The sequence below is a fragment of the Sphingobacterium griseoflavum genome, assembly GCF_014653155.1.
GTDB lineage: Bacteria > Bacteroidota > Bacteroidia > Sphingobacteriales > Sphingobacteriaceae > Sphingobacterium > Sphingobacterium griseoflavum.
The window spans coordinates 7141-122483 of the sequence record NZ_BNAF01000012.1 but is presented as its reverse complement, the minus strand read 5'-3'; the positions used below and the strand labels follow the sequence as shown (position 1 = coordinate 122483).

Annotated in this window: 92 protein-coding genes and 5 tRNA genes (1 of these 97 running past the window's edge); 72 read left to right on the top strand and 25 right to left on the bottom strand. The window is 44.4% G+C overall.

What is annotated here, in order from left to right:
* Positions 1–805, bottom strand: the 5' portion of a protein-coding gene (locus tag IE165_RS15520; protein WP_189627554.1) for an alpha/beta fold hydrolase. 20 nt of this gene lie to the left of the window's left edge; 805 of the gene's 825 nt are visible here — the first part of the coding sequence; the start codon lies at positions 803–805; its stop codon lies beyond the left edge, outside the window.
* A 173-nt stretch (positions 806–978) separates the two neighbouring features.
* Between IE165_RS15520 and IE165_RS15515 the strand changes: the two genes are divergently transcribed.
* The 4 genes from IE165_RS15515 to obgE all read left to right on the top strand — a co-directional run bounded on the left by IE165_RS15515 (position 979) and on the right by obgE (position 3115).
* A tRNA-Arg gene (locus IE165_RS15515) sits at positions 979–1052 on the top strand.
* Positions 1053–1381: 329 nt separating this feature from the next.
* Positions 1382–1455, top strand: a tRNA-Arg gene (locus IE165_RS15510).
* Between the two features lie 75 nt (positions 1456–1530).
* Entirely contained in the window at positions 1531–2103 is a 573-nt protein-coding gene (locus IE165_RS15505; protein ID WP_189627553.1) for an adenylate kinase, read from the top strand.
* A gap of 13 nt (positions 2104–2116) precedes the next feature.
* Complete coding sequence (obgE, locus tag IE165_RS15500; protein ID WP_189627552.1) at positions 2117–3115, top strand: GTPase ObgE; 999 nt, start codon at positions 2117–2119, stop codon at positions 3113–3115.
* 51 nt (positions 3116–3166) lie between these two features.
* On the opposite strand, the gene IE165_RS15495 is transcribed toward obgE, so the two are convergent.
* Positions 3167–3712 (bottom strand): PH domain-containing protein, encoded by a 546-nt coding sequence (locus IE165_RS15495; protein ID WP_189627551.1) that lies wholly within the window; start codon positions 3710–3712, stop codon positions 3167–3169.
* Positions 3713–3784: 72 nt separating this feature from the next.
* A complete protein-coding gene (gene panB / locus IE165_RS15490; protein ID WP_189627550.1) occupies positions 3785–4600 on the bottom strand; it encodes a 3-methyl-2-oxobutanoate hydroxymethyltransferase in 816 nt (271 codons plus the stop codon).
* Positions 4601–4713: 113 nt separating this feature from the next.
* Between panB and IE165_RS15485 the strand changes: the two genes are divergently transcribed.
* The 5 genes from IE165_RS15485 to IE165_RS15465 all read left to right on the top strand — a co-directional run bounded on the left by IE165_RS15485 (position 4714) and on the right by IE165_RS15465 (position 8343).
* A complete protein-coding gene (locus IE165_RS15485) occupies positions 4714–5457 on the top strand; it encodes an RluA family pseudouridine synthase (protein WP_189627549.1) in 744 nt (247 codons plus the stop codon).
* 12 nt (positions 5458–5469) lie between these two features.
* Positions 5470–6069 (top strand): TlpA family protein disulfide reductase, encoded by a 600-nt coding sequence (locus tag IE165_RS15480; protein WP_189627548.1) that lies wholly within the window; start codon positions 5470–5472, stop codon positions 6067–6069.
* Positions 6069–6902: an orotidine-5'-phosphate decarboxylase gene (gene pyrF / locus IE165_RS15475; protein WP_189627598.1), complete on the top strand. Its 834-nt coding sequence runs from the start codon at positions 6069–6071 to the stop codon at positions 6900–6902. Before IE165_RS15480 ends, pyrF begins: the two co-directional genes overlap by 1 nt.
* 148 nt (positions 6903–7050) lie before the next feature.
* Complete coding sequence (locus IE165_RS15470; protein WP_229826588.1) at positions 7051–7734, top strand: hypothetical protein; 684 nt, start codon at positions 7051–7053, stop codon at positions 7732–7734.
* A 6-nt stretch (positions 7735–7740) separates the two neighbouring features.
* Positions 7741–8343, top strand: a complete 603-nt coding sequence (locus IE165_RS15465) for a hypothetical protein (RefSeq protein WP_189627547.1) — start codon at positions 7741–7743, stop codon at positions 8341–8343.
* Between the two features lie 93 nt (positions 8344–8436).
* On the opposite strand, the gene IE165_RS15460 is transcribed toward IE165_RS15465, so the two are convergent.
* Positions 8437–9537: an acyloxyacyl hydrolase gene (locus IE165_RS15460; protein WP_229826587.1), complete on the bottom strand. Its 1101-nt coding sequence runs from the start codon at positions 9535–9537 to the stop codon at positions 8437–8439.
* A gap of 142 nt (positions 9538–9679) precedes the next feature.
* Here IE165_RS15460 and IE165_RS15455 point away from each other — a divergent pair, with 142 nt between their 5' ends.
* The 10 genes from IE165_RS15455 (at position 9680) to IE165_RS15410 (ending at position 20488) form a co-directional block, all read left to right on the top strand.
* Positions 9680–10591: an AEC family transporter gene (locus tag IE165_RS15455; protein ID WP_189627546.1), complete on the top strand. Its 912-nt coding sequence runs from the start codon at positions 9680–9682 to the stop codon at positions 10589–10591.
* Positions 10592–10673: 82 nt separating this feature from the next.
* The gene (locus tag IE165_RS15450; RefSeq protein ID WP_189627545.1) at positions 10674–11657 is read left to right on the top strand and encodes a formylglycine-generating enzyme family protein; all 984 of its coding nucleotides are present in this window, start codon (positions 10674–10676) and stop codon (positions 11655–11657) included.
* Between the two features lie 26 nt (positions 11658–11683).
* Positions 11684–12997: a Gfo/Idh/MocA family oxidoreductase gene (locus IE165_RS15445; protein WP_189627544.1), complete on the top strand. Its 1314-nt coding sequence runs from the start codon at positions 11684–11686 to the stop codon at positions 12995–12997.
* Between the two features lie 3 nt (positions 12998–13000).
* Positions 13001–13987, top strand: coding sequence for an FAD:protein FMN transferase (locus IE165_RS15440; RefSeq protein ID WP_189627543.1), 987 nt, complete (start codon positions 13001–13003; stop codon positions 13985–13987).
* 10 nt (positions 13988–13997) lie between these two features.
* Positions 13998–14906, top strand: a complete 909-nt coding sequence (locus tag IE165_RS15435; RefSeq protein ID WP_189627542.1) for a hydroxypyruvate isomerase family protein — start codon at positions 13998–14000, stop codon at positions 14904–14906.
* Positions 14907–14982: 76 nt separating this feature from the next.
* Positions 14983–16227: an MFS transporter gene (locus IE165_RS15430; protein WP_189627541.1), complete on the top strand. Its 1245-nt coding sequence runs from the start codon at positions 14983–14985 to the stop codon at positions 16225–16227.
* Positions 16228–16246: 19 nt separating this feature from the next.
* Positions 16247–17929 (top strand): GMC oxidoreductase, encoded by a 1683-nt coding sequence (locus tag IE165_RS15425; RefSeq protein WP_189627540.1) that lies wholly within the window; start codon positions 16247–16249, stop codon positions 17927–17929.
* A 31-nt stretch (positions 17930–17960) separates the two neighbouring features.
* Entirely contained in the window at positions 17961–19388 is a 1428-nt protein-coding gene (locus tag IE165_RS15420; RefSeq protein WP_189627539.1) for a Gfo/Idh/MocA family protein, read from the top strand.
* A gap of 12 nt (positions 19389–19400) precedes the next feature.
* A complete protein-coding gene (locus IE165_RS15415) occupies positions 19401–19970 on the top strand; it encodes a gluconate 2-dehydrogenase subunit 3 family protein (RefSeq protein WP_189627538.1) in 570 nt (189 codons plus the stop codon).
* 251 nt (positions 19971–20221) lie between these two features.
* Positions 20222–20488: a hypothetical protein gene (locus IE165_RS15410; protein ID WP_189627537.1), complete on the top strand. Its 267-nt coding sequence runs from the start codon at positions 20222–20224 to the stop codon at positions 20486–20488.
* 69 nt (positions 20489–20557) lie between these two features.
* Here IE165_RS15410 and IE165_RS15405 read toward each other — a convergent pair whose 3' ends face one another.
* From IE165_RS15405 to IE165_RS15395, 3 genes are all read right to left on the bottom strand, one after another.
* Positions 20558–21232 carry a LytR/AlgR family response regulator transcription factor gene (locus IE165_RS15405; protein ID WP_189627536.1) on the bottom strand — a complete coding sequence of 225 codons (675 nt, stop codon included), beginning with the start codon at positions 21230–21232 and terminating at the stop codon, positions 20558–20560.
* Positions 21233–21416: 184 nt separating this feature from the next.
* Positions 21417–21782: a hypothetical protein gene (locus IE165_RS15400; RefSeq protein WP_189627535.1), complete on the bottom strand. Its 366-nt coding sequence runs from the start codon at positions 21780–21782 to the stop codon at positions 21417–21419.
* 3 nt (positions 21783–21785) lie between these two features.
* Positions 21786–23291, bottom strand: coding sequence for a sensor histidine kinase (locus tag IE165_RS15395; protein WP_229826586.1), 1506 nt, complete (start codon positions 23289–23291; stop codon positions 21786–21788).
* A gap of 275 nt (positions 23292–23566) precedes the next feature.
* On the opposite strand from IE165_RS15395, the gene IE165_RS15390 reads away from it, so the two are divergent.
* Positions 23567–23640 (top strand) — tRNA-Pro (locus tag IE165_RS15390).
* A 168-nt stretch (positions 23641–23808) separates the two neighbouring features.
* On the opposite strand, the gene IE165_RS15385 is transcribed toward IE165_RS15390, so the two are convergent.
* The 5 genes from IE165_RS15385 to IE165_RS15365 form a co-directional block, all read right to left on the bottom strand.
* Positions 23809–23893, bottom strand: a tRNA-Leu gene (locus tag IE165_RS15385).
* A gap of 5 nt (positions 23894–23898) precedes the next feature.
* Positions 23899–23971 (bottom strand) — tRNA-Gly (locus IE165_RS15380).
* Between the two features lie 182 nt (positions 23972–24153).
* Positions 24154–25464: an ammonium transporter gene (locus tag IE165_RS15375; RefSeq protein ID WP_373297926.1), complete on the bottom strand. Its 1311-nt coding sequence runs from the start codon at positions 25462–25464 to the stop codon at positions 24154–24156.
* A gap of 122 nt (positions 25465–25586) precedes the next feature.
* Positions 25587–26324 (bottom strand): DUF6733 family protein, encoded by a 738-nt coding sequence (locus tag IE165_RS15370; RefSeq protein ID WP_189627534.1) that lies wholly within the window; start codon positions 26322–26324, stop codon positions 25587–25589.
* A 127-nt stretch (positions 26325–26451) separates the two neighbouring features.
* The gene (locus IE165_RS15365; protein ID WP_189627533.1) at positions 26452–26934 is read right to left on the bottom strand and encodes a regulatory protein RecX; all 483 of its coding nucleotides are present in this window, start codon (positions 26932–26934) and stop codon (positions 26452–26454) included.
* Positions 26935–27002: 68 nt separating this feature from the next.
* Here IE165_RS15365 and IE165_RS15360 point away from each other — a divergent pair, with 68 nt between their 5' ends.
* From IE165_RS15360 to IE165_RS15345, 4 genes are all read left to right on the top strand, one after another.
* Positions 27003–29432: a bifunctional UDP-N-acetylmuramoyl-tripeptide:D-alanyl-D-alanine ligase/alanine racemase gene (locus IE165_RS15360; RefSeq protein ID WP_189627532.1), complete on the top strand. Its 2430-nt coding sequence runs from the start codon at positions 27003–27005 to the stop codon at positions 29430–29432.
* A 13-nt stretch (positions 29433–29445) separates the two neighbouring features.
* Positions 29446–30042 carry a DUF502 domain-containing protein gene (locus IE165_RS15355; RefSeq protein ID WP_373297925.1) on the top strand — a complete coding sequence of 199 codons (597 nt, stop codon included), beginning with the start codon at positions 29446–29448 and terminating at the stop codon, positions 30040–30042.
* A 6-nt stretch (positions 30043–30048) separates the two neighbouring features.
* Entirely contained in the window at positions 30049–30645 is a 597-nt protein-coding gene (locus IE165_RS15350; protein ID WP_189627530.1) for a LytS family sensor histidine kinase, read from the top strand.
* A gap of 128 nt (positions 30646–30773) precedes the next feature.
* A complete protein-coding gene (locus IE165_RS15345; protein WP_189627529.1) occupies positions 30774–31247 on the top strand; it encodes a DinB family protein in 474 nt (157 codons plus the stop codon).
* A gap of 236 nt (positions 31248–31483) precedes the next feature.
* Here the strand turns inward: IE165_RS15345 and IE165_RS15340 are convergent, their stop codons facing one another.
* The 4 genes from IE165_RS15340 to IE165_RS15325 all read right to left on the bottom strand — a co-directional run bounded on the left by IE165_RS15340 (position 31484) and on the right by IE165_RS15325 (position 36473).
* Positions 31484–32443, bottom strand: coding sequence for a glycoside hydrolase family 43 protein (locus IE165_RS15340; protein WP_189627528.1), 960 nt, complete (start codon positions 32441–32443; stop codon positions 31484–31486).
* Between the two features lie 82 nt (positions 32444–32525).
* Positions 32526–33470, bottom strand: a complete 945-nt coding sequence (locus IE165_RS15335) for a helix-turn-helix transcriptional regulator (RefSeq protein ID WP_189627527.1) — start codon at positions 33468–33470, stop codon at positions 32526–32528.
* A gap of 44 nt (positions 33471–33514) precedes the next feature.
* On the bottom strand, positions 33515–35584 hold the full coding sequence (gene ppk1, locus IE165_RS15330) for a polyphosphate kinase 1 (protein ID WP_189627526.1): 2070 nt from the start codon (positions 35582–35584) through the stop codon (positions 33515–33517).
* 352 nt (positions 35585–35936) lie between these two features.
* Positions 35937–36473: a DJ-1/PfpI/YhbO family deglycase/protease gene (locus IE165_RS15325; protein ID WP_189627525.1), complete on the bottom strand. Its 537-nt coding sequence runs from the start codon at positions 36471–36473 to the stop codon at positions 35937–35939.
* An 87-nt stretch (positions 36474–36560) separates the two neighbouring features.
* On the opposite strand from IE165_RS15325, the gene mnmE reads away from it, so the two are divergent.
* The 25 genes from mnmE to arsB all read left to right on the top strand — a co-directional run bounded on the left by mnmE (position 36561) and on the right by arsB (position 72784).
* Positions 36561–37937: a tRNA uridine-5-carboxymethylaminomethyl(34) synthesis GTPase MnmE gene (mnmE, locus tag IE165_RS15320; protein WP_189627524.1), complete on the top strand. Its 1377-nt coding sequence runs from the start codon at positions 36561–36563 to the stop codon at positions 37935–37937.
* Positions 37938–38363: 426 nt separating this feature from the next.
* Complete coding sequence (locus IE165_RS15315) at positions 38364–40895, top strand: tetratricopeptide repeat protein (RefSeq protein WP_189627523.1); 2532 nt, start codon at positions 38364–38366, stop codon at positions 40893–40895.
* Positions 40896–41176: 281 nt separating this feature from the next.
* Positions 41177–42055, top strand: a complete 879-nt coding sequence (locus IE165_RS15310) for an AraC family transcriptional regulator (RefSeq protein WP_189627522.1) — start codon at positions 41177–41179, stop codon at positions 42053–42055.
* Positions 42056–42277: 222 nt separating this feature from the next.
* Positions 42278–45340 carry a SusC/RagA family TonB-linked outer membrane protein gene (locus tag IE165_RS15305; protein ID WP_189627521.1) on the top strand — a complete coding sequence of 1021 codons (3063 nt, stop codon included), beginning with the start codon at positions 42278–42280 and terminating at the stop codon, positions 45338–45340.
* An 18-nt stretch (positions 45341–45358) separates the two neighbouring features.
* On the top strand, positions 45359–46891 hold the full coding sequence (locus IE165_RS15300; protein ID WP_189627520.1) for a RagB/SusD family nutrient uptake outer membrane protein: 1533 nt from the start codon (positions 45359–45361) through the stop codon (positions 46889–46891).
* Between the two features lie 11 nt (positions 46892–46902).
* Positions 46903–47838: an SGBP N-terminal domain-containing protein gene (locus tag IE165_RS15295; RefSeq protein WP_189627519.1), complete on the top strand. Its 936-nt coding sequence runs from the start codon at positions 46903–46905 to the stop codon at positions 47836–47838.
* A gap of 6 nt (positions 47839–47844) precedes the next feature.
* Positions 47845–49035: a glycoside hydrolase family 26 protein gene (locus tag IE165_RS15290; protein ID WP_189627518.1), complete on the top strand. Its 1191-nt coding sequence runs from the start codon at positions 47845–47847 to the stop codon at positions 49033–49035.
* A 5-nt stretch (positions 49036–49040) separates the two neighbouring features.
* On the top strand, positions 49041–50714 hold the full coding sequence (locus tag IE165_RS15285; RefSeq protein WP_229826585.1) for a cellulase family glycosylhydrolase: 1674 nt from the start codon (positions 49041–49043) through the stop codon (positions 50712–50714).
* Positions 50715–50745: 31 nt separating this feature from the next.
* Entirely contained in the window at positions 50746–51804 is a 1059-nt protein-coding gene (locus IE165_RS15280) for a glycoside hydrolase family 26 protein (RefSeq protein WP_189627516.1), read from the top strand.
* 109 nt (positions 51805–51913) lie between these two features.
* Positions 51914–53113: a glycoside hydrolase 5 family protein gene (locus IE165_RS15275; RefSeq protein WP_189627515.1), complete on the top strand. Its 1200-nt coding sequence runs from the start codon at positions 51914–51916 to the stop codon at positions 53111–53113.
* Between the two features lie 286 nt (positions 53114–53399).
* Positions 53400–54569, top strand: a complete 1170-nt coding sequence (locus tag IE165_RS15270) for a glycoside hydrolase family 130 protein (RefSeq protein ID WP_189627514.1) — start codon at positions 53400–53402, stop codon at positions 54567–54569.
* A gap of 24 nt (positions 54570–54593) precedes the next feature.
* Positions 54594–56003 (top strand): MFS transporter, encoded by a 1410-nt coding sequence (locus IE165_RS15265; protein WP_189627513.1) that lies wholly within the window; start codon positions 54594–54596, stop codon positions 56001–56003.
* A 40-nt stretch (positions 56004–56043) separates the two neighbouring features.
* Complete coding sequence (locus IE165_RS15260) at positions 56044–57213, top strand: AGE family epimerase/isomerase (RefSeq protein ID WP_189627512.1); 1170 nt, start codon at positions 56044–56046, stop codon at positions 57211–57213.
* 237 nt (positions 57214–57450) lie between these two features.
* The gene (locus tag IE165_RS15255; RefSeq protein ID WP_189627511.1) at positions 57451–58026 is read left to right on the top strand and encodes an RNA polymerase sigma-70 factor; all 576 of its coding nucleotides are present in this window, start codon (positions 57451–57453) and stop codon (positions 58024–58026) included.
* Between the two features lie 76 nt (positions 58027–58102).
* Positions 58103–59257 (top strand): FecR family protein, encoded by a 1155-nt coding sequence (locus tag IE165_RS15250; RefSeq protein WP_189627510.1) that lies wholly within the window; start codon positions 58103–58105, stop codon positions 59255–59257.
* A 263-nt stretch (positions 59258–59520) separates the two neighbouring features.
* On the top strand, positions 59521–62976 hold the full coding sequence (locus IE165_RS15245; RefSeq protein ID WP_229826584.1) for a SusC/RagA family TonB-linked outer membrane protein: 3456 nt from the start codon (positions 59521–59523) through the stop codon (positions 62974–62976).
* A 10-nt stretch (positions 62977–62986) separates the two neighbouring features.
* Entirely contained in the window at positions 62987–64351 is a 1365-nt protein-coding gene (locus tag IE165_RS15240; protein ID WP_189627508.1) for a RagB/SusD family nutrient uptake outer membrane protein, read from the top strand.
* Between the two features lie 4 nt (positions 64352–64355).
* Positions 64356–65333 (top strand): discoidin domain-containing protein, encoded by a 978-nt coding sequence (locus IE165_RS15235; protein ID WP_189627507.1) that lies wholly within the window; start codon positions 64356–64358, stop codon positions 65331–65333.
* Positions 65334–65348: 15 nt separating this feature from the next.
* Positions 65349–66488: a TlpA disulfide reductase family protein gene (locus IE165_RS15230; protein ID WP_229826583.1), complete on the top strand. Its 1140-nt coding sequence runs from the start codon at positions 65349–65351 to the stop codon at positions 66486–66488.
* 7 nt (positions 66489–66495) lie between these two features.
* Complete coding sequence (locus IE165_RS15225) at positions 66496–67632, top strand: TlpA disulfide reductase family protein (protein WP_189627506.1); 1137 nt, start codon at positions 66496–66498, stop codon at positions 67630–67632.
* A 292-nt stretch (positions 67633–67924) separates the two neighbouring features.
* Positions 67925–69901 (top strand): PAS domain-containing sensor histidine kinase, encoded by a 1977-nt coding sequence (locus IE165_RS15220; RefSeq protein ID WP_189627505.1) that lies wholly within the window; start codon positions 67925–67927, stop codon positions 69899–69901.
* A 337-nt stretch (positions 69902–70238) separates the two neighbouring features.
* A complete protein-coding gene (locus IE165_RS15215) occupies positions 70239–70568 on the top strand; it encodes an ArsR/SmtB family transcription factor (protein ID WP_189627592.1) in 330 nt (109 codons plus the stop codon).
* A 68-nt stretch (positions 70569–70636) separates the two neighbouring features.
* Positions 70637–71110 carry a DUF6428 family protein gene (locus IE165_RS15210; RefSeq protein ID WP_189627504.1) on the top strand — a complete coding sequence of 158 codons (474 nt, stop codon included), beginning with the start codon at positions 70637–70639 and terminating at the stop codon, positions 71108–71110.
* A gap of 16 nt (positions 71111–71126) precedes the next feature.
* The gene (locus IE165_RS15205) at positions 71127–71744 is read left to right on the top strand and encodes a low molecular weight phosphatase family protein (RefSeq protein ID WP_189627503.1); all 618 of its coding nucleotides are present in this window, start codon (positions 71127–71129) and stop codon (positions 71742–71744) included.
* Positions 71744–72784: an ACR3 family arsenite efflux transporter gene (gene arsB / locus IE165_RS15200; RefSeq protein ID WP_189627591.1), complete on the top strand. Its 1041-nt coding sequence runs from the start codon at positions 71744–71746 to the stop codon at positions 72782–72784. The genes IE165_RS15205 and arsB overlap by 1 nt, the downstream gene beginning before the upstream one ends.
* A gap of 75 nt (positions 72785–72859) precedes the next feature.
* Here arsB and IE165_RS15195 read toward each other — a convergent pair whose 3' ends face one another.
* Positions 72860–73732, bottom strand: coding sequence for a helix-turn-helix domain-containing protein (locus tag IE165_RS15195; RefSeq protein WP_189627502.1), 873 nt, complete (start codon positions 73730–73732; stop codon positions 72860–72862).
* Positions 73733–74059: 327 nt separating this feature from the next.
* Here IE165_RS15195 and IE165_RS15190 point away from each other — a divergent pair, with 327 nt between their 5' ends.
* The gene (locus IE165_RS15190; RefSeq protein WP_189627501.1) at positions 74060–75697 is read left to right on the top strand and encodes an alpha-L-fucosidase; all 1638 of its coding nucleotides are present in this window, start codon (positions 74060–74062) and stop codon (positions 75695–75697) included.
* Positions 75698–75822: 125 nt separating this feature from the next.
* On the opposite strand, the gene IE165_RS15185 is transcribed toward IE165_RS15190, so the two are convergent.
* Positions 75823–77379, bottom strand: a complete 1557-nt coding sequence (locus tag IE165_RS15185; protein ID WP_189627500.1) for a sensor histidine kinase — start codon at positions 77377–77379, stop codon at positions 75823–75825.
* Positions 77380–77739: 360 nt separating this feature from the next.
* On the opposite strand from IE165_RS15185, the gene IE165_RS15180 reads away from it, so the two are divergent.
* The 5 genes from IE165_RS15180 (at position 77740) to IE165_RS15160 (ending at position 84163) form a co-directional block, all read left to right on the top strand.
* Complete coding sequence (locus IE165_RS15180) at positions 77740–79995, top strand: ATP-binding protein (RefSeq protein WP_189627499.1); 2256 nt, start codon at positions 77740–77742, stop codon at positions 79993–79995.
* 283 nt (positions 79996–80278) lie between these two features.
* The gene (locus IE165_RS15175) at positions 80279–81805 is read left to right on the top strand and encodes an ATP-binding protein (protein WP_189627498.1); all 1527 of its coding nucleotides are present in this window, start codon (positions 80279–80281) and stop codon (positions 81803–81805) included.
* A 9-nt stretch (positions 81806–81814) separates the two neighbouring features.
* Positions 81815–82189 carry a response regulator gene (locus IE165_RS15170; RefSeq protein WP_189627497.1) on the top strand — a complete coding sequence of 125 codons (375 nt, stop codon included), beginning with the start codon at positions 81815–81817 and terminating at the stop codon, positions 82187–82189.
* Positions 82190–82308: 119 nt separating this feature from the next.
* A complete protein-coding gene (locus IE165_RS15165; RefSeq protein WP_189627496.1) occupies positions 82309–83811 on the top strand; it encodes a DEAD/DEAH box helicase in 1503 nt (500 codons plus the stop codon).
* 43 nt (positions 83812–83854) lie between these two features.
* Positions 83855–84163 (top strand): hypothetical protein, encoded by a 309-nt coding sequence (locus tag IE165_RS15160; protein WP_189627495.1) that lies wholly within the window; start codon positions 83855–83857, stop codon positions 84161–84163.
* Positions 84164–84246: 83 nt separating this feature from the next.
* On the opposite strand, the gene IE165_RS15155 is transcribed toward IE165_RS15160, so the two are convergent.
* The gene (locus IE165_RS15155; protein WP_189627494.1) at positions 84247–84846 is read right to left on the bottom strand and encodes a hypothetical protein; all 600 of its coding nucleotides are present in this window, start codon (positions 84844–84846) and stop codon (positions 84247–84249) included.
* A 273-nt stretch (positions 84847–85119) separates the two neighbouring features.
* Here IE165_RS15155 and IE165_RS15150 point away from each other — a divergent pair, with 273 nt between their 5' ends.
* The 10 genes from IE165_RS15150 to IE165_RS15105 all read left to right on the top strand — a co-directional run bounded on the left by IE165_RS15150 (position 85120) and on the right by IE165_RS15105 (position 97213).
* The gene (locus tag IE165_RS15150; RefSeq protein WP_189627493.1) at positions 85120–85707 is read left to right on the top strand and encodes an RNA polymerase sigma factor; all 588 of its coding nucleotides are present in this window, start codon (positions 85120–85122) and stop codon (positions 85705–85707) included.
* Positions 85708–85772: 65 nt separating this feature from the next.
* Complete coding sequence (locus IE165_RS15145; RefSeq protein WP_189627492.1) at positions 85773–86987, top strand: FecR family protein; 1215 nt, start codon at positions 85773–85775, stop codon at positions 86985–86987.
* A gap of 121 nt (positions 86988–87108) precedes the next feature.
* Positions 87109–90477 (top strand): SusC/RagA family TonB-linked outer membrane protein, encoded by a 3369-nt coding sequence (locus IE165_RS15140; RefSeq protein ID WP_229826582.1) that lies wholly within the window; start codon positions 87109–87111, stop codon positions 90475–90477.
* Positions 90478–90519: 42 nt separating this feature from the next.
* Complete coding sequence (locus IE165_RS15135; protein ID WP_229826581.1) at positions 90520–92013, top strand: RagB/SusD family nutrient uptake outer membrane protein; 1494 nt, start codon at positions 90520–90522, stop codon at positions 92011–92013.
* A gap of 11 nt (positions 92014–92024) precedes the next feature.
* Positions 92025–92831 (top strand): DUF4843 domain-containing protein, encoded by an 807-nt coding sequence (locus IE165_RS15130; RefSeq protein ID WP_189627490.1) that lies wholly within the window; start codon positions 92025–92027, stop codon positions 92829–92831.
* 16 nt (positions 92832–92847) lie between these two features.
* Entirely contained in the window at positions 92848–94284 is a 1437-nt protein-coding gene (locus IE165_RS15125; protein ID WP_189627489.1) for a PKD-like family lipoprotein, read from the top strand.
* Between the two features lie 27 nt (positions 94285–94311).
* A complete protein-coding gene (locus IE165_RS15120; RefSeq protein WP_189627488.1) occupies positions 94312–95454 on the top strand; it encodes an AhpC/TSA family protein in 1143 nt (380 codons plus the stop codon).
* 152 nt (positions 95455–95606) lie between these two features.
* Complete coding sequence (locus IE165_RS15115) at positions 95607–96101, top strand: nucleoside deaminase (RefSeq protein WP_189627487.1); 495 nt, start codon at positions 95607–95609, stop codon at positions 96099–96101.
* A 33-nt stretch (positions 96102–96134) separates the two neighbouring features.
* Positions 96135–96839 (top strand): SDR family oxidoreductase, encoded by a 705-nt coding sequence (locus IE165_RS15110; protein ID WP_189627486.1) that lies wholly within the window; start codon positions 96135–96137, stop codon positions 96837–96839.
* A gap of 140 nt (positions 96840–96979) precedes the next feature.
* On the top strand, positions 96980–97213 hold the full coding sequence (locus IE165_RS15105; RefSeq protein WP_189627485.1) for a thioredoxin family protein: 234 nt from the start codon (positions 96980–96982) through the stop codon (positions 97211–97213).
* A 71-nt stretch (positions 97214–97284) separates the two neighbouring features.
* Here IE165_RS15105 and IE165_RS15100 read toward each other — a convergent pair whose 3' ends face one another.
* Positions 97285–98175 (bottom strand): dihydrodipicolinate synthase family protein, encoded by an 891-nt coding sequence (locus tag IE165_RS15100; RefSeq protein WP_189627484.1) that lies wholly within the window; start codon positions 98173–98175, stop codon positions 97285–97287.
* 53 nt (positions 98176–98228) lie between these two features.
* Positions 98229–98735 carry a cupin domain-containing protein gene (locus IE165_RS15095; RefSeq protein WP_189627483.1) on the bottom strand — a complete coding sequence of 169 codons (507 nt, stop codon included), beginning with the start codon at positions 98733–98735 and terminating at the stop codon, positions 98229–98231.
* A 158-nt stretch (positions 98736–98893) separates the two neighbouring features.
* Here IE165_RS15095 and pdxR point away from each other — a divergent pair, with 158 nt between their 5' ends.
* From pdxR to IE165_RS15070, 5 genes are all read left to right on the top strand, one after another.
* Positions 98894–100252: a MocR-like pyridoxine biosynthesis transcription factor PdxR gene (gene pdxR, locus IE165_RS15090; protein WP_229826580.1), complete on the top strand. Its 1359-nt coding sequence runs from the start codon at positions 98894–98896 to the stop codon at positions 100250–100252.
* Between the two features lie 226 nt (positions 100253–100478).
* Positions 100479–100820, top strand: coding sequence for a DUF6660 family protein (locus tag IE165_RS15085; RefSeq protein ID WP_189627481.1), 342 nt, complete (start codon positions 100479–100481; stop codon positions 100818–100820).
* A 186-nt stretch (positions 100821–101006) separates the two neighbouring features.
* Positions 101007–105323 carry a CusA/CzcA family heavy metal efflux RND transporter gene (locus IE165_RS15080; protein WP_189627480.1) on the top strand — a complete coding sequence of 1439 codons (4317 nt, stop codon included), beginning with the start codon at positions 101007–101009 and terminating at the stop codon, positions 105321–105323.
* Between the two features lie 8 nt (positions 105324–105331).
* Positions 105332–106615 carry an efflux RND transporter periplasmic adaptor subunit gene (locus tag IE165_RS15075; protein ID WP_189627479.1) on the top strand — a complete coding sequence of 428 codons (1284 nt, stop codon included), beginning with the start codon at positions 105332–105334 and terminating at the stop codon, positions 106613–106615.
* Positions 106616–106626: 11 nt separating this feature from the next.
* Entirely contained in the window at positions 106627–108618 is a 1992-nt protein-coding gene (locus tag IE165_RS15070; protein ID WP_189627478.1) for a heavy metal translocating P-type ATPase, read from the top strand.
* Between the two features lie 240 nt (positions 108619–108858).
* Here the strand turns inward: IE165_RS15070 and IE165_RS15065 are convergent, their stop codons facing one another.
* From IE165_RS15065 to IE165_RS15055, 3 genes are all read right to left on the bottom strand, one after another.
* The gene (locus IE165_RS15065) at positions 108859–109530 is read right to left on the bottom strand and encodes a DedA family protein (protein WP_189627477.1); all 672 of its coding nucleotides are present in this window, start codon (positions 109528–109530) and stop codon (positions 108859–108861) included.
* Positions 109531–109764: 234 nt separating this feature from the next.
* Positions 109765–109950 carry a CsbD family protein gene (locus IE165_RS15060; protein WP_189627476.1) on the bottom strand — a complete coding sequence of 62 codons (186 nt, stop codon included), beginning with the start codon at positions 109948–109950 and terminating at the stop codon, positions 109765–109767.
* Positions 109951–110289: 339 nt separating this feature from the next.
* On the bottom strand, positions 110290–110931 hold the full coding sequence (locus IE165_RS15055; RefSeq protein ID WP_189627475.1) for a DNA alkylation repair protein: 642 nt from the start codon (positions 110929–110931) through the stop codon (positions 110290–110292).
* Positions 110932–112089: 1158 nt separating this feature from the next.
* On the opposite strand from IE165_RS15055, the gene IE165_RS15050 reads away from it, so the two are divergent.
* Positions 112090–112902, top strand: a complete 813-nt coding sequence (locus IE165_RS15050; RefSeq protein ID WP_189627474.1) for an RNA polymerase sigma factor — start codon at positions 112090–112092, stop codon at positions 112900–112902.
* An 11-nt stretch (positions 112903–112913) separates the two neighbouring features.
* Positions 112914–114008, top strand: a complete 1095-nt coding sequence (locus IE165_RS15045) for a hypothetical protein (protein ID WP_189627473.1) — start codon at positions 112914–112916, stop codon at positions 114006–114008.
* Between the two features lie 117 nt (positions 114009–114125).
* On the opposite strand, the gene IE165_RS15040 is transcribed toward IE165_RS15045, so the two are convergent.
* Complete coding sequence (locus IE165_RS15040) at positions 114126–114587, bottom strand: helix-turn-helix domain-containing protein (protein WP_189627472.1); 462 nt, start codon at positions 114585–114587, stop codon at positions 114126–114128.
* Positions 114588–115343: the final 756 nt, after the last annotated feature.

Sequence of the window (115343 nt, the reverse complement as noted above, 5' to 3'; positions counted from 1 at the left end):
CGCTCAATAATTTATTGAATTCTGCAGCATCTTCCAAATTCGGCAAATGTCCTGCGCCCGCTATTTCTACAAATTGATTATTGGGTATGGCATTGGCCAAATCCATCATGTCCTGTTTTGCGGTAATCTTATCTTGCGCACCACGTACTAATAGGGTAGGTACTTCAATGTGGTGTAAGGTTGCTGAGGTGTCTGTTCGTGCTGCCAAGGCCAATAATGTCGCACATATGGTGCTAATGCTGTTCCTTCTGATGCTACTTTTTATCATCTCAATCGTATCGGGATACTGCTCTATACTGGCGGGAGAAAAGACATTCTCTACGAAACCGATCGCAAATGGCCTACGTCCATGGCTTAATACCGCTTGAATACTGTCAAATCGCTTTTGTTTTGCCACGTCACTATCCGCTTTACTATGCGTGTCAGCGAGCACCAATCCACTTATCTTCTGTGGAAACAGTTCATAGGCGCGTAGCGCAATATATCCGCCCATGGAGATACCGCATAGAACGGCATGCTCGATTTGGAGGCGATCCATGAAGACACGAAGATCCTTAGCAAATACATCTATCGAGAAAAAGCCATGTCCAGAAGTGCTGTTACCATGTCCGCGAATGTCCACTGCAATAGCCTCTATATGATCGGGCAAAGCTTCAAGTTGCGGACGCCACATGTTTTTATTAAAGGGGAACCCGTGAAGGAAAATGATGGTTTTTGCTGCTACGCTTTGGGCCTTCTTATGGTAGTAGGAGATGCTGATATCGCCAATTCTGATTTTATTGCTTTTAATTAAGCGTTCCGACATGTTAGTGAGGTTTTATTCTTTATGTAATTATGTTTTAATCAACAATATATATACCACAGATTGTATAGAGGCCGTTTTTTTTGAAAAATAATTTGGAAAAAAGGAAAAAGTGCCGATATTTGCAACACGGAAGACGAAAATCAGTGTAAATACTGCTGCAGTCACCAAAGTTTGCGCTCATAGCTTAACTGGATAGAGCACCTGACTACGGATCAGGAGGTTAGGGGTTCGACTCCCTTTGAGCGCACATTTTCTATTTCTATCCATATTCCTTTTTCATTTATAATTTTTTGAGCAACATCCGCTAAGGTCAACAGGTTGAAGTTGTTGCCATATGCCGCGCTTACCATTGCTTTGGTTCTTTAGATCTTATCCGAATACGCGGTCTTTTAACTCTCCTGGGGTCTGAACAGAAAATCGATATGCACATCGCCATAAACTTCTTTCTTTTGATACGTAAGATGTTAAGCGTTTACAAGGTTCGAAATGTAAAAAAAAATTTGCAGGGAAAATTCAATTTCCTATATTTGCATCACCAAAACGGAAAGGGCAATACGCCAAAATGTAATGGTTGCCGCGCTCATAGCTTAATTGGATAGAGCACCTGACTACGGATCAGGAGGTTAGGGGTTCGACTCCCTTTGAGCGCACTTAGTACACGAAGCCTAATTCTCTATCGGATTAGGCTTTTTTTTTCGAACATAGAATATTAAATACTACACACTATGCTAAACCTTGTCTTATTCGGTCCTCCAGGTGCTGGTAAGGGTACTCAATCGGAAAAGCTTATTGAGAAATACCAATTGGTACATATTTCTACAGGCGATATCTTTCGTGCACACATTAAAAACCAAACAGAGCTGGGGCAACAGGTAAGCCAAATTATTGCGGATGGTAACTTGGTTCCAGATTCCATTACTATCGCCATGTTAGAAGAGGAAATTAAAAAAAATCCAGGCGCTAAAGGTTTTATATTCGATGGTTTTCCGAGAACCGTCGCACAGGCCGAGGCATTAGATGCATTCCTGATGTCCATTGGTCAGCAGATTTCTGGGGTCGTGGCGCTGGATGTAACGGAGGAGGAGTTGACCCAGCGTATTGCGAAAAGACAGGAAATCTCTGGTCGCGCAGATGATGCTGCTGATAAGTTGAAAAAACGCATAGAAGAATATTTTAGCAAAACCATACATGTACTACCGTACTATGAACAACAAGGAAAACTTGCTAAAGTAGATGGCATCGGAGAAATTGATGCAATTTTCCAATCGCTAACGGCGATTGTAGACCAGTATTCATAAATAAAAAAGAGGTATGGCCCAAGGCTCAAATTTTGTAGATTATGTGAAGGTGTGTTGTCGCTCGGGGCACGGTGGTGCCGGTTCGGCGCATTTGCACCGAGACAAGTTCACCGCCAAGGGAGGACCCGACGGTGGTGATGGAGGTAGGGGTGGCCATATTATCCTAAAAGGGTCTACGCAGCATTGGACATTGCTACACCTAAAATTCCGTAAACATATCATTGCGGCAAATGGTGAGCCTGGTGGTTCTTCACTCCGTAGTGGAGCTACTGGTCGGGATGAAATCTTAGAGGTTCCGCTTGGCACCGTCGCCAAAGACGCCGAGACGGGCGAAGTATTGTTTGACATCACAGAAGATGGTGAAACTAAAATTCTGACGCCAGGTGGAAAAGGCGGATTGGGCAATTGGCATTTCAAATCTTCCACACAGCAAACACCGCGTTTCTCCCAGCCTGGACTTCCAGGCCAAGAGCAATGGATTGTATTGGAATTAAAGGTGTTGGCAGACGTTGGGCTTGTGGGTTTTCCAAACGCAGGCAAATCAACACTCCTTTCAGTCGTCTCGGCAGCAAAACCTGAAATTGCCAATTATCCGTTTACTACGTTAGTCCCTAACCTGGGTATTGTCGGTTATCGGGATAACCGGTCTTTTGTTATGGCGGATATTCCAGGAATAATCGAGGGAGCGTCCCAAGGAAAAGGTTTGGGCTATCGCTTTTTGCGGCACATCGAAAGAAACTCGGTGTTGCTGTTTATGGTTCCGGCCGATACTGATCGGAGTATTCAAGAAGAATACCAGATTTTGCTGAACGAGCTGACAGCTTACAATCCAGAGTTGATCGATAAACCTCGTTTGTTGGCGGTAACGAAATCAGATATGTTGGATGATGAACTGGAAGCTGAAATGTCGCAGACGTTACCGAAGGGAATCCCTACGGTCTTCATATCATCAGTTGCAGGGAAAAATATTCCGCAGCTGAAAGATATGATTTGGAAAGCAATTAACGAGTAATGATTACAATCATATAAAATACCAAAGCAGCTATTTAGCTGCTTTTGTATTTTATATGATAGGGAAGAGCCTGCTTTCGACAACTATTCTGAAGTTGGCCTGAAGGCAATCAAAAAATTGCTTGTTTACCGGCTCCGGGTTTTGCTCGATTAGATACGGGATGACTACCTGTCCTTGTCGGAGATGTAGCTTATAATAGCCATAAAGCATATCCCTGTTCTTCTGTACCGATTTGACTTCGCTTACGGATTTTACGTCATGAAAGATGTTGAAATGCAGCTCTTTGCCATCTGTTTGTTGAACAAATACATCTCCCTGTTGTGGGTCGAAGTATAGCCTTTGCTTTCTTAATGCCTTAATGTGATTGCTGTATACAAATAATTGACCGAACAGATAAAGGCTTAGTGGAAATGCAATCCATAATATTTTGATTTTAAAGCCTATAATAAGTATTAAAAGAAATAATAGGGCACCTATGCCAGCTGTAACCATGGTGCTACGTGCCGCTTTGGATAGTAAGCTGGGGCTGGTGTCTAACAGTTGCAGGCTATGCATACGGCTGTGCGCTACCACGGTGCGTACCGGGGCAGTCATCATCAGCCGTCTTGAGACGTAATACACTAAAATAGCCAGTAAAAGGAAAATCAGCAAGAAGCGCATCGGTATATTTTAGTATTGTTCGTTTTCGTTGGGATAGTCGCCTGCTTTCACGTCCGCCGCATACTTCGATGCTGCCTCCACCACCCCGTTATATAGTTGCATGTATTGCCGCAAAAACTTGGGTTTGAAATCTTTGGTAAAACCTAGCATGTCATTGACCACAAGAACTTGTCCGTCACATCCGTTCCCGGCACCGATACCAATGGTAGGGATAGAAAGTGCGTCGGAAACCTCCTTAGCAAGCTTCGCCGGTATCTTTTCCAACACAATAGCAAAACACCCAATCGCTTGTAAAGCCAAAGCGTCGGCTTTCAATTTTTCAGCTTCAGCTTCCTCCTGAGCGCGCACGCCAAAAGTGCCGAATTTGTTGATAGACTGTGGAGTCAAGCCCAAATGCCCGCATACGGGGATGCCCGCATCGACAATTTTTTTGATGTTGTCCAAAATCTCGACACCACCTTCCAGTTTCAATGCATGTGATCCGGATTCCTTCATCATGCGAACCGCGGCTTTGAACGCATCTTCCGCAGTGCCTTGGTATTCGCCAAAGGGTAGATCGACCAGTACCAAAGCCCTTTTTGTGCCACGGGCCACTGCACTTGCATGATAGATCATATGATCCAACGTCATTGGGAGTGTGGTTTCGTAGCCTGCAAAAACATTGGCTGCCGAGTCGCCCACCAACAAAATATCTATGCCGGCCTCATCCAAGGCCCTCGCTGTCGAAAAGTCGTAAGCCGTCAACATGCTGATCTTTTCACCCTGCTTTTTCATCGCGAGTATGCTGCTGGTGGTCACCCGTTTGATTATCTTGTTTACTGACATCTGTTTTGTATTTGTAAAGCAAAACTAAATAATTAAAACAGAAATATGCCAAATAATCCCATAATGCCGATCATCGCTCTTTAATCTACCCTATATTTCTTATTTTTGTGGCCATGCAGGAAAACGAAAATCGTTTATTTAAATTCCCGAAATTTCAGGACTTGATCATTTTTGAAGATGATAATTTAATTGTCATCAACAAACCACCGTTTGTGGCGTCTTTGGATGACCGTAGTGGCGGAGAAGTGAACATCCTTCGGTTAGCGAAAAAATACCACGCTGATGCACAGGTTTGCCATCGCTTGGATAAGGAAACGTCCGGCATCCTATTGATTGCTAAAAATCCGGAGACCTACCGCTTGGTATCCATCGAATTTGAGCGACGTCGTGTCAATAAGGTTTATCATGCCATTATTAGCGGTACGCATACCTTCGATAATTTGATTGTCGATCTACCGATCCTTAATCAAGGCAACAAAAATGTATCCATTGACCGGGCGAATGGAAAGCCTGCCGAGACGATATTCAATTCTTTAACATACTACAAGCACTATACCTTGGTGGAATGTAAACCAATCACGGGAAGGATGCACCAAATAAGAATACATTTAGCTACGCAGCGGGCGACTATCGTGGGCGATAGTATGTATCGGGGTAAACCTGTATTTCTGTCCCAGATTAAGAAGCGGGGTTTTACAATGGCCAAAGATCAAGAGGAACTACCTATTATGAAACGTTTTGCTCTGCATGCCCGCTTCGTTAACCTCAGCATTGATGGGAAAGTTTATACGTTTGAGGCACCCTACCCGAAAGACTTCGCAACATTGTTGAAGTTGTTGGAAAAATTTGATAGTTAATCGATGAATAGCATGAAGGATAAAAAAAAAGTATGGAAGATTATAGGCAACGTGGTGTTTATTATGCTGATTGCTGCCCTGATCATTCCAACTAGTCGATCTTGGTTCCAACAGGGTCTCATGAAGATCGGGCTCTTCAAACCTAATTTGGAACAACCAAGCGCTGCGCCTGCAGCACAAAAGCAGCAAACCGTAGGGGATCGTTCAAACATCTCGTTCAGCAATGATAAAGGCGAGATCATTTCGGTGGCGAATTTATCAGGAAAAGTTGTCTTCTTAAATTTTTGGGCCACATGGTGTCCGCCATGCAAAGCCGAGATGCCGTCTATACAAGTTTTAAAGGATAAGTTTAAAGGGAACGAGCAGGTGGTCTTTATGCTGGTTGAAATTGAGGGAGAGGCAGAGAAGGCACGCGAATTTATGAAGCAAGGAGACATGGACCTGCCGATTTATTTTCCGGAAAGCGAAATTCCCGAAAGCTGGTTGGGTCAGTCCATTCCCACAACGGTAATTTTAGACAAAGAAGGACAAGTAGCTGCGCGCCATGAGGGTATGGCGGATTACTCCCGGAAGGAAGTCTTCGATTTTATAACGACTTTAACTGATAAATGATGAACAGAGCGGAACTCGTTCGTGCGATAAAGCATAAAAAAACCTTTTTGTGTGTGGGCTTGGATACGGATCTTACGAAGATACCGGAGCATTTACTAGATGATGAAGATCCAATTTTTAGCTTTAATAAAGCGATTATCGAGGCGACGGAGGATCTATGCGTAGCCTATAAGCCTAATATTGCTTTTTATGAGTGCTATGGTGTCAAGGGCTGGCAATCTTTGCAGCGAACCTGGCAAATCTTGCCAAAAGAATGTTTCAGTATTGCCGATGCAAAACGAGGCGATATCGGTAACACCTCAGCCATGTATGCGCAAGCTTTTTTCGATGAAAAGGTTTCCGGGCTCGGATTCGACTCCATTACAATCGCTCCGTATATGGGAGAGGATTCCGTAAAGCCATTTCTCGCTACCCCCAATAAATGGGCTATCGTTTTGGCGTTAACATCAAATATCGGAAGCAAGGATTTTCAAAATTTCACCAATGAAATGGGAGAACAATTGTATGAAGCGGTAATAAATAAGGTGAACCGTTGGGGAACGAAGGAGAACACGATGTTTGTGGTAGGTGCGACTAGAGGAGAGGCCTTTCTGCAAATCCGCAAACATGCACCAGATCATTTCCTGCTGGTGCCGGGTGTAGGTGCGCAGGGTGGGTCGTTGGAAGATGTTTGCCAATTTGGTATGAATGCCGATTGTGGATTGTTGGTGAATAGTACACGTGGAATTATTTATGCGTCGAAAGGAAAGGATTTTGCTGAACGCGCTCGCGAAGAAGCATTTCTGCTCCAACAAACGATGCAGGCCGAACTGGAGAAAGCCGGTATTGTATAAAGCTAGTTTATCTAGCTTTTGTTTTTTAGATCTATTTTGGCACAATAATTATGCGGTAAGGGTGGTGGAACAAAATATACGAATTAAATCCGTACAGCTATTGGCGTTGTCGATCATGCTGTCTTTTTGCGCTTGCAGCTCAATCTATATGCCAAACGTTCCTGCTACACCGATGTTTCGGGAGCAGGGAGAGGTATATCTGGCAGCACATAGCAATGTGAAAGGTAATATCAGTGGCCAAGCCGGTGTAGCGGTTGGCAAACATGTAGCCGTGATCGCCAATGGATCCTACATCGACCGCGGGGGCGAAAGCAGCAACAACCTATTCAGACAACAACTTGTGGAGGCTGGCTTAGGTTATTTTACCAAAATTGGGAAGGACAAGAGGCAAGTGTTGGAGGTGTATGGCGGTTACGGATTGGGCTCCTCGACCGAGGTAGACCGCCGAGCGACTACGATCGGAATGGAACCGGTCGAGACCCGTGCAATGGATTTTGATAAGATATTTGTACAGGTGAATTATTCATCCACGAGGAAGCAAAAGTTGAATCTATTCGGCAAAAGAAGGGAGCTGAACTACGGTACAGCGATACGTGCGAGCCGCGTTGGGATGACAAGCTTCCTAATTAATGACTTAGAAAGTCCGAAAGAAGAAGCTTTCTTTTTTGAGCCGCTTTTTTTTACTAGAATGGAACTTCATAAGGGCCTTCAATTGCAATATACCAACGGTTTTAATTTCAATGTGTTGGAGAATGATTACCTGAAGGCAGGGAATGCTGTTTTTACGTTGGGCGTCACGTACAACTTTGGTGGTAAAACTTATAGGAAATAACACGATATGATGAAAAATAAGAAATTAAGCCTTTTGTGCTATGCGTTGTTGATCTTTTTGATCAGCGGTTGTGCGGTAACCAAAAATAATATCGATGCACTTGCAAAATGTGACTATTCGGTGGAATCGCTACAGGATGTGCGACTTGCTGGTAGAGCGATTGATAGCTACACGGCCGGTAATAGCGTTAATATTGCTTCGTTACCCGCCGTAGCGTTGGCCATGTTACGCAAAGATCTGCCCTTGGAAGCACGCGTCAACATGAAGATCAGCAATCCTACTTCAACAAGAACATCAATAAACTCTTTTAAATACTTAATCGAGATTCAAGGGAAGCCTCTGTTTGAAGGCGATGTTAATCAAAATGTACAGCTCGCCACAGGTGAAAGCACCACCGTTCCGCTGTCTTTTAAGGCCAATATCTTCGGTGCAACCCAAGAAAAGGGTCTAGAAAGTGTATTGAATGAACTGTTCACGCGCGAAGGAGAAGGTTTTTTAGTGTTGAAAATCAAGCCTTCCATACGGATTGGGAGTAGCAATATTTATTACCCGGGTTACATCACGGTAGATCGGAATCTCGCAAAAAGCATCCGCAAGCTCGTTATGTAGCAATGCGGTTTAAAGAGATGCTGTCTGTATAGAACTACGGCATGAAAAAAAGGATGCGTCCTTTTTTTCGTGTTTCAGGCTAGATCAAGGCTGCTATCTGTTGAATGTGTAGCCCATTGTCCATTCAATGAAATCTGCTTTCCCTTTATGTGCTTTAATGGACACACCTGCATTGATGTTTTTGTATACATAATAGCGTGCACCAGCCCGGAGAAAAATGCGGGTAATTTCTCCGTTGAAATATTGTTTGTGTAGATAGTAACCTACATTTCCGTTTAGTACCAAGTCACGGGTCAATACGTGTACGAGGTAATAGGATGGTCCATAAGATAATTTTGAACTGAGACGACCACTTTTGTCTCCGGCTATTTCATCGTTGTTGCCAGATTCGGAATAGAAAATATCGACGCCCGCCCCCATGCGCCACTTGTGCGATACGTGTTTACTTGCATAGGTGCTCACCGTCATTTTTAAGAACCGACGATCAATATCTCGTTCCAATTGTTTCCAACCCATGCCGTAGTTGATATGGTACATGATGTTATCGTTGTATGGTTCAATATGACTTTTATCGGGCAATGTAGTCTCTCCATAAGGTTGATAGGTGATGGATGCTGTAACAGGGATTAGGTTTACTCCTTTGTTGGGCAAGCGCATGGCTCCGTTGGAAAAATGGTGGAAGGCCAGACCTGCCCCGGCACGCCAATGATTATTCAATTTATATTGTGCACGAATACCTAAATCTATAAAGACGTTGTTGCGTGCGCCAATTACGATGTTTAGCGGGTTTGTTTCTTCATCGTAAGGCCTGAAGTTTCCAGATATGCCTAAGCCAATACGGTAATCAAATCCCCATCGCTCATTTTCCAAATTACCAAATGGTGATTGCATAAAACCGTAAAGCGCGTAAGGGCTGCCGATAATATCTGTATTAAACGTGCTGCTGTAGAGCCCAATCCCGTATATTGGATTATTGTATAGTTTGAAGTACTGGTCGCTACTGTGTTGTATTTTCCATCCAACCTTTAGATTGACGCCGTTGTAGTAAGCTTGCTGAAATGCAGTCTGTTTTACTTCTCGAGATGCTAAAATCCCACCATTTTCTACCTCCAATTCGATTATTAGCGGATTTCGCGGAGCTTTAGCGGCAGGGATACTATCTGTTTGCGCAACCGATGCTATTGTCCAAAACAAGGCTAGGCCTGTTATATAGCGTATTTTTTTCAATGTATGTTCCAACTATTTGATAACTTTGCGCGCAAAGTTATTAATTTCCGAGAAATTACCGAGGAAGAATTCCTTTTTACAATATTGCAATATCAGTCTTTACTTTTGTATGTCAAATTTCCTGATTATTTTGTTCTGTTTGTTTGCTGGATATTTGCTGAAAGAACGGCATGTTTTGCCTGCAAATAGTTTTAAAAGCATTAACGTTTGGATTATCTACATAGGATTGCCAGCTACCTCGTTTCGTTATTTGCCGGGTTTGCAATGGAACAATGATTTTTTTGTGTTGTTGCTGACACCCATTTTTGTGTTGCTTGGCGCCATTGTATTTATGAGGCTGTGGCAAACCCGTGCGGGATTCTCCCGTCGTACAGCCCATAGCCTGATGTTGGTGGCGGGTTTTAGTAACACATCGTTTGTCGGCTTTCCGCTTGTCGCAACCTATTTTGGTGAAACGGCTCTACGTTGGGCGATCATCAGCGATCAAATGACTTTTTTTTTGTTGTCCAGTGTGGGTACTGTCATCGCGATCAAGGGTCAACCCGATAGGAACAGTATGATTTCGCCCAGCTATTTGCTCAAGCGTGTTCTGTCATTTCCTCCCTTATGGGGATGTTTAGCTGCCTTGTCTATCCCTCATTTTATTGATTTATCGCCTCTAGAAAGCTTTTTCGCCCAACTGGCAACTACCGTTTCTCCCTTGGCATTATTCTCTATTGGTATGCAGCTTTCATTTTCATTTTATAGATCAGAGATGTGGGCTGTTGGTATCTCTTTGATGTACAAACTGCTCATGGCGCCGATTTTGTTGCTGGCGATCTGCTATTTTTCCGGTATTCGGGGCCAGGTTCCGCAAATTGCTGTTTTCGAAATGGGTATGCCAAGTTTGGTAGCAACCAGTATGCTTCTGCAGCAGTTTAACCTAAATAGTAAATTGGGCCATACTGTCATTGGTTTTAGTATTTTATGTGGTCTGCTAACTACCAGATTGCTTTATTCGCTATTGATTTCCTTTTTGTAACTTGCTTGTTGTAAAGCTCGCTTAGTGTATTTTTTACAATATAATTTCTATATTTAATTCCGATTTATAAAAATCTAGGTTGATGATAACGAATATTGTAAAGAAGAGTGTCATTTTTTTTAGCTTGTTAACGGCCGGCTTATGGACTGTTGCACAAACCAAACACGAACGCTACACACAAAAGCTTTCTGGTACAAATCTCGAATTTTCGATGGAAGCGATTCCTGGCGGTATGTTCACTATGGGCAGCGTCAAGGATGGACGGGACGATGAAAAGCCTGCGCATCAAGTTAAGCTCGATCCGTTTTGGATGGGAACCTTCGAGGTGACCTGGGATCTCTATGAACCTTTTGTCTACAAAGACCTTGAAGCGACTAGAACTTTGGATGGAGCGGTTGATCCTGATGTAGATGCCGTCACCCGTCCCACCAAACCTTATTTAGATATGACTTTCGGCATGGGTAAAGAGGGGCATCCAGCTTTAGCGATGACACACTACAACGCCATACAATTCTGTAAATGGCTTTACGTACGAACGGGAGAGTTTTACAGATTGCCGACCGAAGCGGAGTGGGAATATGCTTGCCGTGCGGGGTCCCAAACGGCATACTATTTCGGGGATGATGTGACGAAGCTAACGGAGTATGCTTGGTTTGCGGCAAATAGTGATGCGCAAACCTCGCCGGTCGGAAAAAAGAAACCGAACGCTTGGGGACTATTTGACATGTTGGGGAACGTTGCTGAGTGGACCTACGACCAATACATACCTGATTTTTACCAACAGTTTGCCGATAAGGTAGCAGAAGATCCGGTGGCCATACCAACGACCCTTTACCCACATAGTGTTCGGGGCGGCTCATTCGAAAGCCAAGCAACAGATCTTCGATCTGCGGCGCGCGGCGCGTCAGATCCTTTTTGGAAGCAACTGGATCCGCAGATCCCCAAGTCCAACTGGTGGTTTCCGGAAGCGCCTTTCGTGGGACTACGACTGGTGCGCCCAGTAGTAAAACCTTCGCCGCAAGAGATCATGTCTTACTATGATAAAGCACCAATAAAAGACTTCTAAAGAAACATTATAAACGCTAAATAACTATGGATAATTTTAAAAGACGAGATTTTATCAAGGCGGGTTCGGCATTAGCCGGTGCCACGGTTTTGGCTTCGACGCCTGTGGGCAGTGTTTTCGCTGCCGGATCCGACGAGATAAAAATTGCGCTGATTGGCTGTGGCGGAAGGGGAACCGGTGCAGCATTTGATGCTTTTGCTTCTGGACAGAACATCAAGCTTGTCGCAATGGCGGATGCCTTTCAAGATAACCTTCAATCAACCTACAATACACTGAAGGAAAAATTTGGTGATAAGGTGGACGTACCGGACAGCCGCAGATACGTTGGTTTTGACGCTTACAAAGCTGCAATAAAGGATGCCGATGTCGTGCTGTTGACGACTCCGCCCGGCTTTAGGCCTTTGCACTTTGAGGAAGCGGTAAAAGCAGGTAAGCATGTGTTTATGGAAAAACCGGTAGCTGTCGATATTCCGGGGATCCGGAAGGTATTGGCGGCTGCAGAAGAGGCCAAGAAAAAGAAGCTGAACGTCGTGGTGGGATTGCAGCGGCGTTACCAAACAAATTATCGGGAAGCTATAAAACGTATTCAGGACGGTGCCATAGGCGATGTCTATGCCGGCCAGGTGTATTGGAACAGCGGTGGTGTTTGGGTACGGCCACGTCAAGCTTCGCAAACCGAAATGGAATACCAAATGCGTAACTGGTATTATTTTAATTGGTTGTGCGGGGATCATATTGTAGAGCAACATGTGCATAACATCGATGTCGCTAATTGGGTAAAAGGCAAATATCCCGTGTCTATACAAGGGACGGGAAGCCGGGCGCATCGAACAGGCAAAGAGTACGGGGAGATTTATGACAACTTTGCCGTGGAACTCACTTACGATGATGGGACCGTAGTGTACAGTCAATGTAGACATTTTGAAGGCATTTCCAATAGAGTCGATGAAACCTTCCAAGCGTCTAAAGGTAGAGTTTACTTATCTGCTAGTAATCAGGCTGTTCTTTGGGACGCCAAAGGCAATGAGATCTACAGGCACGACCCCAAAGGAAATCCAAACGCTTACCAGCAAGAGCATAAAGAGCTCTTCGAAGCGATTGCTAAAAACGAGTATAAATTCGATAATACCGAATATGGCGCATACAGTACCTTGACGGGAATAATTGGCCGTTTGGCTTGCTATACCGGAAAGGTAATCAAATGGGACAAAGCGTTAACCTCTGAAGTGGATTTATCTCCCGCCGTATATGCGTGGGATGCGAAGCCAAAGATCGTTCCCAACGAAGATGGTGCTTACAACGTAGCAATCCCAGGGATAAACACCGCGTTATACATTTAAAGGTTGTCGCGTTCATTTGCCATAATCCTTTGTGTTATTTTAGGTTGTCGTGCTCACGCACAACAACCTAAATTCGTTATTGAAGGACGCGCTCAGGGAACAACGTATTGCCTACAATACTATGCGGATAGCGTCCTGGTATCGAAAGATCAAGTCGACAGTGTTTTGGCGGTTATCGATCGATCCATGTCCTTATATCTTTCCAACTCCTTAATCAGTAGGTTTAACAGTCCTGATCGGAAAATGCTGGTTTTGGATCCGCATATGGAAAGGGTAGTGCGCCGTGCGAAGGAGGTGCATAAAGCATCGGACGGACTTTTTGATATTACTGTTAAGCCACTGGTGGAGCTGTGGGGTTTCGGCGCGAAACGCATCAGCAAGATGCCGGATCAAGCAGCTGTTGACAGCGTGCTGCAATTTGTCGGCATGCAGAAATTGAGGCTACGGAAGAACAAACTTTACAAGAACGATAAACGTACAGCGATTGACCTTAACGGTATTGCTCAAGGCTACACGGTGGATGTGTTGGCCGAGCTGCTGGATAAATTGGGTAGTAGCAATTACCTAGTGGAAGTGGGCGGAGAAATCCGAACTCGTGGATTGAAAGAACAACGTAAACCTTTTGAAATTGCGATTGAGCGGCCTGCGGGTTTGGGCTCTTCACGTTTTGTGTTACAATTGTCCGACAGGTCTGTGACGACATCCGGTAACTACCGCAAGACATTCGACTACCTAGGCAAAAAGATTCATCATCACATCCATCCGCAGGATGGATACCCTTTACAAAACAATGTTGCAAGTGTAACAGTCGTCGCGTCCACGGCCATGGACGCTGATGCATATGACAATGTATTCATGGCCTTATCGCCCGAAGAGGCGATTACATTTGCAGATCAAATGAAAGAAATAGAGGTTTATATTATTTACAAACAAGATAATGAGTTCAAAGAAGCCTTTTCGAAGGGTTTTTCTCGTTATATAAAAAATTAATGCGCATCCGATGAAAAGATCAGATTTTATAAAAAGTGGAGCGGCACTACTTGGTAGTTCGGTCCTTTTAACCAATGAAAGTATGGCCCAAGAAAAACAGACGAATGGTGCGACCTTTAAACTGGACTATGCACCCCATCAAGGAATGTTTGCTGCGACGGCAGGCAAGAGTTTTATCGACGAAATTAAGTATATGCACGAGTTGGGCTTCCGCAGCATCGAAGACAATGGTTTGCCAGGGCGCCCTTTGGATGAACAACAGAAAATAGGGGATACCTTGGCAAAACTAGGGATGCGCATGGGGGTTTTTGTTGTGCCAAAAGGGGGCAATGGTGCCAATACTTTAGCGGCTGGCAAGCAAGAGTATGTTGACATATTCCTGAAGGGATGTCGCGAGTCTGTAGAAACAGCTAAGCGGGTCAATGCGAAATGGGCCACGGTTGTTCCCGGCGACTATCATCGCAATTTGCCCATTGGCGTACAAACCGCCAATGTGATCGAAGCCTTGAAGAGAGGAGCGGAAATTTTTGAGCCCCACGGTATGACCATGGTACTGGAACCTTTGAGCGATACGCCCGATCTATTTTTGCGCTTTACCGACCAAACCTATGAAATTTGCAAAGCAGTGGGAAGCCCATCTTGCAAGATATTGTATGATGCCTACCACCAGCAGAAAAATGAAGGTAACTTGATCAACCTAATGAATACTTGCTGGAGCGAGATTGCTTATATACAAGTGGGCGACAACCCAGGACGCCGCGAACCGACGACAGGCGAGATAAATTACAAGAATGTATTCAAATGGCTGAAAGAAAAAGGCTACACCGGTATTGTGGGGATGGAACATGGTATGTCGAAGGCGGGTGTGGAAGGGGAAAAAGCCCTGTTGGCAGCGTATAGGGAAGTGGACAACTTTTAGCTAAATGATTTTAGCAGCAAAATATTTTTGTTATTTACGAAGAAGTAATATATTTATACTATAAACCTATCAGCAGATGTCAACATCAATAAGATTTAAACTTTCATTTATGATGTTCCTCGAGTTCTTTATTTGGGGAGCATGGTTCGTTACCTTAGGAAGGTTCCTTCCTGTCAATTTAAATGCCTCTGGTTTTGAGATTGCTAATGTATTCTCTACTCAATCTTGGGGAGCTATCATTGCGCCTTTCATTATCGGTATGATAGCCGATCGTTTCTTCAATGCAGAGCGGATTTTGGGCGTTTTGCACCTTATCGGTGCTTTGCTGATGTACTTGATGTACCAAGCAACCGATATCACCACGTTTTTCCCCTACGTATTTGCCTACATGATTTTATTTATGCCAACCCTAGCGTTGGTCAATTCAGTTTCGTTCAGGCAGTTGACTAATCCGGAAAAGCAATTTTCCACGATTCGTATTTGGGGTACTATCGGATGGATTGCAGCTGGGTTAAGCATTTCCTTTCTCTTCCATTGGGATTCTAGTGAAGGTGTTGCAAGTGGATTATTGAAAAATACGTTTTTGATGGCTGCTGTCGGTTCTTTGTTGCTAGGTTTGTTCAGTTTTATCTTACCCAAGACCCCTCCCACAAAGATCGATTCATCGGAAAAACCATCGTTCGCATCGATCATTGGGTTGGATGCCGTCAAATTGTTGAAAGACAAAAACTTTTTGGTATTTTTTGTTTCCTCGATCTTAATCTGTATTCCACTCGCATTTTATTACCAAAATGCAAATAATTTCCTCGGTGAGGTAGGCATGGAGAATGTTACCGGATTTATGACCATTGGTCAAATATCAGAAGCATTATGCCTGTTATTATTGCCTATATTTTTTACACGCTTTGGATTCAAAAACACCATTCTTATAGGTATGCTGGCGTGGGCAATCCGTTATTTGCTTTTTGCTTACGGTGATGCGGGCTCTGGTATGTATATGCTGCTCATCGGTATCGCATTACACGGCATTTGTTACGATTTCTTTTTCGTTTCTGGCCAAATCTATACCGATTCAAAGGCAGGCATAAAATACAAAAGTGCAGCGCAAGGATTGATTACATTAGCTACCTATGGAGTAGGACAATTAATTGGATTTTGGGTTGCAGGTTACATCGGCACGATGTACGAGGGTATCAAGACGACCGATTTGGGAAGCTTTTGGCAGCGTGTATGGTTAGTGCCTGCAGGCATAGCATTCATCGTATTTTTGTTGTTCTTGCTTTTCTTCAAGAATGAAAAAGTTGAAAATAAAATTGTATAAAAAAACTAAATAGAGAGATATGGCAGATAATGTTTATGACGCGATTGTCATTGGTTCCGGGATTAGTGGCGGCTGGGCGGCAAAAGAATTGACAGAGAAAGGTTTAAAGACCATCATGTTAGAGCGGGGTAGAAACGTCGAGCACGTAAAGGACTATCACGCGAACAAAAATACTTGGGAGTATCCACATAGAGGAGGGCGTACCAAGCAAATGGAAGAGGATTATCCCGTGTTAAAACGTGACTATCCCTTGAATGAGAAAAATCTCGATTTTTGGGTAAACGAAAAGGAGAGTCCGTATACGGAGGTAAAGCGGTTCGACTGGTTTCGTGGATACCATGTGGGAGGACGATCGCTCATGTGGGGACGTCAGAGCTACCGTTTTTCCGATCTGGATTTTGAAGCTAATGCAAAAGACGGGCACGGCACTGATTGGCCAATCCGCTACGCAGATATCGCACCATGGTATAGTTACGCAGAAAAATGGGCTGGTATTTCCGGAAATCGGGATGGTCTAGATGTGTTGCCTGATGGTGATTTTCTACCAGCTATGGATTTTACGGTGGTCGAAAAAGATTTAGCGGATCGTTTAAAAAAGGAGTATGGGAACAAACGCCATTTTATTATGGGGCGTACGGCCAATATTACCAAACCCCATCACGGACGGATCAATTGTCAATACCAAAACCAATGCTGGTTGGGGTGTAACTTTGGCGCTTATTTCAGTACGCAATCTTCCACTTTACCGCCGGCCATGGCGACGGGAAATTTAACGCTCAGGCCGTTTTCTATTGTATCAAAAATTATCTATGATAAGGACTCGCAGAAAGCTAAGGGTGTGGAAATTGTCGATGCAGAAACAGGAAAGACTTACGAGTTTTTTGCGAAGGTAATCTTTGTATGTGCGTCGGCGTTCAACTCGACATGGGTGTTAATGAATTCAGCAACGGACGTTTGGGAAGGAGGCTTGGGAAGTAGTTCGGGCGAGTTGGGACACAATGCAATGGATCACCATTTCCGTTGCGGTGCCGGAGGCCGTATAGAAGGCTATGAGGATAAATATGTCTTCGGAAGACGCCCTACGGGATTATATGTCCCTCGTTTTCAGAATGTACCTGGAGATGATAAAAAGCGTGATTATGTCCGTGGTTTCGGTTATCAAGGAGCAGCAAGTCGTGGCCGTTGGTCGGGTGAGATCGCAGAAATGAGTGTGGGAGGGGATTGGAAGGATGCCATGCTTGAACCCGGATCTTGGTCGGTAGGTTTCACCGCATTTGGAGAGATCCTTCCGTATCACGAAAATAGAATCTTTTTGGACAAAGATAAAAAAGATAAATGGGGACTCCCTGTCTTGGCCATGGATATGGAAATCAAAGACAACGAACGTAAAATGCGTCCGGATATGCAAGAGGATATGAAGGAAATGTTGGAGCGCATCGGTGTAAAAGATGTCTATACTTACGACAATGAATACCACTTCGGTATGGGAATCCACGAGATGGGTACCGCTCGTATGGGGACAGATCCGAAAAATTCGGTGTTGAATAAGCACAATCAAGTATGGGATGCAAAAAATGTATTCGTCACGGACGGCGCTGCTATGGCATCTGCAGCTTGTGTAAATCCTTCGTTGACCTATATGGCGTTGACAGCACGTGCAGTGGATTTTGCCGTTAGCGAACTGAAGAAGGGTAACCTGTAATGAATAACAACATAAACTTACAATAGCTGAAATGAAGGAAACGAACAATTCTCGTAGAGATTTTATCAAAAATGCGGCCCTTGCAGCGGCCGGCTTTATGATTGTCCCGCGCCATGTGCTTGGGGGCAATGGATTCTTGGCACCAAGTGACAAATTGATGATAGCTGGCATTGGCGTAGGGGGCAAAGGACAAAGTGATATTGCTTCTTTTTACAAAAGTGGAAAAGCGGAAATAGCCTACTTGTGTGATGTGGATGACCGTCGTGCAGCCAACTCGGTGAAGGCGTTCCCGAAAGCTAAGTATTACAAAGATTACCGGGAGATGCTGGATAAGGAGCATAAGCATATCGACGCTGTATCGGTATCATCACCCGACCATAACCATGCGATCCAAGCGCTAGCAGCTATGCAATTAGGGAAACATGTGTATGTGCAAAAGCCCCTTACACACGATGTTTGGGAAGCTCGGGTGCTTACGGATGCAGCCAAGAAATACAAAGTGGTAACCCAAATGGGAAATCAGGGGGCATCGAATGACGGTCCGCGAGAAATCAAAGAATGGTTTGAAGCAGGCCTGATCGGTGATGTTCACACGGTCTATTGCTGGACTGATCGTCCAGTTTGGCCATCGGGTATTCCATGGCCCAACCAAACGGCGCAAGTGCCCAAAGAATTAGATTGGGAACTTTGGCTTGGAACGGCGCCTAAAAAAGATTATATCGAAAAACTCGTTCCGTTCAATTGGAGAGGATGGTGGGATTACGGTACCGGTGCGCTGGGCGATATGGGATGTCATTTGTTGGAAGTTCCTTTTAGCACGTTGGGATTGAAATATGTTCAAGACGTACAGGCCACGGTAGGTACCGTGTACGCTGATGAATTTAAACGTGCGTACTACCCAGAAAGCTGCCCTCCATCAAGTCACGTGACGATGACCTTTCCGAAAACCCCAAAAACCAATGGCCCTGTAACGCTGCATTGGATGGATGGTGGTATTCAGCCAACTAGACCTGACGAACTAGGTCCAAACGAAATCTTCGGGGATGGTGGTAACGGTATCTTGCTGATCGGTACCAAAGGCAAAATTTTGGCAGATACTTACGGAGAAAATGCGCGCCTATTGCCAACAACGAGAAAAGAGCAGGTAGCTCAAAAGTATGCGCGTGTGGAAGGGAAAGCAAATGGACATTATGGACAATGGGTCGAAGCGGCATTAGCGGGCTACGGCAAAATGGAAGTTAGTGCTCCATTTGAAATTTCAGGACCGCTCACGGAAGCGTTGCTGATGGCCAACTTAGCTATTCGTGGCGCTGATTTGCGCATTGATGGCAATTATCCAGGTAGAAACCTGAAATTGCTTTGGGACAACAACCAAATGAAAGTAACTAACTTTGATATTGTCAATCAATTTGTGAAACGGCAGTACCGTCAAGGTTGGGAAGTAAATTACAATCTTTAAAAAGAGCAAACAATGAATAGAAGAGAGGCACTTCAACGTGTAGCCATGTTGATTGGGGGTTCGGTAATTGGGGCAAACCTATTCCTAGAAGGGTGTACCCGACCAGCGTCCAAAGATGTGGCGACGTTATTCGAAAAGGAGAAGACGGATTTTTTGGGCGATCTAGCGGAAGCGATACTCCCTAAAACATCTACACCAGGAGCAAAAGAAGCTGGGGTAGGCGAATTTATTCCGGTCATGATCCGTGATTGTTACGATGAGGCGGATCAAAAAGCGTTTTTGGAAGGTTTAGCGGATGTGGATAGCCGTGCAAAGAAGGAATTCAATAAACCTTTCCAAGAGCTGTCCAAGGAAGAACGTTTACAATTCGTAAACAAATATGATAAGGAGGCTGCCGAATACCAAAAAAATAGAAAAGATGGCGAGCCTAACAATTTCTTTCATATGTTGAAGCAATTGACGCTAACTGGGTTTTTTACTTCGGAAGTCGGTATGACGCAGGCATTGCGCTATGTGAAAATCCCCGGCCGCTTTGATGGTAATTTTCCTTACCAAAAAGGCGATAAGGCTTTTGCCTCCTAACATGCGGGACATTTAGAAAGCGCCGTGCCGCGCTTTCGTTTGACTTAGGAACGATCTACACATCGTTCCTAATTTTTTTTGATATATCCATTCGATTCCACCCGAATGATGTGTTGCATAAAAGAAGTGTCATAAATTATTTGTCGTCATGGAAATAATGCATATACTTATTTAAAATATTGGGATGATTTTTTATATTTATTGGGCAGCGCGTATTAAGGTTGTGTTATATTTTTAATAAATTTTGCAATATGATCGGACAGATTATCGAAAAGGAACATATTTTAGACTACAAGATCATTCCTGCGGCGGAAGACAAGACCTATCTTTTAAAAGATAAGCTAATGGCAGCGCAACGTTTGGGGAATGAGTTCAAATCGAAGACAACAATTGTTTTCCAGACGGAGGATGGTCCGAAACGTATTGAAACCACTGTTTGGTCGTTAACGGAACATTATATACAAATTAAAAGCGGTGTGCTTATTCCACTAAAGTCCATTATCGAAGTAGATTTTTGACAAATTGCAAGAGCGTAAGCAGCTTTTCTGTGGGGAAGGTGAAAGGATTTTGGCATAAGGCCACTTAAATCAATGCAATTTGAGATCATGGTAAGTGCTACCGATAGGGATCATTTTATCAGCCACCCACAAGTGGGCTTTGTCAAACTTTTCCACCTTGTTCTTTGCAATAATAAACGCTCGATGGCAGCGCACAAAGTCAGCTTTCGGCAATAAATCTGTTAGCTCGTTAAGGGTAATGCGTGAACTGATCAATCGTCCAGTCAATTGTATTTGTGTGTAGTTTCCCGATGCTTCAATGTAAAGAATATCGTCGAAGGCTATTTTGACGTGTTCATACCCGTCTTTCGCAAAAAAATAATCTTTTCCTCCATCTGTTTTCGCACTGCGCAGCAGGTGCAATTCGTTCGCTTTGTTGCATGCTTTTAAAAAACGAGACATGGAAAACGGCTTTAAAAGGTAGTCAATGGCATCCAGTTCAAAACTCTGTAAAGCATGTTCGGAATAGGCCGTCGTAAAAATGATCATAGGTACTATTTGAAGGCTTTTTAAGAGCTCCATACCAGAGATGTCAGGCATCTTGATGTCTAAAAAAATGAGATCTACCGGCTGCCGTTGCAAATAGTCCAAGGCAGAGAATGCGTCGGTAAAGGTTTTCCGTAGATCGACAAAGGGCACCTTGGAGGTGTGGTGCTCAATAACCTCAAGTGCCATGGGTTCATCATCTATTGCAATTGCTATCATATGAATTTTTTTGTAAATGCTCGTTGTGTTCAAGAATCGGTAACGATTGATTTTATCAAAAAATAATAAGCTCGTACGATCAAATATAATACATTTGTAGGACAACTTTCAGGCGCCATGCGGACATGTGCTGCTATAAAAGACAAGTTGTATGGTCCCGCCAACGAATTTGCCTTTACTTAGCCTAACGATTCACTAAAGGCGGAATTCGCCGGCATGAGGGTTCTTTCCAAACTGTCAACTGTTGTGGGTACACCTGAAAGAAGCTGTCTTGTAAACCTTTATTCCTTCGTAGGCTGTGCTCCAAAACGTCGTTGGCTTGTGGAAGGAAGGTTGCTTGCGTTTGTGGATCCCGCGGTGTTTGAACGCTTGCGGGGAAGTCTGGAATACCTTTTCCAGTATGTATAGCGCCCATCTGAATACGAACTGAAAGGTCGATATAAAACAAATTTCCAAATGTTGTATAAAAGCCGTCTTCTTTTTGCTGGCATTTGATCAATGGCGTAATAAAATACCCAAACAGCATCAATAATCCTACTAATCTCATCATGACTTAAAGTGTTAGGGTAAGGTGTACAAAATATTCGTTCATATTCTCCCGAATGATAAGGTCGTGTCGACCTTTATACAGGAGATACATCCGTTGTTTGACATTTGCCAATCCTATCCCGCTTCGGTCTGCTTCGGGGTCATGTTCATTTTTGGGATTTATACTATTGGATACATCGAAGTATAAAACATTGGCTTGAACCTGCAGACTGATTTTGATGTATGATGGCCGCTGTAGACTTATGCCATGTTTAAATGCATTTTCCACAAACGGGATCAAAAGCATAGGTGCAATTTGGAGATCATTGATATCTGCCTCTATTAAACTCTCTATTTTGATGTCCGCAGCAGGTGACGTACGCAATTTCTGTAACGCAATATAGTTATTTAGATATTCTACTTCTCGTATGAGGGGGATGGTTTCTTGTAGGTTTTCATGCAGCATAAAACGCATCATGTCCCCAAGCTTTTGAATACCTTCTCCTGTCCGCTCAGCATGTTCTTGCAGGGCCGTACCATACAAGGTGTTCAAGGCGTTGAATAGGAAATGTGGATTTATCTGTGATTTTAGAAAGTGAAGGTTAGCGTCTGATTTGCCTAGTTCGGTGCGAAGGGTATTGAGCTCAAAACGGTTTTCCGATCTTTTTTTATAAACAAACCAAGAGAGCGGTACGCCGATGAGCAGTTGCGTGGGTAAGTGAAATGCTAATAAAATGAAAGCTGCTTCTACATCCCTTTGGAAAAAAAAGATGGCCAGTACGCTTAAGGGAAGAGTTAAAAGCAGGCTGATCACAAAAATGGTCCAAAAGAAAGTGCTGAATTTTTTTTGTTTTTGGTGAAGTGCAGGTAAAAGATAATAGATGGCATAAATGACCGTGCCTAAAGTCGCCAATACCACCAATGTCCACAACACGGTAAGTTGAAAGTAAGATCTCGTGCTAACCCAAAAGAGCACACCAGCAAACCAAAACCCGATTCCCAAACCTAAGTCCATTTTGAGTTGTTTTTGGAGCGAATGCTCATCCGCCATGCGATCAACCAAATAGATGATGAGCTGTTTGATGCAACTGTAGGCAGCTAATACCAGCACAAGTAAAAAAGCTTTGGTGAAGGCATCGAAAAAAAATCGGTTGTAGCCCTGCGTCAAACTGTTGTAGCGCAATAGCTCGTAGGTATGGCTGTGCGTACGGCCTACAGCAAAGACGATACCCAGCCCGACAATGAGTACGATGATCATGAAGTAGGATAGCCATTCATTTTTCTTCTGTGTGATGGACGGAATCAGCCAAAAATTCAGGCACAGGAAGCATACATACACCGCGAAAATGTTGAAAACACGAGGTAGGAAGAAATTGAAAAAATAGGAATAAGTTATTTTTGAAACAATGAATTCATAGTGTTCCCCATTATCGCTTCTTTTGTTGGTATCAAATACCAGTATCAATGCCACGATGATTAGCACTATGCTGGCGATCCAAAATTCAATTTTCTTAAAGTCATTTAGTTTCATACGTTTCTGGTTTGATCATGCAATGTTACTACAAAAGAATAGCGCTATAGAAAAAATGTGATGAAAGTAATCAAAAAAGTGACGAAAAGCCAGTTTAGGTTTTTGTTCCGATCTTTAGGGGAAAGTGATGATAGCCTTCTCCGTTTTTTGTGGATTTATAGCAGATGAAAATTTTGGATTTTTGATAATTTTATTCATATTTGCACTCCGCACGTCGAATTTGATGAATACAGAGCCGTGCGAACTATATGTGTGGTTTCACACGGTAGTCCCTACGGGATGTAGCGTAGCCCGGTATCGCGCCAGCATGGGGTGCTGGAGGTCGTCGGTTCAAATCCGGCCATCCCGACAAAATTAAATTAGTAAAGCAAGATCCCGCAAAACATTTTTTTGTGGGATTTTTTTATACCATAACAGATAGGGAAAAATACCGAAACGAAACCTTCACAGATTAACATACCTCTACCTAGCGTAAAAATAAAAACCCTTCAATAACATGTATCAAAGGGTTTTTGTGTACCTAGGGCGGGAATCGAACCCGCACTCCCTTAACGGGAACAGGATTTTAAGTCCTGCGTGTCTACCAGTTCCACCACCTAGGCAACTGAGCGAAAGACGAGATTCGAACTCGCGACCCCAACCTTGGCAAGGTTGTGCTCTACCAACTGAGCTACTTTCGCTTGACGTGGTGCAAATATAGAAGATTTATGTAGTGCAGCAAAAATATATTTTAAAATTGTGCGACATTTTCAGGCGCTGTGTGCGGGATTTGCCATATTTTTAATGGATAGTGTAAAAGTTGCCGCCCGGCGGTTGTCAAGCCTAGCATAAATCCGGGCGGCGGTAAAAACAAAGAGTATAGTTACAGTTCTTCGTCGTGTTGACTAGCATCTAAGCCGAGGACTTCGTCTTTTTCGCTTACGCGTAACGGCGCAAGCATATCGGTAACCTTTAATAGCAGCAATGCACCGAAGAAAGCAAAAGCAGATGCTCCTACCAAAGCGATGAGATGTGCGGTAAATAGGTTGGTCTCACCGAAGAAAAGACCGTTGGTTGTCACTGCGCTGTTCACGGAGCTATGTGCGAAAACGCTAGTTAACAGCATGCCGACCATACCACCTACACCATGACAGGGGAACACATCCAACGTATCATCAATTCCTTTTTTTGTACGCCAGATAACCAATATGTTACTGATGACGGCAGCTACTATACCAATAATAAGAGAGTGGGGGATCGTGACAAAGCCTGCTGCTGGCGTAATGGCTACAAGGCCTACAACAGCACCAATACATGCACCCATCGCTGACGGTTTTTTGCCTTTCAGTATATCAAAAAATATCCAAGCCATCGCAGCAGCGGCCGACGCTGTGGTTGTTGTCGCAAAAGCTGAGGCTGCCAGTTCATTGGCTCCTCCGGCTGAACCTGCGTTGAAACCAAACCAGCCAAACCATAGTAGGCCAGTTCCCAAGATCACATAACTGATGCGCGATGGTGTATGTTCCTGTTCTTTGCGCTTACCGAGGTAAAGGGCTGAAGCCAGGGCCGCCCAGCCGGCAGACATATGTACCACCGTTCCTCCGGCAAAATCCAACACGCCCATCTTCGCTAAGATACCCTCAGGATGCCAAGTTGCATGGGCAAGGGGCGCATAGATTACAATGACAAAAAGCGTTATGAAAATTAAATAGGCGTTGAACTTGATGCGTTCTGCAAAGGCGCCTGTGATCAAAGCTGGAGTAATGACGGCGAACTTCAGTTGGAACATCGCGAATAGGGCGATCGGTATAGTGGGGAGCGCTGGCCAAGTTGCGTTACCGAGCATGCCCTTCATCATATAAAATGTTGATGGATCACCAATGATGCCGCCGATATCATCGCCAAAAGCGAGACTGAAGCCGAACACCACCCAAATAATGGTGATAAGTCCCATGCAGACAAAGCTTTGTAGCATGGTAGAAATCACATTTTTCTTTCTTACCATCCCCCCGTAAAAGAAGGCGAGGCCGGGTGTCATGAGCAGTACCAGCGCAGCTGCCATCAGTAGCCATGCGGTGTCACCAGTATCGATGTTACTGTCAACTACGGTGGTCACTTCGGTGGATGGGGCAAGAATAGCGAGGATTACGGCGATAACGAGGGTCCCAAATGGAATTATCTGTTTTATAGTCATGTCCTTGGTTGTGTGTACGATTGGTTTGTGTATAGCTGCTCTTAGAGCAAGGGATTCGGTATTTGTTATGAAGGGAAGTCGTATATAAAACCACTTCCCTAACTAAAATAGTGGGGTTTTGCTTAAAAAGTGAATCCAGTAGAAAGTTTATAAAAAGAATCTTTTGCCTGAAGACCATTTTTCAGTTCTGGCCCAGCAGAAAGTCTTATGAAACTGGCTACGCGTGGCACGTTGAATTGAACGTACGGCCCGAGCCATTGATAATAGTCCAATTTTCCATTTACGTCATCTTTGGTGCGTTTCAGATGCTCGAAATGACCACCAAGCGAGAAGTTTGGACTTACCTTAAAGCCGGCGTTAGCCCAGTAATGTAAATAAGCAAGCGTGGAAGCATCTGCAGGCGCTTCATCGCGAAGTGGTGCATAATACCCTACGTATACTTCGCTTTCAAATTTTGTCTTATCGACATTAAAAAATAGATTTGGCACAATCCCATCCCCTGCAATACCGCCCAACTGACCGGATGTTGCCCCTTTGGAAAGCAGGTCACCAAATGTGAAGCCAATGTTCGGATTTAATGTGATACCTTCCGCAAGGTAAAGGTTAACACCTCCGCCAAACTCCGTCCAGTTTCCCCAAGCACCGGCGGTTCCTGCACCCCAAAAAATACCATAAGCAGAAACGCCAATTTTGTCGGTAAGCTTGTATTCAACACCTGCACTCGGTGCTACACCGAAAAACTGGTCAGAAGTCAGGCTTAATGAGAAGGTTGCATTGTTGTCTTGCGCTTTTGTCGATAAAACGCTTGCTGAAACTGCTGTTAGGCATAGGATTGTTTTTAAAAAGTTGTTTTTTTTCATAAAAACTTTGGTTGTTAGATAGACATTTGATTAATTAATGCTAAAGTAGTCCAAAATTTTATAAAAACAATATTTTTTTTGAAAAAAAATCAAAAAAATAGATGAAACAGTGATTGAATTGTAATTTTTATATGTTTATTTTTATTATATCTTGAATAATGTCACTTTCGAATCCTTTGCTTAGTAGATATTTGAACATTTTTGACTTTTCTATGCTCGATATTTTATTTAGTGGAGTTTTTGTTCGTTTATTTACGAGGTTTCTCACCTTTATACCGTATTCTTCATCGCTTATTTCACGCAATGCCATTCGAATCAATGGCTCGGATACCCGTTTTGCCTTTAAATGCTGCCTTATTTTGATTTTCCCCCATCCCAGCATACGGAATTTTCCCAGCGCATACGCTTTTGCAAAGCGCTCTTCGTTGAGGAAATTCTCCTCAATAAGTAAAGCAATAATATTTTCCACATTCTCCTCATTCATCCCCCAACTATATAGTTTATCACGTACTTCCTGTTGCGCGCGTTCCTGATAAGCGCAATAGCTTTCCGCTTTCTGCTTGGCCTGCAATGGGGTGTAAATTTTCTTATCTTTATTCCGGTCATCCATGTTGCAAATCTTGAAAAAATGATGCACTTATTGAAAATATTGATGAAATTTGTGGTGTTCACTTATATATGTATTCAGTAGCCCAAATCCATGCTATCCTTGGCCGTCAGACCGACGCACTCGTTGATCCTACATTGGAAATTTTCGATTTAGCCTATGATACGCGTAAAATCCGGCACGGAGAGCATAGTCTTTTTTTTGCGCTAAAGGGTATTCGTGATGGACATGCTTTTATTGGCGATGCTTACCAGAAAGGCGTTCGCGCCTTTGTTGTATCACAGCGAGATTTAGATCTCAGTCTGTATCCCGCTGGAAATTTTATTTGGGTAAAAGATGTCTTGCTCGCCCTGCAGCGGCTTGCCAGCTACCATCGTGCACAGTTCAAAAAGCCTGTTATCGGCATCACAGGAAGCAATGGTAAGACGGTTGTTAAAGAATGGCTTACCCAATTGTTGCAGGGGGATAAGCAGGTCTATCAAAGTCCGAAAAGTTACAATTCCCAACTGGGGGTAGCGTTGGCACTGTGGAACCTATCTGACGATTATGACTGTGCTATCATCGAAGCCGGAATAAGCCAGCCGGGCGAGATGGCGTCGCTGGAGGCCATGATTCAACCGGATATAGGTATCTTTACCAATATCGGCACCGCCCATGCGCAAGGCTTCAGTACGAAGCAGGAGAAAATACGCGAAAAGCTTCAATTATTTATCCACAGTAGCGATCTTTTGTTTTCTTCGCGATATGATATCGGTCCTTTTTTGTCAAAAGGCGTGCGGGGCTTCACCTTCGGATATATGTCGTTGGATGATGTGCAGATTTTGCAGATCGCGGATGACGGGAGCCTAGCAACAACGATAAAGCTCTCTTATGCGCGGGAAGTGGCAACTTTTTCTATTCCCTTCCGGGATAAGGCTTCGATAGAGAATATATTGATCTGTATAACAGCACTTCTATTTTTCGGTTATCCGTTGGCTAAGATTACGGGCAAGCTTGCCAAGCTGAGACCGCTGGATATGCGACTACAGCTAAAGAAAGGAAAGAACGGCTGTTCTATCATCGACGATAGCTATTCCAACGATTTGGGGTCTTTGCAGATTGCACTGGATTTTCTATTTCAACAGCAACAGCATAGCAAACGCACGCTTATCCTTTCCGACATGGCAGGACTTGACAATAAACTGCGGCAAAAGCTATTGGATCTGCTGCGACGTCAAGAGCTCGATCGTATCATATTGGTGGGATCAGGGACTTATTTTTTGCAGGACGGTTTGCATACAGAAGTCTTGTTTTTTAAAACAACAGATGAGCTGTTGTCCGCCATGCGAAATCTTACTTTTGAGCAAGAGTCCATCTTGATTAAAGGAAGTAGGGCTTTCCATTTGGAAGAGGTTAGTAAGGTGCTGGTTGCAAAATCGCATGAAACGGTCTTGGAAATTAACCTTAATGCATTGGAGCACAATTTGCAGCTATATCGAGGGATGTTGCCCTCCGGTGTGAAACTGATGGCCATGGTAAAAGCATTTTCTTACGGTAGCGGAAGCTATGAGGTAGCTAACTTGTTGCAGTTTAATAAAGTGGACTACCTGACCGTGGCGTTTGCGGATGAGGGCGTGGAGCTGCGACAAAGTGGTATTACCCTGCCAATTATGGTTTTAAGTCCTGACGAACAAGTTTTTGAGACATTGGTCGCCCACGAACTAGAACCTGAAATATACAGTTTTCGAATTTTGAACGCCCTTATCGCTTTTCTCCGCCGTCGGCATATTAAACATTTTCCGATACACTTGAAGATTGACACAGGTATGCATCGGCTGGGGTTCATGCCCGATGAGATGGAAAAATTAATGGAGGCGTTGTGCCATACGGACACCGTCCGCCCAATTAGCATACTTTCCCATCTTGTTGCTTCGGGAAATGTAGATCATGATGATTTTACACGACATCAAATAGCAGCATTTAGGCATTGTGCCGCGGCGCTCGAGGATGCAACTGGTTTTCCGCTAATCAAGCATATTGCCAACACCTCCGGTATCACGCGTTGGCCGGGCGCATATATGGATATGGTGCGTCTCGGTATAGGGCTTTATGGAGTGGATACGAGCCATACCCTGGATCTGGAACTGGTCGGAACGTTAAAAACTACGATTACGCAGATCAAAACATTGCCCGCTGGCGAGACCGTGGGATACGACAGAAAAGGCATATTAACGCGTCCTAGTCGGATTGCTACCGTGAAAATCGGTTATGCCGATGGCTACAATCGGAGGTTCGGTCACGGGGCGGGACAAATGGCGGTCAATGGGCAGTTGGTGCCTACAGTGGGAGCGATTTGCATGGACATGTGCATGCTGGATGTTACGGATATCGTGGCGCACGAGGAAGATGAGGTGTTGGTATTTCCGGATTTACTACAAGCAGCGTCCAATATCGGGACAATACCCTATGAATTGTTGGTCAATATTTCATCCCGAGTGAAAAGGGTGTATTTTTACGGATAAATAGCGCATGAGTATGATAAAAAAAGTTTCACAGACACTTCTGTATTATTTAATAAAAGGGGCATTGGTCGTTGTGCCTGTAGCTGGGGCCGTTTTTTTAATTATTTGGGCCGTTGCCTCATTGGATAATGCGCTGAATTTAACTTCGCATTTCTTACAGGATGAACATGGGCATCCGCTTTACATACCGGGTATCGGTATTCTTACCGTATTGTGCGCATTGATCTTGGTGGGATTAATTTTTACCAATTTGGTCACCGCGCCGATACGTGCATGGTTAAAAAGGTCGATCAATAAAATTCCGCTTTTCAATACCTTGTACTCGTCTATCAAGGATTTTACGGAAGCTTTTGTTGGCGATGCCAAGAAATTCAACGAACCGGTTTTGGTATTGGTCAACGAAACAGGCTTGAAGAAGATTGGGTTTCTTACCCAGCGTGATTTGGATACAATCGGTTTGCCCGACGAAGTCGTAGTTTATTTCCCGTATTCATATTCGGTGGCTGGACAGGTGGTAGTCGTAAAATCCTCACACGTGCAGAAGCTGAATATGAGCGCGACCGATGCGATGAAGCTGGTCGTTTCCGGAGGCGTCAGCGGCCTTGAATAGCGTGATATGGGTAGTTTTCTAGATAGTATTTTTGGTAGTAAGATCGAGCTGGATTTGGTAAAGATCGATCTTGAGGCTAAACTTTGTTTTCATGAGAGCCGTGCAGATAGTCACTTGGCCAACTTGGTGTTTACGATGCTCAATAAGCAACGGCAACAAGAATTTTTACAGTATATGGGGCAACTTTCTCAGCTTTCCGAGGAGGAGAAGATACCCGTTAGCAGGGAAATAGAACTACTTCGACAATATATCGGATTTTATCAAGATGCATTGGACGATCAGCTTTACTTGCAGTTCGATTATCAAGTGGAATTGGAGAGAGATGTTCCGGCCTTTATACTTTTTCCATTAGTTCGCAATGCGATTACAAACGGTTACAATAGCATGCAAAAATTTCCGGTAAAGATCAAGATTCGTGTTTATGAAAAAGCAATGCTCATGGAAGTTAGCAATCATGTAAACCACCATATCGCGTCGCAGGAAAACAATCCGTATGTCGATCATTACAAAAGCCGTCTGATTTCATGCTATGCGGACAAGTACGACCTGCTTTTCAACAGTAATAGCCATACCTTTAAAAGCAACTTACACATTTGTATATAAATCGATAGAAGAAAAAATCCTGCTGACAAACAGTTGTCATTATTGCCTTTAATTTTGAGGTATCATAATAAGGAAGCGATTCCTTAACGATGAGTGACACAGGATTTACACACTTTAAATTAATTTATATGAACACATCGATCATTGTATCCAAAGCTGAGTTTTTGACCCATTGGTTAGGCCACCGTACGTTGACACGTCGTACGATCGAAAAATTTCCGGAAAAAGAATTGTTTCACTACAGTATAGGCGGTATGCGCCCATTCGCAGATTTGGTAAAGGAGCTTCTTTCCATTGCCGAGCCCGGGCTTCGCGGCATAGTACAGCAAAAGGAGGAACCTTATAACCACGATATTGGCTTGTCAACCAAAGAAGAGCTTTTGGCACGATGGGATGAAGACACACCCAAAATTATCGATTGGTACAATCAAATTCCGGAAGCAGACTTTCACAAAGAATATAACCTTTTCGGTGAATACAAATTTCCGATTTACAGTAATCTACTATATTTTGTCGACAACGAAATCCATCATCGTGGTCAGGGTTTTGTGTATCTTCGCTCATTAGGCATTGAGCCTCCATTTTTTTGGGACCGTTACTAAAACGCGATAACGAAAAAAAGATCGCTAAAGACGAACAATAAAAATTTAAGTTTTGATGGAAACCAAATCTACGATCTGCACGGAACTTGCACGTTTGCTCTTGCTTGTCGGCTTTCTGGTAGCCTTGGCACTCTTTTAATCGGTTAGCCTAAAGCAACAGGCGATATTCATAGCCGGTCACATGTGATACATCTTGTATGGAAGGGTGGGAGAGATCCCGCCCTTCCATCATGCTGTTATTTCAGTATGTGTTTTACGCCTTCGAACGTCATCTTCACAGGATTAATATGACCATTTTCATCGAAAGTCATTTCATCTATGCAGGTTTCTCGCTCATGTGCACTGGTTTTTCCAAGTGGTCGGCGGTGGTAAACAATGTAATATTTATCTTCGTCTGGTGCTTTGATAACGGAATGGTGTCCCGCACCGGTAGCAATTTTAGGGTCTTGCTCCAATATGGTGTTTATACGTTTGAAAGGGCCAAAAGGGCTATCTGCTATAGCGTAGGCTACTTTGTAGTCCGGGCCTGTCCATCCGCCTTCAGACCACATAAAATAGTATTTATTGTTTCGGATAAACATAAAAGGCCCTTCTACGTAGTTTTCTGGTGTCACCTCTTTATATATACTGCCATCTTCGAACGGAACTAATTTCGTGAAATCGTCACTTAACTTGACGACGTTACAATGCCTCCAACCACCATAGAACATATAATGTTGGCCATCTTTATCCTTAAATACAAATTGATCGATAGGCTGTGCGCCATTTACAATCTCGTTAATTAATGGTTTGCCCAAAACGTCTTTGTAAGGCCCTTCCGGACGATCAGCTACTGCTACGCCAATTCCACCAATTTCTCCCTCATGCACATCATTGGCACCGAAGAAAAAATAATATTTTCCGTCTTTTTGGATTACGCTGGGCGCCCACATGGCTTTATCAGCCCATTTTACCTCGTTCGTGTCGATGATACGTGAATGTTTTTTCCAATTGACCAAATCTTTCGAAGAGAATGCATCGAAGAATATCTGCTGCTCGTAAGGTGCGGAATATGTCGGAAAGATCCAGTATTCGTTATTATACACGATACCTTCGGGATCGGCATACCAGCCAGGTATTACAGGGTTCTTCTGTGCAAAACCAACAGTTCCGCATAACAGGGCAAAAAGGCTTAGTGCTGTTTTTTTCTTAATCATGTTTTCGAGTTAGGTAGGTATAAATATACAAAAACCTTTTAGCAAACGTGGTATATTTGAAGAATGTGTGGGCAACATTGCGCTAAACCTTGATGTTTTGGAGGATTTCGCGTACGCAGTCTTTCAAGCTATCTGGTTCCAAAATACGGGCGCAATCGGCAAAACGGATATACCAACGTGCGAATTCTTGTATGGAGTTACTGCTTTGGAATGTCATGATCACCGTTTGGTCACTTACTTCTTCGGATGTGAACCCGAAATGCATGCGATCCCATTGCAGGTAACGCGCGTATGTTTTGTCAACGGAAATGCTGATCCGGATCGATGGATGGGCATCCTGTTTTTCGATGTAATGGTTCAGTGGTTTATGTACCCTGCTGAAAGGTTCATCGGTAAGCATTATTTTTTGTATTCGATCAATACGAAAATGACGGTGAGTTTCCCGGAGGTGGCAATAAGCAACGAAGTACCAAAAATGGCTTTCGTGAAAAACCCCTACTGGCTCTATCCGACGTGTGTTTGCGGTTTCACGATGTACGGCTCGATATTCCATCTGAATAATTTTCCGGAGAGAAATGCCTTCAAAAAGCACGGATAGCGCTTCCGGAACCTTTTCATTAAACATAAAGTTCGTGGATGACATCCACATGTTTTCTTCCAATGTCATCATATTCGATTTGTCGCTATACCGAAGATAGGATCGAACTTTGCCGATAGCTGTGCTAAAGTTTAGGAACATATGATGATCGACAAATTTCTGCATCAATTTTTCCGAGGCGGCGAGGCTTAGGATTTCTTCCTTCGTAAAGCTAGCTGGTGCAAGCTTATATCCTTCCGATAAGCCATAACCGGTTCCGGCTTCGCCATATATTGGGATACCTGCTTGCTCCAGTGCGCGCATATCCCGATAGATTGTTCGCAGGCTAACGCCAAAGCGTTCAGCTAAATCCTGCGCCTTAACCACGGACTTCCCCTGCAACTGGAAATAGATAGCGAGAATGCGATGAAAACGCTTGGTGATATCCATGCGTAAATATACGAATATGGCACCGAATATAATTTACGTAGGGCTTAATCGTGTTTGGTTTTTTTTCGAAGGTAGCGGTATAGTTCTACTTGGGATCGATGGGGCGGCTTACCATCGTCTACATACCTGTTGTCCAATTCATTGTTTAAGATACGTGCTTTAACGTTGTCCTTTAGCTGAATGGCCAACATGTCGATCAGCTCCTTTTTAATCTTTTTATTGGTTATTCGGATGGCGGCTTCGACGCGATGATCCAAGTTCCTTGTCATCCAATCTGCCGAAGAAATGTAGAGTAATTCCTTTCCGGCCGCGTGGAAATAAAGCACCCGTGCGTGTTCCAAATATTCATCTACGATACTGATAGCATGTAAAGGCTCTTTAAATTTCTTTTGATTAATCGCACAGTAAATACCGCGTACGATCATATCCACCTTGACACCAGCATCTGCAGCATCATACAATTTTTTTATCAAAAGTTTGTCGCTTAAGGAATTCACCTTGATGACGACATGTGCTTTTCGACCTGCTTTCGCTTCAATAATTTCTTTGTCAACATGTTCTAACAATGTTTCTCGCATATCAATGGGGCACAACAGCATTGTTTTGCATGGCTTTAAGCTTTGATAGATATCGACTTTTGGCTTTTTCAGTGCCGCGAATATTTTGTTGATATCTGCCATTACGCCGCGGTTGCTTGTCATTAAGCAGTAATCTCCATAGATCTTTGCGGTTTTTTCATTTATATTACCCGTACTTACAAATCCAAACTGAACGGTCTTGTTGTGTACCCTTTTTTTGATGATGCAAAGCTTAGCATGGACTTTCTTGTCAGGGATGCCGAGCAACACCTTAATCCCTTCCATTTCAAAACGCTCTTTCCATTCGAGATTATGTTCCTCATCAAAACGGGCCCGAAGTTCGAGCATGACGGTTACCTCTTTACCGTTACGTGCGGCGTTTACCAAGGCATTCGCGATTTTGGAGTTCTCGGCCATCCGATAGATGGTGATCTGTATGGACCGTACATCTGGATCCATGGCCGATTCGCGCAGCAGGTCGATCACGGGCATGAACGTATGGTAGGGGAACGAAAGTAGAACGTCCTTCTTTACCAATACATCGCTCACCCGTTGTCGGCCTGCAAAATCAGGGTGTTCAAACGACGTACGTTCCTTCAAACGATTTTCCAACTTGAACACTTTTGGAAAGTCCATGAAATGTTTAAAATTATGGATCTTCTGGCCGGGGATAATGCTGTCTTTTTTGGAAAGATTTAACTTTTTGATCAGGAATTCCACCAGGGCTGGATCCATATCTTTATCAAATACGAATCGCGTTGGTTTTCCTTTCCTTCGATTCTTGATACCTTTTTCTATTTTTTCTACTAAACTGGTATTGATATCGTTATCTAGATCAAACTCGGCATCTTTTGTGATTTTAAAAGCATGGGCTCGAAAGCTATCGAAGCCGAAATACGAGAAAATATAGGGTAGGTTAAATTTAATAACGTCTTCTAATAACATCACGTGCTTTTCTCCTTTCGGCGATGGAAGAAGCAAGAAACGACCATTTGTACGTGTAGGGTTTTCGATAATGGCAAATCTCGTTTCATACTCCCAGTCGGTTTTACGCATGGCAATACCGAGATAAAGGCTTTTGTCTCGAAGATAAGGCATGGCCCTAGCCTCATCAAGTAAGAGCGGGATCACATTGGATTCGACTTCATCTTCATAATAGCGCTTAACAAATTGTTGCTGTTCCTCGTTAAGTTCAATATCGGTTTTGATAAAAACACGCTGTTTGGCCATCTCTACTTGTATTTTGTGCCAAGTGCTGTCAAATTTCCGTTGCTGTTTGATGACCAAATCATGCAGCTCTTCCAATATTGTCTGCGGTTTTTCGAAAAATATCTCTTTGGCCTCTTTCTCATTAAAAATGAGCGCACGTTTAAGTCCAGCAACGCGCACCCTGAAAAATTCGTCCAAGTTATTGGAAAATATACCAAGAAACTTTATGCGCTCGGATAGCGGAACATGTTCGTCTGCTGCTTCCTGCAATACCCGGCCGTTAAAGCTTAACCAGCTGATATCTCGAGGGTTGAATTTTTTTGTCATCTTTTTCTTGACCACATTCTTGAAGCTTTAAATATAGGTTTGCAATATATCCTAAATATAATAAAAATATTAACAAGATGTTAACTCCGTACGTAGCACTATACGGATGAAATGACTGACAATAGAGCGCCAAATAACGCAAAACATGCCAAATTTTTTTGATAGGTCGCTATAAAACGAAATGCTTATCCGCCAAATTTGTTGACAGATAAGCGGAAAGCTGCTACATGGTCGTTTTGACGCGTGCAGCAGCTTTCTATGACAAGTTGATGGTAGCTTGGTGAGGTATCGGGCAGCTACATGATCTTTGTTGCGAAGAAACGCATAGGGATGGTTTCTTTGCAAACGTATGTTAATTTTTTTTTATGCCCAAGTAGGTGACGATTGCTTTGTTGAACGCGGCGAGATCATCAGGGGTCCGACTGGTGATTAAGTTCGAATCAATCACAACTTCTGTGTCTTCCCAATCAGCACCGGCGTGGATCAGGTCTGTTTTAATGTTTTTAACAGATGTTAGTCGCTTGTTTTTCACAAAGCCATTTTCTGTGAGGATTAACGGGCCGTGGCAGATGGCTGCAATCAATTTATCGTGCTCCACAAAATGATCGATAAAGGAGATGCTTTCTTCACTAACACGTAATTTATCAGGATTGATGACACCACCAGGCAATATTACCGCGCAATAGCTCGACGGATCGGCTTCACTTACCGCTACGTCAACAGCAAACTCACTGCCCCAGTCGGTATGGTTCCAGGATTTTATATGTTCGTTCGCATTGGGCGAGATTATATGAACCTCATAGCCTCGCTCTTCTAATGTTTGTTTGGGCGATGTCAACTCAATTTCTTCAAATCCTACTTCTGTTAGGATGGCTATCTTTTCTTTCATAATTTTCCTTATTTATACTGATAAACGAACGGTGCTGAGGAAATAAAGTTTTCACCAACATTATTTCCAAAAGCGTATCTTTGCACGATGTCAACAGATTTGATTTCGCAAGATACAATTGTTGCCTTAGCCACCTCTCCCGGAGCTAACGGTGCAATTGCCGTTATCCGTTTATCGGGCTCGCAGGCTATCCATATTACAAACTCGATATTTCGAGGTAAAGATCTGCGTGAACAAGCGTCGCATACAATACATTTTGGTACGATTCGTGACCAGAACGAGATTATCGACGAAGTGTTGGTATCCCTGTTTATCGGACCAAACTCGTACACCAAGGAACATGTGGTGGAAATCTCCACGCATAATTCAAAGTATATCATCGAGCGTGTCATTAATCTGTTGTTGAAGCATGGCGCTCGGGCCGCTCAAGCCGGTGAATTTACGCTGCGAGCGTTCTTGAATGGCGGTCTAGACCTTTCGCAGGCGGAGGCTGTTGCGGATCTGATTGCATCAAATTCTGCTGCATCGCATCAAGTGGCTATGCAACAGATGCGCGGTGGTTTTTCCAATCAATTGAAAGGTCTACGTGAGGATCTTGTTCACTTCGCGTCGTTGATCGAACTGGAGCTGGATTTTGGTGAAGAAGATGTCGAGTTTGCCAACAGGGATCAGCTGAAAAGCTTGATTGACCATATTCACCAAGTAATCCGTCGTTTAATTGCCTCGTTTGAGCAGGGCAACGTTTTGAAAAATGGGGTTCCTGTTGTGATTGCTGGAAAGCCTAATGTCGGAAAATCTACGCTGTTGAATGCGTTGCTGAACGAAGAACGTGCCATTGTCTCTGAAATAGCAGGCACAACGCGTGATACGATCGAAGATGAGATCAATATTCAGGGGGTAACCTTCCGTTTTATCGATACGGCGGGAATTCGAGAAACACAAGATATAATCGAAGCGAAAGGTGTAGAGCGAACACGTGAAAAAATGAAGCAAGCACGGTTGATTATTTACTTGTTCGATCCCACGCAAGATACGGTGGTTGAGGTGCAGCAACAAATTGCGGATGTCGCCCAGTTGTCTATTCCTTTTGTCACCCTAATCAATAAGTCAGATTTGTTGTCAGTAGCGCAGCGTGAAGAATATGCGGTGCTTTCTCCCGTTTATATATCGGCAAAACAGGGCGCGGGTATAGAGGAGCTAAAAGAGGAACTTTTGCATCAGGTGAATGTCGCAAATGTCCAAGTCGATGATGTTTTGGTAACCAACATAAGGCATTTGGAAGCGCTCCAAAAAACGTTGGAATCTCTAGATAGGGTATTTTACGGTATCGATAACCCTGTTACATCGGATTTTTTAGCGATGGATATTCGACAGGCGCTATATCATTTAGGTGAAATAACGGGTGCGGTTACTACCGATGACTTATTGGAAAATATTTTTTCTAAATTTTGTATCGGAAAATAATTCTAGTTTTTCTTACTTTATCTTGTTGTCTTTTGCTTGATTTTAATAATCATATCTGCTAGCTTTTGGTCCACTCTTGTCCGGAATTTTGGCAGCACGCATTCGTAAAACAACATTACTACGCTGGAATTTTATTGTAAATAACCTTCATTCCGTTTTTTTGATCGCGTATCGGCGGAACTTAGTAAACAATGCGACAAGTTCAGGTTAGAAGCTAACAAGAACCTGATCAGATTATCCAATTTGGCTGTCGAGACGTGCTGCCTGAGCATGACTGTTATCGCACATGAAATTGCGGATGCCCATCGTGTCATTTGGTGATTTAACTTTTTTAGATTTGGCGGTATCCGTTTGGCAGGAAGATTGTGAGATAACCATGTCTCAAACATGGATGATAGATTGGAAAATAAGCAATAGATTAGGAAAATGGTACGTAAACAAAGGATTGAAATTCATTCCCTTAAACTGATATGGATCAGTTTTTTTGCAGGTTTGTGGGGTATGGGATACGCGCAGGTAGGGGATAAGCAGCAGGTCGAAAAGGGAACATCTAATGAGCGTTGGGAGGAAACGCGAGCTTCGGTTATGGATTCCTTTGACATTGTCCGCGATTACCGTCCGATGCTAGCAGATGCGGTAAAGATACGTCGAAGCCCAGATATGAACATCGACCGGAGGGCATTGGAGATCGAGGTTCGCCAAGTTGCTGCAAGCTTGTATTTCGAAAGGAATGAATTCAAAGAACCTTATCATTATCCTTTACCGGAGCGATATCCCAATGCCCCGCGGAGCAACATCGATAATAACAGGATCGGTATCTTGGCTTATCGAGCTGGCGAATTTGAAAGATCGGCATCCATCCTCAAGAAAGTGGAACCGGCGGATGCTTTTTATCAAAGTTCGATCATTGCGTTAGGTTATATTTCCCTAAAAACCGGCGATAAGACAGGTGCCCGGAATGCCTTTTTTAAGGCGTCGAAGATGGATTTTGACCGGGAATTGAAAACGGATGCACTATACAACTACGCCAAGACTCTATATAGCTTGGACTCCGTACAAGCTTCCCTCAAACCCCTCCAAGATTATCTTTCGATGAAATATGCAGACCGCGCTCCGGATGCAAAGAAAACGGAAACCACGGAAACACGGATGATGGACGTGCTGTCGGGTAGCAGTAATTTTGAGGCGGCAGTATATTTGTTGGAGTCATTCAAAACTAGGGATCGTAAAGCCGATATGGCCTACCAAAAAATAACGTACTACCGCGGCATGGAGTTCTACAACGAGCGTGCGTTCGAAAATAGCATATCGATTTTCATGCGGTCAGAAAAATTCCCTTTCGATCCCGAGATGGCAGCGTTGGCTACATATTGGAAAGCAGAGGCGATGTATGAAGTGCGCAAATACGGCGAGGCGGTGGAAAATTTCTCACGGTTCCTCCGTTTGCCTGCTGCGCAAAACACCGCGGTATACAATTATGCAAACTATGCCTTGGCGTATTCGGCATTCCGTATCAATAGATATAGCGTGGCAGCGCAATCTTTTGAACGCTTCTTGTCTACGGAAGAAAGTTCATCGGATGAACGTATACGTTATGATGTGATAGCGCGTTTAGGTGATTCGTATCTGTCTATGCGTAATTATGGGCGCGCTAATGCGTACTATAACCAACTCATCAGCAGTAAAGCGCCGAACCAAGACTACGCGTTGTTCCAACTCGGTATTATTCAGGGGTTGGAGGGAGATAATGCTGCCAAAATTAATACGTTGCGATCCGTTGTTGAAAAATTTCCAGGTTCAAATTACGCAGATGATGTGGCGTTCGAGATCCCCTATGTATATTTCACCCAAGGGGAGTATGATTCCGCGATTGAAGGACTGCAAAAGATGATCGAAAGATACCCTCGCAGCAGCTATGTTCCAAGGGCGCTGATGACGATCGGCCTCGTACAGTACAATAAGAATGATACAGATGCGGCGATGGCTACATTCCAAAAGGTGGTGAAAGATTATGCGACGACCGATGAGGCAGCACAAGCGCTTCTTTCCATCGAAAACATCTATCTGGATCGAGGAGATGCAACAAGCTATATCCAATATGCCACCGGCAGCAATGTTACGGAGCTGAGCGTCGCACAACAAGATGACTTGGCATTCAAGATAGGCCGTACATTGTTTTCTAGAGGACAATATGGCCCCGCTGCGGAGGCTATCGACGCCTATTTTGATAAGTTTCCGAAACCACGGCAAGAGAAGTATGCGCGTTACATTAGAGGGGTGAGCTTATACCATACGGGGCATCCGCAAGAGGCCTTACACGACTTAAATATTATTCTCAATGACTGGACAAGTCCGTATACGGAGAACACCTTGCTCACTGTGGCAGCTCTGTATCTGGATCTGAAGCAGTATAACGAGGCCATAGTTCACCTAAAAAAGCTAGAACTTAATGCTGATTATAAGAAAAACTATGGTTACGCCGTAACAAATTTAATGATCTGTTATTTTGAAATAGGCGATGTGGAGCAGATGAATAAATATCTAAAATTGATCAAAAATTATGATCGGGCATCTGACGAAGAGATTGCGACAGCGCACCTGTACAGTGCAAAGGCGATGTTGAAGCAAGGTGACGCGAAGTCTGCGATGGACGAACTGAATTTGTCTGCGCTCAAGAGCCAAGCGGCGGTCAGTGCTGAAGCTCGGTACCGTGTTGGACTCTTGCAATATGAAAATAAGGAGTACGGGAAAGCAGAAAAGTCGGCTTTTGACGTGATAGAAAATATGAATGGCCATGATTATTGGGTGGCTAAAAGTTTCATCTTGCTTGCAGATACTTACGCACGTAGCGGCAATGTACAACAGGCAAAACGCACGTTAGAAAGTGTGATAGAAAATTATACAGAAGATGACGATGTCATTCCTTCTGCGAAAGACCGTCTGAAGAAGTTGAAATGATCGGACGTTATTTCTAAAAGGTGTACAACATGAATCGACGTTCGTATTTCCGGTTCAGATGGATAAATAGCTCGTTGCGATTCAATTTCGGATACACCTGAGGGAAGACGTCCCGGTGAGAAAAGCCGCGTCGCATTTGCGGCACGTTTGGTCAGGCAAATCCTAGGCACCACGGTCTATACTATTTTGACAGATAATGGTCAAAATACGCCTTTTTATAGGGGAAGGTTTGTTTTTTTGCTAGAAAATGAGGTATTTTGGGTGGTATTATTTTAACAGTTATGAGCCATCATCCTATCAAAGAAGTAACTCCTTTGCGTGAAACGGAATGTTTTACTGTCTTTCATAGAGAGAAGGATAAGTTTGACTTTCCTTATCATTATCACGAAGAATATGAACTCAATATGATTTTGGATGCCGCGGGTGCACAGCGCATTGTCGGAGATAGGGTTGATACCATTGATAATTTTGAGCTCGTACTGACAGGACCGAACCTTCCACACGGGTGGTTTAACCACGAATGTACCTCCGATAAAATTGTCGAAGTTACGATACAATGGAATAAAGACTTGTTCAGTGAACAATTTCTCCATAAAAATCAATTGAATTTTATAAAGCGCATGTTTCAGCTGAGTCGCTTTGGAATAAAATTCTCCAAAGAAACCGTAAAAAAAATTCTTCCCGAGATACTTCGCTTACATACCATCACCGGATTCGATTCCGTGATAACATTGATGCTAATTTTACGGGAATTGTCTGTAAGTGGAGATACTAAACTGTTGGTTGAAGGGGATATGTTACTGGACAAGACACTCAATTTTCGTAGTAGGCGCTTGGACAACGCTTTCGAATTTATGAACAAAAATTTTGGCAACCTCATTACACTGAGACAAGTGGCTGAAGTTGTGAACATGTCTGAAGTATCTTTTTCCAGATTTATAAAGAAGAGAACCGGAAAGACATTTATTGATAATCTTAATGAAATCCGTTTGGGGCATGCTACCCGCATGCTAATAGAGACCAGTAACACGGTCGCCGAGATCTGTTATCTGTGCGGTTTTAATAATATTTCCAACTTTAACCGGGCTTTCAAGCGTAAAAAAAATTGTACCCCCTCTGACTATCGAATGAACTTCAGTGGTAGCCGCGTATTTATCTAAAAAGATAAAATAATATATATCCCGTTTCTTTATACATAGGTGCTGAGTAGTGATTATACTATTTAAAGTATAATATTTGGTTAAAATAGTATTGATGTCCAAAGGAGGTATTGGAATATCTTTGTCTAAAGCTGCAGGCTAACCAATTTATGAGGCGATCCGAATGACGGATCACGTTCAAGTTGCCTAGAGAAGCTATGTATAAATCTAAATGTTATCTATATGAGAAGAAGTGTATTAAAAACCTGCGCTGCATTTTGTGGCATGCTGTTCACTATCCAAATGGCTGTGGGGCAAAGCCGCCAGGTATCAGGGGTGGTACGGGATAGCGAAGGGCGGCCATTAGCTGGCGTCACGGTCAAGGCGGGTGGACAAACGGCGACCACTGACCAAGCGGGTACTTATCGTATCACGGTTGAAGGTGCAACAGCAGCATTGACCTTCACATCAGTAGGTTTACAGCCTTTGGATGTGGCGGTAAACAACCGCGAGGAGATCAACGCAGTACTGACCGGTACGGCTGTTGATCTGGATGACGTGGTCGTAGTAGGGTATGGAGGGGTTAAAAAAAGTGATCTGACTGGCTCCGTAGCTACATTGAAGGGAAGTGACCTGAACAGAACACCCGCTTCGTCGGTTGATCAACTCTTGCAGGGAAAAATTCCAGGTGTTCAGGTAGCGATATCCAGTGGTCAGCCAGGGGCCGGCGCGACCGTACGGATCCGTGGGAACAGCTCTTTGAGCGGTTCTAACGCTCCACTTGTGGTGGTTGACGGTTTTCCGTGGGGTGATGCTGGCGATCTCAAACAAATAAACCCCGATGATATTGAATCCATAGAAGTGTTGAAGGATGCATCTTCAGCGGCTATTTATGGATCAAGAGGAGCGAATGGTGTTATTATGGTGACGACGAAAAAAGCAAGAGCCGGTACACCACGGATCACCTTGAATACCTTGCACACCTTGTCATCTTTATCCGTAAAACCAGACCTTTGGCGAGATGGGATCGAAGAGGCAGTCTACGCAAACGAAGCCGCACGAAACGGGGGAACTCCGCTTAGCCAACTCCCCTATCTTGGCGAAGTAAGAAGCGGTGTATATTTTCCGTCGATAGCCGAATTACGGGGATTGGATCCAAACAAACCGCAATGGTCGACTAATACCGATTGGGTCAATCTTGTCTATAGAAATCCTTTTTCGCAAAATTACACCTTGGGTATAGATGGAGGTTCCGACAATACGAAATACAGCATGTCCGGTAACTATTATAAGGAAGAAGGACTGGCTATCAAAAATGCCTATGATAAGTATACCGGTCGACTGAATCTAGACCAAAAGGTTAATCATGCAATTTCTGCTGGAACAAATATTATACTGACCTATACGAATAATACAGGACAAAACCTGAGTGCCGGTCGTTCGCGAATTTTTCCAGTGTATGATGAGAATGGTAATTATTTTCGGACATCGGCAATGGATTTTGGAAACCCGATTGCCATCGCCAATGAAGTATTGAATAAATCTAAAACAATCGATGTCCTCGGAACATTGTTTTTCAACGTTAAGTTTACTGAGTGGCTGCAGTTCCGAACACAATTAAGTACGAAGTTTGGAAATGCAGTGGGGGATGTGTACGAACCAGCAAGCGTCACGTTTAGGGGATATGAAAATACGGGCTATGGGGCAACAAATAACTTCAACAATAACGAACTGGTTAATGAAAACTACCTTACCTTGGATAAAACTTTTCATGACATACATCGTCTGAACGTAGTAGGAGGTTTTTCTTTGCAAAATTCCAAAACGCGCACCAGTAATCTCATGGGGATGAATTTTGTGAATGATAATCTCCAAAACGAAAACCTCAATAGCGCCAAGACAAAGGTAATTAGCAACGGTCTCTCGGCTTCCACCTTGCACTCTTGGTTTGGTCGGGCGAATTATGCATTACTGGATAAATATCTAGTTACGGTTACAGGACGTGCCGATGGTTCCACCAAATTTGGAGATAACAATAAATGGGCATTTTTCCCGTCAGCAGCCATTGCCTGGAAGCTGAACGAAGAATCGTTTATGAGTGATATTTCATTTTTTTCTGAATTGAAGATGCGGGCAAGCTACGGTTTGACTGGGAATCAGGGTATATCGCCTTACCAAACATTAGACCGATTTGGTTCGGAACGATATTACGTAGGTGCTCAAAACGGCTTTATGACCGGTTTTGGACCGGGGCTTGCGGGAGCAAATAACGAACAGGGATTGACGATTGTTGGTGGGCTTGGAAATAAAAGCTTGAAATGGGAAACTACGACGTCCTATGATATCGGGCTGGATATCGGTTTGATGGATCAAAGGTTTACAGTGACCTTGGATTATTATAATAAACACACTAAGGATCTGCTACGTACCAGAACCATTGCGCCCTCCTCGGGTTTCGATCAACAGTGGGTGAATGATGGCGAAATCAGCAACCGTGGGTTTGAGTTGGGTTTTAACGCACATATTATACAACAAGACGATCTTTTTTGGTCAGTTGGCGGAAATTTCGCGTTGAATAGAAATAAAGTGATCGCTATGGGAGAGAGTGATCGGGTAGTGACCGGATCGCTCATCGAAATGGTACGACAGAATATCAACCATTTCATTATTGGCCAGCCGATGTATGCTTTTTACGGATATCGTGCAAATGGAATCATCCAGTCCCTAGAGGATGGGATCGAAGCAGGACTTACCGGTGCAGAAGCATTGCCCGGAGAGATTAAATATATGGACATCAGTGGCGTAAACGGAGAACCCGATGGGACGATCGACCCCACCTACGATCGGATGGTTATCGGTGATCCCACACCAAACTTTATATATAGCTTCAATACATCGTTATCCTATAAACGGATCGATTTAAGTGCGCAATTTTATGGGGTTTATGGGAATGATATATTCGATCTGCAAAAGATGACGCCGAGTCGGCAGATACAGCGTTGGACTCCTGATAATCCAAGCAACCTCTATCCAAGAGCGAACAATACGAGAGGTTACAAAGCATCGGATTTCTTTGTCGAAGATGGTTCGTTTCTACGGCTGCAAAATCTCACCGTAGGATACAACTTTAGACCCGGTCTTGTTCGTGGAATTAGTACGATCCGCGTGTATGCGTCAGGAAATAACCTAGCGACCTTCACGAAGTTCAATAGAGGATTCGATCCTGAAGTGGGGATCGACGGCATTAATTGGGGGAATTATCCTAGACCAAGGGCTTATTCCTTTGGATTGACAGTTGGATTTTAAACTAAATTGAAAAGAAACATGAACTTTAATAAGATAATAGTAGGCCTTTGTTTGTCTGCGTTGATAGGGGGTACTTTTTTTTCCTGCTCAAAGTTAAGCGAAGAGCCGTATGGTATCGTCAATTCGAACTCGTTTTATAAGACTGCAGATGACGCAGTTTCGGGCTTAATATATGCCTACGCGATCTTACCTGAGGTAGGATATTATTCGCGGGGCTATTACATCATAACAGAGTTGCCTACCGAAAATCTAACGGCTAAATCGGACGCTGGACAGGCTAATTTTGAGCTCGATCAACTTCGGACGACCTCCACGAATGCTGATTTGGATAATCTATGGACGTACCTCTATCGTGGCATCGCACGAGCAAATGCCGTCATTGCAAACGTTCCCAATGTACCCAACATGCCGGAGGCGGATCAGAATCAAATCATCGGCGAGGGGTATTTTCTACGAGCATTACATTATTTTAACTTGGTGCGCTTGTTTGGCGAGGTTCCTCTCCGTTTGGAGCCGTTGGTAGAGGCTGAACAAATTCCTGCCGAAAAATCGACGATCCCCCAGATCTATGAAGTGATTATCAATGACCTCAAACAAGGAGAAGCATTGATGACGCTAAACAAGAATTTTGAAGGAAGGGCCAATAGGGCTGCTGCACAGGCTTTGCTCGCGAAAGTCTACCTGCATATGGCCTCTTCTGGATCGAGCAATGCTTTAGGATACGATTTTGTCGGGAATGCGGATCTGCTTTATCAGGAAGCGCTAACCTATGCGGACAAGGTCGTCAATCAACAGCAGGTTTTCAATTTCACAGATATTCTACCGGATATTTGGAATACGGAGGTCTATAAAAATGCAGCGGTGTCTGAACATATATTCGATGCGGCAGTGGATCGGACGGGAGAGAGAGAAGGCAACTACTCCAAGCTGCCCAATATGTTTCTGCCGGATCCAGGGTTCGTCATGACCATACCGTATAATCCGAGCGATCCAAATTCAAGCATGATTAATATCGGTCGGGGCTGGAATCACTTTCAAATGGAAGCGGCTCACTTTGACAGCTACAACGACAGTGACAAACGTAAGACGGATTTGATCGTATCGCAAGTGGTCAATCCAGATGGTAATACGATTGAGTTGGGAATTAATGATTTTTCTCGACCATTTACCCGTAAGTTCATAGATCCGCTGCGTGACGCCGATAAGATGAGCACCAATTCACCCATTATCCGCTTTTCAGATATTCTTTTAGTGTATGCAGAAGCTGCAGGACCAACAGTAGAAGGTTACGCCGCTGTGAACAAAATCCGGACACGCGCGGGATTGGGACCGCTGCCAGCCAATCTGTCGATGAGCGAATTTCGTCAGGCAGTTATCGAGGAGCGAGCATACGAGCTCGCTTTTGAAGGAAATCGTCTTTTCGACTTGCGACGAACAAACACAATGCAAAAAATTTTGGTTGAGAAATACGGAAAATCGATTACTTCAGGTGCTTATTTCTTTCCTATTCCACAGCGTGAGCTGGACGCAAACCCTCTAATGAAACCTTAATCTATCATATTATGAAAACGAAAATATGTAATCTTTCTTTGTTTATTCTCATACTATTAGGCGGGGCGATCGGCTGTCGAAAAGACCCATATGAAGGTGTGCAGAGCAACGAAAAGTCTATTGAGAATTTTACCATGGGTGAAGGCTTTACGCAAATTGGCGCTGCGGTGGTTGATCGTGAGCTGGGCACCGTGAAGGTTAAGGTATTGGTGGAAAACAATACTGATTTTTCAAAAGTAAAGCCCATTGTGCAGCAATCTTACCGTGCACAGGTCTCGCCGCAATCTGGTCAAGAAGTCAATTTTTTAACAGATGATTATAAACTGACATATACCGTAACGGCGGAAACAGGTGAAGCTCGGGAATGGCAGGTGGAAATTGAACCATTCGAAGAATCGATATTGGGTACATATGACATGCAGGATTTGGTGCTATACGGAGGTACGGGACCTGAATATGGCGGGGGCGGTGTATTATCATTGACCAGTAAACCCTGGATATGGCCGGCAGCGGAAGGTCCGCAAGTGGAACTGGACAATGTGATTACTTTCACGTTAACGGCTGTAACTGCTACGGGCAAGACAACAGGTAAATTCATCCATGATCCAGGTCCGGACGGTACGTTTGCTAACTTTACGTACATTTTGGATCCGCGGACAGATGTCAATCACTTCTATAGGAAGCTTCCAAAAGGAGAAGGGACGTGGGAACGAGATTATACGACAGATGTGCTTACTTTGATCGCTGCTGATGGCTCACGAGTGAGTTGCTCGTTTGTCGGTTCCGGGACAGAGGCATTGGGTAATAACTTAAGCAAAACTATCCAGAACCACGCTTTTGTATTCGCGCTAAACGGTACTGATGATTGGGGCGCAATCTATTCAGATTATGACAAATTTGTCAAAAAGCCCCGTAGGTATTGGATAGAGGTTAAAAAACGTAGTTAGCACAATATGAAAAAGATACACTCTTTAGCTTTCACGATCTTGTTTATAGGTAGTGCGGCATGTAGCAAATCTGGGCCGGCGCATTCGGAAGATCCCAAACAACAATTCCAGCAGATAGCACTTACTCTATATGACAAGGCGGCTACAGATGAAACAAAGGCGCTTTATTCCCAGTTGTGGCGGATTCAAGACAGGGGCTTTCTTTTTGGTCATCATGACGATCTCCTTTATGGGCGAGAGTGGATGGACGAGCAAGGCCGCTCGGACACCTACGAAATTGTCGGCGATTATCCCGCGGTCTATAGTGTCGATTTGGCAGAACTCATGGATGACAGAATCACGACCTCGACGTTGAATAATGCTCGCAAGAGAACCATACTGGAAGCACGTGCACGTGGTGAAGTCGTTACAGCGATGTGTCATTTGAATAATCCGTTGACCGGTGGCGATTCCTGGGATAATTCCTCTGCTTCTGTTGCACGGGAAATTTTGGAAGAGGGTAGTACGACCAATCAGAAATTTAAAGGGTGGCTAGACAATTTAGCTGCGTTTGCCTTGTCATTGAAAGATAAAGACGGGAACCTTATACCGATCGTCTTTCGTCCTTTTCATGAGCATACCCAAGCATGGTCATGGTGGGGAAGTTCGTGCACAACACCCGACGAATTTATCAGCCTTTGGAAATTTACATTGTCTTATTTAACAAAAACTAAAAATGTCCATAACCTTATTTTCGCAATTTCGCCGCAACGCGACAACAACGGCGGCCGCGAGGAGCTACTCATCCGCTGGCCTGGCGATAGTTTTGTAGATTTCATAGGAATGGACTGCTATCATGGGACAAATACACAGGCTTTTACAGCTAATTTAACGGCGTTACAGCAGCTATCCATGGAGAAACTGAAACCTTGTGGCGTAACGGAAATAGGTATAGAGGGAATCCAAAATGGGAACGCTCCATACACGGACTATTGGACGGAGCAAATCCTTATCCCAATGGTTGGAAAAAAGGTCAGTATGATCGTGATGTGGAGAAATGCCTTTGACCCGCTGAAGGAAGGGAATCATTTCTATGGGCCATGGAAGGGACACCCTTCAACAGAAAATTTTAAAGTGCTCTACCGAAGTTCCATAAGCCTCTTTTCCAAAGAACTGCCAAATATGTATGTGCTGGCAGAAGGCGTAACCGTAAACTAATGGCTATGAAAAAGTTCTTATTAATGATAGCGTTGGCTGTCCTGCACTTCGCAACAGCTGTTGCGCAGATTCAGTCGGTACACTTTTCCGATAAGGATGCCGTACGCTACAAAAGATTAGACTTTCTAGTTTCGCTGAAATCAGTATGGCAGAATCCGTACCTTCAGGAGGACATCAAATTGGATATGGAGGTTACAACGCCTTCCGGTGCACGTATCCTCCAACCTTGCTTCTTTGAGACAGGAAAGTCTGGAGAAATCTCTGCATGGGCCGCTCGATTTTTACCTCAAGATTTCGGGGTTTACCATTTTCATTTTGTTTTGCAGCGTAGACAAAAGGTCATTTCTCGATCAAAGACGTTAAAGGTGGATGTGAAAAACGCAATGGACAAAGGATTTTTGACGGTAAAGAACAACTGGGCATTGGTTTTCGATAATGGCGAACCTTTCCGTGGCGTTGCGGAAAATATTTGTTGGGAGTCCAGAACACGTGACGATTCCAAGTATTTTGCTCCCCTCCACCAACGTGCGGATCGGTATAACTATGATTACATGCTGCCCAAATTTGCCCGGTATGGCGGCAACTTTTTTCGGACTTGGATCTGCGCTTGGAACCTGCCGTTAGATTTTCAAGATGGATTTAATAACCATCGTTATCGCGCCGACTCGGCTTACTTTAACCCGAGTGCGATAGAAAGAATGGATCATCTGCTTGCGCTTGCGGATTCATTGGATCTTTATATGATGTTGACATTAGGTACAGGTAATTTTAGAAAAGATGGATTTGGAGGCGTAGCAACGAGTGACGAGTTTTTTGCAAATCCAATTGCAAAACGTGTTTACAAAAACCGGCTCCGCTATATCGTTGCTCGTTGGGCATATTCACCCCACATAGCCATGTGGGAGTTGCTCAACGAAGTGGACAATATACAGCACAATGGTCGAGATAGACCTATTGATTCACAAGATATCGTAGACTGGCATAGCGAGATGGCAGATTATTTAAAAGAGATCGACCCTTACCGCCACCTAGTGACGAGTAGCATTTCCCATCGGGATATTCAGGGGTTAAATGATGTGGAAGGAATTGATATTAACCAAAAGCATATTTATGGGAACACAGCTGCCATACCTTCGGAAGTACTGCGATATGCAAATGATCATGGTAAGCCTTATGTTATCGGTGAATTTGGCTACGAATGGGATTGGCATAAAAATTTCGATGATTTTTCCAGAGAGATGGAGGTAGATTTTAAACGTGGTCTTTGGTACGGCCTTTTTTCGCCGACCCCCGTTCTTCCCATGAGCTGGTGGTGGGAATATTTTGAAAATAGGAGTTTAATGCCATATTACCTGGGTGTGCGTGAAATAAATGACCGTATGTTGAAAGCGGGGAAGGGCGAGTTTAAACGACTGGAAATAATGAGCAACGAACTGGACGCCTATGCCGTACAATGCGGAATGGAGGTATTTGTATACATACATAATGCGGGATATCTGATACAAGGCGGTGAAATAAGTATCGCAGTTGATAGTGACTCGTTTGATCGTATGATTTGTTATGATCCGGTCGAGCGTGTATACAGTAGTGAGGAGCAGATTTCCTGCAGCCAAGGCCGTATTGTACTTAAGGATGTGTACATTGGATCAAAAAGCGATATGGTTTTTATCATTAAATAAGTAGCTAACTAGTTAAAAGAACGAATAATATATGAATGTTAATTTGAAAAAATCTAGTCTCTTGTGTATCTATCTTTTTTTGCTGTTAAATGCCGTAAATCTCTCCTGCGTGGGCAATCTCAGGCAGCGAGACGATGTGGACAATACGGGACAGGCGGAAGACTCTTCGACATGGTCGGCCGAAACGGAAAAACAGAAAATCATGATGCGACTTCAGCAGCTCAAAGGAAAACGTGTGTTGGGAGGTATTCACAATCGAGAGCCAAACAGTGACCCAGCACGATGGACCAATAAGGTTTTCGAGGTGGTCGGAAAATATCCGGCACTTTGGAGTGGCGATTTTCTGTTCCAACAGGAAAATATTGATCATCGGGAAACAATGATCAACGAAGCGATTAAGCAATATCGAAAAGGCGCGGTGGTCAACATCATGTGGCATGCCTGTAATCCCGCTAACGGTCAGCCCTGCGCTTGGGATAATGGTCAAGGTGTACTTAGTGCGCTTGATGATAAACAATGGGATGAATTGTTCGCGGAAGGAACGGTCATTAACGACCGATTTGTAGCGATGATGGAGGAGGTCGCCGTATACTTGCAACGGTTGAAAGATAATAAAGTAATTGCTCTTTTTAGACCCTTTCACGAGATGAACCAAGAAAAGTTTTGGTGGGGAGGACGTCCTGGAGCGTATGGAACCGCGAAGCTTTATCGATACTTGCACGACTATTTTGTGCACAAAAAAGGCCTGGATAATTTGATTTGGGTGTGGAATGTGCAGGATTTTTCGACACTTGACAGAGATGTCGAAGTGTACAATCCTGGTGATGCATACTGGGATATTGTTAGTTTAGATGTCTACGATGACCAATCGGGGTTTTCGAAACGTAAGTATGAATCTATTAAACGCGTTGCAAAGGGCAAGCCGATGGGAATAGGTGAGTGTCAAGTGCTCCCGTCGGTTGACACCTTCGAGGATCAACCGGACTGGATATTTTTCATGGGATGGTCCGAGCTCGTCTTTGAAAAAAATAGCGTTGACGTGGTAAAAGATGTTTATGGCGCTGAATGCGTAGTGATGCTTGAAGAGTAATTCAGTTTAAAATATTGTAAATGAGTTATTTGTATTGGTTGTGGATAAAATAGTATTACCCAGATCGTAACTGCTGTTATTATCTTCGTTTAACCAAAAATAAATACTTATGAAAAATCTTAACGCATTATGCTATCTCTACCTGCTTCTCATGGTGTCCAGTTGTCAACGCATCGATTTCCAAGATATCGACAGAAACACGGCACTACAGGCTGCTATGCCAGCCCAGGCAGGCGTAGCGCCCACATCCATTACGCAGGCCGTTACGATTTCGGGTAACAAGTTTTACCTTGGATCTAAGCAGATTTTTTTTAATGGCGTGAATACCGCGTGGCAAAAACAAAATGACTATACGCTGGATTATCTCGGCCGTAATTTTGATTACAATTGGTGGAATGCGGAATTCCAACGATACAAGGATAATAAAATAAACCTTGCCCGTATATGGATTCATGGCTCAGGTAGCCATAGCCCGTCATTAAATGGAGATGGACTCGTGACGGGGGCCACCGTGCAATTTTGGTCTGATATGGATCAATTGGTGCAAATTGCGAAATCTAAGGGGGTATATCTCTTAGTCACTTTCTGGTCGTTCGATATGGTGAAAAATTCCAGTAGCAAACACAATCAATATCGGCAGATCATAAATGATGTCAATAAAACGCAGTGGTACACGGAGTATTTTCTTGTTCCATTTCTGCAACGGTACGAGCATGAACCAACGATAATGGGCTACGACATCTGTAACGAGCCTGAACATATGTGGAGGGATGCGGATTGCGGATATCTGCAGAAAAACAACGTGGTGCGTTTTGTTGCTTGGTGCGCGGCGAAGATTAATGAGTTTTCCATTAAGCCCGTAACGGTTGGAGCCATGTGGATTATATTTAACAGCGATCGCTATGCATCATGGGATCCTCATGGGGGGAATAACTATAGCCCTGCAAAATTGCAGATGCAATATAATAATACCCATGCCTACCTTGACTTTTATTCGCCGCATTGGTACCAGTGGCAATCTTCTGGAGCACCTTTCACCACCACCGTGGGTTATTGGCTGGACAACGGTGATAGACCTGTACTGATAGGCGAAACACCTGGTTACAATATCAATGCATCCAGCTACAATAATGCCGGAAATTGGAACATAACCTTGGCCAATTATTACAAACAGAGCTACTGGAACGGCTACGCAGGCGTCTGCGCTTGGAAAAATCCTTGGGAGAACGATAACTACGGAAATTTTGATGCAATTAAGGTCGCTACAAATGACTTCCATTATCACTATCCAAGTTTGGTGTATCCGTAGCATATCTGGTATCGACCGATAGCGTCTAGTGATCGTGCAAGGGGTAGTATAGGCTACTCCTTTTTCTTTTTTTTGCTACGATAACGTTACCGCAGCTGCTAAAATAGTACAAGTACAAAAGATGTTATTTGAATATTGATAGGGCTATTTTGTTGGAATTGCACCAATAACAGTTAAAATAGTATTAGTGCTGCACTTAGTCTTCGCGTAATTTTGTGTGAGAACATAGACCATTTGATAAAGCATAACCTAAGTAACAAAAACTGAAAACAAGATAATTGGCAAAATGAATAAAACTTTTGAAAGCCGCCGCGACTCATTGGAAACAGCGCACCAAAAACTAATAGATCGTAAAAATTCACCTATGTTACCCGGGAATGGGGTGTACGAGCGTTACCGCTACCCTGTGCTAACGGCTGACCATACACCTTTGGAATGGCGGTATGACTTTAACCAAGATCGTAATCCTTTTCTCATGGAACGTTTCGGTATTAACGGTACGTTTAATGCCGGGGCGATCAAGTGGCAGGGCAAATATCTGATGATGGTGCGCGTAGAAGGAAATGATCGTAAGTCATTTTTTGCGATTGCACAAAGCGATAACGGTATCGATGGTTTTGAGTTTTGGGACACCCCTGTTATTATTCCCGAAACCGAGAATCCGGATACTAATATCTATGATATGCGGTTAACACAGCATGAAGATGGCTGGATTTATGGTGTTTTTTGCACGGAGCGCCATGATCCAAATGCGGCGGCGGGCGACTTATCGTCTGCTGTTGCTGCTGCAGGTATTGTGCGAAGCAAAGATCTGCTGACTTGGGAGCGGTTGGCAGACTTACAATCAAAAAGTCAACAAAGGAATGTTGTGCTACATCCAGAATTTGTAAAGGGCAAGTATGCATTGTATACGCGGCCGCAGGACAGTTTCATTGATGCGGGTAAAGGTGGCGGTATAGGATGGGGATTGGTCGATAGCATGGAACATGCGATAATAGAAGAGGAAAAAATCATAAATCACCGTTACTACCATACCATTAAGGAACTTAAAAATGGGCAGGGGCCAGCACCTTTGAAAACGGATAGGGGATGGTTGCACCTCGCGCATGGTGTGCGGATGTGTGCAGCAGGGCTTAGATATGTCCTCTATCTATTTGTGACCGATTTAAACTCTCCTGATAAGTTGATTGCTGAGCCAGCCGGGCATTTTATGGCGCCAATTGACGATGAAAGGGTGGGAGATGTTTCTAATGTGCTCTTTTCAAATGGTTGGATAGCAGATGAAGATGGGACGGTTTTCATATATTATGCCTCCAGTGACACACGGATGCATGTTGCCGTATCTTCGATAGATCGACTATTGGATTACTGCTTTCATACCGCTCCAGATGGTATGCGATCCTCTCGCTCTGTCGAGGTATTATTGGATATAGTTTCTAGAAATATAAATCGCTAATTTTGGTTTCATTTAAACCTATTTATGAAACATAAAACCGACAATATATCTTTACGCGAGAAAATAGGCTACGGACTGGGGGATGCTGCATCTTCCATGTTCTGGAAACTTTTCGGCATGTACCTCATGTTTTTCTATACCGACATTTTCGGCATGGAGGCCAAGGCTGTGGGAACCATGTTTCTTGTGACCCGCGTTTGGGACTCGTTATTTGATCCCGTTGTGGGTGTGCTGGCCGATCGTACGAGGAGCAGGTGGGGTAAGTTTCGACCATTTATCTTGTATATTGCGGTCCCATTTGGTGCAATTGGAGCCTTAACTTTTTTTACGCCAGATGTTTCACCTACGGGCAAAATTTTCTATGCTTATTTAACCTACTCGCTCATGATGATGGTATATTCTGCCATCAACGTGCCCTACGCATCACTGTTGGGTGTCATAAGCCCCCTGCCTAAAGTAAGAAACGTGTTGGCTACATTTCGTATGACTTTTGCCTACATCGGAAGTTTTGTTACTTTGCTCTTATTCAATCCGCTCATTGCGATCTTTAGTAACCATGCAAGTGACTTGCTTTCCCTGCAGCGCGGATGGTTTTATGCGGCTCTATTAATTGCTACGTTCTCCACCATACTTTTTCTCCTATGTTTCTATTGGACGAATGAACGCGTGGTAGAAGATGGACAGCACCGATCCACACTTAAGGAGGACATGGGCGACCTGTTAAAAAACCGGCCTTGGTGGATACTTTTGGGTGCTGGAGTTGCAGCGCTGGTTTTTAACTCCATTCGCGACGGTGCTGCTCTATATTATTTTAAATACTATGTGCAGGAGCAGGACTTGGATCGGATTGTGTTCTTCCATATTCCGTTTATGCGCAGTGGACTTTATCTTGCACTCGGACAGGCTGCAAATATTGTAGGTGTAGTATTAGCTGCGCCACTGAGTAATCGGATAGGGAAAAAAAATACATATATGGGTGCAATGGGTGCCGCCACGGTTGGAAGTATATTGTTTTATTGGTTGAGTAAAGGAGATCTGATGCTCATGTTTACCTTGCAGATGCTGATCAGCATCTGCGCCGGAAGCATTTTTCCTCTACTGTGGTCAATGTACGCTGATTGCGCAGACTATTCGGAGCTACGCACAGGAAATAGAGCAACGGGTCTAATTTTTAGTTCATCTTCAATGAGCCAAAAACTTGGCTGGGCATTTGGTACCGCATTAACGGGATGGTTACTGGGCTATTTTGGTTTTCAGGCAAACCAACAGCAAACCGTCGAAACGTTGAATGGCATTCGGATGTTTCTCAGTTTTTTTCCAGCAATCGGAACCGTTCTTTCTGTTATTTTTATCTTTTTTTATCCGCTAGATGAAAAACGAATGGAAACAGTAACGTCGGAATTGGCGCGTAAGCGCGGTACACGGGATAGATAATGTAGCAAATCGTTCAGACCAGAAAAGTTAGTTAAAAAAAATGGATTTTAAAGATATTCTTGAGGGTAATATATTGCGCTTTTGGAGCGAAAAGATGGTTGACAGAGAGTTTGGAGGCTTCTATGGTCGGATAGACGGGAATGGCACGTTGGTGCGTGATTCAAATAAAGGGGTGGTCATGCACGCCCGCATACTTTGGACATTCTCGGCAGCTTACAGAATATTGAAGCAGGATCGTTATCTTCAGTTAGCCAAAAGAGCATATGGGTATATCAAAGACTACTTTTTAGATAAGGAATTTGGCGGTGTCTTTTGGGAGCTCGATTACCGGGGCAATCCTGTGAATACAAAAAAGCAAACGTACGCACTGGGTTTTGTGTTGTACGGTTTCTCTGAATTTTACAGAGCAACAGGGATCGCAGAATCTCTTCAACTGTCCAAAGAGATGTTTTGGTGCATCGAAAAGACATTTGATAGAGAAGGGGATGGTTACTGGGAAGCCTTCTCGAGGGATTGGTCACCGATTGGGGATATGCGCTTGAGCGAGAAAGATGAAAATCAGGTTAAAACCATGAACACGCATTTGCATATTTTAGAGCCTTATTCCAATTTATTGCGCATTTGGAAGGATGATAAGCTCTTGGCTGCACAAAAGAACCTTATAGATATTTTCGTAAAAAAAATCTTTATACCGAAGACCGGCCATTTGGCTCTGTTTTTTGATAAGACGTGGAATGTGGTAGGGAATACAATCTCCTATGGACACGATATCGAAGCAGCTTGGCTGCTTTGGGAGGCCGCTGTATTAGTAAGCGATGCAGACCTGCTTACGGATCTTAAACCGATCGTTCAAGCTATTGGCGAAGCTTCGCTCGAAGGGGTGATGGCAAATGGCGCGATAGCTTATGAATTCAAGGATGGGCATCGCGATGAAGAATGTCATTGGTGGGTGCAGGCAGAAGCTATCGTAGGTTTCAGCCACCTAGACCTCTTGCATCCTGAACGCTCTTATGGTGCAATCGCACAAGGTTTGTGGAAATTTACGCAAGAAAAATTGATAGACTATAAGAGTGGTGAATGGTATTGGAGCGTATGGCCTAACGGGATAGTAAATCGGAAAGAAGACAAGGCAGGATTTTGGAAATGTCCTTACCATAATAGCAGAATGTGCTTTGAGTTGATGGCTTTAAACAAGAACCTAAGCGATTGATCAAAATTTGGGCCTCATCTTGTGTAGCTAGATTCTTTTGCATTGTCGTTTTGCATACCTTTAGGTGCTGGCCATATAATTTTTTCTGAGGAATTTAGAATAAGCACGATTAATAATTGTTTTATTGTAAAAATATTGCTGTTTTTGATGTATTTTCCTGAAATTAATAGCGTTGTTTGATTACTTTTGGCAAAAACCTACCTTGCTAAATCAATAGCAACGTAATGGATTGCAGAAATGGCTCGATATGACCTTAAGGATGATGGCGAATTGATAGCGCTACTTGTAGTAGAAGATAGGTCTGCATTTACGGAGATATTTAATCGCTATAACAAACTGCTATATAGCCATGTATTTAATAAAATTCGGGATGAGGATACCGCGCAGGATGTCGTACAAGATATCTTTGTTGTGCTATGGGAAAAGCGTCTTCATGTTAAAAACATAAACTTATCCGGATATTTGTTCACGATGACGCGCAATCGCATCCTCAATATGCTAAGCCATGGCAAGGTGGTGTCTGACTATACCGCTGCTCTTAGCCACTATGCAGAACCTGTGTATCCCAACGCCGAGGAAATATTCTATGAGAAGCAACTATCTGCAATTATTGACGAAGAAATCAAAGCGCTGCCGCCGAGAATGCGGGAAATATTTATGCTAAGTCGGTTCAAACACCTCAGTAATAAGGAAATTGCTGCTAAGCTGGGTCTGTCCGAGCATACCGTGGCTGATCAGATAAAAAAATCCCTTAGAACGCTCCGTTTTAAGGTGGGCGTGCGAATTCTTTTAAGCCAACTATTTATTTTTTAATTTTTTCCATTCCCATATCCCCGAACCAATGTTCTAAGCTGTTATGTTAATATGGGGGCCATGTTGACTTTACCTTATGAACAGAAAAAAAGACAACCATATTTTAGAAAACTATCGTCTCGGACGGTGCTCAAAAGAAGAACTGAACCAACTTGAAACCTGGTACGATAGCTGGAATAGGGCGAACCGAATCTCATTGACCGAAGAAGAGCTACAACGTGTGGAGTCCAAGATGCGTCTCAACGTTATGAAACGCGTGGGCTTCGATCGTACAGCGCGAAAATGGGGGCGAATTCATGCCATTTCTGCCGTAGCAGCGGCACTCGTAATCACGATAGGGGTTGCGATTTACCACAGTATCTTGCAGCCGCAAACAGGTGAAATAGCAGCGAGCGCCAATTATGGCAGTGATATAGCTCCCGGAAAAAACAAGGCAACGCTCACCCTGCCCGGAGGCGAAGTGGTTACGCTAATCGGTGAGAAAAATGCCGTAGTTGTCGATAAAAATGAACTTATATATCCGGATGGGACAGATATAGCGACAGCTACTTCTCAACAGGCTTACGGAACGACAAGTATTCCTATGCACACTATTGTGACGCCACGTGGGGGACAATATCAATTGATTTTATCCGATAAAACAAAAATTTGGCTTAATGCTTCCTCTTCCGTACGCTTTCCCACATCTTTTACTGGGGCAAAACAACGGAGAATAGAAATTTCTGGCGAAGCCTATTTGGAGGTCACGAAAGACACGGAGCACCCGTTTTTGGTCAAGACCGGAACCCAGGAAATCGAGGTTTTGGGAACACGATTCAATGTCAGCGATTATACTGACGATGCGGTTGCGCAGACTACGCTGTTGGAAGGGTCAGTAAGTGTCAAGCCGTTGTACAGCACGATGGCTCAAAACCTTCCGAAAATATTGGAGCCTGGCCAAGAAGTGCTTATTTCAAACCGAAAAGTGACCGTTAGAAGTGCTAACATCAAACAGACCCTAGCCTGGAAAAATGGGGACTTTAGGTTCGAGGATGAAAGCGTACCCGCTATCATGAAGCAGATTGAAAGATGGTATGATGTCGATGTAGTTTATACCGATAATTTGTCTGAGGTGAAACTCAACGCCTCTATTTCCCGATACAGGAATGTCAGCCAAATGCTTAAAATGATGGAAAAAACAGGAGAAGTTCATTTTAAAATAGAAGGGAGGAAAATTATAGTGTCAAAGTAACTACCTATCGTGAAGCGAATTTCCTTAAATAACGGAAGTTGGCTGTCAGTTTAACCTAACTTAATCAATCGAATATACGACGTATTGCCGTAGCAGCAAAACCATCGCTTTACGTCGGCCAAACTAACTACTAAATGTATAAAAATTATAGGAAACTATTATTCATTATGCGATTAACCACCGTACTATTTATTATTTCCTTGATGCAGGTCAGTGCCGCCAGCCTTGCTCAAAGAATAACTATTTCAGCAAAAAATGTTCCCTTGTCACATATTTTTGAAAGAATCAAAGAACAAGCAGGGGTGGATTTCGTCGTCTCTACCGACGTTCTAAAAACGACGAAGCCAATTTCTATAAACGCCCAAAACATGCAGTTGAACGATGTATTGCGGGCTGTGTTTGAAGATCAGCCGCTAGATTATGTCGTCGAGGATAGGTTTGTTGTGGTGAGCAGAAAGAAATTGAGTTTGTCGGCCGTTGTTCCGCCCGTACAGCTTCCCGTTTCGTCTTCCATTACGGTAGCAGGCCGTGTGGTCGATGCTACAGGGGTGCCGCTTTCCGGGGCAACCGTAACCGTCAAGAGTACACTCCGAAAGGTCATGACGAACGTCTCCGGAGACTTTGTGCTGGACAATGTGAAAGAAAATGACCTGTTGGTGATCACGTATACAGGATATACGAAAAAAGAAGTGATTGCTGCACGTTCATTAGGCATTATCACCCTGCAAATTGCCGTGGACAATCTCGAAGAAGTGAGCGTGTCCGTGAATACAGGATATCAAAAGATCCGGCCTGAACATAGTACGGGCGCTATTTCACAAATTACGACCAAGGAATTTGAATCTAGGATCAGTAGCGATTTTTTGGACGGTTTGGTGAACCGACTTCCCGGACTGATGATCAATAACGATGTGACATTCAACAGCACAGTTCCTGGGCAAGGACAGTTGAGCAGACCTTTGTTCAATATTAGGGGGATATCTACCATGTCTGCCAACCAAAGCCCGCTGATCGTCGTTGATGGGTATCCTACCGAACTTACGTTGGATATGATCGACCCCAATGAGATCGCTTCGGTAACGATTCTGAAAGATGCTGCCGCCGCAACCGTGTATGGTGTTCGTGCGTCAAATGGCGTGATGGTCATTGAAAGAAAACAGGCCAGCGCGGGCGCACCACAATTTAATTTCAGAACAACTTGGGGAATAACGCCCGAGGAGAACTACAGCAGGTATCGCTGGGATCCGAATGCATCTGCCGTCAACGCGAACTATCTGCGAGAGCGGCAAGCTCTTAATATCGCACCGTCAACGTGGTCTACCTTATTCAGTCCTGGAGCGGGCAATGTCCGCCGTTCCATTCCATTCTATATCCAGGCACAGCTTGCTGCCGGGATCATTTCTGCGGATCAAGCTGAAAATGCCTTCACCGAATTAGCAAGCTACGATAATCTGAGTGACTATAATCGCTTGTTTTTAAGAACTGCGCTTACGCAAACGCATACCTTGAATGCGTCTGGTGGATCTCCTAGTGCCTTATACTATATCACCGCTAATTACACAGGAAACCGTCATAACACGATTAATAACGACGATGGCAGGTTATTGCTCACGGGTCGTACAACGCTGAAGCTTTCTAAAAAGCTAAACTTGGAACTGACAACGGAGTTCCAAAACCAAAATTATCGCGCCGCCCCCGTACCGGGCCCATCCCAATTTGCGGGCTATGAACGTTATGTGGATGTTAATGGTAACCCTGCTGCTATTGTATCGCAGGGTTATGCTCCAGTCTATAACGATTACATCATGTCTCAAGGTCTTCTTGATCAAAATTACTATCCGTTATCGGAGGTTTACAACGTTAACGACAAAACCCAAGTGTTAAATTATAAAACCATAGCTAATTTTACGTTGGATTTAGGTAAAGGCTTCAACCTATTGTTTGGGGGAGTGTATGAAACATCCCGCTCGGAGTTTAGACATTTGGCAAACGAAGGCTCAGCAGAAGTTAACGGATGGGTGAACAATTACACGGTGACCCAAGGAACATTTAAAAGAAATCTTCCAAATGGAGCGTTTCTTCGTCAACAGAATAGCAGCTCGACGGGATATACCGCACGCGGACAACTGAACTATAATAGACAAATCAACAATCATGCGCTAAACGGTATTGTCGGTTTCGAAGTTAGAAGCGTACTGGATCGGGGCAACCTCGCATCGTACTTTGGTTATAATGATCAGAGCTTACTTCAGCAGCCAGTAGATTATGCATCGATCTTCTCGGGGTCGGCAGCCGTAAGGGGAACATTGGTTACGTCCAATATGCTGGGCAGTTTAGAAAGCTTCTTTAATCAATCGTACAATGAGGATCGGTATGTGTCCGCATTTTCAAATCTCGTCTATTCGTATAAAAATACGTATTCGTTATCAGGAAGTGTTCGTATTGACCAATCTAATCTATTCGGTACAGATCCCAAGTATAAATACAAACCACTTTGGTCATTGGGCGCGGGATGGAATATGCATCGGGAAGATTTTATGGATGACATCACTTGGGTGAAGCTTTTGAAACTCCGAGCAGCTTTCGGCTTCAATGGAAATGTAGCCAAACTATCTTTGCCACGAGTGATTGCTGCCGCTCAAAATAACCTATCAAACACACCGACGCTTAGCTCATTGGTATTGTTGTCGAACGCCAACAGCGGGCTTCGGTGGGAAACGACGGAAAATTTCAATCTAGGACTAGATTTTAATGTTTTCAATAATATTTCGGGGAGCTTCGAATACTATACTAAGAAGACTACTGACGTGATGGGCTCGTCGCGGGTCGACCCCACATTGGGAGCGGGGTCGGCGAGTTTGGGCGCGGGCTTGGCCTTGGTGAATTTTGCCACTATCCAAAATAATGGCTTGGAACTGAGTATAAAAGCTGATTGGATATCGAGGAACAATTTTAACTGGAACATGGGTGTTGTGGTCGCTAAAAACAATAGTAAAGTTCTTGATGTATTCAGGACGGGTGGTTACAATCCGCAGGCTCTCGATGTCATTGGTTATGTAAATGGGTATCCCGTGGGCGCCATGTTTTCTTATAATATGATCGGGTTGAACAATGAGGGCCATCCCATTATTGTTGATCTGGATGGAACAGAATATGTCGTTAATACCAGTACAACAGGACAACCACTGACTACTGCGATGTCAAGTGAGACGTCCGGCCTGGTCCAGTATTCTGGTACAACCATACCACAGATCAATGCGGGATTAAGTAACCGCGTGGACATTGGAAACTTTTATGTGTTCGCTATGGTAAATTATTACGGCGGATTTAATGTGCGGGTGCCAAGGCCAACACCATCCGATAATCGTCCCTTACCAGGAGCCGCGAATTATTGGAGAGAACCGGGAGATGAGGCTAGAACAGACATTCCAAATCTCACCGATCTGACAGCCACAAATCCCAGTTGGGCATATCGCTACAACAGCAATTACGTTGTCCGTGGCGACTACCTCACCATAGGCGATATCACCGTTTCCTATCGTTTAAATGATGCGATGTTTATTAAAAAAGCGGGCTTTAAAAACTTTGAGATTAAAGCGCAGGCATCTAATCTCTACACATTAGGTTTCAACCGCTACAATTTCAGCATGGCTACAAGAAGTTACGCAAAGTCTTATGTAACACCTACCTATACCATAGGGTTGTTCACTAATTTTTAAAATCTTTTTCATGGAAATATTAAAATATAGAGCTGTTATTCTGGGGATATTATGTTTGGTGTTCGGTAGCTGTGATCGCTACTTAGAGATCGAACCAAAGGGAAGGCAATTGCTCAAAACTACCAACGATTTCGACCAGTGGCTGAATAACGTAATGCTTACGGCAGAGACACCGGTAGATAATATCTTGAATTATATGACTGATAACATAGACCTTCCCAATATCGGTAATCCGCCTAGTACGTTTGCAGAACTGCTGTATACTTGGGCTCCGCAATTTTCAACAGACGTAAACACTACCCCTAATCTATGGGGCGAACACTACCTGCGTATCAATCTTTTCAATACGGTATTGTTGGGGATAGACGGTGCAGAGGGCGGAACGGAAACACAGAAAAGAAGTTTAAAAGCGGAAGCATTATTAGGCCGCGCCCATTCCTATTTTTATCTGGTCAACGAATATGGTAAACCATTCGACGCGGGAACAGCTTCCTCAGATTTGGCCACACCCTATATCACCTCTGACGATGTTAGTCAAACGGTACCGCCAAGATCAACGGTCGAACAGATATATCAACACATTATCGATGATATCCATGCTGCCATACCCGACCTTCCGTCAGATAATACGGTGGCACGCTTTCGCGGTTCGAGGGCGGCTGCTTACAGCGTGTTGGCTCGCGTTTATCTATGCAGACGCGAATATGATGAGGCGAGGCGTTTTGCGGAGTTAGCACTAGCCAATACACGGGCAAATATGATTGATTTTACCAATTCTGCCACATTTCCCACAACAACAAATGTGGTATCACATCCTGACGTTATTTACGGCCGGTCATCTGTTGCATTAGGATTGACGATATCCCAAAACTTGAAGGATCTATTTGCCAGCAACGACGCACGCTCAACTTTACTATATTATAACTTTGCAAGTCCGTTAAGGGGGGCAACAATGTTTTACGCCCTCGCCATTACGCCCGTATTTCAATTGACAAATTCCGGCACTACGGTTCAGGAAATGCATCTGATTGCAGCAGAAGGAGCTTGCCGGTCTAATCAGCTGGTCGAGGCACTTGCACATTTGAACGTGGTACGTATCAATCGGTACACGGGACCTGCCAGAACGTTTTCCTCAAATGATCGGGAAACGATTCTAAATGAGGTACTTTCCGAACGGCGGCGTGAATTTCCATTCCACGGTTTGCGGTGGTTTGACATGCGACGTCTCGGTATGGAAGGGCGAATGGCTACCGTGACGCGTACAAATGCACAGGATGAGATTATAGCTACGCTGGAGCCTAATAGCACAAAATACACCTTACAGATACCTTTTCAGGTAATGATTTACAACCCTGATATGGTACAAAATCCGTAAAACTATGAAAATTAATACATGTATTATCTATGCCATTGTTTTCTTGGGAATATGGCTTACAGCTTGTGAAAAAGATGAGTCCAAACCTGGACAACTTGCGGCGGACGCCGTCATGTTTGATCTACCGGGGACGCAGGATTTTGTAGCAACTGATTTGGACATTAAAGAACCGTCTTTGCTGAGCTTGGAAATGAAAGCTGCATTGCGGGAAGGTACGGCTTCGGACTTGCATTATGTGACGTTCGATCCCGATACAACTAAAATAGATCTTTATAAAGAAAAATATGATCCCGATGCTATATTGCTCCCTGCTTTAAACTATTTGTTTTATAAATCCACCGTGCCTCTGCACGTCGGGAACAGCTTTTCCGATCCGGCGATAGTGAATATTGGTTTCCAAAATTTATTAAGGCCGCACAGCACCTATGTGCTCCCCGTCGCCATAACTGCTTTGGACGGAATCGTACAGGATCCCGGTACACGGCAGGTAGCGTATTATGTCTTTAAAACAGGGCAGCCGCTGTATGTAGACCATACGGGATTTGCGGTGACGGCTACCGCTAGCTCAACAGCCGGAGCAAACACAGCCGCTCGCGCAATCGATGCAAACACCGGCACAACATACTGGGCAAGTGCGACGTCCGAAAGTTTGCCGCAGTCGCTAAACATAGACTATGCGCGCGAAGTGGGATTTTCTGGCATCGATATATTTTATCCAACCAGTAGCAATATTAACTACAACACGACGGGAGGTGATCCTCGAGTTGTAAAAATAGAAACAAGTACCGACAACACGGTGTGGGTCGATCATGGGACCTTTCCGGTCGATATCCGAAATACTGCACGAAAATACACCATCAATTTACCTTCGCCAACAACAGCGCGTTACCTACGGGCGACCATCTTAGAAGCGGCTCCCTTTCAATCTGGCAACTTGACCTTTAGCGTGGTGCTGGTAAGCGGAATTATGTTGAGAAATTAAAATAAACAATTGAATATGATGAAAAAAAAAATCATGACAGCTTTACTGCTTTTGCCTCTACTGGCTGGAGCACAGAAAAATTACAGGATAACAGGCAATCTATCTGCCGTTAAGGGGGATGCCAAAGCCTATCTTGTCCTTTTGAAAGAGAGCGGATGGGAAGAAGTGGATTCGACCGAGATCAAAGAAGGGATGTTTCTTTTTTCCGGCCGTGTGGATGAGCCACAGCAGGCAATTTTAACTGTTAAAAGCTATGGGAATAATCTTTCTGTACCACGACAGGAAATGCAGAGCTTCTTTATTGAAAATTCGGAGATTGCTTTTTTGGGTAAAGACTCTATTAGTTCCGCGATCGTCAGCGGTTCAATCACTGATCGCCAAGATCGGGATCGGGAAGCATTGATCAGGCCGGTAACGGCGCAGATTATGCGCTTGCAGAAAGTATATGGTGCAAAAACCGCGGATGGTGCTTTCGTAAAGCCACTGCATGAACGGCAGATAGCGGCCGACAGTATCAAAATGCTCGTCGCACAAAACAAGAGTATCAACCGTAATTTTGTCGAGCGCCATCTAGATTCCTTTGCCGGACTACATACTTTTTACACCTTTATATTGGACAGCAAGTTCGATCCCTCAGTCGAGGCGCCGCTTTTCGAAAGGTTTTCAGCAGAATTGAAATCAACTCCGCTGGGTGTGCGCACGGCACAGAAGATAGAAGTCGGCAAGCGTCGCCAGACCGGAGCGCTCGCCGCAGATTTTACACAAAATGACGTCAAGGGCAAGCCCTTTACACTTTCTTCTCTACGAGGGAAATATGTCTTATTGGATTTTTGGGCAAGCTGGTGTGCTCCATGTCGGGCTGAAAATCCATTTGTCGTCAAGGCTTACAATGAATTGAAAGGTAAAAACTTCGAGATCGTTGGCGTATCACTGGACTATCCGGGTGGCCAAGCAGTTTGGGAGGCAGCGATCGAGAACGATGGTCTGCCATGGATCCACGTGAGTGATCTCAAGGGATGGAAAAATGAAGTTGCGGTGATGTACGACATCAACGCTGTGCCGCAGAATTTCTTGATCGACCCCAACGGGTTCATCATAGCTAAAAATCTTCGAGGAGAGGCACTAACGCAAAAACTTAAAGAACTCATTAAATAAAGTAAATATGGATGCTATTAAACAGGTGATTGCCGTATTATTACTTCTTCATGCAAGTTGTGGCATGGCACAAGATAGGTTTGAGATACAAGGGCGTATTCCATCATTAGAAACAGGAGGTAAGATTGTACTCAGCTACGTGAACAGTCATGGAAAGAATGCGCTAGATAGTGCTATCGTCAAGAAAGGGCGGTTTAGTTTCCATGGCACGACCTCATTTGCCCACAAGGCTCAGCTTTCGTATAGACCGATCAACAGTTCTGTTGCTAAAAAGGAAGCCACTGCGCCCGATTATCAGCAATTTTATCTGGAAAAAGGTACGTACCGTGTAAAGGGCAAAGACAGCTTATCAAATGCGACGATCAAAGGTACCGCCGCACAGGAAGATTTCAATGCATATAACTTGTTAACGAAAGATTTACTGGCGCAATTTAAAGATATCACCGCGCGTTTCTCCAAGGTGTATTATGCGAAAGTGAAGGATACATTGGCCATACAGGCGATCCAGGCCGAAGCCCGACCGGTACATGCCAGAATCGAAGCGGTCTTGGACTCTTTTATCTTCAGCCATCCGGATTCATATGTGGCGTTGGATCTGATATTGGAGAATAAAACGGCGGTCATAGATCCCGCCACGTTTGGAAAATACTACGATCCTCTAAGCGCACGGGTTTTGGCGAGCTTTAACGGACAACGATTAACCGAAAAGTATGAAAAGGCGAAGCAAATTGCTATAGGTAAAGTAGTAGATTTTGAGCAGCCGGATATCGATGGTAATATCTTTAGACTCTCGTCACTACGGGGGAAATATGTCTTGGTTGACTTTTGGGCAAGTTGGTGCATGCCTTGTCGTGCCGAAAATCCAAATTTATTAAAGGCATATGAAGCTTTTAAAGACAAAAATTTTGAAATTGTAGGTGTTTCTCTCGACGAAGGCCGGGCGGCTTGGCTTACAGCGGTAGAACAGGATGGAATGCCGTGGAAGCAGGTCAGCGAATTGAAGGATTTCAAGACGGGGTTGGCCGTTAAATACGGAATCACGGCTATCCCTCAGAATTTTTTAATTAACCCAGAGGGGGTGATTGTCGCGAAAGATCTACGAGGCGAAAATGTGGAAAAGATAATTGCCTCCTTCATCAAGTAGCGTCCAAAGTTCCATTCTTAACATAGCTATATTCGAGGTAGCTGATTAGGATGCTACCCAGCCTCGGCGTATATGTTGTTCCGGAAAGATAATTTTTGTGAACAACATATACGCTTCTGTTTTAAGACAAAGACTTTGGGGCATCAGATCAAATTTGAAGGGTATCCTAAAAATAGATGCTTTCTTTTTTATATCGCTAGTAGGTTGCGCGAAATCACGGTTTGTATTTTTGCACTGTTATGATAGGGTTACTGAAGCTGCTATGTGAGAAATTATATATCTTTGGTTATTGATGAGCACCGTACAGAATAATCAGCAGAACCAGTTCGAAGATAATATCGTTTTAAAGGCGCTTAGCCTTTCGCCAGAGCCGACAGCAATATATTCGGATGAAAATATGATCATCCGATTCGCCAACATCGGCATGTTAAGGCTCTGGGGCAAAGAGGAGTCAGTAATCGGTATGCCGCTTTTGGACGCAATCCCGGAACTAGCGGACCAGCCCTTTCTAGCGATCCTCCAAGGTGTATGGAGGTCGGGAGAAAGCTATGCGGTGGAAGGGGCTCCTGCAGAACTGATCCATAACGGGACAAGAAGGATCGGTTTTTACGATTATGAATACCGAGCAATATGTGACGAGCATGGAAAAACGTGGTGCATTCTGAATACGGCTCGTGAGGTAACATCGGAAAAAGCTTATCTGCAGCAGGTACGGGAGAAAGAAAAAAATGAAGATCTGTTGAAAGCTGAAATGTCTGCAACGCTCGCAGAACTTTACGTCACCAATAGGGACCTTATGGCTTCTATGAGACTGCTTTCCGAAAGCAGGGAACACGTCCGTACAATCATTGAACAAGCTCCTGTTGGCATAGCGATGTTAAAGGGACCAAGACATATCATCGAAATTGCAAATCCGGCTATACTCCATATTTGGGGCCGCAGCGAGAACGAGGTGCTGGGCAAGCCGCATGAGCTAGCAAGACCTGAATTAGCGGGGCAACCGGTGTATAATTGGCTAGATCAGGTTTATGCAACAGGAAAAAGAAAGACCAACAAGGAATTTACGGTAAATTTATATCACCAAGGTGGGGCAAGAGAGGCCATTGTAAATTCCATTTATCAGCCGATATTTTCGTCTACAGGCGATGTCACGGGCGTGTTGGTCATATTGGAGGAAATTACCGAACAAGTAATCGAACGGAGAAAAAATGAAAAAGACCAGCACATGCTTGCCTTGGCAATCGATGCAGGAAATCTGGCGACTTTCTATTATGAGCCTGCTACAAACCTTTTTGCCGGGAACCATCTTTTGCACACATGGTTTGGCCTTGAGCCGGTAGACCATATCGATCTGTCCAAAGCTTTAGCGGTAATTGTTGATGAGGACAGGCATCGTGTCATTGATGCAATCGAACATTCATTGGGTACCGAATCGGATGGAAATTATGCTATTGAATACCAAATCAAATCGACGTATGACGTTACACCTAGACTTATACAGGCTAGGGGTAGAGTTTTTTATGATCATATGGGTAGCGCATTGAGTTTAAATGGAACGCTACGGGATATTACGGAACAGAAGAAGGATGAACAGAGAAAAGACGCATTTATCGGTATGGTGAGCCATGAACTGAAAACCCCGCTGACCTCCTTAAAGGCATACCTGCAGTTGATGCAGCGTGGCATCTTAGGTTCTGATGGCTACGCTCCCCAAAATTTGTTGGATAAGTCCCTACGTCAGGTAAATAATATGACCGTCATGATTAACGGGTTTCTCGATATTTCACGGCTGGATTCCGGAAAAATGGTGCTCGAAAAATCGTATGTCGATCTGAAAATGCTGCTGGAAGATTTGCACGAAGAAGTCGTTCACACTATTCATAGCCACCAGGTTGTATTTGACATAACGGAAAACATGGTTCTTTACGCTGATCGAGAAAAGATATCCCAAGTCATACATAATTTGATCGGCAATGCCGTTAAATATTCTCCCGTTGGATCCCGCATCGACTTATACTATAAGCGGATTGATCGACACACCGTTGTGATTTCTGTCCGAGATGAGGGCATGGGTATTGGCATTGACGATCAAGATAAGATATTCGAACGTTATTATCGGGTGCAGAACATAAAAATGGGCTCGATAGCCGGTTTCGGCATCGGTCTATATTTATGTAAGGAGATTGTGGAGTTACATGATGGTGAGATAGCTGTAAAGAGTGATGGGGAAAAAGGTGCTACGTTCAGCATCACGTTACCTATTGAATAAATTACCTTCCGCGAGACATAAGTATAACGCTACGTTTATCTGCGTCGTATTCCGACTTTCGACATTTATTGGATGGACGTCGTTACCCTCCACGCGAGAGGAAAATGTCCATCCGCGAGGCAATTTCGCCTCCAAAGCCTAGGTCATTTCTTTTGTATGGCTGATGTGTAAGGTAGCGGTATACCAGAAAGGTTCCTGAACAGCCAGCTGCAAGTTGCTTAATCGAGCTTCGAATGTCGTTAGTCAATTCCCAAAATGTCAAATATAGATAAAAAAGATAAGGATGATTTGGTCAGTTGTTTTTAATATCGTAATATTGCGATTATATTCCAAAAAGATGGGCGTAACGAAAACAGATCTCTATCCGCAAAAACAGAATCAACTAGCTGTATGGCTCAAAGTATTGGCTCATCCAGCTAGGTTAGCGATCTTACAATACATTATCAATCAGAAAACTTGTATTTGCAACGATCTTGTTGACGAACTGGGATTGGCGCAAGCGACTATTTCGCAACATCTTAAGGAACTGAAGAGTATTGGTATCATTAAGGGTTCAATCGAAGGAAAATCAGTTTGCTATTGTATTGAGCAAGCCGTTTGGAAGGAGTTACAGAAGGAATTTAATTCATTTTTTAATCAGGATGTCCAAGTCAACGAATGTTGTTAGACTTTTTTTATTTATCATATCGTTATATAGCAATATATAGATTACAATTAAATAGCAGTTTATTTACCATGAAACTTTCAGAAATCAAAGGTATCCTGCCGGCATTGCAGGAAGTCGTTTTTAAGCTTGAGAATGGTACGGTTGTTCCCGAACATTTTCATGTAACCGAAGTGGGACAGATTACCAAGAATTTTGTAGACTGTGGTGGGGTGGTCCGCACGGCGCGTGTTGTGAATTTCCAACTATGGAATGCCGACGATTACGAGCATCGGCTTAAGCCAGCCAAGTTGCTGCATATTATACGGATGTCCGAGGAGAAGCTCGGGATCGAAGATGGGGAAATCGAAGTAGAATACCAGCAAGAAACCATCGGTAAGTACGAACTTGACTTTAAGGACGGGGTTTTTTTGCTCCGTAATATGAGCACGGCATGTCTTGCTCCGGACGCCTGCGGAATCCCTCTTGCCAAGGATGATATCGGCCTATCAACACTACCTGTGCAGCAAGCACCTTGTTGCGGCCCCAATTCAAACTGTAGTTAGATCTTTACCTCGAATTATGTACGCGACATTATTGACGACCATTAACCAGCTACGATGGGACAAAATGCAATCCGACGATCGTATGCAGACGCTGCAACCACTTATCGATTACGTGCAACGAAAAGCGAACGAAAGGGAGTCTATCGACCTCCATTTCATATGTACCCACAACTCGCGGCGAAGTCATCTCGCACAGGTATGGGCGCAGGTGGCCGCGGCCTATTTTCGCATACCCGATGTGCATTGCTATTCCGGCGGTACTGAGGAGACGGCGCTCTTTCCAATGGTCGCCAACACATTGTCGAATCAAGGTTTACTTGTGCTTAACATTGCAGAGGGAAGCAACCCCATATACGCTATTAAGTATGCCGAAGATACGCTCCCCATAATCGGCTTTTCCAAAAGCTATGATCATGCCTTTAATCCTTCTTCTGGTTTTGCGGCGGTCATGACCTGCTCGCAGGCGGATGCCGGTTGTCCGTTTGTTGGAGGTGCGGAGAAGAGAATTCCTGTGACGTTCGAGGATCCTAAGATATCGGATGGCACGCAAGAGCAAGCAAATGTCTACGCTATGCGTAGTTTGGAGATCGCTCGCGAGATGCTATATGTTTTTTCAAAAATCAAAAGTAGATGATGCAAACTCGATTAAAACTTTTGGATAGGCTGCTTACGCTCTGGATATTTCTCGCCATGCTCGTCGGCATATGCATTGGCTACTTTTATCCAGCATTTTCCGAGCTGATTGGTGCATTGCGCTTAGGGACGACAAACATACCCTTGGCAGCTGGGCTTATCTTGATGATGTATCCGCCCTTAGCCAAGGTAGATTATACACTGCTGCCCATCGCCCTACGGGATGGGAAAGTTGTAGGTATTTCATTGCTGCTAAACTGGGTTGTTGGGCCACTCCTGATGTTTGTGCTTGCTGTTCTATTTTTGGGCGATAAGCCAGATTATATGGTTGGCTTAATTTTGATCGGATTGGCGCGATGCATTGCGATGGTCATTGTGTGGAATGATCTCGCAAAGGGAAGTCGCGAATATGCCGCATTGCTTGTTGCACTAAACAGTATCTTCCAGATTTTTTCCTACAGCTTTCTCGTGTGGCTATTTATCAATGTACTGCCCGCCCACTTCGGCCTTGCAAATTTGTCGGTAAGCGTATCCATGGTCGAGGTCACGCAAAGTGTGTTGATCTATCTAGGCATCCCTTTCATGGCAGGGTTTTTCAGCCGGCTTTACCTGATCAAAACCAAGGGAGTCGATTGGTTCAATCGGAAGTTTATTTCGCGTATCTCGCCACTTACCCTTTACGCACTGCTTTTCACAATTGTCCTCATGTTTAGTCTTAAGGGGGATAGCATAATGGCATTGCCATTAGATGTTTTGCGTGTTGCGATACCGCTGGTCATCTATTTCGTATCCATGTTTTTCGTAAGCTTTTTTCTCAATAAAATGCTCCACATACCTTACGAAAAAAATGCATCCATAGCCTTTACCGCTACGGGTAATAATTTCGAATTGGCAATCGCCGTTGCGATCGCTATCTTTGGAATAGACTCGCCACAGGCCTTTGTTGGGGTGATTGGACCGTTGATCGAGGTTCCAGTACTTATTCTCCTGGTGAAAGTCAGTATTTGGCTTCGGCAGCGATATGCAGGGGGCATATCGTAGCATGAATGCGAAAGCAGTATAATGGAAACGTTGGCGCACGGTACCGATTGGCGTGCGTGGTATACGACTTACTACTTATTGTTCGGCAAAATTTTTAAGCCTTTTTCTGTAGTTTGTGGGGTTTTCGCCGGTTAGTTTTTTGAAAAGACGATTAAAATAAAAAACGTTTTCAAAGCCTAGTTTGAAAGCGAGCTGCTGCACGCTATAGTCGCCTACCAATAGCATGAGCTGTGCTTTCTCAATTTTTTTACGGTTGATGTATTTTCTGGGCGTACAGTTGATTTGCTTCTTAAAGGATCGAATAAGATGGTCTTTCGTCAAAAAGGATATTTCAGCTAGTTTGGAGATGGGTATCGCGGTGTCAATATGTGCGTGAATGTAGTCTAGAACTCGAGCCATCCTTTCATCTACGTCAGGAGATTTCTCTTTTGCAAGGGAGAAGAAGCGAGAAAGAATTTGTTGGATGACCGCTCGGCTTTCTAGTTCCAGCGCAAAAGGCATACTCCCTTGCAGCGCAATATTCCTGATAAGCTCTTCAGAATTGTCGTAGTCGTTCGGGTCGTAATAGGATAGTTCACGTCCGGGATTAATTTGGTGTAGCCGTTTTATCAAATCAAATGCAAGCTGGTCGCCTTTAATTTCTATGGGAAACTCCAATGAGTCAAAAATACTGGATGATTTATCCGGGCTTTCGTAGATATGTAGATAAAAAAGGTCAAGTTTTTCGTTGCATTCGTATCCGTGGGGGGTGTAAGCCGGCGTTAGATATAGATGACCGGCCTTTAATGCGATCTTCTCGCCGTTCCGAATGATGTTGGCGGAACCCTTCGTTACCAAGTGAATTCGAGTAAATGGACTGTTGATGTTTTTCCAATTCCAGTCCGCGTGATGTTCCGCATAACCGATGTTCAACAAGATAAAATCTAACGCGTGTCGCTCTCTTTTCATGTGTCTTTCCAAATTAGTATCGCAATTTCAATTTAGCTTTTTCCACGACGGTTTAAAATGGATAGGTGCATTGTCTCGGCAAAGTTACTTATCTTTTGTCGCTATCCGATTGCTTTTGAATGTATCATATCGTTATATGCCTTATGTAAGTACGGTAAGAAGTCGATAAAGTGCAATATTTCATCGATAACGTAGCCGTTGTTTTCGCGGGAGCATCTTAACTTTGTATAAGCGATAATAACCCATTTGTAAACCGGAGAAATGTGGCTAGCTTACCAACTTAGGAAGCTAACGCTATTGGTCGGAAGGATAAAGCAAAAGAATTTTATGAATAGGAGAACAGTTATTAAGATGCTGGGAGCAGCTATTCCAGCGCTTTACCTCAGCAAATTTTCCCATGGGCAAGCGGTAAATTGGGCAAAAGTTCCGTTCCGTCCCGATTGGGCATCTTTGGAAAGCTATCAAGTTCCGGATTGGTTTCGAGATGCAAAGTTCGGTATCTGGGCCCACTGGGGCCCGCAGTGTCAGCCGGAACGCGGCGACTGGTATGCGAGGGGCATGTATGAAGAAGGGTCTGACCAGTATACATATCATCTAGAAAGATACGGGCACCCATCAACTTTCGGTTTCAAGGATGTGATCAATGAATGGAAAGCAGAACAATGGGATGCAGAAAATCTAATGGAACTGTACGCCCGTACCGGTGCGCAATATTTTATGGCCTTAGCCAATCACCACGATAACCTGGATCTTTACAATAGCAGCCATCACGAATGGAACAGCACGAAAGTAGGTCCCAAGAAAGATATCATCGGCGGATGGGAAAAAGCAGCAAGGAAGAAGGGCATGCGATTTGGTGTAAGTGTGCACGCGGCACATGCGTGGACTTGGTATGAGACTGCCCAACGATCTGATAAGAAAGGGCCGTTAAAAGGAGTGCCGTATGATGGCAAACTGAACAAATCGGATGGTAGCGGCGCATGGTGGCAAGGATTGGATCCGCAGGAGCTCTACGCTCAGAACCATCCGCTAAGCAAAGGTAGCGAGGAAGGACATACCATCCATGGGCAATGGCACTGGGACATTGATTCGGGCGTAAATGTGCCCACGAAAGCATATTGCGAAAACTTTAAAGACCGTACGATTGAGCTGATAGATAACTATCGTCCCGATGTGGTATATTTTGATGACACAGCGCTCCCGCTTTGGCCTATAAGTGACGTAGGATTACAAATTGCTGCCCATTATTATAACCAGAATAAAAAATGGAACAACGGCAAACTGCAGGCTGTAATCAACGGGAAAATCCTCAATGAACAGCAACGTAAATGTATGGTCTGGGATATCGAACGGGGACAAAGCAACAAAATTGAACCGGAACCGTGGCAAACGTGTACTTGTATAGGTGCCTGGCACTACGATCGAAGGATATATGACTCCGGACACTACAAATCTGCGAAGACGGTCGTTCACATGTTGATTGATGTCGTCAGCAAAAATGGGAATCTTCTCTTAAGCGTGCCGCTTCGTGGCGACGGTTCTTTAGATAATAAAGCACGTCATGTAGTTGAGGGTATTGCAGCATGGATGGAGGTTAATGCGGAGGCCATTATCGGAACTAGGCCCTGGCATGTTTTTGGGGAAGGTCCGGCGCAAGCCGAAGCGCCAGAGCTGCATGCACAGGGGTTTAACGAAGGCAAAGGCAAACCCTTCACGGCAGAGGATATGCGCTTTACGACAAAGGGAAAAGACCTGTTTGCAACAATAATGGGAATCCTTGAAACCGATACCGTTCGTATCAAATCACTTGGAAGGAAAAATGCCAAAGGAAAAAAAGTTAGCGAAGTAAACTTACTCGGGTATGCGGGGCGCTTGCGTTTTGTCCAGCATGATGACTTTTTGGAGGTTACGCTACCAAAGGATGCGGAGAAAAATGAGATCGCTTCGGTCTTGAAAATATCGTAGGTAGATTGCCTGGGTAGCGTTGGCCACTATGGTCCGATACGGCTGCTGCTGTATCGGACTTATAAGCCCCCCTCCATGCCCTAAAATTAACATGTATGCCTTTGCTGGCCACACACGAGATAATTTTAATCGTAAGGAGACCTTTGCTTGGTATCCAGCGGTAAAATAAAGCTAAAGGTCGCACCTTGATCGGGTTCGCTGTCTACCCAAATGGACCCGCCATGTTGCTTAATTACGGTCTCCGTGAGATATAAGCCTATTCCCATACCGGGAAACTTTTCTTGCGTGTGTGAAGCCCGGTAAAAACGCTCAAATATCTTTTCCTGATCGGATACGTGAATACCTATACCATGGTCTTTTACCGAAACCTTGATGTGGTTCTTTATATTGGCAAGATTTACCTCCACCGGCTTGTGTGCAGGAGAAAATTTAATCGCATTGTTTAATAGATTGACAAAAGCTTGCGAGAGCTGTACCTCATCGCCGTCCAGCTCAATCGATGTTGAACCGTGTACCGTCACCAGCGGTATCGCACATTCGTTGTTGATACGATCCACAGCCTCTAATATCATGTTGTCGAAATTAAATATGGCGTTATATACTTGCAATTTCCCCGAATCTATTTTCGAAACGTCTAAAAGCTCATCGATTAGCTGCTCCAATCGTTTTACCTGACCTGCGGATTTATCCAAGATATTGCCCATTTGTTGGTAACTCGGCACCAGCATCTTGCTCATCAATTGTATATATCCTTTGATGACGGTTAATGGCGTCTTAAGTTCGTGGCTAGCCATCTTCAGGAAATCCTCTTTGCGCTTCTCAAAAATCTTACTTTCCGTTATATCATCAATAACGATCAATAGACGATCTTTAAATAGCCCTTCCATTTGTACGCGACTCGCATTGAATTTGAGCGTTCTTTCGCCTATATACGGAAATTTATGCTGTATCGTTAAATCCTTTATTCTATCTTCCGTGACCAGCAGATTGCTGATCGCCTCGCGGAGCACGGGCAGCTTGCTGAACGTAGCGATATCAAATAGATATTTATCCAAAACTTCAGATTCCGTTAGTTTGAAGGTTTGCAAGAAAGAATCGTTAACATTCACGATTCTTGCATGATGGTCTGTAACGATCATGCTTTCCCCGATGGTTTCTACAATAGTCTTGAAATAGTTTTCACTGATGAGTAGATTTTCTGCACGGCGTGCGATCTCGCGCTCGGCAGCCATAGATTCCATTGTAACCCGCTCTTCCTGATCTTTTCGCGCGGTTATATCATTTTGGACGCCGATAAAATGCGTAATTGTTCCTGATTTGTTGCGAATGGGAGAGATGTGCAGTTCATTCCAAAAATGCCGACCATCTTTGGTGTAGTTTTTTATTTCTACTGACGCTTCGCGGCCAAGACGCATGGCGGCCCGCAATGTGGATCGTCCTTCCTGCTGCCTATCTTTTCCCTGCAGAAAGCGACAGTTACGCCCAATCACTTCCGTTGCACTGTATCCGGTCATTTTTTCGAAAGCCTTATTGAGGTAGATAATTGGATTATCCGACAACCGTGCATCAGTGATCACGACGCCCGACGCGCAGGTATCCAGTGCGGCATAGACGAAGGCCATCATGTCTGTACTTGTATTATCCAACGTATTGCTCTTTTCTCTCTCGGGCGATAATGACATATAACTAGCGGTAACTGTCTAGATAACTCTATTATTAACACCATAATAACTGTGAAGTCGAATAATGGTTCAACCAAAATTCCTAATTTTTCTAAATAAACGGGATCGACTAGCTGCGTCGGCTGATTACCCATACGATGTCACAGGTTCTGCCTCTTGAAAAAATGCAGCTTACTACTTTCTTAATACTAGCAGGAGATGGTCAATTGAACGATATCGCATAATGTTTAGTAATGCTTTTTATTGGAAATAATATGTAGATTTGCAGCGTTCCATATCGACTAAAACAAGCAGGTATTCTCAGGAAGAATTGCGGTGGATAACAGTCTTTTGGGTGTGTGTTAGGGAAAACGTTTTTTAATGGAAAAAGTTATCGGCATGGCTTTAACGAATAATTTCGATAAAGAAGTAAATCCAGAGGAATGGTGCAGTAAGGAGCCTATTCACATTCCTGGCGGTATACAAGCGCATGGCTTGTTGATTGCTATTGACAACCAGGGAATTGTATGCTATGTAAGCGATAATTTAATTGAGGCGTCGAAGGTACCAGCGGATGCAATCATTGGGCATAGTGTTCGGTTGCTCAATGAGTTTTTTGGAAAACAGAAGGACAGTAATTTTATACTGGATCTTATTGATTTGGCCAATCAGAACGAGATTTTCAGGCCTGTCAATCCCTATGCCATTCGTATAGAGCACACCCCATACAACTTAATCATCAGTAAAAGTGACACGCATTACCTATTGGATATCGAACCGGAATATTCAAGTCTATTTGAGGATCCGCAAAATACAGTCGGCGCAGGACTTTCACAAATGCTTGCCGATCGGGAGCTTGGAACGATCCTAAGAAATGCGGTTATACAGGTTCGTAAAATTATAGGCTACGACCGGGTAATGATCTATAAGTTCCATCCCGACGGACACGGTGAGGTGATCGCTGAAGATTACGAACTTGCACTCGAATCATGGCTGGGTCTTCATTATCCGGCGGCAGACATCCCCTCACAGGCAAGAGCGTTATACAAAGCTAACCCTACACGCCTAATCGCCGACGTAGATCAACCGCCCGCAAGCTTGCTGGCTAACATCGATAAGCCATTGGATTTAACCAACAGCTCTTTACGCGCGGTATCGCCCATGCATATACGTTACCTGAAGAATATGGGCGTATCGTCCAGTTTCAGTGTCTCTATTGTGGTGGACGATATCTTGTGGGGTTTGATTGCCTGCCATAACTATTCGCCCAGATTTATCAATTATAAACAGCGAGAAACGGCCAAGCTAGTAGGCCAGGTGTTGAGTTCGTGTATTGGTATGCGCGACCAAGAGCTTGCGCAAAAAGAACGGATCAAGTTACAAGGCATCATCATTGATGTTACACGAAGTTTGATAGATAACGAAAGGATTGTATCGCTGGTGGAGCAATGCGGATCGCAAATATTGAAAGCGTTTCGTGCATCAGGTTTTGTTTTGTTCTTTGAAGGCGCTGTTTATAGCGTGGGAGATGTGCCTAGCGACGATCAGATCGAGCAAATAGCCCATCAATTTGTGGTGATGGAGGATCAGCATTGCCTACGGAGTTACAGCACGGAATTAGACTTGGAAGCAATAAAACTCGATAGCAGTCGTTTTGCGGGCCTGCTGTCCTGCCGACTGACGCATGGGATAAAGGATTGCCTTATCCTGTTCAGGCCGGAGCGGGCGTCTACAGTAACTTGGGCAGGCGACCCCACCAAATTGGTGTCTATGGATGCGTCCGGAAAACCTTTTATCTCGCCGCGAAACTCGTTCGAACAGTGGGTTGAGGAATGTCGCGGACAGTCTGATGATTGGACAGAGGTAGAAGTGGAAGTTTTTGTGAAGATCAAGGATGAACTGAATTTCGCGATTGCCCGGAAAATCGATGAACTGCGCCTGCTGAACGACAAATTGCGCGATGCGTATGCGGAGCTTGACTCGTTTACCTACACGATCTCGCATGATCTAAAAACACCGCTTACGGCGATAAAGGCTTACGCGGAGCTTATACAACGCAAGTCTTCGGAGCCTATCATACTCGATATGGCTGATAAGATCAAAGGTAGCGCGTCCCGGCTCAATCAAATGGTGCAGACCGTACTCGAGTATTCTAAAGTTGGGCAGCGTTTCGTCAATAAACAGCGCGTCAATATGAAGTCGCTGATCAATGAAATCAAAGACCATTTGCTCATCAGCAGAGCAAATGATCAACTACAACTGGAAGTTTTAAAAACACCCGATTTGGAGGGGGATCCCATATTGCTTTTTCAGGTTTTTTTGAATGTTATCGAAAACGCTGTCAAATATTCGCACAAGCAGGCATTGCCAAAAGTAGTGATTGACGGAAGCTCAATGTATCAAGAGACGGTCTATCGCATATCGGATAACGGTGTGGGGATCAGCGATGAGCAACAGAACGCAATTTTCGATCTTTTCAGTAGGGTAGGTGATACTACGGAGTTTGAAGGAACAGGGGTCGGTCTAGCGACCGTTCGGAAGATTATGAATAGGCACGGTGCGCAGATAAGCGTTGAAAGCAACATAGGAGCAGGTAGCACATTCATATTGCGTTTTCCAAACAGTGTAGGCGCCTAGATCTATTTAAAGATGTATGGTATGGATGCCGTGTAGCTTTGTCTTCACGGCTTTTTTTACGTTTAGACCATAATGAGACATGCCTTCAACAGTAAAAAAAGGCAGGGCTGATGACAAGTCGTTTGTGCTTAAACGTCCACTCTTCCCCCAAAAATTTAGTCTTCCCCATCCCTTACAGAAAAATCTTTTTTTCAAATGGTAAACAAACCTTCCCTTTAAACGGTTAGAATAACAATTGTGGATTGCGGGTACGCAAACGCTTCACTTGTTATTAGAAAAATAAATGCCAAAGAATCTGAAGAATACATCTACTTATGAAGACCAGGGACTCTCGCCGCTGATTTACCAAGCATTGGATGCCAGTGTGTCGGGGGTTATTATTACCGATAATCGGCTACCGGATAATCCGATCATATACCACAACGCTGCATTTGAAAAGATAACAGGTTATAGCAAGCGCGAAATAATTGGACACAACTGTAGGTTTCTTCAAGGGGAAGACCGACAGCAGCCCGCGCGCGCGAAAATCAAGGAGGCTATCCAAAAGGGGCAGCACATTACGGTCGAAATACGTAATTACACCAAGCAAGGGGATCTGTTTTGGAATGAATTGTATATCTCACCAGTAAAAGATTCGGACGGACAGGTAACCCACTTTATCGGCGTGCAAAATGACATCACACGTCGCAAGCGCGTAGAAGAGAAATTGTTGATGGAAAAAGAGTCGGTCGAAAAGAAAGTGGAAGAACGTACCGAAAATCTTCGGAGCAGTCAAGAATATCTAAACAGCATTATCGAGACGATTCGTGAAGGACTTGTTGTGCTAGATCCCCATTTTAAAGTGCTCAAAGTCAACAAAGCATTTCTGAAACTTTTCAAAGTGAGCGAAACCGAGACCATCAACAAACTATTGTTCGACTTGGGAAACCGACAATGGGACATCGAAACACTGCGAGAGCTGTTGGTCAAAATTTTGCCAACAAACAATCCGGTATTGGATTATGTTGTTGAGCACGATTTTCCGCATATTGGGCCAAAGACCATGCTGCTAAATGCGCACCGTATTGAGTTGGAAGGTAAATACAAAGATCGGATATTACTGGCAATCGAAGATGTAACAGATCGGCGTGAAATTGAAAAGCGTAAAGATGACTTTTTGTCAATTGCCAGCCATGAGCTCAAAACGCCGCTGACGGCGATAAGAGGGTACGTACAGCTGTTAAAACGATTTATTTCCAAAGAGAATATCAAAGCACTAGACATTTTATCCAAATCTGATACACAAATTGAGCGACTGAATAATTTGATTGCGGAGCTATTGGATGTTTCCAAGATTAAAAGTGGGAAATTGGATATCCACCACAGTGCATTTGATTTTGATAAAATGGTTCGCGATACCATCGAGAGCGTGCAATTGACCAACAAAGAACATAAAATTGTGTTACGCGGAAGCACGGGGGTGATCTGCAACGGCGATGAAACCCATCTAAGCCAGGTCGTAGGAAATCTATTGACAAACGCCATTAAATATTCACCAGATCAAGCCCAGGTGAGCGTCGATCTGGCGAGGTTCGGTGATCAGGTGAAGGTTATGGTGAGCGACCAAGGCGTGGGAATCAGCGATAGTGATAAGAAAAGAATTTTTGAGAGGTTCTACCGCGTTAAAAACATACAGAAAAGATTTTCAGGGATGGGAATCGGTTTATATATCTGCCAGCAGATTGTCTTACAGCACGGAGGGACCATTTGGGTAGATAGTGAACTGGGGAAGGGCTCTACATTTAGTTTTACGATACCATACAAAAAATAACGCCATAGGATGAACAAAAGAATTTTAGTGTGTGACGACGATAAAGGGATCACAGACATGCTACAGATGGTTCTTGAGACCATCGACGTCGAAACATTTGTGGAAAACGATAGCGTACATGCCATGGCGAAGATCAAAGAACTGCTGCCGCAATTGTTTATCGTTGATCTATGGATGCCGGTGGTATCGGGCGACCAGCTGATTCGGCGGTTAAAAATGTCTGCCGATAGCAAAGATATATACGTGCTCTGCATATCTGCCAGTAGGGACGGTGAGGATATTGCCCGCGATGCCGGCGCAGATGCATTCCTCTCTAAACCCTTCGACATGGACGAGCTGCTCGACGCGGTTGAGAAAGGGATGAATCATGTGCATAGTGCATAAGTCAAGCGGCAATTTTACAGCCGGTTGCATGCAGGTAAGGACCCGATCAAAAAAAATATCCCGTCCTGAAACAAAAAGCATTGATCGTGAGTTCGTGATACACAAAGCCACTAACACGTATGCATAAACGCAAACCATATTACTATCAACAAAAAGATATCGATCTTTTGTTTGATAAAATGACGCAGTGCGCCAGTGGCGCATGTCGGCTCCTATACCAACTTCCAACAGGGGGCGGTAAAACATTTATTTTTTCAGAGATTGCGCGTCAGTATGCGGAGACAACATCGAAAACCGTCCTTATCCTTACGCATAGGGTAGAACTTTGTGGACAAACGCATAAAGCTTTGTCAAACTGTGGCTTGCATAGTAAAATTATCGATAGCTCGACAAAGCGGATACAGCGAAAAACGCCTTTCCGATGTTTTGTGGCGATGGTGGAGACGCTGAAACGGCGCATCAACGATGGCCTCTTCGATGTCAAGAATGTAGGATTGGTCATCGTCGATGAAGCGCATCATAACTCGTTCCGGAAGCTGTTGGGAAAATTCGAAAATGCCATCGTTATCGGTGTGACGGCCACACCGCTCTCTTCTGATGTAAACTTACCCTTAAATAAGTTTTATAAGGAATTGGTCGTGGGCGAGTCCATTGAAACATTGATCGAACAGGGCTATCTCGCGCGACCCAAAGTCCATGAGTATGACGTGGAACTCAATACGCTAAGAACCGGCGTAACGGGCGACTTCACCATAGGAACTTCCGATCTGTTATACGGCTCAGACGTGATGCTCGAGTTGCTCTTGCATGCTTACCGGTCGCATAGCGTCAAGAAGAAAACGCTTATTTTTAATAGCGGAATAATCACGTCGAAGAAGGTCGAGGCAACTTTCCGTGCGGCAGGTTTTCCCATCAAACATTTAGACAATAGAACGCCTGCCAAAGAGCGCGCGGAGATTCTCCAATGGTTTAAAAAGACGCGGGGTGCGATACTCACCTCGGTATCGCTGCTAACGGTGGGCTTTGACGAACCCACTATCCAATCCGTCATGCTCTATCGTGCTACAACGTCGATCACCTTATACCATCAAATGGTGGGGCGCGGTGCCAGACGTACCAAGAACAAAAAGACTTTTCAGGTCATCGATTTGGGAAACAATACGGATCGTTTCGGAAAGTGGGACAGTGCCATCGACTGGGAAAGTGTTTTTGCTAATCCTGAACGCTATATGGGACAACTCAAAGAATCAATAACAGAAATACGAGCCATTTCGCCAGAACTGAGGGCAAAATTCCCGCTAAGTCTTTCCATAGATTTCGATGTGTTTGCAGCCTACCAAAACGCATTGGACAGCGGCTTGAAAACCGCTACCGTGATGCGGGATTCCATTAGACAGCATGCGAAAATGTGCATGGAGAATGCGCAGACCGTAAGCGAAGCGCTCGAACTGGTCTCGATCTTGGACAAGCAAATAGATGGCCGTGTGAAAGAATATGTCAAATGTATCGGGAAGGTTACCCGTGCATACACGACTTGGTTGATGGCTAGTTATCGCGAACGCCTTATCAACCTTGTGACACGGTCTATGTCTATGCAAAATAAACTGGCAAAAGCGGTTTGAGTTCGTTCTAAAGTACAGTATTTACCAAATGCCATCATACAATATGAGTGCTTACAAGTTTAAAAAAGAAGATTTCGAGGAGTTAGAGGGTGTATTCGTGTTCGCCGTAGCGTCGGATCTTACAGGTTCTGTAGCCGTATATGAGCTCACTGACCCGGAAAATATCATCTATGAAGAGATCGCTATTATAGAAAGTACAATTTTGGCAGGTGTTTTAACCTTGCTGGCCAAGAGACCTTTTGACGGGCAGGCCGTGGTTACAAATGATGCCCTGATGGCCGACTTGTTCCACAGCGACACAGTCGAACAGAAAGACATCGTACGGATAAGCGAAGGCACGCCGGGACAGTAGGGGCCAAATAACTAATAATCAACCGCAATTTTACCAATGAGGCATTGGCTATAAAAAACGATCTGTTGCGAGCGAATAACATACTAAGAACTAAGCAAGCCGTCTACAAGTTTTTTCCATTGCGGATAGGATAACCCGAACATTGCGCCTATACCAATAATTGAATTTCGGGCATTCTCAAGAAATAAGTCACTTCCCGTATTGGGTTCCTCATTTCTTCCAAAATAGTTAGCATGCAAGGCCAGTTCGCGAACTTCAATTTCAATTGTCGAACTGGAAGTCGGTTTGAAAAAATGGGCTACTTCGTTTCGATTACGTTGTCCAGCTGGCGGTATACTGGGTTGTAGCGTTATTTGGGCGTACCGCTCGCTGGCTCGATCCGTTATTTGTACCACACGAACCCAGTCATATCCTTTTCCTACAATACTCCCCGGCCCGGGAATATCAATTTTCACGTAGTCGCCGACTTCAGGTCGACGTAAAACTGCTTGATCGAGATGATTCAATAATTCAAATGTCGCTGAGGACGTCTTGGTTATCTTATGCCAATCGTTTATTGCAAAAAGTCTTTCCTTCGCCCTATTGAAGGCGGCGACAACTTCTTCTTGCGTGCCGTACCGCTTTTGCGCTAATATATCAAGCTTTTTGCCTTTAACTTGACGTGGTATGTTTTTTCTCTCCATATGCAGCCTTTATAAGTAGAATGGTGAAAGGCAGTGAATAGTTTCATTGCGAGAGCTAGTTTTGTGATGTGGTTTGTAAATTTTACTAAACTTTATGGTTAAGCTAACAGATTTACCCTTCAATTCTCCGATAGGGAAGATGTAAGTATAAGGTATCGCTGCTTTTCGTACTCCATGTAAACCATTGTTATTTTTAATTTTTGCTTGGCAGCGGATTAAAAAGATAGAAGTACTACCTTTGCAGAGTAATTTAAATCTAAACCGTCGCTTACAATGATGTATGATAGCGAAAAAAAGCTGCTAGAAGAGTTTTCAGATGGCAGGGAGTCGGCTTTTCAGCATATATTTCATAGATATTATGCTAGGATATGCTATTTCGCCACACATTTCGTTTCAAATTCACAAGATGCTGAGGATATTGCCGAGGAAAGCTTCATAAAACTGTGGGGAGGTAGCCGATCTTTTGAGAACTTGACACACCTGAAGGCATCCCTTTATCAAATTGCCCGGCGCGTCGGTATTAACCACCAGCTTGCGGAAAATCGCCGGGCCGGCCGGGTAAATAGATATGTAGCGGAACAGGATGAATTCCAGCAAGGGCAGGATAACACAATTATATATAGTGAAACAATGGCGCAATTGCAGGTAGCACTGAATTTGTTGCCCGATAAAGCACAACAAATTATCCGGCTTACTTACTTAGACGGTAAGACGAATCAAGAAGTGGCGGATGAAATGGGTATCGCCCTACAGACAGTAAAAAACCAAAAATTGCGTGCGTTAGCGCTTTTGCGTAAACATCTTCATAAAGAATCGTTCCTTTTATTGCTGATGGGAGCGTTTGTCCTCGAGAAAATTTAATTTTTTTTAAAAAGTTTAGTACTTTTTGCATTCGGTGCTGTATACTCTAGTAGAAACTACATTTGATGGATAGGAAGGACGAGGAGCACTTAATTCATATTGCCTCATTGCTGGCGCGCAGCACCTGCAATGATTTAAGCCCTATGGAGCAAACCGAGCTTGCGCATTGGTTGAGCGATGCACCGGCCAACCAGCAGCTTTATGCGAAGGTAAGAAGCAAACAGCTCCAGCAAAAGGCTTTGGAGCATATCGCTACATTTGATAGTAACAACGCATATGATCGTGTAAAGGAGCAACTATCGTTTGCCGAAGATAACAGCCCTGTTTTAAGACGAAAGATTTGGTTTGGCGCAGCTGCAGCAGCATTGTTAATCTCTTGTTCTTTTGCAGCTTATCTATTTTTTGGTCGGCAGCAACATACAGATCTGGTCGCCGAAGCCAAAGATCAAGTGGCGACGTCCCAAAAGGCCACCATCGTACTAGCGGACGGTCGGACATTCACGTTGGATGGAGGCGAAAAACAAATTCGAATGTCGCAAGGTGCGCTGCGTGACGGAACAGGTAAATTGATTGCCGAAACGGGCAGCGCGTCATCTGCTAAGATCACCACGCCGAAAGGCGCGACCTGCGATATCCAGTTGTCCGATGGAAGTCTTGTAAAATTGAATGCAGCAAGTTCGTTGATCTATCCGCTGGATTTTCGGGCTGAACAGCGCGAGGTCACACTCGAAGGAGAAGGTTACTTCGAGGTTGCCAAACAAGAAGGAAAGCCATTTGTCGTGCATACAGCCCGACAACGCGTTGCGGTGTTGGGAACGCACTTTAATATCGCGGCCTATGCCGGAAATGAAGTAACATCGACAACCCTTTTAGAAGGATCGATCACCGTGGAGCCAGTAGATCGTCATGTTCAGGTTTTACTACGTCCCGGGGAACAAAGCGTACTAAATCTAGCGAACGTATTGACAAAGAAGAAAGTTGCTGTGGAACAGGAAGTCGCTTGGCTTTACGGACGATTCAACTTTGAAGGCAAGCATCTCCGGGAGGTCATGGACGAGGTTTCGAGGTGGTATGACATCACAGTGCGCTATGAAGGCCAAGTGCCGAATGTCGAGTTTTTTGGCGGAACCTTCAGAAGCAGCAAATTGAACACGATCCTGAAGTTGTTGGATAGCAACGACATCCGTTACAAATTAGAACGAGACAGTGTGCTGATCATTGGCGAGATGCCCATGCAGAAAGAGCCCATGCAGAAAGGAGGAACGACCGGAAAAAACTAACGAATAGATAACCGCTGTATGAGACTTTAGAAAAAAGTATGTACAAAAAAGCCCTGACAACCTACAGGCAACCGAAATGAATTGAATTGGATCGAGTCCAAAACTAACCTTAACAAAATTAATGAATATACGTTACTTTTCACGAGTGATCAAATTGCTTACGCTTTTCTACTTAGCTACACTTGCAGGGGATGGAAATGCTGCTTGGGCGCAAACTGTCAGCTTCTCGGGTAGACAGGTCAGCTTTGCCAAAGTATTAAACGCTGTTAAACAGCAAACCAATTACGAAATAATGGGTAGTAAGGAATTGCTTGACATGGCACAACCTGTAACCATCGAGTCGCAACGGATGCCACTTAAAAACTTCCTCGATAAAATTTTTGAAAGCCAATCCATAGGCTATGAAATTGCGGATAAGACCATTCTGTTGAAGCGGAGGGCTGCACCAAACATGAACGCCGGTGGAAAGGAAATCGCGAGTAACCAACAGGCCATACGCGGCACGGTCACGGGAATCGAGTCGCTTCCGCTACAGGGAGCTACCGTTGTCACGAAAGGCAAGACCATCGCTGTTGCCGATGAGAACGGCGAGTTCAACGCGGGTAATCTGCCAATAGGTACCATCATTTCAATTCGGATGTTGGGCTACCACACGGCCAACGTCACGATTCAGGAAGGACGTTATACCTATCAGGTACAGCTGGATCAAGAGGCGAATACCGTGGAGCAAGTTATCGTGACCGGTTATCAGGTTATAAAAAAAGACTCCTACACCGGGACGGCAATCACGAAGAGTGGCGAGGAACTGCGGCAAGTGAATCCGCAGAATATCCTGCAGGCCATGCAGGTCTTCGATCCGTCGTTCCGGATGCTGGATAATAACCTTGCAGGCGCAAACCCCAATACGCTGCCCAATATAACCGTACGCGGATCATCCTCTTTACCTACCGGAAACAACGAAGTGCTTCGGCGCGATAATATCACCAGTACAGTCAATATGCCAGCTTTCATCCTGGACGGCTATGAAGTTAGCGTGCAAAAGGTCTTGGATCTAGATATGTCCCGCGTGGAAAGCGTTACGTTGCTTAAAGATGCGGCCGCGACGGCTATCTATGGTTCTCGCGCCGCAAACGGCGTCATGGTGATTGTCACAAAAGCACCTAAGGATGGTCGTCTTCGACTGAGTTATACGCATGAAAGCAACGTAAATATGCCCGATCTGACGGTATATGATGTATTAAATGCCAGTGAAAAATTAGCCTATGAAAAATTGGCTGGTTTGTACGATGGCGTTACCCAACGGCAATCGCAGGACGTTTTGGATGAGCTGTATTACCAAAAACTGGCCAATGTATTGGGTGGGGTAGATACGTATTGGCTGTCACAACCGGTACGTACCGCCGTCGGGCAAAAGCATGGTCTGTTTGTCGAGGGCGGATCTGACGTTTTTCGATATGGTATAGATATGCGCTACCAAACGCGACCTGGTGTAATGAAGGGATCTGGCCGGAACCAGTATTCGGGAGGTGTTAATTTCAGCTACAATTTGAACAATAAGTTCCGTTTTCAAAACGAACTCGCCGTGACGGTTGTCGAAGGTGCAGAGTCTCCTTATGGCAGTTTTGCTACCTATGTCCGGATGAATCCCTATTACCGTATGAGCGATGACAACGGCAATATCGTGCAAGAGGCCGATCGTTGGACGCGGGTCGCCAATTCCGGCACAGCACAGGTTGAATACGTATTGAATCCACTTTATAATGCCACGTTAAATAGCTTCAATAAGCTCGGCTATACGGAAATCGTTGATAACCTTTCCGGTGATTTTGACTTGGGTGCGGGCCTGCGCTTGCGGGGTCAGGTGAGTTTACTAAAACGAATGAACAGTGTCGATGATTACCGATCGCCATTGGCCAACGAGTTTTTCTTTTATGAAACATCACGGACGGACGAGAAAGGTAGCTATAGAAGTTACACCAACAATGAACTCTATTGGGATGCGAATGTACGCCTCAACTGGATGCGCAGTTTCAACCAACATATCGTGAACTTGGTGGCAGGAACCAACATACGCACCGAGCGCGCCGATGAGAAAGAGTTTGTTGCAATAGGATTTCCCAATGACCGCTTCACCAGCGTGGGCTTTGCGAAAGGATATGCCGAAAACGGTCGGCCGTACAGCAGCCTGAATGCCTCCCGGTTGTTCGGTGCGTTTCTAAGCTCTAATTATTCATTTGCAAATAAATATTTGCTCGATGCGACGTTGCGCGCAGACGGTTCTTCCAAATTTGGAGCGAATAATCGTGTGGCACCATTTTGGTCGCTCGGTATAGGTTGGAATCTTCACCAAGAATCTTGGTTTGACCAGGATGCCATCAGCCAATTGCGTTTGCGTGCGACAACAGGGCTTACCGGCTCGGTACAATTTGCACCCTATATGTCTCGGACGACCTACAGTTATGATCAGTCAAACTGGTATTCTTCGGGTATCGGAGCAGGTGTGCGCAACTATGGTAACGACAATCTGACTTGGCAGAAAACACAAAGTACTGATTTTGGGTTAGACCTAGGCCTCTTTTCGGATCGCATCGTGCTCTCGCCGCGCTATTACCTGAAAGTGACCCGTGATATCCTCGCCGATATCAACCTAGCTCCTTCTACCGGATTTAATTCATACAAAGAAAATCTAGGTGACATGGAAAATAGGGGGATTGAATTGAATGCAAACTGGAAAGTCATTGAAAAAGCAGACTGGACGCTGAACCTAACGGCCAACCTTGTTCGCAACCAAAATAAAATCGTCCGTATATCCAATGCATTGAAGAGTTATAACGATCGTGTCGATGATGCGCAGCAGGAATCAAGTTTAATGGGGGTGCCGTTACTGCGGTATAACGAAGGACAATCCCTAGACGCTATTTATGCCGTTCCATCTTTGGGGATTGACCCCGAGAGTGGACGCGAGGTATTTTTGAAGCGTGACGGCAGTTTGTCCTATACTTGGGACGCGCGGGATATCGATGTCGTGGGCGTAGCGACGCCGAAGATGGAAGGCTTTTTTGGCGGAACCATTCGTTATCGCCAGTTTATGGCCGTAGCCTATTTCCAAACGAGGATTGGCGGTAAGATGTACAACCAAACATTGGTGGACCGGGTGGAAAATGCAGATCCGAGATATAATGTCGACCGCCGTGTATTGGAAGAAAAATGGCGCAATCCAGGTGACGTGACATTCTACAAAAGTATCCAAGACCTCGGGCAAACTCGGGTATCATCCCGCTTTATTATGAACGACAATCTTTTCGGTTTGCAGTCCCTGTTCCTTTCCTACGATGCAGGCAAGGAACTGCTGAAAAAAATGCATTTATCTAACCTGCGTATTGGGATTACTGCCAATGAATTATTTCGTTGGTCATCCATAAGACAGGAACGCGGAATTGATTATCCCTTCGCCCGTAGCGTGAGCCTAAGCCTGCAGACGGCACTATAAAATCGTTTAAGTGTGCAATGTTCTATATTAATTATGTGTAAAGTGAATAAAATAATTACATACGTTCTATTATTTATCGTATTCGGTTGTGTTTCCTGCGCGAAGTGGCTGGATATCCAGCCCGAAAGCGATATCGATAAATCCGTGCTCTTCTCAACCGAAGATGGATTCAAGGAAGCCTTGCTCGGGGTGTACACCCGCTGTGCCGCCTCCGATCTCTATGGCAAAGAGCTCAGTGTAGGGACGCTCGAGGTGTTGGCGCAGAACTACAGCATCGCGACCGCAGATGGCCTTCGCTATAACCAAACAAAATCTTTCCGCTATACCGATCCGAATTTTATCCAGCGGAAGGATAACGTGTGGAAAGGATTATACAACGGGATTGTTAACTGCAATCTGATTCTGCAGGAAATTGACGCGAACCAAAAACTTTTTAGCGGTGATAATTACAGGCTAATTAAAGGAGAGGCGCTAGCGCTTCGCGCCTATCTGCATTTCGATGCGCTCCGTCTTTTTGCACCTGCTTTTGGTGTGGCCGCTGGAGCCCCCGCCATACCCTATGTCACGACATATGGTAATCGCGTAACCGCGCTCAGTAATGTATCGCAAGTACTTGATGCCGTCATAGATGATTTAAATACCGCAAAGGCATTACTGGAAGATGATCCTATCCGCCAAGCTTCCTACCGTATTGGTTATCCTACAGTCACGGACACGCTGCAGAATACCGAACTGGGAAATTCGCAGCTTTTTTTGCAAAATCGAAGACATCGGCTTAACTATTATGCCATATGCGGTGTTCTGGCGCGCGTCTACCTGTACAAAGATGAAAAATCGCTGGCGCTCGAGGCTGCATTGTCGGTCATCAACGCCGGAAAATTCATGTGGACGAACGCTACCGATTTTTTGGCCGTGGATGACGATAAGAAAGACCGGATATTCTATAAAGAACTGCTATTCGGATGGTATGTTCCGGGGATGAACGTCGCCTATAATGTAGAGTGGTTTCAGCAAGGCGCTGGCGGCATGTATCTGGAACAGGAGGATACCAGAGCTATCTACGAAACGTCGACGGTGGGAGGCACGGATATGCGCTATACCCAGTGGTTCAACACGAGCAGTGTCGGTAGTGCATACATCTCCACTGTGCAGAAATATCGCAGAAATACGTTTAGCGACAGCTTTAATGCCAACCTCCACTATTTAATGGCGCCCGGCATCCGTTTGAGCGAACTCTATTATATTGCTGCGGAATGTACCTACGACACCAATCCTGCTCATGCGGCGGCGCTGATCGATGAGGTAAGAGAGCACCGTGGCATCGGACAGAAGATCCAGTTTGCAGATGCTGCTGCTTTCCGCCGCGAATTACTGAAGGAGTATCGCAAGGAGATGTATGGAGAGGGGCAATTGTTCTTCGCCTACAAAAGACTAAATACCGCGATAGTGGGGCTGCAAGGAACACTGATTCCAGCAAGCCAAAATATATTTAACTGGCCTTTGCCAGATGATGAAATTATGTACGGACAACGTTAACACCAAAGACCATGAAAGAAATCAATTACCTCGTAGCCGTATTAAGTATGTTGATGTACGTCTCTTGCAAAAATGCAGAGGAAGTGACTTACGATCGGCATGCGAACGTCTATTTCAACATGAGCGCTAATGAACGTGATAGTGTGGTATACACGTTCGCCTACGATATGACGAAGGCGACAGACACGATATTCATACCCGTGCAGATCGTTGGACATCGGGTGCCATCTTTAAGGCATTACGCTGCCTACGTCGAGCTAGACTCCTCGTCTGCGGAACAGCATGTGCATTTCGATGCGCTGGAGGATGCTTATCCGCTGGCGGCAAATACAGGAACAGATAGCTTGCCGATCATCGTGCACAACCTAGCAGATTTGGAAGATCGTAGCGTATCCCTGATTGTGAAACTGATGGCCAGTGCGGATTTTGGTATAGAGAACCCTCGATTGATCCGCGCGAAGATTGTGCTATCCGCGCGTTTGGAGCAGCCACTTTGGTGGAGCATGTGGCTGGGCGGCTATTCCCGGGTTAAACATCAATTATTCCTATTGGTCACCGAGCAGCGCACATTGACCATGGAGGGGTTGGATGCACCTAAAAACCTGTATTACGCAAATTTGTTGAACATGATGCTCAATGATCCATTCAAATGGGTCGCAGACAACCTTGATAAAGGATATGTGCTCCATACCACAGACAATGGTGCGAGCTACGCATTCTACCATAATGAAAATCCCAATCGCGCCCTACTGCTCCGAAAGAATGTGAGTGCCGATAAATATTATTTTATCGACGAAGATGGAAGGGAGGTGCGCTAAGATGATGACCAACAGTATGAAAAACAAGAAAATTAAATTAGTATGCGCTTTGGCAACGCTCCTATGGATTGCCGTAAGTTGCTATAAGGATCAGGGGAATTATGACATTACGATGCCGACAACGCCAGTTGTACATGGTCTCGACACGCTGTATAATGCGTTGGTAGGCGACAGCCTAATCATTGAGCCCATGATAGAGGGCTTGCCGAAGGAACAATTGCTGTATGAGTGGCGCATTTACGTGCCTGAGGCGGTTCGTCCCGAGTTGAACAGCTATCAAGGTGCTGCTTTACGGATTGTCTTTGGCCTGCAAGCTAAACGTTACACCGCAAGGCTAACCTTGACCAATACCGAAAATGGAATGAAATATTTTTATAAATTCCACATTCAGGGTAATACTGCCTTTTCGAAGGGATCGCTTGTGCTCAGCGAGGATGACGGTGTGACCAAATTATCTTTTATTAAACCAGATAGCACCATCCAGCCTAATATTTATGAAAGCATCAATAGAGAAATATTGCCCGTAGGACCTAGGCATATCCACTATCTGCGAAACCAATTTACAGGAAATACGCCTTTGGGGTATTGGGTGATTACGCAGAATGGGGGCGTCCGTCTGGATGTCAACAACCTCCAAAAAGAAGCCGTAAAACCAGGGACGTTGAAAGACAATTTCTTTCTAGCACCAACCACCTTGCAGGTTGGAAGCCTTCAGAGCCATCCGCAGGGTGTTCTTATGGGCGTGATCAATGGAAAGTTTTACGGGGGAACCACTACAACATGGGATCAATCCAACACCTATGGCATGTTCGGTACCTATGCAGATGGCGATTATACGCTTGCACCACAATTCGTGATGAGTGTGATCAACAACAATTTCAGCATCATAGCGTTCGAGAACAATAAGAAGCAATTTGTGCGCCTAAATATCTACGGCGCGCCTATGTATTTCGGAACCCAATACACGCCAGTAAGTAGCAGTATCTTTGACCCTACAAAATTGGATATGGAGCTGCTGCATATGGTCCAGATCAACAATTCGGATACCTATGCCTATATGAAATCAATCGATGGGGGGATATACGAGCTGAAATTCAACGTGAATTTTAATGGTCCCTTCACGTTTACGGCGGCGCATAAGCGGCTTTTTAAATACGCTGAATTCATAGATCAAGATACCAAGATGCTTTGCACCCGAAACGGAAACATTTATATCGCCCATCGCAACAGGCTATTTCGCTATAACCCTATCAGCGAACAGTTAACAGCATTGAACACAACATTTAATACGCCCATCTCCATGCTAAAGCTAGACGATGATGAGCAGACGCTGATCGTTGGCGCTGGAAGCAGTATTTATTATCTTGATATTCAGGTGGGTCGCGATGGTGATTTGCTGGGGCAAATACAAGGAATACCTGGAAAGCCCATAGATATGACTTGGCGAAAATAAGAACGAACTTTAGTAATACATATAACGATGAATATTTGTAAAACAATAGCAGTATTACTGCTGGCAGCGCCCGTCCAATTGATGGCGCAAGAGACGGGGTTTCAGATTCAAGGCAAAGCTCCGAAAGTCTTCGACGGAAAGAAAATCTATCTAGATTACAGCAAAGATGGTTTTTCCGTATCCGACTCGGCGACCATTGTGAATGGAAAGTTTGCTTTCCGTGGTTTGGTGGATGAGCCCAACTTTGCAAGGATGGTTTTCGATCCGGAGGGTAAAGGGAAAATGATGGTACAGAATAACGGCGATCGCCTTTATTATTATTTAGGAAACGAAAAATATGATTTTTTGATCAAAGACTCGCTGCGCACGGCCACGATCACGGGATCGCCTCTCCACACAGCCTACGCGGCCTATCTAAAAGAAATTGGTGGCGGGTTTATGGATATTATCGATGCGGCTAACAAGTCTTTTTCTGCAGTGGACGCGAAGGCCGCAGATGCCGAGCAGCAATATGCCGATATCAAGAAAAAGTATGATGAAAAATTTCAGGTTAGGCGAGACAAGGAGATAGCATTTGCACAAAACAATCCCAATTCCATGTTTTCGGTGGATGCGCTGGTCGATGCAGCAAATCAAAGAAAACTGAGTGAGATCGAACCTATATTCAATAAGCTTTCCAAAGAAGTACGACAGCTGAGCAGCGCTCGGCAGCTCGAAGCACGCATCGCGGCAGATAAAAGCATAAAGCTCGGCAATATGGCTCCTGAATTTGTGCAACCTGATACCGCAGGGCGCCCGGTCAGCCTTGCGGATTTTAAAGGTAAATATGTATTGATCGACTTTTGGGCCAGTTGGTGCGGGCCTTGCCGTGCAGAAAATCCCAATCTGCTTGAAGCTTACCAAAAGTACGAGAACAAAGGTTTGCATATCCTTGCGGTCTCTTTAGACGATGTAAAGGGTAGAAATGCTTGGCTTAAAGCAATCAAAGACGATGGTATGCCGTGGGTACATGTGGCCGACTTAAAAGGTTGGGCGAATGAAGCAGCTGTACTGTACGGTGTCCGGGCAGTACCCCAAAATTATCTTTTGGATCCAGAAGGTAAGATCATTGCGCTCAACCTGCGTGGCGAGAAATTACACGATGAGCTGGCAAAAGTGTTTGGCAACTAAGTAAACATAACAGCGTTTATAGAACGCGCAATTTCCTTTAAGGGTTGTTCCCGCAGTGTGTCGCAGACAAACTGTGAGGGACAACCCTTTTTTTTGTCTTATAAATATCAGGAAATCCAAAACTTCTTGTGTCGAAAGATCGTTCTAAAGCTATGGAGGATCATCGTAAATTTATGAAGCAAGCTATCTCCCTGTCGGCAGATAACCTTAAAACGTTGGCGGGGGGACCTTTCGGTTGCGTCATCGTAAGGGACGGCGAGATATTGAGTGCAGCCGCCAATACGGTCACGCAAGATTCCGATCCGACCGCACATGCCGAAATAAACGCGATACGGCAAGCAGCGAAAAAGATCGGTAAGCCCGATCTGTCAGGCTGTACGCTGTATACCAGTGCAGAACCCTGCCCGATGTGCCTCAGTGCCATCTATTGGTGTAATATTAAACAGGTATTTTACGGAAACACCAAGCGCGACGCGGAATGGGCCGGTTTTGGAGATCAATTCATTCTTGACCAACTGCAGCATGGTATCGATGAGCAAGCGATTAAGTTTGAACGGTTATCTGCTAGCGAAGCAATCGCGGTATTTGAAAAGTGGGTGGCCACCAACCCCGAAATCAAAAGCAAAGTTAAAGACGGATCAAGATAAAAAGAGCATTACGTATAATAAATAAAAGTAGACATGCAACAGATAAAAGATAAAGTAGCTTACATCACGGGCGGATCAAAAGGTATCGGCTTCGGTATTGCCCAAGTATTGATAGACCATGGCTTAAAAGTAGCGATATCGGGACGTAAATTAGCTGACTTGCAACAAGCCAAAGAGAAATTGGGCTCCGATAATGTATTCGTTATCCAATCCGATGTCAGTAATTTTGATGACGAAGTAAATGCGGTAAAGGAGATTGTGGCTACCTTCGGAAAAATTGACGTCGTTATCGCCAACGCGGGTGTCGGAAAGTTCGCACCTGTCGATGAAATGTCATTGGATGACTGGAATGCGATGATCGGAACAAATCTTACCGGTGTCTTTCACACCCTGAAAGCTACCGTTGATCAGCTGAAAGAAAATAAAGGCTACTACATATCTATCGCTTCTTTGGCCGGGACAAATTTCTTCCCGAAAGGTGCGGGCTACAACGCTTCGAAGTTTGGTGTCGTGGGTTTTACGCAGGCAGCTATGCTCGACCTTCGAAGCCATGATGTCAAATGTACAACCATTATGCCTGGATCGGTAACTTCCCACTTTGCGGAGCATACGCCAAGTGAAGCGGACGCATGGAAAATCCAGCCCTCCGATATCGGGGAGATGATCGTCAATCTACTGCAGATGAATGCGAATGTACTGCCTAGTAAAATCGAGGTGCGCCCAACAAAAACCAGTTAGTATCGGCGAAACAGCGCTCGTAAAGCTTTGCTACATATCGAGCCAGTTTCCGGAGGAATAATTGCATGCTGGATCAGTAGACAGGTCTTTTGGTTAGTTAAGTTTGCGTAGACAATGTAGTCAAACTTAAAACCATAAAGATGAATAAATCTATCTTTTATCATGCAGGATGTCCTGTGTGTGTAAGCGCAGAACAGGATATAATATCCTTAATCGGTGCAGACCATATAGAGGTGGTGCACTTAGCAGAACAGAAAGAGCGGATCGATGAAGCTGAAAAAGCTGGTGTCAGGTCTGTTCCGGCATTGTTGACGCCAAGCGGAAATGTATTGCACCTTAATTTTGGTGCTTCTATCGCTGATGTGAAAGCATAACAATTTAAAATCAAAGCATCCCACGTGGTTCTTCGGCATGTAACACACGTGGGGTGCTTACATGTTCACCTTTATGTCGCGCTGTCTATCGTTTGCAGGAGTATTTTTTTCAAAGTTGCTGTCTCGGCAGTAGATAATTTGCGTAGCGGAGCACGCAACTCGCCTGCCTGCTCACCCAGAATTTCCAAACCGGCTTTTACTGTACGGGGCAAACCATACGCTACGATGAACTTTAGAAGATCAAACTGCGCAAGAAAGTACCGTTCTGCCAAGGTGTAGTCTCGTTTGCATACCGCGCTATAGAGCGCAAGGTTTAGATCAGGGATAAGGTTATGCGCAGCGGTACACCATCCCCGTGCACCCGCAGCAAAAGCGGCCAACGCCAACGGATTTGATCCATTGTAAAATGAAACATCTTCGCCCAATTCCCTTCGTAGGTAATGCATCCGCTGTATGTCGCCTGTACTTTCCTTGACCATCGTTACGTTGGGAATTTCCAATAATTTTTTGAGAAGCTGCGGAGACATATCGACACCTCCAGTGGCGGGATTGTTGTAGGCCATGATGGGGATGTTGAGCTTAGAGGCTACCGCATCATAGTGATGAAAGATTTCATCGTCGGTAAGTTTCCAATAGCTCATGGGAATGATCATAACTGCGTCTGCGCCAGCGCGCTCCGCAAACTGTGCATGTTGGATGGTCCGTTCGGTCGTCAGATTAGAAACGCCAACCAATATGGGAACACGACCGGCGACCTGTTGCACAGTAGCTTCTGTTATGGCTTCCTTTTCGGCATCATTCAGATAGGGCAGGACACCAGTACTACCCAGTGGAGCCACGGCATGTGCGCCTGTCGTAATCAGCCGCTCCAATAGATGTTGATATAGCGGAATATCGACAGTTTTCTTTTCATCAAAAGGTGTAATGGGGTAGGCTATAATGCCCTGTAAACTAGTATGCATATAGTTTTTTTTTAAGGAAGAAGTAGATATGGAATAACGGGCTGTTTTGGTGTTTACACATCGCGTCCTGCTTCTTCCCGCAAAGCGACACCGAGATTCTGCAGCTGCGGTGCATTCTCGCACGCGATGTATTTCGCCGGATTATCATCGCTGAGGTTGCGATGGCGGTGCCAAGCCCACGAAGGAATGTAAACGGCATCCCCCTGTTCCCACTCCACCAATGTGTCTTCAATTTCGGTATATCCGCGGCCTTCGAGGACGTAAAGCACAGTTTCATAGGTGTGTCGATGGCGATTGGTTAACTGACCGGGCAGCAAACCTCCAATCGTCATACTGACATTTTTACTCGGTAGATCGACAAAAAAAACGGGATGCTTCCGCTCGTTGGAAAACTGATCGTGTTCACCAGCTTGTTCGACGTTTTTGTGAATCAAATGGGTGGGCATGACAAACTGGGGTCTTGCAAATGTCTGGTGGAAATCCTTTGAACTGAATTGTTTCTGTTCGGTACGCAGCTGTGTTTGCTGGTGGACTGGTTCGATTTTTTTTGACTTTGTCATCTTTGTTCTGTTTTTTGTTTTGCACTATTGCATGTCCAAAATTATCGTATATTTGGACGGGTATAATGGTGCAGATTTGTTAACACTAGCTAGTCCAGATGCTTAGACCTTGGGATCTTCAAATAACAATAAATACAACCTGTGAGAAAGCGGTTTATATGCAAATTGCAGATGCCATTATCCATGCCATAAAAATTGGTAAGTTGAGTCCAGGTGATGCCCTTCCGGGCAGTAGGCAATTAGCAACCAAACTGCTGGTAAACCGCAATACCGTAACGATGGCACTGGATGTGCTGTCGGCAGAAGGCTGGCTCGTAGCACAACCCCGAAAAGGGATGTTCGTTGCGCATATGCTGCCGACATTCAAAGCCCGGAAAGCAATAGCTAAACAGCGGGTTGAACAGCCCCAGCTTATCAAGCCGCATATTTTCTTTGACGATGGTCTTCCCGATACCCGAATTGCGCCGATGGACGCACTAGGTGCAGCCTACCGGCAGATTTTTAGTCGAAAAGGCCGCTGGCAAATGATGGGGTACAGTGACGCAGCTGGGGAAGAAGAGTTCCGGATAGGAATCGCACAAATGCTCAACTATAATCGAGGCATGCACCTACATCCTGATCAGGTTTTTATCACGCGGGGCAGCCAGATGGCGACTTTTCTTGCAGCACACTGCTTGCTTGTGCCTGGCGATCTTGTTGCGGTGGAGAATCCGGGCTATAAAGCTGCTTGGGAGGCTTTCGAGCATGCTGGCGCAACGCTCCTCCCGATCCGTGTAGATGAAGATGGGATAGTGGTGGAGGAGTTGAAGGCAATGCTTGCCCAAAAGAGGCGCATCAAAGCGATCTATGTGACGCCACATCACCAATTCCCGACCACAGTCACGTTGAGTTTAGCACGAAGATTAGAACTTGTTGAACTTTCCAATCGATACGGTTTTACGATCATCGAGGACGATTATGATAACGAGTTTCATTTCGGACAACGTCCCATTTTCCCGGTGAGCAGTTCAGAGCAATTGGAAAATTATGTCTACATCGGGACGATGAGTAAGATCATAGCGCCGGCGTTGCGCATAGGGTACTTCGCGGCGTCTCCTGCTATAGTAGCCAAAGCCAAAGCATTACGTCGAATTATTGATGTACAGGGTGATAATATGATGACGCAAGCGGTATTACAGCTTATCGATGAAGGTTACCTGAAAAGACATCTTCGAAAAGCAACAACACACTACCGGACAAAACGGGATGTCTTTGAAGAACTTATTAAAACATATCTATCCGATAAAGTGACATGCAAAAAACCGCAGGGAGGGCTCGCATTTTGGTTGATACCCAATACCGCTCAAGACCTGGATTTATTGGAAAAAAAGTTGCTTAAAAAAGGTGTTGCCATTGTTTCTCCCAAAAATTTTGGCGTCGGCGATACGGCTTTCGGATTACGCTTAGGCTATGCCTCATTAGACAACGCGCAACTGGAACAAGGCATTGCTATTATGGCTGAAATGCTATTGGGGTAGTGAAAAAATAGGGTTGTTTTTGTACGTTTTCTGAAGGGTTAACCGCTTTACAGGCAAAATAGCGGTTCGTCTCGCCATAAAGAGCATGTGCTATAATTCAGGTCGTAAGTGCAGAGAAGATAATAGATGTTTTTGGGGTGCGGCTCTTGCAGTTTTAAAATAGAAAGACTTTAAAATTTTCGCTATTTTATAAAATCCTTGAAAATATTTTTCTAGATTTGCTTCGATGAGATTGGCTTTAAGCATATTATCGATTTATTTCCTTGTTCTTTCGGCACTACCTTGCCGAGATGGGGGAGAAGATATGTCGGTGCTGATCCCATCCGCTGTAGCCCAAACGGAGGCGCATGCAGACGAACAGGGGCATTCAGATCATCGTGATGATGGATGTTCGCCATTTTGCTCTTGCCAATGCTGTAGCCTTAAATTTGAAATCGTACAACTCTTCGAGAATCACGTCGGTAAGAAGGTTTCTTTTCAACTCGCAACATCCATGTATGTGCTAGATGCTCCAGCAATAGATAACTACCCCAATCAAATTTGGCAACCGCCAAAATACATCGCATAATTTATTTTTCCCTTTTGGCCTTCGGGCAATGAGGTGATTAAAACTGCTGTGGTTCATTTCATGAATAAACGTTGTTATGCTGCGTAAGCAATAACTGTTTATCATAATTTGTATCCACGGATGATATGAAAATATATCGGTCCACAGCCTATTGGACCTCATATTTACGATTAAAGAAGATGTATTGTGTTAGACAACATTATTAGTTTTAGTATAAAAAACAAGATTATTATTGCGCTGATGACCTTGTTGCTGATTATTTGGGGGGCTTGGAGCGCAACAAAGCTCCCAATTGATGCTGTACCGGATATCACCAATAACCAGGTTCAAATTTTCACGTCTTGTCCTACATTAGCGGGGCAGGAAGTGGAGCAGCTGGTTACCTTTCCGATTGAGCAAAGTATTGCCAATGTACCGCGCATCGAAGAAATTCGGAGTATATCCCGCTTCGGGCTTTCTGTCATCACCGTCGTCTTTGAAGAAGATGTCGATATCTATTTTGCCCGGCAGCTGATTGGCGAGAAGTTGAAAGAAGCGGTCGAATCTATTCCCTCGGGGATCGGGTCGCCTGAATTGGCGCCGGTGAGCACGGGATTGGGTGAGGTATATCAATATATCATACACCCAAAAAAAGGAAGCGAGGACAAGTACAATGCGAAGGATTTGCGCACCATGCAGGATTGGATCGTTGCGAGGCAATTGTATGGTACACCCGGTGTTGCGGAGATAAATAGCTTTGGCGGCGAGCTCAAACAGTATGAGGTGGCTGTAAATCCCGATCGGCTGAAAGCGATGGGGGTGACCATTCCTGAAATTTTTACGGCTTTAGAACAAAACAACCAGAATACCGGCGGGGCATATATCGACAAACGCCCAAATGCTTACTTTATCCGTGGTATTGGATTGGTAAAATCGATTGCTGATATTCAGCAGATTGCCGTTAAGACTGGTGGACCGGTGCCTATCTATGTCAAAGATGTAGCGGATGTGAGGTTTGGCAGTGCAGTGCGTTACGGTGCGTTGACCTACAATGGAGAAGTGGATGCCGTGGGTGGCGTCGTGATGATGCTAAAGGGCGAGAACAGCAATGAGGTCGTTAAGCGGGTGAAGGAAAAATTGCCCACCATTCAAAAATCGTTGCCTGATGATGTGGTCATCGAACCTTATCTGGATCGTACGGAGCTTGTGGGGCGGGCGATCAGCACAGTGAAAAAGAACCTGATCGAAGGCGCACTTATCGTGATCTTTGTGCTGGTATTATTTTTAGGTAATCTGCGCGCCGGTCTTATTGTTGCTTCGGCTATTCCCTTATCCTTGCTTTTTGCGCTGGGTATGATGAATGTCTTTGGGGTCAGTGCGAATTTGATGAGCCTTGGCGCAATAGATTTCGGCCTTATCGTCGATGGTGCCGTGATTGTTGTCGAAGCAACTTTGCATCACCTTGGTCTACGGAAATCAACGGAAAGGCTGACGCAACAACAAATGGATGCAGAGGTGTTTGATTCCGCCTCGAAAATCCGTACCAGCGCTGCCTTCGGCGAAATCATTATTCTTATCGTCTATATTCCGATCTTAACACTGGTAGGTGTCGAAGGTAAGATGTTCACGCCGATGGCAAAAACAGTTGGCTTCGCCATTTTAGGGGCGTTGATTTTATCCCTCACTTATATTCCGATGATGTGTGCCCTATTTCTTCCGAAAGAAGGACATACCAAGAAAACATTTAGTGATCGGTTTATCGAACGCCTTCAAAAGTGGTATGCTCCGCTTTTGCAGAAGACTTTGCGTGTGAAATACCTAGTTGTGTCGATCACGGTTGCCGTATTTGCTGTTGCTGTTTTCGCATTCAGCCGCATGGGCGGAGAATTCATTCCGCAACTGCAGGAGGGTGATTTTGCTTTTCACTGTATTTTACCGCAGGGTAGCTCGTTGAGCCAAAGTATCGAGACGTCGATGAAGGCGTCCCGCATCATCAAGGAGTTTGACGAAGTGAAGATGGTGGTGGGGAAAACTGGCGCAGCGGAGGTGCCTACCGACCCGATGCCGCCCGAGGCTACAGATATGATGGTGGTGTTGAAGCCGCAAGACGAATGGACTTCCGGTCGCAGTTACAACGAACTGGCCGACGCGATTATGGAACGGCTGGAAGTGATACCGGGCGTTTTCTTTGAAAAGAACCAACCGATACAGATGCGCTTCAACGAGCTGATGACAGGTATACGTCAGGATGTTGCTGTCAAGATATTTGGTGAAAACATGGATAGTTTGGCCAATTTGGCAACAAAGGTCGGACGTGTGGTACAAAGCGTTCCCGGCACGACGGCGCCGCAGATCGAACGTGTCAGTGGCCTACCCCAGATCAATGTGGAATATGACCGCACGAAGCTTGCCAATTATGGTCTATCGGTACAGCAGCTAAATGATATCGTCAGTACCGCATTTGCCGGTAAGGCTGCTGGACAGGTATACGAGAACGAGCGACGTTTTGACCTGGTTGTCCGTTTGGACAGTGCCAGCAGGAGTGATATTGATGATGTCAGCAACCTGATGGTTCCGATTGCCGGCGGCAGCCAGATTCCGTTGTATCAACTGGCCAACATCGGCTATAAATTGGGGCCGGCGCAGATCAGTCGCGAGGCTGGCAAACGCCGTATCGTGATCGGTTTCAACGTAGCTGGGAGAGATGTGCAGAGCGTGGTAGCCGATATACAGGAACAGCTCGACCGACAGATCAAACTTCCGTTAGGTTATTATTTCACCTACGGCGGCCAATTCGAAAACCTACAGGAAGCTAGTGCCCGACTGATGGTTGCCGTCCCGATTTCTTTGCTCCTGATTTTCATGCTGCTTTTTTTTACGTTTCATTCGGTCAAGCAGGCAGTGCTGATCTTCACGGCCATACCCATGAGTGCGATAGGTGGCGTGTTTGCCCTGATGCTACGGGACATGCCCTTCAGCATCAGCGCGGGAATAGGATTTATTGCCCTTTTTGGCGTGGCGGTGTTGAACGGTATCGTACTGATCGGCACGTTCAATCAGCTGGAAAAAGAGGGTGTAACGGATATCTACCGCCGTGTCAAAGAAGGAACCTTAACAAGGTTGCGCCCGGTACTGATGACAGCGACAGTGGCCTCGCTTGGATTCTTGCCCATGGCGATAAGCACTAGCGCCGGGGCAGAGGTACAAAAGCCGCTGGCAACCGTAGTAATTGGGGGGTTGGTCACGGCAACGTTCCTGACGCTGTTTGTCCTGCCCTTGCTCTATATTATCTTTCATGCCAAACTTAACCTTTGGAATAGTAGAAATATGAAAACGATCGCAACAATTTTATTAATCTTGAGTTTAGGGATACCGGCTGCAAAAGCGCAACAGCGGATGACTATCGATGGCGCTATTGCGATAGCGATGGAAAGCAACAGACAGTTTAAAGTGAACAGCGCCGAGGTTAGATCGGCCGAACTACAGGTTAAAACAGCAAACGACATCCCGAAAACGGGGGTGTTCTTTGAAAACGAGGACTATCGTCCGTCCGATCATGTCGGGATCTTAAAAATCGGCCTTTCGCAGGATTTGCCCTGGCCGGGCCTATACGCCGCTCGACGACGGTATTTACAGGAACAATTTACCTTAACGCAGATGAACAGGGATATGTTACAGGCGACCATAAAACGTGACGTGCGGACCGCGTATTATCAATTGTGGTATCTACAGGATCGTCAACGCCTGTACAACAAATTAGATAGTATCTATACCACGTTATTCCATGCAACAGATCTTCGCCTTCGAACGGGTGACGTCGCCGCCTTGGATAAAATTGCTGCTCAGGCCAAGGCCAGTGAGATACGTGCGCAGGTCGAACAAAACAAGGAAGAAATGGTTATGCAACAACAGCAATTGATGTTACTGTTGAATAGCAACGCATGGATGTTGCCCATCGACGTGCCGCTAAGCAAGATGGAAGTGCGTTTGCTGGAGCTATCCGACTCGCATCCCATGATAACTTTACAGCAGCAGAACATTGCCATTGCCCAAAAAAATATCGAGCTGCAGAAACAGGGCTATATGCCCGACTTTAACGGCCGCTTTTTCTCCCAGCGCATGTGGGGCGCGCGCGACCCCTTTTCTGGATTTTCCGTTACAGCTGCGTTTCCGGTATTTGGCCTAGCGGCCAATAAAAACAAGGTACGGACGGCGAGAGCGGAGATGCAGGTGGAAGAGGAAACGCTATTGCTGCGGCAGCAGGAACTGACGACGCAACAACGGAATGCGCAGGCCTCTATCCAAAAGAATATCGCCCTTTTACAATTTTACGAAGCAGATGGTCTCCGTCAGGCCGAAGAAATTATCAAAGCGGCTACGTTAAGTTACAATACCGGGGAGATTGGCTTCGCAGAGCTCAGCCAATTTTTGGGTCAAGCAATCGGTATAAGACAAAATTATCTGGACGTACTGAACACTTACAACCAATCGGTTATTGCGTTCAACTATTATAACAACAAATAAATTTAACAATGAAAATAAAACAGCATATATTTCTCGCATTATCGCTGCTATTCGTTCTGGCAAGCTGCGGGCAGAAGCATGCACCGGGAGATGGGCATACGCATGGAGAGCAGACAGAAAAGCAGGAAGAAGGGCATGCAGAAACGAGTACAATTGCATCCTTAACAGCAGCGCAAATTGCGGCTGTAGATATCAAAATCGGACAGATCGAACAAAAAAGTTTGACGAATGTACTGAAGGCTAATGGGGTTTTACGGGTCCCAAACAACAACAAGGCAAATGCATCTTCGCTCTACGGCGGAGTGATCAAAACCATGCCCGTCCAATTGGGCGATCGTGTGAGAAAAGGGCAGGTAATCGCTACGATAAGCAACCCTCAATTTATCCAGGTGCAAGAAGAATATCTGACCATCGTTGGACAGATCGTTTTGGCTGATCAGGAATTGCAGCGACAGCAAGAATTAAATGCGGGAAATGCTGGGGCACGCAAGAATTTGCAGACCGCAAACGCCACGCTGAATACATTACGTACACGGCAAGCGTCTTTACAGCAGCAGATCCGGCTCATGGGCATCGATCCGGCGAGCGTAAGCAATGGAAACATGCGATCAAGCTTAGTCATCACCAGCCCGATGAACGGTGTAATAAGTAATGTATTTGCGAAGATCGGTAGCTACGTGGATGTATCTTCGCCTGTATTGGAAATTGTCGACAACAGCCTATTGCACTTGGATCTGCAGGTTTTTGAGAAAGACCTTGCCCAGATTAAGGTGGGCCAGCTTGTCGACTTTACCGTCACCAATAACCCCACCAAACATTTTTCGGCCAAGGTATTTAGTATCGGCGCTTCTTTTGAGGATGATAGTAAATCTGTTGCTATACATTGTATGGTTGTTGGAAACAAAGAAGGCTTGATAGACGGTATGAATACGGTGGGTACAATTAGTTTGGATCATGCATTGGTAACAGCTGTTCCGAACGATGCTATCGTAGAGGCGGATGGGAAGTTTTATATTTTCGTACAAACCGACAAAGAGGGAGAAGAACATCATGACGAAATAGGGCACGAGCATGCAGAGGGTGAAGAACACGCGCATGCACACAATGGCAATACCGAAGCGGAAAACAAGAACATAAATTTTGAACGGATAGAAGTGGCGAAGGGCGTATCGGAAATGGGCTATACAGCCATTACGGCTGTCGGAGACCTTCCGGCAGATGCAAAGGTGGTGGTCAAGGGCGGTTTCTTTATCCATGCGAAATTAAATAACACAGGCGGACATCAACATTAAAATTTAAGGTTATGGAATCGAACAAAACAAGATTACCGAAAGCTAAAGAATCGGAATCACATGCGCATGTCACGATTTTCGGGGAGAACACGGAACTTCTATTTGCGCTAGCATGTGGGTTTTTACTGGGCTTGGGTTGGGGGCTGTCTTTTTTGGACGGCGTAGCGAATGGTATCCCCATCGCGTGCTATGTCTTGGCCTATTTTTTCGGTGGGTTTTTCACGGCAAGCGAGGCAATACGTACGATCAGTAAAGGTGGTTTTGAAATAGATTTTCTGATGCTTGTGGCGGCAATCGGCGCCGCAATTTTGGGGGAGTGGGCAGAAGGTGCGCTGTTGCTTTTTCTTTTTAGCTTGGGGCACGCACTGGAACATTATGCGATGGGTAAAGCTAAAAAATCCATCGAAGCGCTAACTAGCCTTGCTCCGCCCACGGCCTTGCTAAGAAAGGAGGGTGACACCGTCGAAGTACCCATAGAAAATCTGGTATTAGGTGATGTGATCATTATAAAACCCAACAGCAAGATCCCGGCAGATGGGCTTATTTTGAAAGGAGCGGGTAGCATCAATCAGGCGCCGATTACGGGCGAAAGCGTTCCTGTGGACAAGGTGGCGATTTCAGATCCATCGATAGATGTAGCCGATCTGAATAAGCTAAAACCTGAAAACCGCGTATTTGCCGGTACAATCAATGGCTCTTCCGCATTGGAAGTGAAGGTCTTGAAAGAAGCGAAGGATTCGACCATTGCCCGGTTAATAAACATGGTGAATGAAGCTGAGAAGCAAAAGTCGCCCACACAATTGTTGACCGATAAATTCCAACGGTATTTCGTTCCGTTTGTGCTGATATTGGCCGTTACCTTGTGCTTTGCTTTTTTGGTGGTAGATGAGCCATTTGCAAAGAGTTTCTACCGGGCAATGGCCGTACTTGTCGCAGCAAGTCCATGTGCGCTGGCAATCTCTACGCCAAGTGCTGTGCTTAGCGGCGTCGCTCGCGCGGCAAGAGGCGGCGTATTGATAAAGGGGGGAAGACCATTGGAGGATCTGGGGTCTTTGGAAGCTATTGCATTCGACAAAACAGGAACGTTGACAACAGGGAAACCAAAACTCACCAACGTTATTCCCTTAAACGACGTGGAAGAATCCCATTTGCTAACGATGGCCATTGCGGTAGAAAAATTAAGCGACCATCCGCTGGCAGAAGCAATTGTTGCCGGCGGTATGGAGAAATCGGGAAAGTCGGTTTTGCCGGAAGCACGTAACGTTAAAGGTATCGTCGGGCGAGGTGTGGAAGCCATTGTCGACGGTAGAAAGATAATGATCGGCAACATGGCGCTATTTGCCCAGGATAATGTCCCGTTGGAGATAGTTGGACAAATAGAAAATCTGGAGAAAGATGGACATACCACGATGCTGGTGAAAGAAGACGATCAATATATAGGAATGCTGTCTGTGATGGATGTTCCCCGCACGGAAGCGCGATCCGTCTTGGACCGGTTGGCAAAGCTTGGAATCAAAAAAATGGTGATGCTGACAGGGGATAACCAGCGTGTTGGAGAGGCGGTAGCAAAGCAGATAGGCATCACCGATGCCATGGGCAATTTGATGCCGGAGGATAAGGTGGCTGCCGTTGAAAAGCTTAACCTGCGCGAAGGGATGGTGGCTATGGTGGGGGATGGGGTGAACGACGCACCGGCAATGGCAAAAAGTACAGTCGGCATTGCTATGGGGGCGGCCGGATCGGACGTGGCCTTAGAGACAGCCGACATTGCGCTCATGGGGGATAGGCTCGAAAGTTTGCCTTTTGCCATTGGCCTTAGCCGAAAAGCCAAATCCGTTATCAAACAGAATCTTTGGGTGAGTTTGGGTATTGTGGCGATCCTTATTCCGCTTACTATTCTAGGGATTACCAGCATTGGCCCTGCAGTCATGATTCACGAAGGATCCACGTTGTTGGTGGTCGCAAATGCGCTTCGACTGCTGGCCTACAGGGCGCACGACTGATGGAGCTGTAAAGAACAGATCTCACCGTGCAGAAAGTATATTGCTCCTATCCTTAGCATAACAAAATGCCGTAGGTCAAACGAGCTGATCATACGGCATTTTGTTAAAAAGCTGGCGAACGCCTGATGGCTGAGCAATCGGCCTATGCCGTCGGATGGAGCGCAGTTTTAAAGTGAGCCGGAATCCGGAACGCCAATAGCAAACTGAACGTGCTGTCAGTCTTAGCAAAGGGTATACCGGCTAGTAAGCTTTTTCCTTCGCTATACTCGACTTGATAGGCTGCCGCTTCCCAAGAAGCGCCTTTATAATGACGGGAGCGGTTGCCAAGAGTACAATGCCCAAGATCACGTACTCCAGATTTTGCTGTACCCAAGCGTTTTCACCCAACAAGTACCCAAGTGTCACGAGACTGACCACCCATAGTATGGCACCGATGATATTGTACATAGCAAATTTTCTGAAATTCATACCGACAATTCCGGCAACGATAGGAGCAAAGGTACGTACGATAGGCAAAAAGCGCGCTAAAATAATGGCAGCGCCACCTTGACGCTCATAGAATTCCTGTGCTTTATATATGTACTGCTTTTTAAAAATGAAGTTGTCCTTCATCTTGAGCAAACGATGTCCGAAATACTTCCCGCTCCAGTAGCCCACAAAATTTCCGATAATGGCTGCTACGCAGATCAAAGTTATCCAATAAAGTAATGTCGGAAGCTGTTGCGTAGGATCGATTTTCATGTTCGCGATGATTATTCCGGCAATAAATAGAATAGGGTCCCCCGGTAGAAAAAATCCTACGAGAATACCGGTCTCGGCAAAAATGATAAAAAGAAGAAGGTATAGCCCACCATGGGCAACAAGCCAGTCTGGATCGGTAAGGTTATGTAAAAAAGGTAATATTGCGTCCATGTATAATGATCATAGTTTCTGATTGCAAAAATACGAATGAATATGGTAATAACGTAGAAATACGGTAGAACTTAAGCCACATGAAAAACATATTTTAGCGCAGCTCTAGTCGATAATGCCTTTTACAGCAGGGTATGCATATAACGCTGCCCCCGTATTTCAAATGCATATTTACAGAAAATGCGGATATGCCGTAAGGCCTATCCGCATTTTTCAACCAAAACCAAGTGAATCCTATAAGCCGTTCAACCAGCTATCCACCTCATCTTTGGTTTTGCCAGTCTTCTTTTGAAGCTTACCTACCAATTCATCTTCCTTACCTTCGGCGTATAGTAAATCGTCATCAGTTAGGTCAGCATATTGCTGTTTTACTTTACCTTTGATTTCGTTCCAACGTCCTTTCCATGTTAATTCACTCATAATATGTTCCTCCTTTGTTTAGTAGATGAACAGGCAGGAAGACTTTTGGTTTGTGAAAAAGTGTTAAAAGAGGATTTTTTTAAACTTTTAAAAGCTGAGCTGAAGTGATGTTTTTTTTTGCGGATTGTAGTGCATATGACCGCGGTGATTTACGAATGGCAGCAAAGCGAAGCAGGGGTTTACTATGCGGACGTATTTTCGAAAAAGTCATGTGGCGAAAAGGTTTTATGGTTTTGTAGACGATAAATATCTAGATCTAAAATAGATCGATTAAAAAAATACAATCTATTTTACTCCTTTTTTTTCCTGCCATAAGTTTTATATGGAGCGGGTGATTATTCACAGATTTCGTTTATTGCTTTCTATTGCAATAAATTCCGGTAGGTAGTTCGGGGTACATCCTCTGGAAACCATATCGCCTTCATAAAGCCCTGTTTTGTCGCCAATGTCGATGCAACGATGACGGTATCTTTTTTCATAGACACCGATCCATCCGGCGGTGAAATTCATGGCCCATTGCACCTCCGGTACTTCGTTTGCTAGTTCGGCCTCGATAGCAGTAAGTAATGCCTCACTATTTGCCGGTGGCGTTTGCCCCGTCCATCTCAACCTAGCTTGATAATACCAATACGTCCGTCGCTGAAGTGCCAAATGGCTGTTCTTCCATGACTGAATTAGCGAAACACCCTTTTTGTCCTTTGTAAGTTGATTGGCCATCAACCAGTCCATCAGCTGCGTTCTTTCCGTAAGGGAGTGGGTTTGCATGGCGGCGGTCAGCTTGTCGACGAGCGGCTGTGAAAGAAGTTTCGAATCCATAATCAAGATCGCCAATTGTCTAGGTAAAAAAAGTCCGGTAGCCCATAATTCCATCGCTAATTCCTGATCTTTTTTGATTTCTTTGGCCATTTTCCGCAGATCGCCCTGCTTTGTTTTGGCATCGATCTGCGCCAAGATGTTTTTTGCCTCCGTTGTCTGTTTCATAAGGGGAGTGTCTTATTTTTGGAACGAATGATGAACGGCCCGTCTTCTTTTTTAGCGCAACCGTTTGATTTCTTTCGTTCAGCTTTTGACTTCATCGGTAAGATCCGACAAGCTTTGCTTAACTCGGCGATAGATTGTGCCTTAGCACGATCTTCCTGCATATACGAACTGGTTTTTTACCGGTAAATCGGTAGAATACCATATCCGAAAATATTTTATAATAAAATACCTTTGGTCTAAAGTTACGGATTATTGTGACGAACAACAATAGCTTGATGTTCTTTGATGTATTGGTATTTTAGGGAAATTTAATAGATAGAAGATTAATATGATGAGGCTGCTTGTGGCGCCGTAGGGTGAGGATAATAGTCGCTCGCCAAATAATTTTTGTGATACACAACGTTTCCTGCCGGTTTCCAGCTGTTGAGGCTAGTAATTCAACGCCGCTTTAGTATAAAGGAAATGCATCTGTAAACATAAAAACTATTACGCAAAGTTTCTGGCAGAACCAATTAAGGTTTTGGGGTGATCAGAGAAATATGAATAGAAATACTTTGCCGGTTTTTGCTCATAGAAGGTGATGTACAAATTGGTTGTTTATTAGAAATGCTTGTTATTTATTGAGATTTTTTGAGGCTGCTTGTGAAGCCGCAGGGGGAGGACACTGTCACTCGCCAAGTACTTTTATCTTTAACATACACTAGGATCATGCATAGGTACAGATAAAGTGTGGATCTTGTTATAGAACCTTTTAAATTAAATTGGTTCTGCTCTATGGAAGTAGATTTAAGCATACACAATCCCTATTGGTTTTTCCAGCATTAGCATTCCAGTATCTACGAAAGATCGGCATTCGTGCTAGAATAGGCAATAAAATACGATCTATATGCAACCGGATTTTTCCGTAATCTTATTAAAACATTCTAAAATATTCCTAGTTATCATTCGCCTATCTGTATGCTGCACTACGTCAGATAAGTGGCGAATACGAAAATTCGCGCTCGCTCCAAATCTGTGCACCGGAATGAAATCCTTCAATATCAATATTTGCAATAGCTCACTTAACTTTAATACAAACCCTGTCGGAAGATTTTGGACTCTGCAAAATGCATTTGAGCTGGCCAAGATCTCAACAGGTAATGAACCAGCATACTGATTATGAACAAGACTTTGCAACAACAACAATTGGCGAAGCATATTGCTTTGCTCCAACAAGGAGACGAAAGAGGTTTGGATTTTATCTACCGCCGTTTTTTCGGCTATCTGTTTGCCAAATCATTTCGTGCCACGCAAGATGACTGTGTAGCAGAAAGCATTGCGCAGGAAGCCTTCCTACGACTATGGATGTTCCGCAACAAGGTGAAAGATATGGAGGGTATATTAACCTTCTTAAAAACGCAAGTCAGGTCGGCGATTCATGCTTTCTATAGCAAAACGCGGAATAGATTTCACCGAAGTCTGCTCCGCTTAGATGCTGTTGAGGATTATCAGGAGTTTTTGCTAGGCTATGAAGTGGAAGAGGAGGATGAATCAGACCTGGTCTATCTAGAAGAATTGGAGGAAGAAAAACGACAGCGTCTAGATCAGCTCAATAAGTTTTTGCCAAATCTTAACCAGCAACAGCAGTTGTTTATCAAACTCTGTTTGAAATACAGTTTTAACTACGAACGGATAGCCTATTACCTCGGTGGGATTTCGGATTACGAAGTTAGCTTACAAGTCGAAAAAGCAATCAAGACCCTCCGATCCGTATTTAATAGTTCGCAAAAAATGAAGGATATGAACAGGCAGACTATTCGTGGACTACAGGGGGATTTTAATGCGAAACAGTTGAAAATTCTTCACATGCGCTATGAATTGCACTGGTCCTTCGAGCAAATGGCAGAAGCATTGCAGCTCGATTCAGTCACTGTCAAGAAACTTTTTGTGCAGGCACATGCCAAAATCAAAACAACAAGCAAAATCTCGTAACGAATAAAAATATGGAAAAGGATACCATCATTTTAACACGAAAAGTACAAATTTACTTGGATTGCGACGATAAAGAGCAGCGCTCTACATATTTCCAACAGTTGTTTACATGGCAAGACATGGTCTATCGTGGTGCTAACATGGTGATGACACATCAATATGTACAGGAGCAGATCAAGGATCTCATCTATCTACGCGATGATGTGAAGGTGAAATTGGGTGATTTCAAAAAAGACCCTGACGGCATCTTTAATTCTTCCAAAATGAATACTACCTATCGTGTTCTATCCTTGTATTTTAAGGGTAAGCTGCCTTCGCAAATTATCTCGGCGATGAACATGACGTTGAACAAGGCCTATAGTACAGACCGAACAGCCTATTGGAAGGGTGAAAAGTCTTTACGTAATTATCGAAAAGATATGCCAATTCCTTTTGGCGGGGATCAGGTGAAGCTGAGCAACGACGAGAGAAATAGGGATTTTAAACTTATGCTCTTTAAGATTCCGTTCCGTACTTATCTTGGTAAAGATCGATCGGATAAAAGAGTTCTTTTGCAAAGGGTATTGGTAGGGCAAATCAAAATATGCACCAGTTCCATCAAAATAGTGAAGGGCAAGATATTCTTGTTGTTAGCGCTTAAACTTCCAAAAAAACAGTATCACCTTAAAGAACACATCATTGCGGAAGCTTCGCTTTCGGTAGAATATCCGATCACCGTATCCATCGATAAAGACAATTTTCAAATAGGAAATAAAGAAGAGTTTCTATATCGAAGGTTGGCCATACAGGCTGCAAGAAATCGAATACAGAAAGCTTCGGCTTTCAACAAAGGCGGACATGGACGTAAGAAGAAATTGAAATGTTTGGCGCATTTTAGCGAAAAGGAAAAGCGTTACGTCGATAGCCGACTGCATCTCTACAGTCGTCGTTTAATAGACATCTGTATCAAATCTGAGGCTGGTACATTACTATTAGTCAATCAACTTAGCAAAGAAGAGGGCGCTAGAAATGATGAATTCTTATTGCGCAACTGGAGTTATTATGGACTGATCGAAAAAATTAAATACAAGGCGAAGATGGCGGGGATAAATGTTATTGTTGAGTAAAAGGGTGACTTATCGGCGTGCTGCTTAGCCCAATTGGCTGTAATAGTTTATGACCTGATAAAAGGTTTGTTCATCCTGCTGAACACACATTTTTAGGGGACACTTGAATGAGAAACTCTATTTTCCTTCCTTCAATTTCTTAACCTCATTGGTAAGATCCAATACAGCTTTGCTTAATTCTGCAATGGATTGGGTCTTTACACGATCTTCTTCAATAAATTTTTCGAGTAGTGCGACCAGTTTGTCTGATCCATCATTATTGAAGGTTGGTTGCGCATTTAAACCTACAGAATTGTCGCTGAACGTTGAATTGTTGTTATTCTGTATATTATAAATTACATTTTCGTCTTTAAAAGAATGAATAAACTCAGGTGTTACACCCAAAGCGGCTGCTAACTCTTCTAAAAGAGGCTCGTCCAACGCTACCATATTTTCAAAGTCCGAAATCCTTTGTTGCGAGTATTTGTTGCGGCAAAGCTGACCAAAAGCTTCCTGCTTGATTCCCTGTATCTCACGGATACGTTTTATATTATGACCGATGTGCATGGTTTCGTTTTTTTCTTTAAAAATAGTATTCATAATAAATGAAAATTATGGACCGGTTTTTTACCGTCAAATCGGTAGAATACCATGTCTGAAAATAATATATAGTGAAATAACTTTGGCTTAAAGTTACGGATTATTGTGACGAACAACAATAGCTAGATGTTTTTTGATGTATCGGTACTCAAAGGAAATTTATACAACAGGCAGAAGATAGTTCTTACCAGGGTGCTTATAGTGCCGTACGGTAAGGGTTTTTTGATTGGACATACTGGTATCGATGCTCTGGGATAGTATACTGAAAAAAAAATTGACAGCCTATCGATTAGTTATTGATAAAGTTTAATGTTATGCTATTGTTTACTTACACATTATTTTCGTTTATGGGTGTTGGATTGACCATCTTTTCCATGACAAAAGAGTGAAAAGAAAATACCTTCGCAATTGGATACAGTTTGCTAATTAACGGATTACCATGCCATCCGTACTATACCCTGTAACCAAGCTCATCGATCAAAAAAACACGAAAAGATAACCGTACGATATTCATGTCACCCCGCACATGTTTTGGATGTATGCACGTCAAGCTTTTATATCTAGTGAAAGAGATCAACTGCATACGCATTGAGCACGGATGCTTAGTGAAACGACTCAAATGCGAAAGGATTAAGTATGGATGCGTAGTGAAACGGTCCGACTGCATGCGCATTGAGCACGGATGCGTAGTGAAATGGCTTAAATGCGGATGCATTAAGCACGGATGCCTAGTAAGGCGGTTCAACTGCGTAGGGA

Excerpts from the sequence above, each read along its gene's own strand:
- IE165_RS15505 (WP_189627553.1), top strand. The coding sequence starts at position 1,531 with ATGCTAAACCTTGTCTTATTCGGTCCTCCAGGTGCTGGTAAGGGTACT.
- IE165_RS15265 (WP_189627513.1), top strand. The coding sequence starts at position 54,594 with ATGAAACATAAAACCGACAATATATCTTTACGCGAGAAAATAGGCTAC.
- IE165_RS15105 (WP_189627485.1), top strand. The coding sequence starts at position 96,980 with ATGAATAAATCTATCTTTTATCATGCAGGATGTCCTGTGTGTGTAAGC.
- IE165_RS15315 (WP_189627523.1), top strand. The coding sequence starts at position 38,364 with ATGGTACGTAAACAAAGGATTGAAATTCATTCCCTTAAACTGATATGG.
- IE165_RS15420 (WP_189627539.1), top strand. The coding sequence starts at position 17,961 with ATGAAGGAAACGAACAATTCTCGTAGAGATTTTATCAAAAATGCGGCC.
- IE165_RS15360 (WP_189627532.1), top strand. The coding sequence starts at position 27,003 with ATGTATTCAGTAGCCCAAATCCATGCTATCCTTGGCCGTCAGACCGAC.
- IE165_RS15195 (WP_189627502.1), bottom strand. The coding sequence starts at position 73,732 with ATGAAAAGAGAGCGACACGCGTTAGATTTTATCTTGTTGAACATCGGT.
- obgE (WP_189627552.1), top strand. The coding sequence starts at position 2,117 with ATGGCCCAAGGCTCAAATTTTGTAGATTATGTGAAGGTGTGTTGTCGC.
- IE165_RS15345 (WP_189627529.1), top strand. The coding sequence starts at position 30,774 with ATGAACACATCGATCATTGTATCCAAAGCTGAGTTTTTGACCCATTGG.
- IE165_RS15455 (WP_189627546.1), top strand. The coding sequence starts at position 9,680 with ATGTCAAATTTCCTGATTATTTTGTTCTGTTTGTTTGCTGGATATTTG.
- IE165_RS15050 (WP_189627474.1), top strand. The coding sequence starts at position 112,090 with ATGAACAAGACTTTGCAACAACAACAATTGGCGAAGCATATTGCTTTG.
- IE165_RS15415 (WP_189627538.1), top strand. The coding sequence starts at position 19,401 with ATGAATAGAAGAGAGGCACTTCAACGTGTAGCCATGTTGATTGGGGGT.
- IE165_RS15115 (WP_189627487.1), top strand. The coding sequence starts at position 95,607 with ATGGAGGATCATCGTAAATTTATGAAGCAAGCTATCTCCCTGTCGGCA.
- IE165_RS15095 (WP_189627483.1), bottom strand. The coding sequence starts at position 98,735 with ATGACAAAGTCAAAAAAAATCGAACCAGTCCACCAGCAAACACAGCTG.
- IE165_RS15150 (WP_189627493.1), top strand. The coding sequence starts at position 85,120 with ATGATGTATGATAGCGAAAAAAAGCTGCTAGAAGAGTTTTCAGATGGC.
- IE165_RS15145 (WP_189627492.1), top strand. The coding sequence starts at position 85,773 with ATGGATAGGAAGGACGAGGAGCACTTAATTCATATTGCCTCATTGCTG.
- IE165_RS15435 (WP_189627542.1), top strand. The coding sequence starts at position 13,998 with ATGAAAAGATCAGATTTTATAAAAAGTGGAGCGGCACTACTTGGTAGT.
- IE165_RS15185 (WP_189627500.1), bottom strand. The coding sequence starts at position 77,379 with ATGTCATTATCGCCCGAGAGAGAAAAGAGCAATACGTTGGATAATACA.
- IE165_RS15210 (WP_189627504.1), top strand. The coding sequence starts at position 70,637 with ATGAAACTTTCAGAAATCAAAGGTATCCTGCCGGCATTGCAGGAAGTC.
- IE165_RS15190 (WP_189627501.1), top strand. The coding sequence starts at position 74,060 with ATGAATAGGAGAACAGTTATTAAGATGCTGGGAGCAGCTATTCCAGCG.
- IE165_RS15300 (WP_189627520.1), top strand. The coding sequence starts at position 45,359 with ATGAACTTTAATAAGATAATAGTAGGCCTTTGTTTGTCTGCGTTGATA.
- IE165_RS15355 (WP_373297925.1), top strand. The coding sequence starts at position 29,446 with ATGATAAAAAAAGTTTCACAGACACTTCTGTATTATTTAATAAAAGGG.
- IE165_RS15410 (WP_189627537.1), top strand. The coding sequence starts at position 20,222 with ATGATCGGACAGATTATCGAAAAGGAACATATTTTAGACTACAAGATC.
- IE165_RS15055 (WP_189627475.1), bottom strand. The coding sequence starts at position 110,931 with ATGAAACAGACAACGGAGGCAAAAAACATCTTGGCGCAGATCGATGCC.
- IE165_RS15350 (WP_189627530.1), top strand. The coding sequence starts at position 30,049 with ATGGGTAGTTTTCTAGATAGTATTTTTGGTAGTAAGATCGAGCTGGAT.
- IE165_RS15365 (WP_189627533.1), bottom strand. The coding sequence starts at position 26,934 with ATGGATGACCGGAATAAAGATAAGAAAATTTACACCCCATTGCAGGCC.
- IE165_RS15225 (WP_189627506.1), top strand. The coding sequence starts at position 66,496 with ATGGATGCTATTAAACAGGTGATTGCCGTATTATTACTTCTTCATGCA.
- IE165_RS15165 (WP_189627496.1), top strand. The coding sequence starts at position 82,309 with ATGCATAAACGCAAACCATATTACTATCAACAAAAAGATATCGATCTT.
- IE165_RS15325 (WP_189627525.1), bottom strand. The coding sequence starts at position 36,473 with ATGAAAGAAAAGATAGCCATCCTAACAGAAGTAGGATTTGAAGAAATT.
- IE165_RS15295 (WP_189627519.1), top strand. The coding sequence starts at position 46,903 with ATGAAAACGAAAATATGTAATCTTTCTTTGTTTATTCTCATACTATTA.
- IE165_RS15220 (WP_189627505.1), top strand. The coding sequence starts at position 67,925 with ATGAGCACCGTACAGAATAATCAGCAGAACCAGTTCGAAGATAATATC.
- IE165_RS15110 (WP_189627486.1), top strand. The coding sequence starts at position 96,135 with ATGCAACAGATAAAAGATAAAGTAGCTTACATCACGGGCGGATCAAAA.
- IE165_RS15405 (WP_189627536.1), bottom strand. The coding sequence starts at position 21,232 with ATGATAGCAATTGCAATAGATGATGAACCCATGGCACTTGAGGTTATT.
- IE165_RS15495 (WP_189627551.1), bottom strand. The coding sequence starts at position 3,712 with ATGATGACTGCCCCGGTACGCACCGTGGTAGCGCACAGCCGTATGCAT.
- IE165_RS15250 (WP_189627510.1), top strand. The coding sequence starts at position 58,103 with ATGAACAGAAAAAAAGACAACCATATTTTAGAAAACTATCGTCTCGGA.
- IE165_RS15155 (WP_189627494.1), bottom strand. The coding sequence starts at position 84,846 with ATGGAGAGAAAAAACATACCACGTCAAGTTAAAGGCAAAAAGCTTGAT.
- IE165_RS15340 (WP_189627528.1), bottom strand. The coding sequence starts at position 32,443 with ATGATTAAGAAAAAAACAGCACTAAGCCTTTTTGCCCTGTTATGCGGA.
- IE165_RS15040 (WP_189627472.1), bottom strand. The coding sequence starts at position 114,587 with ATGAATACTATTTTTAAAGAAAAAAACGAAACCATGCACATCGGTCAT.
- IE165_RS15045 (WP_189627473.1), top strand. The coding sequence starts at position 112,914 with ATGGAAAAGGATACCATCATTTTAACACGAAAAGTACAAATTTACTTG.
- IE165_RS15235 (WP_189627507.1), top strand. The coding sequence starts at position 64,356 with ATGAAAATTAATACATGTATTATCTATGCCATTGTTTTCTTGGGAATA.
- panB (WP_189627550.1), bottom strand. The coding sequence starts at position 4,600 with ATGTCAGTAAACAAGATAATCAAACGGGTGACCACCAGCAGCATACTC.
- ppk1 (WP_189627526.1), bottom strand. The coding sequence starts at position 35,584 with ATGACAAAAAAATTCAACCCTCGAGATATCAGCTGGTTAAGCTTTAAC.
- IE165_RS15270 (WP_189627514.1), top strand. The coding sequence starts at position 53,400 with ATGAATAAAACTTTTGAAAGCCGCCGCGACTCATTGGAAACAGCGCAC.
- IE165_RS15400 (WP_189627535.1), bottom strand. The coding sequence starts at position 21,782 with ATGATGAGATTAGTAGGATTATTGATGCTGTTTGGGTATTTTATTACG.
- IE165_RS15075 (WP_189627479.1), top strand. The coding sequence starts at position 105,332 with ATGAAAATAAAACAGCATATATTTCTCGCATTATCGCTGCTATTCGTT.
- IE165_RS15275 (WP_189627515.1), top strand. The coding sequence starts at position 51,914 with ATGAAAAATCTTAACGCATTATGCTATCTCTACCTGCTTCTCATGGTG.
- IE165_RS15160 (WP_189627495.1), top strand. The coding sequence starts at position 83,855 with ATGAGTGCTTACAAGTTTAAAAAAGAAGATTTCGAGGAGTTAGAGGGT.
- IE165_RS15430 (WP_189627541.1), top strand. The coding sequence starts at position 14,983 with ATGTCAACATCAATAAGATTTAAACTTTCATTTATGATGTTCCTCGAG.
- IE165_RS15335 (WP_189627527.1), bottom strand. The coding sequence starts at position 33,470 with ATGGATATCACCAAGCGTTTTCATCGCATTCTCGCTATCTATTTCCAG.
- IE165_RS15255 (WP_189627511.1), top strand. The coding sequence starts at position 57,451 with ATGGCTCGATATGACCTTAAGGATGATGGCGAATTGATAGCGCTACTT.
- IE165_RS15180 (WP_189627499.1), top strand. The coding sequence starts at position 77,740 with ATGGAAAAAGTTATCGGCATGGCTTTAACGAATAATTTCGATAAAGAA.
- IE165_RS15060 (WP_189627476.1), bottom strand. The coding sequence starts at position 109,950 with ATGAGTGAATTAACATGGAAAGGACGTTGGAACGAAATCAAAGGTAAA.
- IE165_RS15205 (WP_189627503.1), top strand. The coding sequence starts at position 71,127 with ATGTACGCGACATTATTGACGACCATTAACCAGCTACGATGGGACAAA.
- IE165_RS15395 (WP_229826586.1), bottom strand. The coding sequence starts at position 23,291 with ATGAAACTAAATGACTTTAAGAAAATTGAATTTTGGATCGCCAGCATA.
- IE165_RS15070 (WP_189627478.1), top strand. The coding sequence starts at position 106,627 with ATGGAATCGAACAAAACAAGATTACCGAAAGCTAAAGAATCGGAATCA.
- IE165_RS15375 (WP_373297926.1), bottom strand. The coding sequence starts at position 25,464 with ATGACTATAAAACAGATAATTCCATTTGGGACCCTCGTTATCGCCGTA.
- IE165_RS15305 (WP_189627521.1), top strand. The coding sequence starts at position 42,278 with ATGAGAAGAAGTGTATTAAAAACCTGCGCTGCATTTTGTGGCATGCTG.
- IE165_RS15065 (WP_189627477.1), bottom strand. The coding sequence starts at position 109,530 with ATGGACGCAATATTACCTTTTTTACATAACCTTACCGATCCAGACTGG.
- IE165_RS15310 (WP_189627522.1), top strand. The coding sequence starts at position 41,177 with ATGAGCCATCATCCTATCAAAGAAGTAACTCCTTTGCGTGAAACGGAA.
- IE165_RS15465 (WP_189627547.1), top strand. The coding sequence starts at position 7,741 with ATGATGAAAAATAAGAAATTAAGCCTTTTGTGCTATGCGTTGTTGATC.
- IE165_RS15470 (WP_229826588.1), top strand. The coding sequence starts at position 7,051 with ATGCCAAACGTTCCTGCTACACCGATGTTTCGGGAGCAGGGAGAGGTA.
- IE165_RS15370 (WP_189627534.1), bottom strand. The coding sequence starts at position 26,324 with ATGAAAAAAAACAACTTTTTAAAAACAATCCTATGCCTAACAGCAGTT.
- IE165_RS15140 (WP_229826582.1), top strand. The coding sequence starts at position 87,109 with ATGAATATACGTTACTTTTCACGAGTGATCAAATTGCTTACGCTTTTC.
- arsB (WP_189627591.1), top strand. The coding sequence starts at position 71,744 with ATGCAAACTCGATTAAAACTTTTGGATAGGCTGCTTACGCTCTGGATA.
- IE165_RS15290 (WP_189627518.1), top strand. The coding sequence starts at position 47,845 with ATGAAAAAGATACACTCTTTAGCTTTCACGATCTTGTTTATAGGTAGT.
- mnmE (WP_189627524.1), top strand. The coding sequence starts at position 36,561 with ATGTCAACAGATTTGATTTCGCAAGATACAATTGTTGCCTTAGCCACC.
- IE165_RS15100 (WP_189627484.1), bottom strand. The coding sequence starts at position 98,175 with ATGCATACTAGTTTACAGGGCATTATAGCCTACCCCATTACACCTTTT.
- IE165_RS15170 (WP_189627497.1), top strand. The coding sequence starts at position 81,815 with ATGAACAAAAGAATTTTAGTGTGTGACGACGATAAAGGGATCACAGAC.
- pdxR (WP_229826580.1), top strand. The coding sequence starts at position 98,894 with ATGCAAATTGCAGATGCCATTATCCATGCCATAAAAATTGGTAAGTTG.
- IE165_RS15230 (WP_229826583.1), top strand. The coding sequence starts at position 65,349 with ATGATGAAAAAAAAAATCATGACAGCTTTACTGCTTTTGCCTCTACTG.
- IE165_RS15215 (WP_189627592.1), top strand. The coding sequence starts at position 70,239 with ATGGGCGTAACGAAAACAGATCTCTATCCGCAAAAACAGAATCAACTA.
- IE165_RS15120 (WP_189627488.1), top strand. The coding sequence starts at position 94,312 with ATGAATATTTGTAAAACAATAGCAGTATTACTGCTGGCAGCGCCCGTC.
- IE165_RS15240 (WP_189627508.1), top strand. The coding sequence starts at position 62,987 with ATGGAAATATTAAAATATAGAGCTGTTATTCTGGGGATATTATGTTTG.
- IE165_RS15085 (WP_189627481.1), top strand. The coding sequence starts at position 100,479 with ATGAGATTGGCTTTAAGCATATTATCGATTTATTTCCTTGTTCTTTCG.
- pyrF (WP_189627598.1), top strand. The coding sequence starts at position 6,069 with ATGAACAGAGCGGAACTCGTTCGTGCGATAAAGCATAAAAAAACCTTT.
- IE165_RS15425 (WP_189627540.1), top strand. The coding sequence starts at position 16,247 with ATGGCAGATAATGTTTATGACGCGATTGTCATTGGTTCCGGGATTAGT.
- IE165_RS15260 (WP_189627512.1), top strand. The coding sequence starts at position 56,044 with ATGGATTTTAAAGATATTCTTGAGGGTAATATATTGCGCTTTTGGAGC.
- IE165_RS15125 (WP_189627489.1), top strand. The coding sequence starts at position 92,848 with ATGAAAAACAAGAAAATTAAATTAGTATGCGCTTTGGCAACGCTCCTA.
- IE165_RS15450 (WP_189627545.1), top strand. The coding sequence starts at position 10,674 with ATGATAACGAATATTGTAAAGAAGAGTGTCATTTTTTTTAGCTTGTTA.
- IE165_RS15285 (WP_229826585.1), top strand. The coding sequence starts at position 49,041 with ATGAAAAAGTTCTTATTAATGATAGCGTTGGCTGTCCTGCACTTCGCA.
- IE165_RS15445 (WP_189627544.1), top strand. The coding sequence starts at position 11,684 with ATGGATAATTTTAAAAGACGAGATTTTATCAAGGCGGGTTCGGCATTA.
- IE165_RS15130 (WP_189627490.1), top strand. The coding sequence starts at position 92,025 with ATGAAAGAAATCAATTACCTCGTAGCCGTATTAAGTATGTTGATGTAC.
- IE165_RS15175 (WP_189627498.1), top strand. The coding sequence starts at position 80,279 with ATGCCAAAGAATCTGAAGAATACATCTACTTATGAAGACCAGGGACTC.
- IE165_RS15485 (WP_189627549.1), top strand. The coding sequence starts at position 4,714 with ATGCAGGAAAACGAAAATCGTTTATTTAAATTCCCGAAATTTCAGGAC.
- IE165_RS15280 (WP_189627516.1), top strand. The coding sequence starts at position 50,746 with ATGAATGTTAATTTGAAAAAATCTAGTCTCTTGTGTATCTATCTTTTT.
- IE165_RS15480 (WP_189627548.1), top strand. The coding sequence starts at position 5,470 with ATGAAGGATAAAAAAAAAGTATGGAAGATTATAGGCAACGTGGTGTTT.